Genomic DNA, 112773 nt, shown 5'->3' with positions numbered 1-112773 from the left:
CCGTCAAGAACAGCGCCAATGTGCACGCCAGCCTGGGCCGCGACGGGCGCACCATCGTGCTCGACGTCGATGCGGCGAACCTGGTGCCGCAAGTGGTGCTGCAGGCATCGCTGCAAAACATGTTTTTCCCGTACGTAATCGATAGCGCCAAAGTGCACGCCAGCCTGGCTGGCCAGAACGCACCGCTGCACGTTGCGCCGGATCAAATCCGCCAGCTGCAGCCGGGCGCCAGCCAGTCCGTGCAGGTACAGTTCGCGCTGCCGATGGCGCAGATTCCATCGCCGTGGTCGGGGCAGGCGATCGCCGCCATGGGCAAGCAGGTGATGCTGCCCATGCAGGCGCAAGTGGGCCTGTCGGAACAGCGGCTGGCGCTGGCGTCCAGCTTTGGCAAGGATTTGCAGGAACTGTTCCCTGGCGACCCGATCTCGGATATGTTTACGCCGCCCGACAGCGTGCGCGCGTCGCAGGCAACGATACCGCTGCTGGTGCGCATACAGTATCCGCTGCTGCCCGTGCTGGTAATACTGGGCGGCGTCCTCGCGCTTGTGCTGGGCTTGCTGGCGCTGGGCCTGGTCGGCACGCGCGCCACGCGCTACAAGGTGATGGCCGATGGCGTGCAGCGGCAAGTGCTGTTGAAACCGTTCAAGAGCGTGCAGATCCGCGATGATGACGGCCGCGACATTGGCGAACTCAAGCGGGGCCTGGGCAAGGCGGCCGTCGTGCGCGTGGCCGAAGGCCATACTCTGAGCCTGGCCTGAACACAGATTCCTTTTTAATTAGTCAAATCCACCAGAGGCATACCATGGCGCAAGACACTCCCAAAGACAACGCAGGTTTTACTTTGCCAGTTCCGGCGTCCGCGCCGCCTGCCGCCGACGCACCGGCTGCCGGCGCTGCCGCCACCACGGCCACCATCGAGCCGGCGCCCGCGCTCGATCCTGCCAGCACGACCGATACCTCGTCGCGCGACACCCTGATCGGCGGCGTCGTGCTGTTGCTGCTGTTCATCGCCTTTTTCTTTGCCAAGAATGCCTATGCGAATGGCCTGGTCGCCAAGCGCGTACCGCCGAACAAGGCCAATGCCTCGGGCTGGTGGTTGTTCATCTTCCTGGCCAGCCTGGCGACCGGCGTCGTGCTGGCCGCCGTGAACGCGCATAAATTCCTCGCGCCACTGTTCATGGGACCGCTGGTGCTGGTGGGCCTGGTTGCGTTACTGTTGACCTTTACTTCCAGCCGCCGCTAAGCACGCCGTAACACGTTTTATCCAAGGAATCACCATGGCAGAGAACCTGAACCAAACCATCACCGGCGGCGCCAGCGAGCGCAAGCAGGACAAGATCATCGAACTGCGCCCGACCCTGTTCATCGGCATCGGCGGCACGGGCATGCAGGTGCTGATGCGCGTGCGCCGGCGCGTCCTCAACACCCTGTGGGGCGGCGCGGGCAACCGCACGCGCATCGAAGGATTGGCCGACTTTCCCATCGCGCAATTCATCCATTTCGACCTCGACAATGGCGCCGTGATCGAAAGCGGCGAGTCGCAGGCGAAGGACTTGCAGTTTGACCAGGTGAAGTTCACGGACGATGACAAGGTGGTCGAATCGTTCGACATGGACAAGTACAGCCGTGATGAAGATTCCCTGGAAAAATATCCGCACATCAAGGAATGGCTGCCGCTGACGCCGCAGCGCATCCGCGAACTGCGTTTCGACATGAGCAGCGGCGCCGGCCAGATCCGTGCCGTGTCTCGCCTGTATTTCTTCGACAAGTACGCGAAGATCCGCGACAAGATCCGCTTGAAGTTGAAAGCGCTGAAGGCGGGCCTGTCGCACGAGCGCCAGCTGGCCGAGCTGGGCTTGCGCATGGAGACGAACCGTTTTCGTATCGTCATCGTCGGTTCCGTGGCGGGCGGCACGGGTTCCGGTTCCTTCCTCGACATGGGCTTGCTGGCGCGCTGGCTGGCGCGCAGCGAAGTGGGCGCGGCCGACGTGGAGCTGATGCTGTTCTTGCCGACCGGCTACACCAAGGCCAACAAGGACCGGGTCGAGGCCAATGGCTATGCCGCGCTGATGGAACTGGAATCGGCCATGATGGGCAACAAGGGCTACGTGGGCCGCTGGGATGCGTACGACCGCCCGGAACTGACGCGTGAGCCGTACAGCGAGGTCTACCTGATCGACTCGGGCAATCTGGCCCAGCAGCACACCAAGGATGTCAGCGACGTCTACCACATGGTGGCCGATTCGCTGTTCGAGGATTTCGCCTCGGCCGACTTCGCGCGCGCCAAGCGTTCGATCGCCGTCAACCAGGCGCAGCACAAGAACTCGCTGTACAACGCGCCCGTGCCGCAAGACCGTTTCGGCGACATGCGGCTGTATTTCTCGAAGCGCTTTTCCTCGTTCGGCATGGCCGTGCTCGACACGCGCCAGGAAGCGGCGCGCGACGAGCGGGCCCACCGCTGGGCCGGCGCCATGCTGCAGGCGTTCTTTGGCGTGGGCGGCACGGATGCGGGCGCCAACCGCGCCACGGATACACAGCGCGATAACTTCCTCGCTGCCAATATGTTCCTGAAGGGCACGCCCTTCAGCGATTTCCCCGAGTTTTCCGACAAGAGCATCGAACTGAAGCGCTCGAGCGGCGACTTCATCGATTTCCGCGTCGTCGACGAATTGCTGGAAGACCGCCACGGCCACTTGCTGGCCGGTGTGGAAAACAGGGTCAATACGCGCATCAACGATATCCGCACGGGCTTTGACCGCAGCGAATGGCCGGCGCAGGTGCGCGACGCCATGAAGCACCTGGAACGCGACGCCGTGCGGGACCAGGATTCCACGGCCGACACGACGGAAGACCGCATCAGCAAGCGCCGCCGCGAAGTGCTGGAAGACGTCAAGAAAGTCGTGCGCGACCAGCTGTATGGCTACCTGGACAACAAGGAATTCGGCGGCCTCGAATACGTGCTGTCCTTGGTGGAACAGATCAAGGACCGCATCGAGGCGCCGGGCAGCGGACTGACGGCGCAGATCGGCAACAATGCCGAGCGCTACCGCGAAATCAAGGAAGCCGTGCGTTCGCGCGAATACGAGCGCCTGCTGAACAACCTGGAGCAGACGCGCAGCACCTTCGGATTCCTCAGCAACGGCGAAAAGCAGGCGGGCGTGGTGATGGACCATTTGCGCACGGAAATGGCGAATGCGCTGAAATTCCATCTGCGCGCCAAGGCGGCGGACGAGTCCGTCGTCCTGCTGGGCGAACTGTCGCGCTGGCTGGGCAATCGGGTCGGCGTCGACGCGCAAGGCCGCGCGCAGTGGAATGGCTTGGTGGGCGAGCTGCAGACAGGCCGCGAAGGCGTGCTGGCCATGCTGGCGGAACTCAAAACGGCGAATACGATTTTGCAGAAGGACCTGGACAAGGAACACGCGACCCTGATCGTCATTCCCGTCACAGAAAAAGACATCGCGTTGCCATCGGCGGCCACCTTGCGCCAGTGGGCCGATGAAGCGTTCAAGGACATGGGCGGTTCGAAAGCGCTGTTCCCCATGCTGGGCGAACCTGCGCAACGGGGCTTGATCCTGGCCAAAGTCACGCGCATGGCGGAAAACATGATTGCCACGACCAGCCTGGTGGAAGGCGCGACAAGCACGCCCGACCCCCTGTTCGAAGCGCTCGAGCAGATGGACGTGTCGGAACGCCTGGACCGCTTCCGCAAGCTGCTGGCCTGTTCGATGCCGTGGATCGATGCCAATATGGCGGGCGACTTCACGGTCGTGTCGGACCAGTTCAAGTGCGTGATCGGCGTGGCCAACGCGGCCGCCTTCAAGGCCAAGTTCGGCGCCGAGCTCGAATCGTGCATGCCGACCCAGGTGGGCATCACGGTGAGCCAGCTGGAAATCGTCGAAACGGGCATCCGCGGGCGTGCCGTCTGTTATTGCGAACTGGCCGGCGTGCCGATGACGGTGCTGCGCGGCCTGGAAGGCTGGCGCACCAGTTACCGCAAGGAAGGCGACAACGACAAGGCGCCGACCCACACGCACATCGATCCGACGCAATTCACGCACCCGATCGCGCCGAACACGGACGAGATGAAGCGCCTGGCGGAAGACTTCGGCGAATTCCTGCAAGCGATCATGCTGGGCGTGCTGACGCGCCACACGGGCCGCGTCGTGCCGCCGGGCCAGTACCAGTTTGCCGTCGAGCCGGGCGACTTGCGCCGCATCGGCAATGAACGGGCCATCCGCCAGAACGGCATGCCCGCCTCGTACGAGAAAAATATCGCCCTGCGCATCGAAGAAAAATTGACGGCGCTTGATGCCGTGCAGACGGCCGCCATGGCGGCGCTGGCAAAATACTATGAACGCACCGTGTATGCGCCCAAGCTGGTGGCGCAGGCCGATGGTTCGCAACTGCCCTACGTCGGTTTTGGCAGCGCCATTTCCGCCGAACTGGGCGCGCGCCTGCGCGAGTCGGCGCGCCGCAAGGGCATGGCCACCGATGAGCTCGACCGCACGGTGCAAACCCTGCTGGGCCGCCTGAAGGAATGGGCGAACGTCATCGGCGACTCTGACAGCGATGCTTATGACTGGGAAGTGCGCGAGCCGGAAGCGGACGGCCAGCCCCGTTTGAAATATGCGATCAAGGCGGAAATGCTGGAAGCGGGGCGCCTGGAACAATTGCTGCGCCCGGCCGGCGCGGCCGCTGCCCCGGCGGCAGCCGTGTTCGGCATGGCGCCACCACCGCTGGGCGGCATGCCGCCGCCGCTGGTGGAATACCAGTATTTCCTGGGTATTAATGGCCAGCAGCAGGGACCGTTCACGGCCCAGCAGATCGTGCAGTACGTGCAGGCGGGGCAGGTCGCTCCAGGCACCACCAAGGTGTGGCGCGCGGGCTTGCCGGCCTGGGCCGACCTGGCCCAGTTCCCCGAACTGGCGCCCTTGTTCCTCAGCGCGCCGCCACCGTTGATGCCGCCGCCATTGTGAACGCTGGAATGACGTTGGAGTGAAGGATTAGTTTTGGATATCTGTAACAAATGCAAGACGGGTCTGTGGACCGTTGTCAGCCATTGCCCGTACTGCGGTCACGCGGTGGCGGGCGCGGCCAAGCCAGCCGCGGCCGTGCCGCCGCCGCCGCTGCCTGTGCCTGCGCCGGTGCCGCCGCCAGTAGCGCCCAAGCCGCCGCCTGTGCCGGTGGCGCCTGCGCCCGCACCGAAAGCGCCACCGAAACCGGCTGTCGTGCCACCGCCAGCGCCGCCGAAGCCGGCCCAGCCGCAAGCCGTGCCCAAGCCCGCGCCCGTGCCGCCATCGGTGCCACCCGTGTCGTCACCGCCGCGCAAGTGGCTGCGCTGGCTGGGCGGCATCGCCGTGCTGGCGGCCGTGATCGTCTACATGAATGGCAAGCCGGGCGGCAAGAATGAATCGGCCTGCAACGACGCCATCGATAGCGGCCTCAAGTTGGTAGCGAATGGCAGCCTGGACGGCGCCCGCCAGAAGCTGGCGACGGCGAAGAATGTGTGTACGGGCAAGTCCAGTGCCAAGGCCGACGATTTGCAGGCGGCCATCGGCAAGGCCGGTGCCGCATCCAGCGGTTGCCAGCGCAGCGTGCGCGCCATCGAGCGCGCGATCGATGGCCATCAATTGCAAAGCGCCGCCAAGGGCATTGCCGGGCTCGACATCGATTGCGCAGGCGCATCGAGCGTCGATTCCTTGCGCAAGCAGCTGGCGCGCCAGCAGGCGGCAGCCGCGTCCGTGCTGGTGGGCGTGCGCCAGGCGTTCGATGGCAAGGATGCGGTGGCGGCACGCAATGGCATCGCCAGGCTGGAAGCGATCGACCGCGAAGCGGTGGAATTGTCTCAGCTGAAGGCTGACGTGCAGGCGCTGTCGGCAACTGCGGCGCCCGCGCCTGCGCCCGTTTCAACCCCGGCTGCTGTGCCGGCGCCCGTGCCGGCGCCGGCACAGCAGGAACCGGCGCCCGCGCGCGCGGTCGAACGTTCAGCGGTGGCCGAACGCCGTCCGCTGGAAACGTCGCCCGTCGATAGCGGCGCGGCCATGCGCAACGAGATGGCGCAATCGTTCCTGCGCGATGCCGAGCGTTCTTTGCTGGAAGGCAAGTTCGATGCGGCCAAGACGTATCTGGAAAGCGCGCGCCGCGTCGATCCGGGCAATGCGCGCATCGACAATCTGTCGCGCCGCATCCGCGAGCGCGAACGGCAAGTGCTGCAGACGGAAACAACGATCAATTAGCAATCTGGGAGTCACCATGCTGAACCACACCACCTTGCGCACGGCCGCTGCGCTGACCATCGCGGCCATGCTGGCCGGCTGCGCCACAGCGCCGATGAACCCGAACGGCGTGCGCCAGGACAGTTCCTATCCGCAAGGTGGCGCCCAGGCGGCCACGGATGAAGACCCGTGCAGCGTGGGCACGTCGGCTGCTGCCGGCGCGGCCGTAGGGGCATTGCTGGGCGCGCTGGCGGGCGGCAAGAATGGCGCGCTGAAGGGGGCCGCCATCGGCGGCGGCCTGGCGGCGGCCGGTTGCCTGGCCATCAATGTCAATTCGCGCCAGACCAAGACGGCGGCGCAGGCGGACCGCGACTATATCCGCACGCGCGGCGCGCTGCCGCGCGAGCCGCAAGTGGTGTCGTACACGCCGCAGCTGAGCGCCTCGACCGTCAAGCGCGGCCAGCCGTTCAAGGTCAATTCGGTGGTGGAGCTGGTCAATGGCAGCGCGCAAAGCATCAACGACGTGCGCGAAGAGCTGGTCGTGCTCGACCCGCAAGGCCAGCCGTTCAAGTCCGGCTCGAAAGCCCTGGCCAGCAACAACAAGTCGGGCGGGCGCTTTGAAAACTCGTTCCAGCTGACCTTTCCAGAAGGCGTATCGCAAGGCGTGTATGGCGTCAAGACGAATCTGTACGTGAACGGCAAGCTGGCCGCCACGCGCGACTTGCGTACGCAGCTGGTGATGCTGGATGTGGATACGCGCGTTGACGCGCATCTGGCGCTGCGCTGATCGCCGTATGCAAACGGGTAGGTCGGATTAGCGGGGTAAAGCCCCGCGTAATCCGACAACACCACTAACGCCAACAATGTTGTCGGATTACGGCCCCTTGGGCCTAATCCGACCTACGCGCCGCCCTGGTAGCCATGCTGGCGCCACGCTTCATACACGACGACGGCCACCGTATTCGATAAATTCAAACTGCGGTTGTCCGGGCGCATCGGCAGGCGGATGCGTTGCTCCGCTGGAAAACCGTCGCGCAGGGCCGGGTCCAGGCCTTTCGTTTCCGAACCGAACACGAACACGTCGCCCGGCAGGAAGGCCACGTCGCCGAACGGGCGCGAGCCGCGCGTCGTCATGGCGAACATGCGGGATGGGTCGGGTTGGGTGTCGGCCAGGAACGCGTCCCAATTCTTGTGCACCTTCATGTTGGCGTAATCGTGGTAATCGAGGCCGGCGCGCTTCATCTTGGCATCGTCGAGCGGAAAGCCCAGCGGTTCGACCAGGTGCAGCTGCGCGCCCGTGTTCGCGCACAAGCGGATGACGTTACCCGTATTGGGCGGGATTTCAGGTTCTACCAAAACAACGTGAAACAAAATGCTCTCCTTATATAAGTGATGCTAGCGTGGCGGCGTGCGCGCCACCACCAATATGCTGACCCTGGCCGCGCCTTCGCTCTTGCAGGCGGCGGCCAGGGCGTTGACGGTATGGCCGCTGCTCATCACGTCGTCGACGATGCCGACATGACACCCTTGCAATAGCGGTGCGTGTTCGGGCGCGATGGCGAACGCGTGCGCCAGGTTGGCTTGCCGTTCCTGCGGCGCCACGCCGCTTTGCGCCCTGGTTTCGCGTACCCGCAGCGCCAGGCGGGGCTGTAAAGCTACGTCCAGCAGGCGCGCCAGCGGACGGGCAATTTCCAGCGCCTGGTTAAAACCCCGCTCGGCCAGCCGGGCCGGGCCAAGAGGCACTGGGCACAGCAGATGCGGCGCTTCCCACTCTGGTTGTTGCTGAATGGCAACGTGCAGCAGTTCTGCCAACAGGGGCGCCAGCGCCAGGCGCGCACCGAATTTCAGCTGCAGCAACAACTGGTCGACGGGCGCCGCATAATCGAACGCCGTGATCGTGGCGTCATACGCGGGCCGCTGGCGCAAACAGCGTCCGCACAGTGTTGCCACATCGTCGAGCGGATTGGCGCACTGGCGGCAGCGGTGGCGCAGTTGCCCCAGATACTGAGCGCGGCAGGGCGGGCACAGTACTTGCGGGCAGCCGATGCCGCACAGCGCGCACTGGGCCGGCAACACCGTGGCGCCCAGCCACTGGCGCAGCGCCTGCCACGCGGCATCAAGGCGGTGCCGGCTGGCGGTTCGCATCGCGATGGCGTCGTTCCATGTACACTGCCGACATTATCTCACCTCACCCGATTCAACATGCCAGTTCCCACCAGTCCGCCCAAAATGAGTGCGCCCATCGATGCGGTGCAAGTACGCGATTTCTTTTCCCGTCCGGCGCGCGTCGCGCCATCGGACTTCCTGCGCCGCGAAGTGTCGGCACGCATGCACGAGCGCCTGGAGCTGGTGAAAATCACGCCGCACCGTGTGCTTGACGCCGGCTGCGGTCCGGGTGCGGACCTGGCGCAGCTGCACAAGGATTATCCCGCCGCGCAGATTATCGGTCTCGATGCAGCGCAAGCGATGATGCAGGCGGCGCGCGCGCCCGCGTCGAAACTGGCCAGCCTGAACCAGTTCCTCAGCAAACTCTTGCCGGCCAAGGCTGGCGTGGATTTGCTGTGCGGCGACCTCGGCGACTTGCCGCTGGCGCAGGGCAGCATCGACCTCGTGTGGTCCAACCTGGCGCTGCACTGGCATGCCCAGCCCGACCGCGTGTTTGCCGAATGGCGGCGCGCGCTGCGCCTCGATGGCTTGCTGATGTTTTCCTGTTTCGGTCCCGACACCTTCCGCGAAGTGCGCGACGCTTTTGCCGAGGCGGACTTGTATCCGCACGCCTTGCCCTTTGTCGACATGCACGACTTTGGCGACATGCTCGTCGAGACGGGTTTTTCCACGCCCGTGCTGGATATGGAGATCATCACGGTGACCTACGACACGGCGGAAAAACTGCTGGCGGACGTGCGTGCTTTTGGCGGTAACCCGCTGACCACGCGCCGGCGCGGCCTGATGGGCAAGACGGCCTGGCAGCGCATGCTGGCCGCGCTGGAAAAAACACGCCGCCCCGACGGCAAGCTGGGCCTGAGTTTCGAGGTGATCTATGGCCACGCCTTCCGTCCCGCACCGCGCGTGACGCGCAACGGGGAAGCCATCATTCGATTCGACTTGCCGCGCAAACCCAAATAAAAGCGTAAAGAAACCGACACTTGGTCGGCATCCGCGCGTTAATGTTGCAGCAAGCGTTGCAAAGCGCGCGGCGGCCGGGAGAAGGGCGCGCACAAAGCCGATTATTGCTTGATGGATTCAAGTTTACTTGATTATAATCGTTGATTGTTTGTCAGCTTGTTAAGTAGAAAAAACAAGGGCTGCATACAAAATAAAAAAAACAAAGCGAGACGAATTCGAAGTTACTGCATTAGTATAGTAACCATCTTCCACACGAGGCCATTTCGATGTGGGGAAGAAAAACAGGGTTCCAGCATGGTTGCGCGCCGCCGTTTTTGCTGCGGCAGCCAGCATGGAATTCGCTGGTGCTTGACGCACATGGCCGCATTCTGGCCGTGTTGCTTTCATGGAGGAGCGGCAGCGGTCCAGTACGGAGAAGTCCGCAGCCGTTTAAAATATCATTATTTTTTGGGTGGTTGGGGAAAACATGACACATGCAAAGCGACTTCAATCGTTGCTGCTCGGGCTGTCTTTGACAGCGTTTGGCATCGGGCGATGGGCCACGGCGGCACCGGCTGCCGGCACCTATCCCGGCACCGGCGGTCCCGTGCCGTTCGAAATGAATCTGCAACCGCCGGCGACACAGATCGCCCATGAAATCTACGATTTGCACACCCTGATGATGATCATCTGCCTGGTGATCTTCGTGGCCGTGTTCGGCGTCATGTTTTATTCCATCTTCAAGCACCGCAAGTCCCTGGGCCACAAACCGGCCACTTTCCACGAAAGCACCACCGTCGAGATCGCCTGGACCGTCGTGCCTTTCCTGATCGTCATCGGCATGGCCCTGCCTGCCACGCGCACCGTCGTCGGCATGAAGGATACGTCGAACGCCGACATCACCATCAAGGCCACTGGCATGCAGTGGAAATGGGGCTATGACTACCTGAAAGGCGAGGGCGAAGGCATTTCCTTCCTCTCCAACCTGGCCACGCCGCGCTCGCAAGTGGGTGCGCCAGGCGCGCCGCCGACGGAAAAACGCGGTGAAAACTACCTGATCGAAGTCGATAACGAAGTCGTCGTGCCGGTCAACAAGAAAATCCGCGTGGTGCTGACGGCCAACGACGTCATTCACGCCTGGTCCGTGCCAGCCTTTGGCGTCAAGCAGGATGCGATTCCCGGTTTCGTGCGCGACACCTGGTTCAAGTCTGACCATATCGGCACCTTCCGCGGCAATTGCGCCGAGCTGTGCGGCAAGGAACACGCGTTCATGCCCATCGTCGTCAAGGTCGTATCAGCCGATGACTACAAGGCCTGGGTTGATGTAAAACAAAAGGAAATGGCGGCATTGGCTGATGATCCTAGCAAGGTGTGGACCATCGACGAATTGAAAGTCAAGGGCGAGAAAGTGTATGCGGCCAACTGCGTGGTCTGCCACCAGGCGACAGGCAAGGGCGTGCCCGGTGCGTTTGCGCCGCTGGACGGCTCGGCGGTGGTGAACGGTCCGAAAGCGGATCAGATCCACGTCTTGCTGAACGGGCAAAAGAGCGGCAAGTATCCCGCTGAAATGCCAGCCTGGAAACAGCTGTCCGACACGGAAATTGCCGCAGTGATCACTTACACGCGCAATACCTGGTCGAACAAGGCCGCAGAGAACATCGTTCAACCAGCCGAAATCGTGGCTGCACGCAAGTAATTAGGAGCCGCATATGAGTACTAGCACGAGCACCTTGGACCACGCCGGTCACGATCACGACCATGCCCACGACCACCCCACCGGCTACCGCCGCTGGCTGTTTGCCACCAACCACAAGGATATCGGTACCCTGTACCTGTGGTTCTCGTTCATCATGCTGCTGTCGGGCGGCGTGCTGGCCCTGATGATCCGTACGGAACTGTTTCACCCAGGCCTGCAATTCTTCCACCCTGAATTTTTTAATCAACTGACCACCATGCACGGCCTGGTGATGGTGTTTGGCGCCATCATGCCGGCCTTCGTCGGCTACGCCAACTGGATGATCCCGCTGCAAGTGGGCGCGTCCGACATGGCGTTTGCCCGCATGAACAACTTCTCGTTCTGGCTGCTGCCGCCGGCCGCGCTGCTGCTGGCCACGTCCTTCCTCGTGCCGGGCGGCGCCACGGCTGCCGGCTGGACCCTGTATGCGCCGCTGTCGACGCAGATGGGCCCTGGCATGGACATGGCCATTTTCGCCATGCACCTGATGGGCGCCTCGTCCATCATGGGTTCGATCAACATCATCGTTACCATCCTGAACATGCGCGCACCGGGCATGACCCTGATGAAAATGCCGATGTTCTGCTGGACCTGGCTCATTACCGCGTATCTGCTGATCGCCGTGATGCCCGTGCTGGCCGGCGCCATTACCATGACGCTGACGGACCGCCATTTCGGCACCTCGTTCTTTAACGCGGCAGGCGGCGGCGACCCCGTCATGTACCAGCACATCTTCTGGTTCTTCGGCCACCCCGAGGTCTACATCATGATTCTGCCGGCCTTCGGCATCGTCTCGCAGATCCTGCCGGCGTTTGCCCGCAAACCGCTGTTCGGCTACGCCTCGATGGTCTACGCTACCGCTTCCATCGCGATTCTGTCCTTCATCGTCTGGGCGCATCACATGTTTACCACCGGCATGCCGGTGACGAGCCAGCTGTTCTTCATGTACGCGACCATGCTGATCGCCGTGCCGACGGGCGTGAAAGTGTTCAACTGGATCGCCACGATGTGGAAGGGTTCCATGACGTTCGAGACGCCGATGCTGTTCTCGGTCGGCTTCATCTTCGTGTTTACCATGGGCGGCTTCACGGGCCTGATCCTGGCCGTCACGCCGATCGACATCCAGTTGCAGGATACCTATTATGTGGTGGCGCATTTCCACTACGTGCTGGTGGCCGGTTCGCTGTTTGCCCTGTTCGCCGGTTTCTACTACTGGTCGCCGAAATGGACGGGCCATATGTACAACGAGACGCGCGGCAAGATCCACTTCTGGCTGTCCCTGATCACGTTCAACGTGACCTTCTTCCCGATGCACTTCCTGGGCCTGGCCGGCATGCCGCGCCGCTACGCCGACTATCCGGCGCAGTTCACGGACTTCAACATGATCGCTTCGATCGGCGGCTTCGGTTTTGGCCTAATGCAGGTGTACTTCCTGTTCTTCGTGGTCTTGCCGACCATCCGCGGCGGCAAGGCTGCGCCAGCGAAACCATGGGAAGGCGCGGAAGGCCTGGAGTGGACCGTGCCGAGCCCGGCGCCTTTCCACACGTTTGAAACGCCGCCGACCGTGAAATAAGGTATCCCGGGCCGGCGTGTTGCGCGGCCCGTCTTGAATAAAGTGCCTGTCATGACCGAAGTGAAAACTGAGCGTAAAAAACCGAACAACCTGCGTACCGGACTGATACTGGGGGGCCTGGCGGCCTTCTTCTTCCTGTCCGTGTTCGTCAAGCGCATGTGGCTCTGACGTGACGACGCCCCATCAACAGGAAACACGCGGCCTGAACCGCAAGATGCTGGGCAAGCTGCTTGTCATTGCCGTGCTGATGTTCGGTTTTGGCTATGCCCTGATTCCCGTCTACAAGCAGATTTGCGAAGTGATGGGCATCAACGTGCTGACGCAAAAAGATGGCACGGTGGCTTACGACAACAATACGCAGGTCGACACGACGCGCAGCATCACCGTCGAGTTCGACGGCAATGCGCAGGGGCCATGGCGCTTCCGCCCGACCGTGTCGAGCATGCAGGTGCATCCGGGCGAACTGGTGACCGTCATGTATGAAGTGGTCAACACGCAAAACCGCGTCGTCAACGCGCAAGCGATCCCCAGCTACGCGCCGCAGAGCGCCACGCCGCATTTCAAGAAGGTCGAGTGCTTCTGCTTCAAGCAGCAGACCTTGAAGGCCAAGGAAGCGCGGCAGATGCCGGTGGTGTTCTTCCTCGACCCGGCCCTGCCGAAAGAGGTCAAGACCATCACGCTGTCGTACACGTTTTTCGAGATTGCCGGTCTGAGCCAGGCTCAGACGCCGGCCGTCCAATAGGAGAGTGGCATGGGCGAATCCAAGCAGCCTGAAAAAGCGTCGTTCCTGTATTCGCTGCGGGCCGTCGTGTGGTCGTTCACGGGACTGCGCCGCAAGAGCGATTTCGACACGGATTCGGCCAAGCTCAATCCCGTGCACATTGTCATCGCCGGCTTCCTGGTGGTGGCTTGCCTGATCGGCATCCTGATTTCAATTGTTAAATTCGTCGTTTTATAAATTATAAAAAACCACCCTATAAGTTTTTGAGGAGATGATGATGAGTTCCAACCACGCCGCCGTACCTTATTATTTCGTGCCCGGCCCGTCGCGCTGGCCCATGCTGGGCGGCGCCAGCCTGCTGCTGACCATGATCGGCGCCTCGGCCTGGGTCAACGACGTCTCCTGGGGGCCGTACGTCAATTACTTGGGCCTGGCCGGCATCCTGCTGGTGCTGTATTTCTGGTTCGGCGACGCCATCAGCGAATCGGAGCAGGGCCTGTACAGCGAGCGCATCGACCACTCGTTCCGCTGGAGCATGAGCTGGTTCATCTTTTCCGAAGTCATGTTCTTCGCCGCCTTCTTTGGCGCCCTGTTCTATGCGCGCAGCATCTCGATGCCATGGCTGGCCGACCTCGACCACAAGGTGATCTGGCCCGATTTCGCCGCTCAATGGGGCAATACGGGCCCGGCCGGCACGGTGCAGGAATTCACCACCATGACGCCGTTCTGGATTCCGACCATCAATACGGCCTTGCTGCTGCTGTCGGGCGTCACCCTGACCATCTCGCACCACGCGCTGCGCGCCGGCCACCGCGGCATGACGGCCCTGTTCCTGTTCGCCACGATCTTGCTGGGCGCCATCTTCATGGGCTTCCAGGTCTACGAATACATGCATGCCTACAGCGAACTGAACTTGAAATTGACGTCCGGCATCTACGGCGCCACCTTCTTCATGCTGACGGGCTTCCACGGCTTCCACGTGACCCTGGGCGCCATCATGCTGTCCGTCATCCTGTACCGCGTGCTGAAAGGCCACTTCACGCCGGAACACCACTTCGGTTTCGAAGGCGCCGCCTGGTACTGGCACTTTGTCGACGTCGTCTGGCTGGGCCTGTACGTGGTCGTGTATTGGTTATAATGGCGGGGCAGGGCACGCGTCGTTGATGCGTGCGCCGGCACCATAAAAAAAGCCGTACCGGGACATCCTGGGTACGGCTTTTTTCTTAGTTTAAGAATTTTGCTAACCAAGCAACGTCGTTAGCACCGGGGTCAGACCCTGCGGGATCGGAATCCGCCCCATTGAGGCGCATTCCCCCGCGGGTCTGACCCCAGCATTTAATGTATCCCCGTCGGCTGTATATAGCCGAGCTTGTGCGCCAGCAGGATCAGCAGGAACAGAGTGATCGACAAGCCCACGCGCAGGGCCAGCGCCTGCACGGTGCGGTTGCTCTTGCCCTTGTCGCGCATGAGGAAGAACAGGGCCGAGCCCAGGCTGCCCAGGATCAGGATGAAGGCGATGGCAACGAGGATTTTCATGGATGGTAGCGCCAAGCTTGAGGAGGTTTCATTGTAATGCGTATCCGCTTCCATTTTAGATGGATTCCATTTGTTGTAATGCTGCTACTGGTGGCCCTGGGCGTGTCGCTGGCGCAATGGCAGCAGCGCCGTGGCGACGAGAAAGTCGCGCGCGCCGCCAGACTCGCCGCAGGCAACCAGGCCGCGCCCCTGGCATTGACGGCCGCCCCCATGTTGCCGAGCGACGCGCAAGCGATCGAATATCGCAGGATCACCGTCACGGGCCATTTCGTGCCCGCCTGGACGGTGTACCTGGACAACCGCCCCTACAAGGGCCAGGCCGGTTTTCACGTGCTCACGCCATTCCGGATCGACGGTTCAGCCATGCACGTTCTCGTGGCGCAGGGCTGGCTGCCGCGCAACAATGCCGAGCGCACGCGCATTCCCGACTACACGACACCGGCCGGTACGGTGACGATTTCCGGCATCGCGCGCCTGAACGCGGGCCATGTGATGGAATTGGGCACGGCGCCGGCCCTGGCGCCGCACGCCATCGTGCAAAATGCCGATATCGGCAAGCTGGCCCAGGCCAGTGGCCTGGCCTTGCAGCCGTTCATCGTTGAACAAACAGTCGACGGAATAACAGCGCCAGCGTCCAGCCAGCTTCCCGTGCGCGACTGGCCGGCGCCCGACCTGGGCGCCGACAAGCACCGCGGCTATGCATTCCAGTGGTACGCACTGGCACTGATGGCTTTTCTATTTTTTGTCTTTACAGGATTTCGACGTGCAAACAAACAACCCTGAAGCAACGCAAGACAGCAGCAATAAACAGGCACAAAATACGGGACGGTGGAAACTGCTGGCCGTCGTGGCCGTGTGCGCGTTTCCCATCATCGCCTCGTATTTCACGTATTACATCATCAAGCCCACGGGCCGCAACAATTACGGCGCCCTGATCGACCCGCGTTTGTACCCGATACCCGAGGTGCAACTGCAGGTGACGGAACTGGACGGCAAGGCGTCGCCGCTGGCGCAATTCAAGGGCAAGTGGGTGCTGCTGCAGACAGGGCCGTCCGATTGCCAGGAAGCATGCAAGAAGCAATTGTTTGACATGCAACAACTTCGCCTTATGCAGGGCAAGGAACGCGAACGCCTGGAACGGGTCTGGCTGGTGACGGATGCCCAGCCGCTCGACACGCTCGTGATGCGCGAATTCGACGGCACCAGCATGCTGCGCGTCAATAGCGACGCCCTGAAAGCGTGGCTGCCCGTGGAGCCGGGCGGCAAGACCAGCGACCATTTCTACCTGATCGATCCGCTGGGCAATCTGATGATGCGCTTCCCGAAAGACGCGGACCCGAACAAGATCAAGAAAGACATCGCCAAGCTGCTCAAAGCTTCGGCGATCGGTTGAGGGGTCTGCATGCCGACGATGCATCTCTCCGCGCTGGCCCAGCTGGGCTTGACGGGTCTGCTGGTGGCGCTGCTGCCACTGACCATGGTCTGGGTGTCCGCGGACGCCAATAAATACCGCAAGCTCGTGTGGATCGCCGTCTTTTTGACGGTCGACCTGATCATGTTTGGCGGTTTTACGCGCCTGTCCGATTCCGGCCTCGGCTGCCCGGACTGGCCCGGCTGCTATGGCTCGGCCAATCCTTTCCTGGCGCACGAGCACATCGTGGCGGCGGAAACGCTGATGCCGACGGGCCCCGTGACGGTGGTGAAAGCGTGGATCGAAATGACCCACCGCTACCTGGCCATGGCCATAGGCGTCTTGATCGTGGCGATGATGGTGCAGGCGTGGCGCCAGTGGAAGAAAAGCAAACGCGAGGAATTTGCGCCCGCGCTGCCCACGGCGCTGTTTTTGTTCGTCTGCCTGCAGGGCGCGTTCGGGGCCTGGACCGTGACCTTGAAACTGCAGCCCGTGATCGTCACCATCCACTTGCTGCTGGGCATGGGCTTGCTGACCATGCTGACATGGCTGGGCGGGCGCCAGGACCATGCCGTCCAACCCCTGCTGCGCGCCGATGCGGACGCTGCCGTGCTGCGCCCTGTGCGCGCGCTGGCCATCTTTTCGCTGGTGCTGTTGACCGTGCAGATCGCGCTGGGCGGCTGGGTGAGCACCAACTACGCCACCCTGGCCTGCACGGATTTCCCCCTGTGCGGCGGCAAGGTCATTCCGGAAATGGATTTCGAGCATGGTTTCCATCTGTGGCGCGAACTGGGCAAGACGGCCGCCGGCCATTACTTGCCGTTTTCCGCGCTGACGGCCATCCACTGGGTGCACCGCAATTTCGCCTTCATCGTGCTGGCTGGCATCGGCTATACGGTGTTTCGCGCGTGGAAACTGCCGTCCTTGCGCAGCACGGCCCGCTGGGTTGCGCTGGTGCTGGTTCTGCAGGCGGCCACGGGCCTGGCGACGATTTACCTGAGCTGGCCATTGTCGATTGCCGTCCTGCATAACGGCGGGGCGGCGCTGCTCGTGTTATTGCTGACCATGTTAAACTACAAGGCTAAATTCCAACTCGATGTAGCGCGGAAATCTGCTTCCGCCTCCGCGCCAGTGCCCTCGGCACCAGCCAGTCCTTCCCGTATCGCATAAATGACTACTCAGACCATCAGCCGTAAACCATCCCCCCGCATCGCCCAATATTGGGCGCTGACCAAGCCCCGCGTGACGCAACTGGCCGTGTTTTGCGCCGTCATCGGCATGTTCCTGGCCAGCGAGGAGTTGCCTGACTGGCGCGCGGTGGTGTTCGGCACCATCGGTATCTGGCTGCTGGCGGGCGCCGCGTTTGCCGTCAATTGCCTGGCCGAGCGCGAGATCGATGCGCGCATGGCCCGCACGGCGCGCCGTCCGATGGCCATGGGCGACATCACGGTGAAACAGACGGTGGTATTCGCGCTGGTGATCGGCGGCCTGGGCATGGCGATTCTGTATCACCTCGTCAATCCGCTGACCATGTGGCTGACCTTTGTCACCTTTGTCGGCTATGCGCTGATCTACACCATGGTGCTGAAACCGGCCACGCCACAGAACATCGTCATCGGCGGCCTGTCCGGCGCCATGCCGCCCGCACTGGGCTGGGCGGCCGTCGCCAACGACGTGCCGATGCAGGCGTGGTTGCTGGTCCTGATCATTTTTGTCTGGACGCCGCCGCACTTCTGGGCCCTGGCCATGTACCGCCGCGACGATTACGCGCGCTCGGGCCTGCCCATGCTGCCCGTCACGCACGGCATGCAATTCACGCAATTCCACGTCTGGCTGTACTCGATCGCGCTGGCCGCCACCACCTTGCTGCCATACGCCGTGCGCATGAGCGGCCTGATCTACCTGGCCTCGGCCGTGGTGCTCAACGCCGGCTTCCTGTACTACGCGTGGAAGATGTACCGCCACTACACGGACTTGATCGCGCGCAAGGCGTTTACGTTTTCCATCATCTACCTGGCCTTGCTGTTCGCGGCCTTGCTGGTCGACCACTACATTCCCCTCGGCACATGAAAAAAACCCTGACTCTGTTGTTGGCGGCCGCGCTGGTCGCCGTCCTGGCCGGCTGCGGCAAGCCTGCCGCGACCAAGCTGGCATTCAAGAACACGGACGTGACGGGCCTCGGCTATGCGCGCGAGTTCGCGCTGACGGACCACACGGGCCACCCGCGCACCCTGGCCGACTACAAGGGCAAGCTGGTGCTGGTGTTCTTCGGCTACACGCAATGCCCGGACGTGTGCCCTACCACCATGGCCGACATGGCCCAGGTGATGCGGGAGATGGGCCCGCAGGCGGATAAAGTGCAAGTGCTGTTTGTCACCGTCGACCCCGAGCGCGACACGCAAGCCTTGCTGGCGCAATATGTGCCGGCCTTCGACAAGCGTTTCGTCGGCCTGTATGGCGACGCGGCCGCGACGGCCAAGGTGGCCAAGGAATTCAAGGTGTATTACGCCAAGGTCGAGGGCGAGACGGACAGCAGCTACACGGTCGACCACACGGCCGGCACCTATGTGTTCGACCGCGACGGCAAGATCCGCCTGTTCGTGCGCCACGGCGAAAAGCCCGCCGCCATCGCGCACGATCTTAAACTTCTGCTATCCTGATCCGGTCGCGCCGCTAGGCGCCATCTTCAGGACATGCAGTACATGGACAAACGTTTCGAGCCCCACGCCCGCCTGGCAGCCATCATCTTCCTGTTGATCGGCTGCTTTTTCGTCTTGCGGCCCTTCCTCGCTGCCATGCTGTTTGCCGCCTGCGTGGGCATTTCCAGCTGGCCTTTGTACTTGCTGCTGCTCGAACGCCTGAAAGGCCGGCGCAACTGGGCGGCCGCCATCATGACCCTGTCGCTGCTGCTCGTCATCGTGCTGCCGCTGGCCCTCGTCACCTACAACCTGGCCGACAATGTGTCGCGCATCTATGAACAGTTGCGCGCCGCGCTGGAAACGGGCAGCTTGCATCCACCGGCCTGGCTGGCCAGCATTCCCGTGGTGGGCGAAACCATCGCCGGCTACGTGGATCGCCTGCTCGCTGACCGCGAGGAATTACTCAATTTAGGCAAGACGATGCTGGAACCGGCGCGCCACTTCCTCGCTTCCGGCGGCATCCTGCTGGGTACGGGCCTGGCACAGACCAGCCTGGCCGTGTTCGTCAGCTTCTTCCTCTACCGCGACGGCCAGCAGCTGAGCCGCGCCCTGATGACAGGCGCCGGCCGCATCATCGGCGACAGCGCGCCGGGCGTGGGCCTGACCATCAGCCGCACCGTGCGCGGTGTCATGTACGGCTTGCTGGGCACGGCGCTGGCGCAAGCGCTGGTGGCCGTGGTGGGTTTTCTGATCGCCGGCGTGCCGGCCGTGGCCCTCTTGGGCGTGGCCACCTTCATCTTTTCGCTGATCCCCGTGGGACCGCCCTTGATCTGGGGCGGCGCGGCCATCTGGCTGTTCAATGACGGCAAGACGGGCTGGGGCATCTTTATGCTGGTGTGGGGAGGCTTGCTGATCAGCGGCGTGGATAACGTGGTGAAACCCATGCTGATCAGCCGCGGCAGCAGCCTGCCGTTTTTGCTTGTGCTGCTCGGTGTGCTGGGCGGCGTGCTGGCCTTCGGCTTCGTCGGCATCTTTATCGGGCCGACCCTGCTGGCAGTGCTGTACAGCTTGCTGCAAACGTGGACGGTGGGCGAGACCACCGTGCCGCAGGGCAAAGATACCCTGACGAGCAAGAAGTAGTTAATCTCTTAAATCCGCATCCAGGTCCCGTTCCTGCTTCGGGATCACTTTGATCAGCACGATGCGGGGCCCGTTCATCTTCTTGACGACGATGTCGAAGTCGACAAAGGTGATGCGCTGGCCCTGCTTCGGAATGTCACCGAGCTTGACCATGATCAAGCCGCCCACCGATTCCACGTCGTCCAGCCCCAGTTCCTCGTTTTCGATATCGATGCCGAGGATGCGTTCGAGCGAGAAGATGGGCAGGCTGGCCTTGCCGATCAGGGTGCCGTCGCTCTGCTTGAGCCAGTCGTTTTCATTGCGGCGGAATTCATCGCGGATTTCGCCGACCATGGCGCCGAGCAAGTTATCCAGGGTGATGAAGCCCAGCGGGCGCTTGCCCTTTTCGCCGATCAGGGCGAAGTGGGGCGCGCCGTCGCGAAAGCGGCGGAACAGTTCCAGTGCCGGCGTGCGGGCGGAAATGATGTCCACGGGACGCAGGAACGGCGTGAGCGAGGTGATCGGCTTGCCCGCCTGCTGGGCAAAGAACAGATCCTTGAGGTGCACGACACCGAGCACGTCGTCTTCATTCATGTCGAAATACGGGTAGCGGCTGAAGCGGTTACGCAGCACCGTGTCGAGGTTTTCTTCCAGGGTATTCGACGCGTGCAGCGCGATCACTTCATTGATCGGGCGCATCAGGTCCGACACCGTCATCTGTTCGAAATCGAGCGACTGCGCCAGGATGTTGCGCTCGTCGCGCGTAAACTTTTCGCCGGGCTGGCTGGTGCGCAGGATCAGTTTCAGTTCTTCGGACGAGTAATGGGCGTCGTGGCCGCCCTTGCCGGACAGGCCCGCCAGGCGCAGCACCCAGTTGGCGCTGGCGTTGAGCAGGTAGATGGCCGGGTACATGGTCCAGTAGAAACCATACAGGGGAATCGCGCTCCACAGGCCGACGGCTTCCGGGTTGCGGATGGCCATCGATTTAGGCGCCAGTTCGCCCACGACGATGTGCAGGAAGGAAATCACGCTGAAGGCGACGACGAAGGAGACGCCATGGATCAGCTCTTGCGACGTGACGCCGATGGCGCCGAACAGCGGCTCGAGCAAGCCGGCGAACGCCGGTTCGCCGACCCAGCCCAGGCCCAGCGACGCCAGGGTGATACCCAGCTGGCAGGCGGACAGATAGGCGTCCAGCTGGCCATGCACCTTGGCCAGGATGCGGCCCCGCAGTCCCTGCGTCTTGGCGATGGCGCGGATGCGCGTGCGCCGCAATGTGACGATGCCAAACTCGGCGGCAACAAAAAAACCGTTCAGCGCGACCAGGAAGAGGGCGAGCAGGACTAGCAAGACATTGTGCATGGGGGCGCTGAAGATGGGCTGGTAAAACGTCATCTTAAACGACGAAGGGCGCAGTATCCTAATTTCCGGCGAATCGGCCCTGCGGTTTTACACGATGCTGCGGCGTGCGGCGTCGACCAGCGGCGCGGCGCCCTGGTCGCCCAGCGTCTGCAGCAAGTCCTCGAAGTCGTGCGCGCGGCCATGCGCCAGCTCGGCAGCGCTGAGCCCGATAATCTGCAGGAAGGCAAATTTTCCCGAGACCAGTGCATATTCTTCCGGGTAATGTTTGCTGGGCACCATGATGATGGCGCTCAGCGCGGACTGCTGGCCATCGATGGGGCCGCCAACGGACATGCGGTCCCAGACGTCCAGCGGTTCCTGGTCACCGAAGCGGCCAGCCGCCAGCAGCATCTGATACGCGGCGAACCTGCGCACCAGCGCCAGCGCCCATGGCGACTGTTGCGGGCACTCCAGCAGCAGTTCGCGGCCCAGTCCCGTCCACTCTTCCTCCGCATCGGGTTCGTCGTCCCATGGGTTGGACAGGCCCGACGACACGTAGACCCAGTGCGGCCGCTCGGGCGTCGGCGGGCATTCGAACACGCCGATATGCAGCCAGCGCGGGTCGACTTGCGTGCAGTTGAACAGCTGTTCGAACAGGGACAGGTCGAGCGGGTAGATGCCCGGTCCCAGGTCCCCGAACAGGGCTGTATAGAGCGTTTCTTCGCGCTGGGCCCAGGCTGTTTCCAGAAGGCTGCTTGCGGCGCCGTCATTGCTAATGTTGGTCATGTCGGTTCACTGAAATGGATGAGCATTTGAGTATAAAACATGCAACTTTATGACGGCGTACGGTTCAACTGGCCGATGCGCCGGCCTCAGGCCGCTAGCTTGGCGGGAGCCGTTTGCGGCCCGCCGCGCATGGCAAAGACCATGACGGCAGAGACGATGGCCGGGATGGCGACGACGAGGAAAATCGTGCTGTTGGGCCAGTTCAGGCGGATCAGCTCGCCGCCAAGCACGGGGCCGATGATGGAGCCGATGCGCCCGATGCCCAGGCTCCAGCCGATGCCCGTCGAGCGCAGGGTGGTCGGATAGTAGCTGGCCGCCAGGGCGTTGACGGCAGGCTGGCCGCCCACTACGCAAAAGCCGGCGATGAAAATCGTGATGAACAGGAAGGCCAGCGACACGTCCGGACGGCCGATCAGGGCAATGGCCACGGCGGCGACCAGGAAGCACGGCAGCAGGATGCGGCGGAAGCTCGAGCGGTCGATCAGCTGGCCCATGACGAGGGTGCCGATGGTGCCACCCACTTGCAGTGCCGTGCCGGCCAGCACGGCGTTGGCCGTCGACAGGCCCGCTTCCTTGGCGATGGTCGGCAGCCAGTTTGACAGGAAATACAGGTTCAGCAAGTTCATGAAGTTGATGACCCACAGCAGTATCGTCATCTTGGCGCGGCCGCCCGTAAACAATTGCAGCACGGGCGCGCCCTTGTGTTCCTTCTCATGCACGACGTATTGCGTGTCGGCCGTGATGGTCACCGTCGGGTCGATGCGTTTGAGCCACTTGGCGACCTTGTCCAGCTTGCGTTTCTTGAGCACGAGGAATTGCATCGACTCCGGCAGCAGGAAGAACATCAGCACGCCGATGACCAGCGGCACCACGCCGCCCACGTAAAACACGGATTGCCAGCCGAAGGCGGGAATCAGCGCGGCGGACAATAGCCCGCCCAGCACGGCGCCCAGGGTAAAGCCGCACGAGACCAGCATCATCAGCGTGACTTTCTTGCGCAGGGGGCTGTATTCGCCAGCCAGGGCCATGGCGTTCGGCATCACGGCGCCCAGGCCCAGTCCCGTGATGAAACGGATCAGCTGCAATTGCTCGATGGTCGTTGCCAGCGGCGTGACCAGCATGCACAGCGAAAAGAAGATGGTCGAGCCGATCAGCACGGGACGGCGGCCGAATTTGTCGGCCGTGATGCTGAAGACGAGCGAGCCGACCAGCATGCCCAGCAGGCCCGCGCCAAACACGGGGCCCAGGTTGGCTTTGCTCACGTGCCAGTCGGCAATGATGGCCGGGGCCACATAGCCCATCGCCTGCACGTCGAAGCCATCCATGATGACGCACAGCCCGCACAGGATCAGCATGCCGATCTGGAAAGAGCCGATCTTGTTGTTATTGATGAGATCGGGAATATCGATCGTCTTGCCTGCCGTGGACATGGTGCCGCTCCTGTTTTTTATGGTGATCGCACCCTTCCGGCGAGGGCTGGGCGCGTGTTTGTCTCAGGCTTTATTACAATCGCTTTTGATTGATTATTCAAACGTTATTTTCGAATGGATTTATCAGCTTTCCTTGTGAATCTTCGGGTGGCCCTGGATGGCCGCCAGGATCACGTCGAGCGCCGGGTGCATGATCTTGCGCTCGTTCGAGATGACGTAAAACTGTTCGCGCAGGGATGAGGCGTCGCCGACCAGCACGGCGCCGAATTGCTCTTCGATATCGGCCGCCAGACTGGCGGACGCGAAGAACAGGCCCAGGCCCTTGCGGCCAAACGCGTTGAGCATGGCGTTGTCCTCGAATTCGCCGACCACGTCCGGGCGCACGCCTTGCTGCACCATCCATTCGTCGATGCGCCCGCGCAAGGCGTTGTTGCGCGCCGGCAGCAGGAATGGCGCACCGTGCAGGCTGTGCGGGAAATTGTCGCGGTATTGTTCGGCCAGCGCGGGGATGCCGAACAGCTTCATGGCGCTCTCGCCCCACAGGTGGCTGGACACGCGCAGGCTGGCGCCGGCCGGCACGGCGCGGTCCGTCAGCACCAGGTCCAGCTTGTGCAGGGCCAGGTCGGCCAGCAGGGATTCGAATTCGTCTTCCAGGCACACGAGTTTGATGGGCTGGTCCAGGCTGCGCGTGGCGTCGAGCATGCGGTACGCCATCAGTTTCGGCAGCGAATCGGAAATGCCCACCGTCAGGCGCATCTTTTCCGCGTCCGCATCGGCCAGCGCGTCCTGCATCTGTTCGCCCAGCAGGAAAATCTGGTCCGCATAGCCGAGCGCCAGGCGGCCCGCTTCCGTCGGCACCAAGCGCCGTCCCTGCGGCTGCAGCAGGGATTTGCCCAGCTCCTTTTCCAGCAGGGCCAGCTGCGTGCTGATGGTTTGCACGGCCAGTCCCAGCCGTTCAGCCGCGCGCGTCACGCCGCCTTCCTTGGCGACCACCCAAAAGAAGTACAAATGGCGGTAATTGAAGCCCGTGGTTTTCATCGCTGCACCCTCTATCTTCTGTTTTTACGAAGTAATACTTCCATTATCTTCTATTTTTAAATGTGTCGCACGTCCCTATACTACGTTCCATTGAATTTGGATAAAGGGAACTATCGATGAAACATTTCAGAGTGTCATTTCTAGTGACATTTATCTGCCTGGGCATTTCCGCCTGGTGGGGTTACACGCACGGTGGCGTGCAGACGATGCTGGCGGCGCTCGGTATCGCGGTGATCCTGGGCGTGATGGAAGTCTCGCTGTCGTTCGACAATGCGGTGGTCAACGCCTCGGTGCTGAAGAACTGGGACAAGTTCTGGCAGGGCCTATTTCTGGGCGTCGGCATCATCATCGCCGTCTTCGGCATGCGTTTGCTGTTCCCGCTGGTCATCGTGGCGCAAGCGGCGGACCTGGGCTTGATGGAAGTCTGGAATCTGGCACTGAGCAATCCTGAACAGTACTCGATGCACCTGACGAATCACCATGCGGAAGTGGCGGCCTTCGGCGGCATCTTCCTGCTGCTGGTGTTCCTGAACTTCCTGCTGGACGATGAAAAAGAAACGCACTGGTTGGGCCGTATTGAAGAAAAACTGGGCGCGCTGGGCAAGGTATCATCGATTTCCGTGATGATCGCGCTGGGCACCCTGATGGCCAGCCTGTCGATGATCGAAGAAGGCCAGAAACTGGTGGTCCTGACGGCCGGCCTGTGGGGTATCCTGACCTACGTGGGTGTCGACGTGATCAGCGGCTTGCTGGAAGGCGATAACGGCGACGGCAACATGGGCGACATCGTCAAGCGCGGCGGTATTGGCGGCTTCCTGTATCTGGAAGTGCTCGACGCTTCGTTCAGCTTTGACGGCGTGATCGGCGCGTTTGCCATCACCAAGGATGTCGTGATCATCATGCTGGGCCTGGCTATCGGCGCGATGTTCGTGCGTTCGATGACGGTGTTCCTGGTGCGCAAGGGTACGCTCGACGAGTTCGTTTATCTGGAGCACGGCGCGCACTATGCGATCGGTATCCTGGCCGTGATCATGTTGGTCAGCATGAAGTTCCACATTCCCGAGATCTTCACGGGTCTGATCGGCGTGGCCTTCATTCTTGCCTCGCTGTGGTCGTCGATCCGTTACAAGCGACGCATGGCCTTGCTGGAAGGCACGGAAGATAAACAGCCTGAGCTGGAAGCAGCAGCCAAGGCGTAAGAGATACGCGGCAAACGTCTACACCCGTTTGCCAGCGTGATGCAGCAAGCGCCGCCGCCGGCCTGGGGAGTCGGGCCGGTGGAGGGCGCCAGGTGTTTTGCAAGTTAATTATCGCTGGACTTTTATTTCACATAGGAGAAATACATCATGGCAATCAGTCTGCAAAAAGGCGGCAACGTCAACCTGAGCAAAGAAGCTCCTGGCATCTCGAAGATGATCATCGGCCTGGGCTGGGATGCCCGCGCCACCGATGGCGCCGCGTTCGACATCGACGGTTCCGTATTCCTGTTGAAGGCGGACGGCAAGGTACGCGCCGACGTCGACATGATTTTCTACAACAACCTGAAATCGAGCGACGGTTCCGTCACCCACTCGGGCGACAACACCACGGGCGCCGGCGATGGCGATGATGAAACCGTCATGGTCGACCTGGCCACAGTGCCAGCCGAGATCGACAAGATCGCCGTCTGCGTCACGATTCACGATGCCGAAGCGCGCAAGCAAAACTTTGGTATGGTATCGAAGGCGTACGTACGCTGCGTGAATGCCAACGGCAACACGGAAATCGCCCGCTTCGACCTGTCGGAAGACGGCTCGGCCGAAACGGCGATGGTCTTCGGCGAAATCTACCGCAATGGCGCCGATTGGAAATTCAAGGCCATCGGCCAGGGCTACAAAGGCGGTCTGGGCCCACTCGCCGCCTCTTTTGGTGTAGGTGTATAAGATTTGATTTAAAAGTCACAACGCCTGACAAAACCGTAGCGAGCGGAAGGGAGAGGTGGCTAAGAAGCGCAACCGTACTCGAGTACGGTGAGCATCGCAGGCCGCCTATACCGACGCGCAGTAGGTTTAGTCAGGTGTTCCGCGGAGGAACAGGTATGCCAGTTTTTACTATTACCGGGGACGTCGACCCGTTCCTGCATGTGTCGCTTGCCAAGGGTGAGAAGATTTATTGCGAATCCAATGCGATGGTGATGATGGAAACCAATCTTGAGCTGAAAGGCAAGATGACTGGCGGCATAGGCGCCGCGCTGATGCGCACCTTTGCCAACGGGGAATCGTTCTTTCAGCAGCATATCGAAGCCATGCGGGGCGACGGCGACTGTCTGCTGTCGCCGACTCTGCCTGGTGCGATGCGGGTGCTCGAGGTGGGTGCCCAACAATACATGATCAGCGACGGCGCCTTCGTGGCGGCCAGTGCTGGCGTGGAATTGAAGGTGCGCACGCAGAGCCTTGGCAACGCGCTGTTTGCCCAGAGCGGTGGTTTTTTCATTACCGAGACGGCAGGCAGCGGCCAGTTGGCGGTGTCCGGTTTTGGCGCGATGTCGATACTGGAAGTGACGCCTGGCAAGGACGTGGTGATCGATAACTCGCACGTCGTGTGCTGGGACAACCGCCTGCAATACGAAATTTCCATGACGACCGGCAGCAGCGGCGGCTTTCTGGGCAATTTGATCAACAGCCAGACCAGCGGCGAGGGCATGGTACTGAAGTTTTCAGGCACGGGAAAAATCCTCGTGTGCTCGCGCAACCGCGCGGCCTTCCTCGCCTGGACCCAAAGCAAGCCGGCGTAACTAATATTTGATGTAACCAAGCAAACAGGAGCTATGCGTATGTCTGTCAATTTGAGCAAGGGCCAGAAGATTTCTCTGGACAAAGAAGCTGGTACCACCCTGACCCGTATCACCATGGGCCTGGGCTGGGATGCGGCCAAGACCAAGGGTTTCCTCGGTTTCGGTTCGAAGACGGAAGCCGTCGACCTGGACGCGTCGTGCGTCATGTTCGATGAAAACAAGAGCACGTCCGACATCGTCTGGTTCCGCCAGCTGAAAAGCAAGGACGGCAGCATTGTCCACACGGGCGACAACCGCACGGGCGCGGGCGATGGCGACGACGAACAGATCAATGTCGATCTGTCGAAAGTGCCGGCGCACGTGAAAAGCCTGGTCTTTACCGTCAACAGCTTTACTGGCCAGAACTTCTCGCAGGTGGAAAACGCCTATTGCCGCATCTTGAATGCCAGCAATAACCAGGAAGTCGCGCGTTTCAACCTGTCTGTGCAAGGTACCCACACGGCACAGATCATGGCCAAGCTGTACCGCCATAACGGCGAATGGAAGATGCACGCCATCGGCGAAAACGGCAACGGTCGCACGTTTGACGACCTGATGCCGCAGATAGCCGTGCATCTATAAGGAGCAGTACGCAGCGGGCGGGGGACGGACCGGATACCGGCCCTTGTCCGCTGCTCTATTTTGAAGGAGAGTATGTCGTGATGCGATTGCTGATAGCCTTGCTACTTCCGTGTCTCACGTTTTTCATGCTGGGGCGCCCGCTGGCCGGTGCCGCCGCCTTGATCTTGCAGTGCACTGTGATCGGCTGGGTGCCGGCGGCCCTGTGGGCCCTGTACACGGTGAACCAGCATAAATCGGAGCAGGAACTGGAAGGTGCGTTAAGCCGCAGCTACATGCGCAGGCGTAGTCGGTTGATTTAAATCAACCGGGCGCTTGGAATCCTTGCGCTAAAGCCCGCACGAGTGATCGTGCGGGCTTTTTCGTGCCCGCTCACTTCTTGCAGCGTATCGGCACGTTCACGGAATTGCCGTCCGAACTCAGGTTGCGGTACTGCAAATCTTCGCTTTCGATGGCGAAGCGGGGTACGGCATGCACATAGCGCTGCTTGCAGACGGTGTCGTCATTGATCAGCTGGCCCGCCAGCATGTAGTCGCACAGGGCGAAGCGCGATTCCTCGTCGTCGAGGATCAGCACGCGCGCCGCGCTGTACAGCGCCGATTGCAGCACTTCCGGGCTGCAATTTTCCGGGCCCGTCAGCTTCAGATGGGTTTTCGTCTGCGTGGCCAGGCGTTGCAGCTTGACGAGGGCGGCGCGTTCTTCCTTGCGGGCACTGTCGACTTGCGCATCGCCGCTGGCCAGGCGCAGCGCCAGCGAGGCGATCTGGTCGATGGAAATATGCCAGGCAAAGCCTTCGAGCCGCGTGCGGATCTGGCCCGGCAGTGGATCGGCCGCGTCGACTTCGCAGCGGTACTGGCCCAGATGGGGACGGCACAGTACGGGGATGGCAAAGGCCGAGGTACGTTTGCCCTTGACGAATTTCTGGCTCAGGTCGCCAAAATTTTCATGCGTGATGGTATCGAAGCGGGCTTGCCCAAAGCCCATCTTGACGAGGTTTTCCTTGCGCTGGCGCGAAAACAGGGCGTCGACGGCATCGTAGATATTCTTGTTGAAGATGCGGTCCAGCGGCTGGCGCTCGTCCGACATCTTTTCGAATACGGCGCTGGAATTGGGCGCGTTGGCATCGATGGAAATGAGGATGAAGGGCTTGCTGTTCAAACGCGGCGGCACGACGGCCATGTCGTTGCCGTACAGCTGCGTCAAGGCCACGTCCCACAGGGTTTCCACGCCCAGGTTGTCGGCCGCGCCGCCATCGAACAGGTGCACGTACGACGGCGATTCGCGCGACTCGGAACCGAGCTCCGGCACGAAGGTGTTTTTCGGGCGGAAACGCTCGAAGGTGACGGAATCGAACACGCCGGGAAAGGCGGCCGAGGTGGCCACGGCCGTGGCCAGGCGGATATCCTGGATCGGCGAATGCAGGGTGCCGTAAAAATACTCATAGGAAAACACCACGCGCTTGCCGCCATCGGTGGCGTCCGTCGCGTTGGCCAGGAAGATGGGACCGTCGTGCGGCAAGTCCTCGTAGGTTTTCTTGTCGTACAGCACATCGTCAAACACGTCGGACAGGAACGAGGTACGTGTCTTGTTCGTCAACAACATCGTCGTCAGGTTGGCCGGTTTCAAAATGGTCTGGCCGAAGAAATCCGTTTTCAGCTTGCTGCGCAGCAAAGGCCAATCCGTCTGCTTGCCATGCAGCGCATAGTAGCCGCCCGCGATTGCGCCGCCCGAGACGCCGGAGATGGCCGAGGCGCCGCTGACGAGGCCGAACTGTTCCAGTTGCTCCAAGGAGGCGGCCGAGAAATTGGCTGCGCGGCTGCCCCCGCCGGACAGGGCGATGCCGATGAAGTGGTCGTTGGGCATGGGATTCTGGATGCGCGCCTTGGGCGCATCGATGCGCAGGCGCGGGGCTTCCTGCACGGTGAACATGCGGTTTTCGACGCCGCTGTTGGGGCGCAGGGCGAGTACCGTGCAGCCGCTCAGCAGCGCAACGAGGATACATGGTGCAAACAAGCGTGGATTCATGCGTGATCTGTGCGTAGTCATTGGTTGGGATACGGACGGAAATCGTGTGCGATTCTAGCAAACTTGTCTTTGCCTGTATCTATCCTTGCAACTGGTACGCGACGAGGGCGGCGTTGTAGCCGGCGTGCACCAGCATGGGTGCCAGCAGCGCGCCGCTGCGCTCGTATGCGATGCCCGTGCACAGGCCCAGCGCGAAGGCGGGCAGCATGGCGGCGGGTGGATGCACGGTGGCAAACAGGGCGGCGGCGACAGTGATCGCCTGCCAGGCCGGCAGCGAGCGGCGCAGGCCGCCCTGCAGCAAGCCGCGGAAGATGAATTCCTCGCACAGGGGCGCGGCCAGCACGCCCAGGGCCAGCAGCCACAGCCCGTTGCCATTGATATGCATCAATGGCGACGATGCTGGCGGCAACAGGGCCGCGTAGCCGATGCCGAACAGCGCCGCGGCACAGGCGCCGGCGACTCCCCAGCGCCACGGCTGGCGGCCCTGTGCCATGCGCGGCACGCCGGCCGTCCCGGCGCGCCAATACACGAGGCGCAGCAGCACATACGTGAGCGGCGCGGCTGCCTGGTCCTTGAGCAGGATCAGCAGCAAGGTTTGCAGAATGAAAAACAGCATGGCGGCGATCAGGCCATCGGCCGCCGTGATTCTGGCCGGCGGCGAGGCGGCCGGATCGAGCAGGTAGGGCAAAGCGTCGCGCGCCTTTTGCCACAGGGCCACGGCCAGCGCGCCCGTGAGCACGACAAACACCAGTTGCTGCACTAGGCTGCCGGCGGCCAGCGCGGCAATGTACAGGCCGGTGAGCAGCAAATACAGATACGTGTAAGTGGGGCGCACCTTGGCCGTGGTTTCCATGGCCAGCGGATCGCTGGCAAACACGCCCAGCGCCACGGCGATCAGCGAATACAGGGGGATGCCGGCCAGCGCCAGCAGCATCAAACCCGCCATTTCCCAGCGCCAGGCGTCTTGCCAGGCCAGCGCCGCACCAAACAGGATCAATGGATACAGCAGGGCCAGCGCGGCCCACAGCTGTGCCTTTTGCCGCAGTGCCTGTTCGACGGAAACGGGAAACGTGTACAGCAGCCACAGCGCGCCGCCTTCCTTGTTGAGGGTCTGGAAGGCCGACATCAGCAGCACATAGGTGCCGAGGAAGAAGCCCGTCGAGGCCAGCAGGACGGGATTGTCCAGCAGCGCGTGCAGGTCGCGCGCCTGGCCTGTAAACAGGGCCTGGCCGCCGAGGATCAGCACGGGCATCAGCAGGGTTTGCACGAGAAAATTGCGGTCGCGCAAAAGCAACGTCAGTTCGCGCCGCTGGATCGCCGTGCCGATGCGCGGGCGCCACCGGCGTGTAGGCAATGGCGCCGCTGCCGGCTTGCGCGCGCCTTCGCGCTGTCCCTGGCCCACCACGCCGTGGCGCAGCTGGCGGCGCAGGATGGCCATGCCCAGCCACATCAGCAGCAGCATTTGCGCCAGCAGCAGAGCGGCGGGCAGCAAGGCGGCCATGCCATTGGCATTGAGCACGCGCAGCAGCATGCCCGGCGGCGTCCAGCTGCTCCAGGCGGGCATGGCGGCCGCCCACGCATACGCGAAGCCACCCGTGCCCATGCCGAACGACATGCCCATATACATGGGCAACAGCCCGGCCAGCGACATCACCGCCTGCAGATTGCCCAGCCGGGATGGCGTGAGCGACAGGCGTAAACCCGTGTCGATGAGGGTGCGCAGCATGGCGGCCAGGGCCAGCAGGACCAGGCTGGCAAGCAGGCCGGACAAAGGGGACATCCAGCCTTGGCCCGAATACCAGGCGATCACTGTCGTGCTGGGCCACAGGGCCAGCAAGCCCGCCGGGTTGACGAGCGTGCGTTCGAGCACGCGCGCCCACAGCAAGGTGCTTTTCTCGACGGGCAGGGTGACCAGCGATTCCAGATCCCAGTCCGGCTTCGACAGTTCTCCCATGCCCAGCGGCAGCAGGACGCTGACCAGCCACAGCAGCGCCAACTGCAGGGTCAGCCCGCCGGTCAGCGCCGCGCTGAACGGCGTGGCCATCAGTTGTGCAATGACGGGGTCGAGCAGGTGGCTGCCCGTGTGCAGGCTGCCGCGCGCCTGGCAGGCGGCGACCTGGTCCAGCAGGCAATGCATGTTCAGCACGCTATGGCGGGCGATGCTGCCGAAGGACAGCAGCATGGGCAGCAAGAGCAGCGCGCCCAGCAGCCAGCGCCCGCCACGCTTGCCCGGCGTGGCGGGGCGGCTTTTATTGTTTTTCTTGAAGGAAAAGCCCCTGCCGCTGACGTTGAGCAGGCGCTGCAGGCGCAAGCGGGTCAGCAGCCAGACGGCGCGCCAGGCGGTGGGTGGCGCCGGTGTCATGCCGTGGACGTTTCATCGGTCAGTTGCAGGAAGAGGTCTTCCAGGCTGCCGTCGCTGGACAGCTGCCGGCGGATATCGTCCAGGCTGCCCGTGGCGACCAGGGCGCCCCGGTGGATGATGGCAACGCGGCTGCACAGTTTTTGCGCCATATCGAGCAAATGCGTGGAAACGAAGATGGTGGTGCCGGCCGCGGCGATGCGCAGCAAGCGTTCCTGCACGTCGCGCGAAGCACGCGGGTCGAGGCCGTTGATCGGTTCGTCGAGGATCAGCACGGCCGGATCGTGTATCAGCGCACAAGCCAGGCCCAGTTTCTTTTTCATGCCCAGCGAGTAATTGATGGCGAAATCCTCGCTCGCCTCGTCGAGCCCGAATTCCGTGAGCAGGCGCGCAGCGCGGGTGGCCGCTTCCGTGCGTGAAAAACCATGCATTTCGGCCACGAATTGCAGGATTTCACGGCCCCGCAAATAGTCGTAAAAGATGGGATTGTCGGGCAAATAGCCGACCTTGCGCTTGACGGCGGCGCCGTCGCGGTGGCAGTCGAGACCGTCAACCAGCACGCGCCCGCTGCTGGGCACGAGGATGCCCATCAGCATGCGGATGGTGGTGGTCTTGCCCGCCCCGTTCGGGCCCAGGAAGCCGAAGACTTCTCCTTTGCCCACTTGCAAGGTCAGCGGCTTGACGGCTTCGAAGCTGCCGTACTGTTTGGCCAGGCCCTGGAATGTGATCATCGTCTGTCCCTCAGCAAGCGCCGAAGGCGGCCAGCAGGCGCCGCTCGCCGGCCGGCGTGATGCGCAGGGCGCGGCTGTCGAGTTCGCGCTCGGCCCAGCGCTGGCGCAGGGCCAGTTGCAGCAGGGCGGCTCCCAGCGCGCCGCCCAGGTGGGCACGCCGTTCGCTCCAGTCCAGGCAGGCGCAGGCGAAGCGGCGGCGCTGCTGGAGCAATTGCTGCACGTCGATGCCCAGGGCCGCCATGCCGGCCGCGCCCGCTTCCGACAGACGATATTCTCCGCCGTCGTCCAGCAGCCAGCCCTGCGCGTGCAACTGGTCGTGCAGGGCGACGGCGACGGTGCCGGCCATGTGGTCGTAGCAGGTGCGCGCATGGCGCAAGCGGTCCGGTGTCGAAGGGGTAAACGGCGTTGCCGGCACGCCGGCCACCACCAGCAGCGCTTCGAGGGCTTGGCCCACTTCCGCGCTGGCCAGGCGGTAATAGCGGTGCTTGCCCTGCGCCACCATTGACAGCAAGCCATCGTCGCGCAAGCGGGTCAGATGGGCGCTGGCCGTCGAGGCGCCCACTTCGGCCAGCGTCGACAATTCCGTGGCCGTGCGCGCATGGCCATCGAGCAGGCTGCACAGCATGCGCGCGCGGGCCGGTTCGGCGATGGCGCCGGCCAGTTGCGCCAGGCCCATGTCGGCCGAGGGAAGTTTGTCATCCATGATTCGTTCGCTGGCGAAGTGTTGTGGTGGAAGGACCAGCATACTCGTGTCCCCACCTCACTGCAATGGAATGCGCATGCATCTCGCCGATCCCGCCGACCCTTTTTCCGCCGTCACCCATGCGGCGCCGTATGACTACTATCGCCGCCTGGCGGACGGCCCGCCGCTGCGTTTCGATGCGGCACTCGATTGCTGGCTGGCGACGGGCGCGGCCGGCGTGCAGGCCGTGCTCGAGCATCCCGCTTGCCGCGTGCGCCCGCCGGGCTTGGGCGTGCCGCAGAATCTGGCAGGCACGCCGTGCGGTGCGATTTTTGCCGAACTGGTGCGCATGAACGATGGCGAGCGGCATGCCGTGCCGAAACAGGTGCTGGCGCGCGCCTTGGCCCAGGTGGACCTGGCGCGGCTGCAGCGGCAGGTCGCACATCTCGCTGGTGACCGCGTTCCCGCCAGCGCCGCCCAGCTGAACGAGGCGATTTTTCAACTGCCGCTGTTCGTCATGGCCCACTTGCTGGGCTTTGCGCCAGCGCAATGGCCGGCGCTGGCCGCCTGGACGCGCGATTTTGTTGCTTGCCTGTCGCCGCTGAGCAATGGTGAACAACTGGCTGGCGCGCAGGAGGCTGCCGATTCCCTGCTGCAAGGTTTGGGCCACTTGCTGCGCGAGGGCAACGCGAGGCCGGGCAGCCTGCTGGCCAGTATCGCGACAGAGACCGATGCCATGGGGAGCGGCCTGCTGGCCAACCTCGTGGGCTTGCTGTCGCAGACGTGCGACGCCACGGCCGGCTTGCTGGGCAATGCCATCGTTGCCTTGCACGCGCAGCCGGAGTTGCTGGCGCAACTGCGCGCGTCGCCTGAGCGCTGGCCGGCCATGCTGCGCGAAGTCAGCCGGCATGATCCCTCGATCCATAACACGCGCCGCTACACGGTGGACGTTGTGGAATGCGATGGCGTGCGCGTGCCTGCGGGGCAGATGATCGTCGTCGTGCTGGCCAGCGCCGGCCATGCGGAGTCGGGCTTTGGCCATGGCCGCCACGTCTGTCCGGGCCAGTCCATCGCGCACGCCATCGCCGCAGCTTGTTTGCAAGCGTGGGCCGACAGGCTGGAAGACTTGCCGCTGGCGTGGTGTTATCAAGCGTCGCTGAACGCCCGCATCCCTGTGTTTACGCAAGGAGCGAGCGCATGATCGCCGTGATTTTTGAAGTGTGGCCCAGTGCAGAAGGGCGCCAGCAGTATCTGGATCTGGCCGCCGCGCTGCGGCCTTTGCTCGACGAAGTCGATGGTTTCATTTCCATCGAGCGCTTCAGCAGCTTGAGCGAGCCGGGCAAATTGCTGTCGCTGTCGTTCTTTCGCGACGAGGCGGCGCTGGCGCAGTGGCGGCAGCTGGAAGCGCACCGGGCGGCGCAATCGGCTGGCAGGCAGGGCGTATTTGACGATTACCGGCTGCGCATCGCCGCCGTCGTGCGCGATTACGGCATGCTGGACCGGCAACAGGCGCCGACCGACAGCCGCCAGCGCCACGATGCCTAGCGCTTAGCGGGGCAGGGCGCCCTGCGTGATCTTGACCTTGACCCGGTAGGTGGGCTGTTCTGCGTTCAGGGCTGGCGGCGTGGCCGGATCGACGTCGAGCAAGGTAAACGTCAGGTGGTTGACGGTGACGGAACTGGAAGCGCCCGGCATGGAATCGGACAGGACGATGTCCGTGGCGCCCGCACTGTTGAGCAAACTGAAACTGTAGCTGACGTAGCCTTTCCATACGCACACGGCGCCTTTGCGGCAGCGGCTGTCGTTGACGCGCTCGAGTTTCAGGGTATCGGTGGCCGTGATGGCGACCTGTTCGCCCGGCGACAGCACGTGGGTGACGCTGCGCGGCGTGTTTTCCGCGTCGCCGGCGCTGCCGGCCGCGCCGCAGCCGGCCAGTACGGCCAGGCAGGCGAAGAACAGGGGAAGCAGCATGGTGCGGTAAGAGCGGGTCAGAGAATGCATGTTTTTCCTTTCAGGTAGAGCGTCCCGGGCGTGCCTGTGCACGCGTGGGATAAAATGATAGTAACAAAATGATATTTTTCTGGCGCACTATTGACGTGCTGCCGATGAATTCACGCGCCGGCCACGCGGCGCGCCGATTACTGCGTAAAATGGCTGTTTTGAAAATCAGGAAACAACCATGAAAAAAACCGACCTGGCCAAAAGCGATGCCAAGAAACTGATGGGAAAGATGAATGTTCCCGGCGCCGGTGCATTCGGTAAGGAAGCGGTGGTCGTCGACCGCCGCGAGCAGCGCAAGCGCGACCAGGCCCTGGGTCTGGTGCCATTCGCCGTCAAGCTGAACAGCGATCTGGTCTTGCAATTGCAGACCCTGGCCAAGGAGCGCGGTGCGGATCTGAATGAATTGGTCGCCGAAGTCCTCGTCAAGGGCTTGGCCGCAGCTTAATGGGCTGCCATGTTTATCTGTTGATAAACATCAACTTGTAAAACTAAAAGGCGCCTTGCGGCGCCTTTTGCATTGCGGCATTGCTTGCGATTACACCCAGGCGGCCAAGGCGCCCTTCATTTTTTTCAGCGCCGCCACTTCGATCTGGCGGATGCGTTCGGCCGATACGCCGAACTCTTCTGCCAGCGCGTGCAGGGTAGCGCCCGAGCCGTCGTCGTTGGCCAGCCAGCGCGCTTCGATGATGCGGCGCGAACGGGCGTCCAGCTTGCTCAAGGCCGTTTCCAGGCCTTCCGATTGCAAACGCGTCACTTGTTCCGCTTCCAGCACCTTGGTCGGCTCGCTTTGCTCCGACGACAGGTAGGCGATCGGCGAAAACTTGTCGTCTTCATCGTCGGTCGGCGATTCCAGTGCAATGTCGCGGCCGCTCAAACGCGTTTCCATCTCGATCACTTCTTCGCGCTTCACGTCGAGCAGCTTGGCCAGCGCATCGATCTGCTTCGGCGTCATCGCATCCAGGCCCGTCTTGTGGCTGCGCAGGTTGAAGAACAGCTTGCGCTGTGCCTTCGTCGTCGCGACCTTGACCAGGCGCCAGTTTTTCAGGATGTACTCATGCATCTCGGCTTTCACCCAATGCATGGCGTACGACACCAGGCGCACGCCTTGGTCCGGATCGAAACGTTTCACGGCTTTCATCAAGCCGATGTTGCCTTCCTGAATCAGGTCGGCATGCGGCAAGCCATAGCCCAGATAGCCGCGGGCAATCGAGACCACCAGGCGCAGGTGCGACAGCACTAGCTCTTGCGCGGCGGCCAGGTCATTTTTTTCGCGCAGGCGTTTCGCCAGCGAAATTTCTTCGTCGTGGGTCAACATGGGCAGGCGGTTCACGGCCGAAATATAGGCGTCGATATTGCCCAGATTGCCAGTGAAACCGAGGCCCAGCGCATTACTTTTGGTCGGAACCAATGCGGACGTTGCGGACATCATAGTCATGTTTTCTCCCTCGTAGTCTTGCTTTGTTCCAGTTGGCCACGTCACGCGACGTGGTCCTGTTGTCTGTTCGTTTTTGCGTATCCGGTCTTGCACTTGCAGAGCGCGGCACCATCTTCATCTGGCGTCCATGGCGCTACTGCCTTTGGTATGTCCCTATATTAGCACTCTCTGCCTGAGAGTGCCAATCAGCACATTTAATCGTCCTGATAGCCTAAATACTATGGCGGATTAATGCTTGATATATATCTCTGAACAGCGATTTGACCACGTAGCTAGTCTACGGCCTCTGGCTGAAGCGAGCCTTAAGAATACTTGCTTAATATCAAGATAACAGCAGTATGGGAGACGCATGGCGGCACCGAAGGCGCCGCCATGGAAGGGATGGTCAGTTCAGGCGCGCCAGGTGGCGCTGCACGCAGAGGAAGGCGCCGATCAGGCCCAGGCCGGCGCTGACGGCCAGCAAGCCGGCCATCGGCAGCGGCGCCAGCGGCACCAGCTGGAATTCGGACGCATACAGGCGGGCAAACTCGGCAATCGCGGTATTCAGCGGTTGCAAGGCCAGCGCCACGGCGCCCAGGGCCAGCGCGCCGGCGCACAGGCCCAGCAGGGCGCCCGTGTAATAGAAGGGGCGATGGATGAAGGTGTCCGTCGCGCCGATCAGTTTCGAGATGCTGATTTCATCGCGCTGCTGCATCACTTGCAGGCGGATGGTATTGAAGACCACAGCGATCACGGCCACGCCCAGGGTGATGGCCAGCAGCAGCAGCACCAGGCGCAGCACGCCCAGCAGGGCCGCCAGGCGCTTGACCCAGGCCGAATCGACCTGCGCCGATTCCACGCCGGGCAAATGGCGCAGCTGTTCCGCCACGGCATCGACATCCTGCGCTTCGCTGGCGCTGCTGAAGGCGTCGAGCTTCAGCACATAGCTGTCGGGCAAGGGATTGTCGCCCAGGGTGCTCAGCACGTCGGCCAGGCCATTCTTGTTTTTCAGGGTGTCGAGCGCCTGTTCGCGCGGGATGAAGACGATCTTTGCCTTTTGCTCGCCCACGATTTTGCGCATGGCGCTGGCCAGAGCCACGGCTTGCTCGCGCGGCGTGTCGATCTTCAGGAAGACGCTGATTTCCGGGTCGACCGACATCTGTTCCGACATCGGGCGCACGTTGTCGAGCATGGTCAAGCCGGCGAACGGCAGCGACAGGGCGATGGCGACGACGAGCACGTTCAACAGGAAGCCGCCCGGCGACTTGCGCAAGTGAATCAGCGCCGAGCCCAGCGCGAAGCGGTGTTGACGGAACCAGCCTCTCATGGCTGTTCTCCCTGAGCGTCGTCTTGGTTGGGGGACGGTGCAAAATCGGGATCGGGCGGGGCGAAGACGGGCGCTTGCGTGGCCTTGTCGATGGCCACCAGCTGGCCGTTTTTGAGGTGAATTACGCGGGCGGCGGCGTCGAGCATCTGTTCGTCATGGCTGGAAATGAGGCAGGTCACGCCCACCGAGTGGAAGGCTTTCAGGGCGTCGAGCACCTTGTTGGCGCTGGCGCGGTCCAGGTTGGCCGTCGGTTCGTCGGCCAGGATGATCTGCGGCCGGTTGACGATGGCGCGCGCGATCGACACGCGCTGCTGCTCGCCGCCCGACAGCGACAGCGGACGCGCCATGGCGCGGTCCAGCAATCCCACCTTGTCGAGCGCGGCGCGCGCGCGCTGCTCGGCGGCCGCCTTGTGCGCGCCGACGACGAGCAGTGGCAGCATGACGTTGGCCAGGATGGAGCGGTCGTTCAATAACTTTTGCTGCTGGAAGATCAGGCCCATGTTGCGGCGCAAAAACGGCACGCCGGCCGGCTTGATCTTCGCCATGTCCTGGCCATTGACGATCAGCTTGCCCGACGTGGGGCGTTCCATGGCGGCGATCATTTTCAGCAAGGTGGATTTGCCGGCGCCGGACGGGCCGGCCAGAAACACCAGCTCGCCCTTGGCAATACTGAGCGAAATGTCGCTGAGCGCCACGGCATCGGGGGAGTATTGCTTGGAGACGTGCTGAAATTCAATCATGTAGGTAGGCTTATCCGAGCAGCGCTTCGACAAATTCGGCAGCCACGAAAGGCTGCAAGTCTTCAATTTTCTCACCGATGCCGATGAAGTACACGGGCACGGGACGCACGCGGGCTATCGCCGCCAGCACGCCGCCCTTGGCGGTGCCGTCCAGCTTGGTGATCACCAGGCCGCTCAATTGCAGGGCATCGTCGAACGCTTTCACTTGCGTGAGGGCGTTCTGGCCCGTATTGCCGTCGATGACGAGCAGGGTTTCATGCGGCGCGCCATCCATGCCCTTGCCGATCACGCGCTTGATTTTCTTCAATTCTTCCATCAGGTGCAACTGCGTCGGCAAGCGTCCCGCCGTATCGACCATCACCACGTCGATGCCGCGCGCCTTCGCCGATTGCACGGAGTCGTAGGCCACGGCGGCCGGGTCGCCCGATTCCTGCGAAATCACGGTGACGTTGTTGCGCTCGCCCCAGACCATCAGCTGTTCGCGCGCGGCGGCGCGGAAGGTGTCGCCCGCAGCCAGCAGCACGGACTGGTTGTTCGACTGCATGTGCTTGGCCAGCTTGCCGATGGTGGTGGTCTTGCCGGCGCCATTCACGCCGGAAATCATCATCACCAGCGGCTTGTGACGGCCCAGCTCGAAGCGCTTTTCCAGTGGCGAGAGCAGCTCGATCAGCAGCACTTTCAGCGCGGCCTTGACGGCGGCGGCGTCGAGCAGCTTGTCTTCCTTGACCTTTTTCTTCAATTCCGTGAGCAGGAATTCCGTGGCGTCGATGCCCGCGTCGGACATCAGCAGGGCCGCTTCCAGCTCTTCGTACAGGGCGTCGTCGATCTTCGCGCCGACGAACAGCACGGACAAGGTGTTCGAGGTTTTCGACAGGCCGGCCTTCAGGCGCGTCATCCACGATTTTTTCTCGGGTTCGGCGGCCACGATCACGGGCACGAGCTCGGCCGGCGCGCCGCTCAGCGGTTCAGCGGACGGGGCTGCTGCTGGCGCGGCAGGCGGCGTAGCGGCGGGAAGGACGAGAGGCTCGGCTGGCGCAGCCTCGGGAGCGATGGGTTTTTTCTTGAAGAAACTAAACATGGATGTGTGGTGGCGGGTGCTGACCTAAGGCCCGGCGGCGCCGGACACTGTTGATCCGGCTATTCTACCAGAGCGCGCCCGGCCCTTCATGCTTTACTGTTCGATTGGCAACATTGCGCGGCTATCCACGGAGATCGCCGCAGTTGCCGCGCTTTCCAGCCGGTTCAGTGGGTTTGCAGGGCGAGCGCCTGATGGCGGCGGCGCCAGTCGGCGATGCTTTCCTCGACTTGCCGCAAGTCCAGCACGTGCAAAAAGGCTGGCGGCTGCTTGTACAGCACGGGACTGCGTCCGCCGGCCCACAATTCCATCTCTGGCGGCAAGCTTGCATGCAGCTGCTGCAGGCTGTCGCGCGTCTGCCGTTGCTTGCTGGCGCTGGAAAACGACAGCGCGACGATGTCGGCCCGCTGCGCGCGGGCGGCCGCGACGATGTCCGTCAGCGGCGTTTCCACCCCCAGCGACATGCAATGGGCGCCGGCCGCCGCGCACAGCGCCTCGGCCATCAGCAGCCCCAGGCCATGGCGCTCCTGCGGCAAGGTGCTGAGGACGATGCGCGGCGTGCGCGTGGACGGGCTGCTTGCTTGCGGCAGGGAAAAGATGGCGTGGCGCATCACCGTTTGCAAGGTTTCGCTATACAGATGCTCTTCATACACGGCCAGGTCGCCGCAAGCCCACGCTTCGCCCACCATGCCCGTGAGGGGGGCGATCACGTCGATGGTGAACGCTTTCAAACCCAGCACGGCCAGCGCCTGGCGCAGGGCGTCGCCCAGTTCCGCCATCTGGTGGCCACGGCACAGCGATAGGTAGTGTTCGAGCTGGGGTGCGGGCGTTGACGGCGCCGCACTGCCGGCGCTGGCCAGCTGCTGCAGTTGCACGGTGCTGTGTTGCATGATTTTTCCCGGACGAAATCCGAGGTCCAGCAGGCGCTTAACCATGCGCAACTTCTGCACTTGCTCGGCCGGATAGCTGCGTTCGCCAAAGGCGTCGCGCTGGGGCTGGGGAAAGGCGTAGCGGCGCTCCCACACACGCAAGGTTTCCTTGGCCAGCCCGGTATCGCGCTCGACATCGCTGATGCTGAAGGCGGAAGTAGGTTGCAGGTCAGTATCCATACCAGGGGGCTTGCTCGCATGCCAAAAGAACGTGGAGTGCATTTTACGCCTTCCGCCGCCCCGGACCAAATAGCTGAATCCGATTGAAAATTGCCGACGTATAAGTTTCTGAACGGCTGAGAGCGCTCATTGACATAAATCAATATTTCATCGATTATCCATGAGGCTTATTTGTCCAGGACAAACTTAACACAGGTGCACTCATGAAAATTGCCGTCGTCGGAGCAGGAATCGCAGGATTGTCGTGTGCCTATCGCCTGGCGCAAGCGGGCCAGGACGTCACCTTGTACGAGGCGGGCGACTATTTTGGCGGCCACAGCCATACGGTGGACGTCACGCTCGATGGCGTCACGCATGGCGTCGACACGGGTTTTCTCGTGTTTAACCACGCCACCTACCCGAACCTGGTGCAGCTGTTTGACGAACTCGGTGTCGAGGCGGCCGACAGCGATATGTCGTTTTCCGTCAAAATGCCGCTGGGCACGGCATCCGATGCGCGCGTGCTGGAATGGGCGGGCGCCAATCTCGATACCGTGTTTACCCAGCGCAGCAACCTGCTGCGCCCCGCCTTTTTGCGCATGCTGCGCGACATCGTGCGCTTCAACCGCCAGGCCAGCGCCCTGGCCACGGCCAGCGTGCCGGCGCCGGCCATGTCGCTGGGCGAATACCTTGACCTGCACAACTATGGCGACGAGTTCCGCCACTGGTATCTGCTGCCGATGGCCGCATGCATCTGGTCGTGCCCGGCGCGCCAGATGCTGGCTTTTCCCTTGGCCACGTTCATCCGTTTCTGCCACAACCATGGCTTGCTGCAAGTGAGTGACCGTCCGCAATGGCGCACGGTGCGGGGCGGATCGCGCGTGTACGTGGAAAAACTGCTGGCCGGCATCCCGCAGCAGCGCCTCGCTTGCCCCGTGCTGGCCGTGCGCCGCCAGCCGCACGGTGGCGCGCGCATGGTCGAGCTGCACACGGCCGCCGGCGTCGAGCATGTCGATCATGTCGTGCTCGCTTGCCACAGCGACCAGTCGCTGGCCCTGCTGGGAGATATCCGCGACGACGAGCGCTCCGTGCTCGAAGCCGTGCGCTACCAGCCCAACCGCGCTGTGCTGCATACGGATGCGTCTTGCCTGCCGCAGCGCCGCAAGGCCTGGTCGGCCTGGAATTACCAGGGCCGGCCGGCCGCGCACGGCGATGCGCCGCAAGTGTGCGTGCATTATTTGCTGAACCAGCTGCAACCCTTGCCCTTTACCACGCCCGTCATCGTGTCGCTTAACCCGCTCGACGAGCCCGCTCCGGCAAGCATCATCGACGAATTTTCGTATGCCCACCCCGTGTTCGATGGCGCGGCCATTGCCGCCCAGGCGCGCCTGGCCGGTTTCCAGGGCGCGCAGCATACGTGGTTCGCGGGCGCCTGGACGGGTTATGGTTTCCACGAGGACGGCTTGAAGTCGGGCCTGGCCGTGGCGCAAATACTCAATGGCATGGCGGCGGCGGAGCTCGGCCATGCCGCGTGATCCATCGCCGCCGCTCCAGCCGCAGCCCCAGCTGTGCCTGGGACAGGTGCGCCATGCGCGACTGCGCCCACGCGCGCATGCTTTTGCTTACGGCATGTTTTATCTGCGCCTGCCCTTGCGCAGCATGGGGGCGCGCGATTTTCCTGCGCGGCTGATGTCGCGCAACGGCGCCAATGTGCTGTCCTTCCGCGACAGCGACCACGGCGATGGCGCGACGCCGCTGCTGGACTGGATCGACGGCTTGCTGCGTGAGCATGGCGTGACGGATGCGGGCGGTGAAATCTGGCTGCAAACCATGCCGCGCATGTTCGGCTATGTCTTCAATCCCGTCAGCTTCTGGTTTTGCCACCGCCCGGATGGCGCGCTGCGCGCCGTGGTCTGCGATGTGCGCAATACCTTTGGCGAGCGCCACCTGTATCTGCTCGAGCAGGGCGGCGCCATCGCATATGGCAGCGAGTTGCGCGCCAATAAAATTTTTCACGTCTCGCCATTTTGCAAGGTGGAAGGAAATTATCGTTTCCATTTCCTGCGCAACAGCGAGCAGGGCGGCGAGCGCCACCTGGCCCGGGTTGACTATGACGACCTCGACGGCCCGCTGCTGCAGACGAGCTTGTCCGGCACGGCGCAGCCGCTGCGCGATGGCGCCATCGCCTGGGCCCTGCTGCGCTATCCGTTGATGACGTTAGGCGTGATGGCGCGCATCCATTGGCAAGCCTTGCGCCTGTGGCTGCGCCGCGTGCCGTTTTTCAGCAAACCCCTTCCACCACAAGAAAAGGTGTCCCGATGAGCTCCGATTCCCTGCCGACCGGCCTGCAGGCGCGCGCCTGCGTCCGTCCCGACCACACGGCCGATCACACGCACCTGGACGTGCCCGCCTCCGGGCGCGTGATCTTGCGCATGCTGCAAAAATTGCAGCATGGTGCCCTGCGCCTGCGCACGCCTGACGGCAGTATCTTGCTGTATGGCGACGGCAGCCACCCCGTCACCCTGGACTTGCACAACTGGCGTTTGTGCTCGGCCGTGCTGCGCTCGGGCGATATCGGCTTTGCGGAAACGTTTATTGCCGGCGACTGGCGCACGGACAATTTGCCGGGCTTGATCGAGCTGATGATACGCAACCGCGCGCAGATCGAATCGCTGATCTACGGTAACTGGTGGGGCAACCTCGTCTACAAGCTGCGGCACTTGCTCAACCGTAATTCGCGGGCCGGCAGCAAGAAGAATATCCACGCCCATTACGACATCGGCAACGCCTTTTATCAGTTGTGGCTCGATCCGTCGATGACGTATTCGAGCGCGCTGTTCAGCGAAGGCGCCAGCCTGGAGCAGGCGCAAGGGGCCAAATACCGGCGCATCGCCGACCAGCTGCAACTGCAGCCGGGCGCCAGGGTGCTGGAAATCGGCTGCGGCTGGGGCGGCTTTGCGGAAACGGCGGCGCGCAGCTACGGCGCCCACGTGACGGGTTTGACTCTATCTACGGAGCAACTTGCCTATGCGCGCCAGCGCCTGCAGGACGCGGGGCTGGCGCAGCAGGCTGATTTGCAACTGTGCGACTACCGCGACAGCGCCGGCCAGTACGACGCCATCGCCTCGATCGAGATGTTCGAAGCCGTGGGGCAAAGCTACTGGCCCGGCTATTTCGAGTGCGTGGCGCGCAACCTGAAGCAGGGCGGACGCGCCTGCATCCAGACCATCGTCATTGCCGACGACTTGTTCGAGCGCTACAGCAAGAGCACGGATTTTATTCAACAGTACATTTTCCCGGGCGGCATGCTGCCGTCGCCGGCCGAGTTTCGCCGCGCCGCCGAGGCGCAGGGTTTGCGCGTGGAAGACGCCTTCAGCTTCGGCCTCGATTACGCGGAAACCTTGCGCCAGTGGCGCGCCAGCTTCCTGGCCCAGCGCACGGCGCTGGAAAAGCAGGGTTTCGATGGCCGTTTCCTGTTGACCTGGGAGTTTTACCTCGCGTATTGCGAGGCCGCCTTCCAGGCGCACAACACGGATGTGATGCAATTTACCCTGATCAAGGACTAACCATGCGCCGCCTGCTTGCCACTGTCGTGCTGTCATTGACCATGTTGGGTGCCGCGGCCGCGCCGCCGGCCTTTATCGCTGCCGACGTGCCCGAAGCCCGGCTGGCGGGCGAGGGCGAATACACGTGGTTCGGCATGCGTATTTATCGGGCGCAACTGTGGGTGGGCCCGCAAGGCTACCAGGGCGCGGCGTCCGAAACGGCGCCGTTTGTGCTGGAATTGCGCTATGCGCGTGCGCTCGACGGCAAGAAGATCGCCGAAGCCAGTCATGAACAGATGCAAAAGTTGGGCGTGGGCACGGAAGCGCAGCGCCTGGCCTGGCTGTCCACCATGCAGCGCATCTTTCCTGACGTTAAGGAAGACCAGCGCATCGCGGGCGTCTACCGGGCCGGCATCGCGCCCGGCGTACGCTTTTACCTCGACGGCAAGGTACTGGCGGACGTGACGGATGGCGACTTCGCGCGTGCATTCTTTGCCATCTGGCTGTCGCCATCGACGACGGCGCCGAAGCTGCGCGCGGCCTTGCTGCAGAGTGCGGCCCCGCTGCCATGAATGCCGTGGGCAGCGCCTTGAGCTTGCCAGCCTTGTTCAGTTATGGCCTGTTCGGCTTGCCGCTGGCCATGCTGGCGCTGCCCATCTATATATATGTCGCGCCGTTTTATGCGCAACGCAGCAGCCTGGATCTGGCGCAGATCGGCGCCGTGCTGCTGGCGGCCCGCATCGCCGCCGCCTTCATCGATCCGGCCTTGGGTGCCTGGATGGCGCGTGGCGGGCGCAGCTATGCCGTATATGTCGGTGCCTCCTTGCCCTTGCTGCTGCTGGGCTTTGGCGCCCTGTTCCATCCACCGGCCATGCGGGAAGCGGCGACCCTGGCCTGGTTCCTGGCTGCCTTGCTGCTCGTCTATACCGCCTATGGCCTGGCCGGCATCGCGCACCAGAGCTGGGGCGCGGCCCTGAGCCAGCTGCGCGCGCAGCGGGCGCGCGTGACGGCCGTGCGCGAAGGCTGCGGCTTGTTCGGTGTGATCCTGGCGGCGGGGCTCACTTCGGTGTTCGGCTATGGCGGCTTGTCGCTGGCCTTTGCTGCCTGCCTGCTGGCGGCGGGCGCGCTGCTGCTGGCGCGCGCCCCGCGTCCCGCCTTGCGCAGCGCCGCAGAAGCGGTTTCCGCCAATGGCTGGAAGCTGCCGTTTCGCCAGCGCGCGTTTCGCTGGCTGTTTGCCGTCCTGCTCGTCAATGGCGTGGCGGCCGCCATCCCCGCCACCCTGTTCCTGTTCTTTGCCACCGACTACTTGCGCCTCGGCCATTACGCTGGACCGTTTTTGATCGTCTACTTTTGCGCGGCGGCAGCCTCGATGCCCGTGTGGGTGGCCCTGGCGCGGCGCTTTGGCGAAGCGCGCGCCTGGGGCGGCGCCATGTTGCTGGCCGCCACCGTGTTTGTCTGGGCGTATGGCCTGGGCGCGGGCGCCGCATGGGGCTTTGCCACGATCTGCCTGCTGTCGGGCCTGGCGCTGGGCGCCGACCTGGCCTTGCCGCCGGCCCTGCTGGCAGGACTGATCGGCGCGGCTGGCCATGCCGGGCGGCACGAAGCCGCGTATTTCGGCTGGTGGAACTGGGGCGTACAGATGAGCCTGGCGCTGGCGGCCGGCATCGCCTTGCCCCTGCTGGCCTGGCTCGGCTATGTGCCTGGCAACAGCAGCGGCGGCTTGCCGGCCCTGTCCGCCGCCTACGCCTTGCTGCCCTGCGCCCTGAAACTGCTGGCCGCGCTGCTGCTGTGGCGCGCGCCTCTACAACATATATATAGTGAAACCGGGGAGTATCGACCATGTATCTGATGAAATGTTGCCGGCGCGGCATGACGGCAGCCGCCTTGCTGCTGGCGCTGGCCGCCTGTTCCACGCCGCCCACGCCTGCCACCTACGCGCAGGAAACACCCAAGCTGGACTTGCAGCAGTACTTCAACGGCACGCTGGACGCCCACGGCATCTTCCAGGACCGCGCCGGCAAGGTGGTCAAGCGCTTCACCGTCGTGATGCGGGCCAGCTGGACGGGCGAGATTGGCACCCTGGACGAGGATTTCACGTATTCCGACGGCAGCAAACAACGGCGCGTGTGGACCTTGCGCAAGACGGCGCCCGGGCGCTTCATCGGCACGGCGCCCGACGTGATCGGGGAAGCCGTCGGCGAAGTGGCCGGCAATGCGCTGCGCTGGCAATACGTGCTGGCGCTGCCCGTCGATGGCACGGTCTACCACGTCGACTTCGAGGACTGGATGTTCCTGATGGATGACAAGGTCATGCTGAACCGCGCCGCCATGAGCAAGTTCGGTTTCAGCCTGGGCGCCGTCACCTTGTCGTTCAGCAAGCGTCCGCAGGCGGTCCCATGAACCGCAAGATCACCAGCTGGGCCGGCAAACATGTGTGGATCATCGGCGCTTCCAGCGGCATCGGCGCCGCGTGCGCGACCTTGCTGCTGGAGCAGGGCGCGAGCGTAGCCTTGTCGGCACGTCACCGCGCCAGCCTCGAGCGACTGTGCGAGGGGCAGCCGCTGGCGCAGGCATTGCCGCTCGATATCACGCAGCACGCGCAGCTGCGGGCCGTCTGCGCGCAATTGCAGCAGCAATGGACGCATATCGACCTGATACTGGTGGTCGCTGGCGGCTATCAGGCCATGCGTGCCGATAGCTTCGACCTTGAGGCGGCCCAGGGCTTGCTGGCGCTGAATGTGGGCGGCGTCTTCAATTGCCTGGACCAGGCCTTGCCGTGGCTATTGCGCCAAGGTAGCGGCGGCATCGGCATCGTCGCCTCGGTGGCCGGTTATGGCGGTTTGCCGAAAGCCCTCGCGTACGGCGCCAGCAAGGCGGCGCTGATCAACCTGACGGAGTCGCTGTATCTGGATCTGCATGCACGCGGAATTGATGTGTATCAAATCAACCCCGGTTTTGTCGCCACGCCTTTGACGGCGGACAACGATTTCACGATGCCAGCTCTGATGACGGCGCAGGACGCGGCCGCCGCCATGCTCGACGGCATCGAGCGGGGCCAGTTCCACATCCACTTTCCCAAACGCTTTACCAATACCATGCGCCTGGCGCGGCTGTTGCCGTACCGCGCCTATTTCTGGCTGATCCGCAAGGTGACGGGCGTATGAGCACAAGTATGCTGGACACGACGGAAGGCGTGGAAGCGGCGCTGGCGCGCCTGGTGGGGTTTTACGAGCACCTGAGCCTGGAAAGCCTGGCCCAGCTGGGCGCCGTGTATGCGCCGAACGCCCATTTCAAGGACCCGTTCAACGAGGTGGTGGGGCATGCCGCCATCCTGGCCATCTTCGAGCACATGTTCGTGCAAGTCGATGCGCCCCGGTTTGTCGTGCTGGAAAGCGTGGGGCAGGGGCAGCAAGCGTTCCTGACGTGGGAGTTTCGCTTCCGCATGAAACGACTGGTATCTGGCGAACAGTGCATTCGTGGCGCAACTCATGTGTGTTTCGATACGCAGGGACGGGTGGTCGTGCATCGCGATTATTGGGATGCGGCGGAAGAATTGTATGAAAAACTGCCGTTGCTGGGCGGTTTCATGCGCATGCTGCGGCGGGCAAGCCAGCGCTAAGGTGGTTTCTTGATGCTTTTAAGCAAAAAATGCAAAAAAGAAAAAGTAAATTGTGCGGAATGGGTCAGGCGAAAACTTGATTTCGGTCAAAGTGTCGTTTTTTAGACACAAATATATCAAAATATTGAGAAGGCAACATTGTAAGAAATTGTTTCAAGTGATGCGCAATTTGCAAGCAAGAGTCGTCCTCATCCGTTCCAATCGGATAACTGAAGCGTAGTCCGGAAAACACGGAAAACATTTCTATGTGAGCAATTTAAATTACCGGAAAGTCAGTAATTCCGTTGCTACTTTGCCTATTTTTCCGACGCGCGCGCCGACGTCGAAAATGGCGCCTACGCCCCTGAATAATGCGGCAACGCACCAAAAACGGGCGCTTTATTTCCCATTTTTGTGCGTTCGGCAGCAAACATTGGCGATGCCGTGTATGCTTCGTCCCGTTTATCCATTATCGCCTGACAAATTGTGCGCTTTGTCGCGTAAATCTTGGAGGGAAAATGACGGGTAAAGCATGTTGACGTTTTAATCACTCGCCTGATACTGTTGCACTAATACAACGGGTGTCGACAAGGCATGCGCTATGATGGAATGGTCAATCAGGCCAATGCATTGGTTGGCAAGGGGCACTGGCTCTGTCGCGTAGTACGGTTGGCGATGGTCGGGATGCCTGAAAAAGCCCTCGGCCTGGTACCGGAAGTAACATGTTGGAACTTGATGGAATGTGAAACGGTCGTTATAGTGCCGCTTCCGGTGCCGTTTGAGCACCGAACCGGCGCACGAATGACGGTCGTTATGCAGCCTTCAAGCTTATCGGTGCAATAGCGTGCCGATACCGATATGAATGTTCCCCTGACCGGAACAGCAATGTGGCAGGTGGAGACCTTGCCCTCACTCATAAAAAGCGCTCTGCTAGAGCGCAGCTCGAGATGCATAGGCTGTATTACTTTTTGCTTCAAAAATTAAAGGAAATCGCAATGAAAAAAACTCTGATCACCCTGGCAGTTCTGGCAGCAGCCACTGGCGTAGCCCAAGCTCAATCGAGCGTTGTCATCTACGGTACCGTTGACGCTGGTTTCGTCAGCGAGCGCGGCGGTGTTAACGGCAACGTTAACAAACTGGACAGCGGCATTGCTTCGGCTTCCCGTATCGGCTTCAAAGGCACCGAAGATCTGGGCAGCGGCCTGTCGGCACTGTTCGTTCTGGAATCGGGCTTCGGCGTTGACAACGGTCAACAAGACGTTGCTGGTACCTTGTTCAATCGTCAAGCTTACGTTGGTCTGAGCAGCAAAACGACCGGTACCTTGACCCTGGGTCGTCAATACACCCCTTGGTACAACACCCTGTCGAAAGTTGCTGATCCATTCGCAGCTGGCTACGCTGGTTCCGCTAAAAACTTGTTCCCAGCGAACACCCGCACCAGCAACACCGTGCTGTACACCTCGCCAAACTTCAACGGCTTTGACGCTGACGTGGCTTACACCTTCGGCGAAAACGCTGAGTCGAACAAAATCGGCCGCAAAATCGGCGCGTCGGCTGGCTACTCGAACGGTCCTCTGAACGCTCGTATCGCTTACAACAACACCAGCAACGACACCGCGCTGACCGAAACCGGTAGCGGCCGTAACTGGTTGGCTGCAGCTAACTACGACTTCGCAGTTGCTAAAGCTTACGTCGCATACGGCGTGAACAAAGGCCAAAACAGCGCCATCCGCAACAACGGCAACGTTAACGCGTTTGACTACACTTCGGCTGGCTTCAGCACCGACAGCACCACCGCCCTGATCGGCGCAACGGTACCAGTTGGTCCAGCAGGCACCGTGATGGCTTCGATCATCCACGTGAACGACAAAAACAGCGCAAACGCCGATGCTAACCAGTTCTCGCTGGGCTACTCGTACGCTCTGTCGAAGCGCACCAGCACCTACGCTTCGTACGCTAAAATCTCGAACAAAAACAACGCTGGCTACACCGTTGGTAACAACAGCAATGTTGGTACGGGCGACAAAGCCTTCAACGTTGGCGTTCGTCACTCGTTCTAATATTCGCGCAAGCGAAGCTTAGTTCCGCTGCCAGCATCCCTTCGGGGATGCTGATAAGCAAGGAAACGCGTCTCCAGGCTAGTCCTGGCGGCGCGTTTTTGCATTGGCGGCGCCAGTTATAATGGCGCCGTTACTCAAGTAAAGGAATGCCATGTATTCATACCCATCGCCGCGTCTGGCTGCCATGCTGGCCGCGCTGCTGCTGGCTGGCGCCACGGGCGCCGCTGCCGCTGCCGTCAAGGGCAAGAAGCCGGCCGGACTGGAGCGCTACGGCGTGGCCGTCTACTCCGACCTGTGCCTGCAAAAGGATAGCGGCGAAATCGGCGGCCAGCGCGTCACCTTGCACCGCTTTGCCGAGGCCGATTCCGTCATCTATGAATTCACGGCCGGCGCGCTGAGCTGGCCCATCGTGGCCAACGACGTCAACCTGGACGCCGCCACGGGCGTTTTCGACTTCACCATCGCCGGCGCCGACAGCGAAGAGCGCACCATCGTCGGCAAGTTTTCCAAGGATGGCCAGACCCTGACCCTGGAAGGCGATTACTGCGGCGGCAACGTGCGCATGCCGATGAAATTGAGCCGCGTGCGCGATTTCGGCCGTCCCCTGAAAAACTGCACGCCATGCCCGCCGATGCCGCAAGCGCCGGCCGAGCCAGTGCCTGCCGAGGAAAGCGCGACTGTGCCCGCAGCCTGAGCGATTGCCGCTGTCAAAAAGAAAAAGGCCCGGTATCGACCGGGCCTTTGTTATTTGCAGCGTTGCAAGGAGCTTATTTGGCCGCCTGCGCCTTTTCCGCCGTGGCGCGGATGGTGGCCAGGGTCGCGTTCGGCGTGATCAGGTTGCCGTCGTAGCGCAGCTCGATCAGGGCCGGCAAGTTGTGCGCCTTGGCGTGCGCCAGCGCCCGTTGCAGGGCCGGGGCGAACTCTTCCGTCGTATTCACCACTTCGCCATGCGCGCCGTACGCTTGCGCCAGTGCCGCGAAATCCGGGTTGTGCAGGGTCGTGCCCGACACGCGGCCCGGGTAATCGCGCTCCTGGTGCATGCGGATGGTGCCGAACATCTGGTTATTGAAGACGATGATGACCACGCCCGCCTGGTATTGCACGGCCGTGGCCAGTTCCTGGCCATTCATCATGTATTCGCCATCGCCGGCAAACGTGATCACGGTGCGTTCCGGATGGACGATCTTGGCCGCCACGCCTGACGGCACGCCGTAGCCCATGGCGCCGTTGGTTGGCGCCAACTGGGTGCGCATGCCGCCGTAGCGGTAGAAACGGTGGGCCCACGAAGCGTAGTTGCCGGCGCCATTCGTCAGGATGGTGTCGGGCGGCACTTGCGCCATGATCTCCTGCGTCACTTGCCACAGGTCCAGCGGCGCCTGGCCATCCTGGAAGATGGGCGGGCGCTCCTGGTAGGCGGCCAGCTCGGCCTTGGCTTCGGCCGGCGTATGTTTCCATGCGGAAGCATCGACGGGGGCCATGGCGGCCAGCATGGCGCACACTTGCGGCATGCCGCTGTTGATCATCAGCTCAGCTTGGTAGACGCTGCCCAGTTCCTCTGCATCCGTATGGATGTGCACGAGGCGCTGGCGCGGCACGGGCGAATCGAACAGGGTGTAGCCGCCCGTCGTCATCTCGCCCAGGCGCGGGCCGATGGCGATCACCAGGTCGGCATTTTTCACGCGCGCGGCCAGTTTCGGGTTGATGCCGATGCCGACGTCGCCGGTGTAGTTCGGGTGTGCATTGTCGAGCAAGTCCTGGAAGCGGAAGGCGCAGGCGACGGGCAGGTGGTTGCTTTCCGCGAACTGCTGCAGGTCGGCGCAGGCCTGCGGCGTCCAGGTGGCACCGCCCAGCAAGACCAGCGGCTGCTTCGCGGTGGCCAGCATGCCGCGCAGTTGCTGCATTTGCGCGTCGGATGGTGCCGCCTGCACCGGCTGGTAGGCGCGCGTGTCGGCCACCGTGGCCAGCGAGATCAGCATGTCTTCCGGCAGGGCCAGCACGACGGGGCCGGGGCGCCCGCTGGTGGCCACCTGGAAGGCGCGCGCCAGGTATTCGGGGATGCGTTCGGCGCGGTCGATCTGCGCCACCCACTTGGCCATCTGGCCATACATGCGGCGGTAGTCGATTTCCTGGAACGCTTCGCGGTCGACGAAATCGTTGCCCACCTGGCCGATGAACAGGATCATCGGCGTGGAATCCTGGTAAGCCGTGTGCACGCCGATCGAGGCATTGGTGGCGCCCGGTCCGCGCGTGACGAAGCAGATGCCCGGCTTGCCCGTCAGCTTGCCGTAGGCTTCGGCCATGAAGGCGGCGCCGCCTTCCTGGCGGTTGATGATGAAGCGGATGCCCGAGTCGTGCAGGGCGTCGAGCACGTCCAGGTAGCTTTCGCCAGGCACGCCAAAAGCGGTGTCGACACCGTGGATCTGCAGGGCATCGACCAGGATCTGGCCGCCGGTACGGGATTGTTGCGTCATGTTCGGCTCTTTATATTCTAGTGGGTGGCAAAGAAATGGGGCAAGCGGTACGCATGCGCCTGCATGCAAGCAGCTTGCCTCATTCTATGTGAGCCGATTTGGCCCGGCTTTTGAAATGGCGACATCGAATTACACAATCCCCCGGCCGGTGCGGCGCGCTTTTGCAGAAACATGCTGCGGCGCGGTACAATGGCGGGTGAAGCAGGCCAGACAGTCGCTGGCCGGCGCAGCAATGCGCTGGCGGGAGGAAGGTCCGGACTCCATAGAGCGGGGTGACGGTTAACGGCCGTCCGCTGAAAGCCTACTCGACGTACTTGTACGGAGAGGGGGTATAAGGCGAGGAATAGGGCCACAGAGACGAGCGTATTAAGTTACGGTGAAACGCGGTAACCTCCACCTGGTGCAATTTCAAATAGGCACGCGATGATGCTGCTCGCGGAGCGTGCGGGTAGAAAGCTTGAGCGCCCGAGTAATCTGGCGCCTAGAGGAATGACTGTCATAGCGCCGACCTGCAAGGGAAGGCGCCGTAACAAAATCCGGCCTATCGGCCTGCTTCACTTGAATTCCTGCTCCCTGGTCTGCCAGGGAGCATCTCGGACGCAGCAGCTTTGCCTGCTGCGCGCCAACCAAAAAGCCCCCGCAACGGGGCTTTTTTTGTTTCTAAAAATAGTGCGGCGAAGATAAAGTTGTATATACAACTAAAGTGAACAATTGGTTAAAGTTTCTTGGTTCTAATTAATTGCCGCATTGCAAAAATAGTTTTCCCGCATCAGGTCAACCCCGTAAAACAGGGCCGGTACGCGCCGTGGACGATTATTTTTTGCTTTAAACCAAGTCTTTCACTGCGCTGGATTGCTGTTGTGCCTGGATGAGGAAATTATTGTCATGTGTCAACTAACTGTAAAAAATTCAATTATTTGATTTCGTTTTTTTCGATGTTTACGGTAGGAAAACACATGTGTGCAGATGAGGTAGCACATTCACTATCTTTCATAAGTATCTAATTTATCGATATATTTTTATTTGAGACTCCTTCAACGATATGCGCTAAGTCCTTAATTTCATTAATAAAATTCCTGTTTTGCCAATCGGAAACCGCTTGACCACTATCTTTGCTTCCTCTAAAGTGGGCAACTGTGTGAAAAAGTGTGTTTTTGTGGGAAATTTTCCCTTTTTATCGTGATGCGCAAGCATCGCAACCCAAGCTCAAAAAAGGTCTTCCGTGTTTCAAGGCGCGTCCGCAATCAATCTCGATGCCAAAGGCAGGATGTCTATCCCTGCCAAGCACCGTGACGCGCTGGCGATTCAATGCGAAGGCCGTTTGACCCTGACCAAACACCCCGATGGCTGCCTGCTGTTTTTCCCCCGTCCCGTGTGGGAAAGCCACCGCCAGCAAATCGCCGCCTGGCCCATGTCGGCGCGCGCCTGGCAGCGCATCTTCCTCGGCAACGCCGTCGACGTCGAGCTGGACTCGGCCGGCCGCGTGCTGATCTCACCCGAATTGCGCAACGCCGTCGGGCTGGCGCGCGAAGTGATGATGATCGGCATGGGCAGCCACTTTGAAATATGGGATGCCGCCAAATTGGCCGACAAAGAACAGCAGGCGATCGATGCCGGCACCCCCGATGTACTTTCCAATTTTTCTTTCTAAGGCTCCGTAATGACACAACTCACGGTGCCGGAATTTCAGCATCGCACGGTGCTGCTCGATGAAGCGGTCGATGCCCTCGACCTGACGGGCGACCGCGCGCACGGCGTTTACGTCGATGGCACGTTTGGCCGCGGCGGCCATAGCCGCTTGATTTTGTCGCGCCTGGCCAATGACGCGCGCCTGATCGGCTTCGACAAGGATTTGCAAGCGATTGCCACGGCCGAGCAGATCGCCGACCCCCGTTTCCAGATCGTCCATGACAGCTTTGCCACCATGACGGCCAGCCTGGCCGAACGCGGCGTGCGGCAGGTGGACGGCATTTTGCTCGACCTGGGCATCTCGTCGCCGCAGGTCGACGACGCGGCGCGCGGTTTCAGCTTCCGCAACGACGGACCGCTGGACATGCGCATGGATACCACGCGCGGCATCTCCGCAGCCGAATGGCTGGCGGTGGAAACCGAGCAGAATTTAGAGAAAGTGATACGCGATTATGGGGAAGAACGGTTTGCTTTTCAGATTGCAAAGGCGATTGTTGCTGGCCGGGCAGTCCAGCCAATTTCAAGCACACGACAGCTTGCCGGCATCGTGGCAGGCGCCGTCAAGACCCGCGAGAAGGGTAAGGACCCCGCTACCCGCACCTTTCAGGCCATACGCATTTTCATTAACAAAGAGCTCGAGGATCTCGAGATCGGCCTGAACCAGGCGTATGCCTGCCTGGCGCCCGGCGCGCGCATGGCCGTGATCAGCTTTCACTCGCTGGAAGACCGCATGGTCAAGCGCTTCTTCGCCTCGAAGGCGAACGTGGAGCAGCCTGACCGCCGCCTGCCGATCCGCGCGGTCGACTTGCCGCAGCCGGAAATGAAGCTGATTTCGAAGATGAAGCCGTCCGACGCCGAGATCGAGGGCAATCCGCGCTCGCGTTCGGCCGTGATGCGCGTGGCGCAGCGTTTGCCGCTGGCCTCCACTGCAAATGGCGGCGCCCGATGACTGGCAAGCTGTGTGTCGTGCTGTCGGCCCTGCTGGTGTGCTGCGGCCTGTCGCTGGTGAACGCGCAGTATCAGTCGCGCCACCTGCTGATCGACCTGGAACGCGCGCAAGCGCTGTCGCGCCAGCTCGACATCGACTGGGCGCAACTGCAGCTGGACCAGTCCACTTTGGGCAAGCATGAACGCATCGAATCGATCGCGCGGCGCGACCTGAGCATGACGCCGCTGACGGCGGCGCGTACGCAATACCTGACGGAGGGCGAATAATGAAGTTGGGCGGTAATAGCAACGGCCGGGTGGCGGCATCGAAAGGCGTGCCATTCTCGAAGAACCCCGTACTGGCGGTGCGTCTGCCCGTCTGGCGTTCGCGCGTCGTGCTGTTCCTGCTGTTCTTCGCTTTCGCCGGCCTGGGCGCGCGCGCGCTGTGGCTGCAGGGCGTGTCGACGCAGTTCCTGCAAAAGCAGGGCAAGGCGCGCTATGAGCGCACGCTGGAATTGCCGGCCACGCGCGGCAAGATCACCGACCGCAATGGCCAGGTGCTCGCTTCGTCCGTGCCCGTGAAAGCCATCTGGGCCATTCCCGACGACGTGCTGCAGGCATCGCCCGAAAAAATCAATGCGCTGGCCGGCCTGCTGGAAATGAACGTCAACGAATTGCGCAAGAAGCTCGATTCGGACCGCAGCTTCGTTTACCTGAAACGCCAGGTCGAGATGGACGTGGCGGACAAGATCTCCAAGCTGGGCATCGACGGCATCGACGAGCGCAAGGAATACAAGCGCTTCTATCCGCAGGGCGAAGTGATGACCCACGTGGTCGGCTTTACCAACGTGGAAGACGTGGGCCAGGAAAGCATGGAACTGGCGCAGCAAAAAACCCTCGTCGGCACCACCGGCAGCCGCCGCGTGATCAAGGACCGCCTGGGCCACATCGTCGAAGACATCGGCTTCATCCACGAACCGCATGACGGCAAGGACCTGACCCTGTCCGTCGACAGCAAGATCCAGTACATCGCCTTCACGCAGCTGAAGGAAGCGGTGGAGAAATTCAATGCCAAGGCCGGCGGCGCCGTGGTGCTCGACGTGCACACGGGAGAAGTGCTGGCCCTGGCCAATTATCCGAGCTACGACCCGAACGACCGCCGCAAGCTCACGGGCCAGCAGCTGCGCAACCGCGTCATGACCGATACCTTCGAACCCGGTTCGACCCTGAAGCCGATCACGGTCTCGCTGGCGCTCGACACGGGCCGGGTCAAGCCGGGTACCCTGATCGACACGGGCCCGGGCCGCTATACCATCGCCGACCGCACGATCACCGACACCAAGCCGCACGGCGTGATCAATGTCTCGGAAATCATCGAGATGTCGTCGAACATCGGTACCTCGAAAATCGCGCTGGGCATGCCGTCGCAGGAAATGTGGGAAATGTTTACCAAGGTGGGCTTCGGCCAGCAGCCGAAATGGGGTTTCCCCGGCGCCGTGGCCGGCCGTGTGCGTCCATACAAATCGTGGCGTCCGGTGGAACAGGCCACCATGAGCTACGGTAACGGCATTTCCGTCTCGCTGATCCAGTTGGCGCGCTCTTACATGATGTTCGCGCGCGACGGCGACACGATTCCCCTGTCGTTCCAGAAGGTCAATGAACTGCCCGTGGGCCAGCAGGTGATCAAGCCGAAGACGGCCGCCGAAATGCGCGCCATGCTCGAACTCGTCGTCTCCGGCGCGCACGGCTCGGCCAAGCGCGCCCAGGTCGCCGGTTACCGCGTGGGCGGCAAGACGGGTACCGCCTATAAAGTGGAAAATGGCCGTTATGCGATGCCGCGCAAATACATCGGCTCTTTCGTGGGCATGGTGCCTATGTCGGCGCCGCGCTTCATCATTGCCGTGATGATCGATGAACCGACCGGCCCAGCCCACTATGGCGGCCAGGTTGCCGCTCCCGCTTTCGCGGCGATTGCGACCAACGCGCTGCGCGCGATGAACGTACCGCCCGATTCCTCCGTTACCGAAATCGTGGTCCCGGCCAATGCCGGCCCGGAGGCCATGTGAAGTCGCTCATGACCATACAAGACATCAGTTTGTGGATCAAAACGGCTGCCCCGTCCGGGCAGCTTACGTCCGATTCGCGCCGCGTGCAGCGCGGCGACGTGTTTTTCGCCTATGCGGGCGCCACCGATTTCATCGCCGCCGCCATCGAGCAGGGCGCCGCCGCCATCGTGCATGACGCCGTGGAATGGAACGCCGCATGGAGCCAAGTGCCGCACCTGCTGGTCAGCGACCTGAAACGCCTGGCCGGCCCCGTGGCGCATGCTTTTTACGGCATGCCCGACAGCGCCATGTTCAGCGCCGGCGTGACGGGCACGAATGGCAAGACCTCGTGCGCGCTGTGGCTGGCGCAAGCGCTGGCGCGCCTGGGTGAAACATCGTCCGTCATCGGGACGTTGGGCGTCGGCCTGTGCAAGCCGCGCGGCGCCATCGAATTCGACGTCACCGGCTACACGACGCCGGACGCCGTGCTGCTGGCGCGCAAACTGGCCGCGATGCGCGACGCCGGCGCCAAGGCCGTTGCCATCGAAGTGTCGTCGATCGGCCTGGACCAGGACCGCGCGGCCGGCATGCATTTCGACGTGGCCATGTTTACCAATCTGACGCGCGACCACCTCGACTACCATGGCGACATGGCGGCTTACGAGGCGGCCAAAGTCAAACTGTTCGACTGGCCCGGCCTGAAAACGGCCGTCATCAACCTGGACGACCCCATGGGCCTGCGCCTGGTGCGCCACGTGGATGGCAAGCTGTCCGGCGAATATCCGGTCATCGGCTACACCTTGCAGGATGCGGCAGCCTTGCCCGACTTGCCGGGTGTGCTGATGCTGCGCGCCAGCCAGTTCCGCAGCCGCAATGCCGGCACCGACTTCCATCTGGAATGCGCGCTCGGTGTGGCGCTGGTCAAGACGCAGCTGGTGGGCCACTTCAATATCAGCAACGCGCTGGCCGTGCTGGGCGCCTTGCTGGCGCACGGCACCGGCCTGCGCGCGGCCATCGACGGCATCGAATCGCTGCAGCCGGCCCCGGGCCGCATGCAGCAGGTGGGCGGCCAGGAAGCGCCGATGGTCGTCATCGATTACGCGCATACGCCGGACGCATTGGAAAAAACCCTGGCTGCCTTGCGCCAGGTGGCGCAGGAGCGTGGCGGCCAGCTGTGGTGCGTGTTCGGCTGCGGCGGCGACCGCGATCCGGGCAAGCGTCCGCAGATGGGCGCCATCGCGCAGCTGGCCGATCACGTGCTGGTCACCAGCGACAATCCGCGCAGTGAAGATCCGCACGCGATCATCGCGCAGATCGTCGCCGGCATGCGCGCAGACGGCCCGCAGCCGCAAGCCATCGAAGACCGCGCCGCCGCGATCCTGTCTGCCATCAAGCACGCGGCAAAGCCGGACGTGATCCTGTTGGCGGGCAAGGGCCATGAGCCGTACCAGGAAATCAAGGGCAAGAAACTGCCGTTCTCCGACGCCGACCATGCGCAGCTGGCCCTGTCCGCGCGCCTGACGATGATGAGGACGAACTGATGGATCGCCTGATGCACGCAAGCCTGACGGAACTGATGCGATCGCTGCAAGGTGCGCAGCTGACGGGCGACGCCGTTTTTGACGGCGTCTCGACCGACAGCCGCAGCGCCCCTGCCGGCTCGCTGTTCGTCGCCCTGCGCGGCGAGAGTTTCGACGCCCACGACTTCCTCGACCAGGTGGCCGCGCGCGGCGTCGCCGCCGTGGTGGTCGAGCGCCTGCCTGATGGCTGGGACAGCGGCAAGGTGCCGGCCATCGTGGTGGCCGATACCCTGGTCGCGCTGGGCCGCATCGCCAACCATTGGCGCGGCCGCTTCAATGTACCCGTCATCGGCGTCACCGGCAGCAATGGCAAGACCACCGTCAAGGAGATGATTTCGTCCATCCTGGCCGCGGCCTTCGGCGAAGAAGCGCGTCTGGCTACGCGCGGCAACCTGAATAACGAGATCGGCGTGCCACTGACCCTGTTCCGCCTGAGCGAGCATCACAAGGCGGCCGTCATCGAGATGGGCATGAACCATCCGGGAGAAATTGCCCGCCTGGCCGCGATTGCCGCGCCGACCCTGGCGATGGTCAACAACGCGCAGCGCGAACACCAGGAATTCATGCATACGGTGGAAGCCGTGGCGCGCGAGAACGGCGCCGCGCTGGCGGCCCTGGCAGACGACGGCGTGGCCGTCTTCCCGCATGGCGACGAATTCACGCCACTGTGGCGCGAACTGGCCGGTGCACGCGCCGCCATCACGTTCGGCCTGTCGAAAGAGGCCGACGTCAGCTGCACGCACCGCGCGGCCGAGGATTTTGGCAGCGACCTGTTCGTCAGCGTGCGCGCGCAGGACGGCAGTCTGCGCCAGTTCTTTGTCGGCTTGCAGGCGGCCGGTGAACATAATGTGCGCAATGCGCTGGCGGCCGTGGCATGCGCCGTCGGCGCCGGCATCGCCATCGAACATATCAAGCAGGGCCTGGAGGCGTTTTCTCCCGTGAATGGCCGTCTGCAGAAAAAACGTGCCGCCAATGGCGCCACCATCATCGACGACACGTATAACGCCAATCCGGATTCGGCGCGCGCGGCCATCGATGTACTGGCGCAGGCCGCGGCACCGCGCATCCTGGTGCTGGGCGAGATGGGCGAAGTCGGCACGCAGGGGCAGCAGTTCCACGAAGAGATCGGCGCCTACGCCGCCGCCAAAGGCATCGAACACGTGCTGGCGACGGGCGGCCTGGCGCGCCATCTGGTCAATCCGGCGCAAGCTGCCGCGAGCCAGGAATCGGGCACGGTCGTGGAGTATTTCGAACAGTTCGACGGTTTGCTGGCGGCGCTCGATGCGCATTTGTCCGGCCGTTCGGATGCAACAGTATTAATCAAGGGCTCCCGTTTCATGAAGATGGAACGGGCCGTGCAGCATTTGATTGGTTCAAACAACAATAACAAGGAAGCTCACTAATCATGCTGCTCTGGCTCGCTCATTATTTCCAGGACGACATTGGCCCATTGCGGGTCTTTAACTTCATCACGTTCCGCGCCGTCTTCGCCACCTTGACGGCGATTTTGATCGGCCTGTGCGCCGGTCCCGCCGTGATCCGCATGCTCACGCGCATGAAGGTCGGCCAGGCCGTGCGTACGGACGGCCCGCAAACGCATCTGAAAAAACACGGCACGCCCACCATGGGCGGTGTGCTGATCCTCATCGCCATCGGCATTTCCACCCTGCTGTGGGCCGACCTGTCGAACCGCTTCATCTGGCCGGTCTTGATCGTCACCCTGGGCTTTGGCGCCGTCGGCTGGGCCGACGACTACCGCAAGGTGGTGCACCAGGACCCGGAAGGCATGCGCTCGCGCGAAAAATACTTCTGGCAGTCGCTGATCGGCATCGTCGCCGCGTTTTACCTGGCGTTTTCCGTCTCCGTGTCGGAACCCGACGCGGGCCACGTGTGGAATCTGATCTACGCCTGGGTGCAGTCGGGCTTCGCCATGGATCTGCCGCCGAAGGCCGACCTGATCGTCCCGTTCTTCAAGACCATCAGCTATCCGCTGGGCGTGTGGGGCTTCATCGCGCTGACCTATTGCGTCATCGTCGGCACCAGCAACGCCGTCAATTTCACGGACGGTCTCGATGGCCTGGCCATCATGCCAACCGTGATGGTGGGCACGGCCCTGGGCCTGTTCGCCTACCTGACGGGTAACGCCACGTATGCGCGCTACCTGTTCATCCCGCACATCCCGGGCGCCGGCGAACTGGTGATCTTCTGCGGCGCGCTGGCCGGTTCCGGCCTGGCTTTCCTCTGGTATAACACGCACCCCGCGAAAGTGTTCATGGGCGACGTGGGCGCGCTGGCACTGGGCGGCGCATTGGGCACCATTGCCGTCATCGTGCGCCAGGAAATCGTCCTGTTCATCATGGGCGGCATCTTCGTCGTCGAAACGCTGTCCGTGATCATCCAGGTCGTCTGGTTCAAGTACACGAAGAAGCGCTATGGCGCCGGCCGCCGCGTCTTCCTGATGGCGCCATTGCATCACCATTTTGAACAAAAAGGCTGGAAGGAGACGCAGGTTGTCGTGCGTTTCTGGATCATCACCATGATGCTGGTGCTGCTCGGCCTGACTACCTTGAAGCTGCGCTGATGATGTACGACGCTAAAACCGCACTGGTACTTGGCCTCGGCGAATCGGGGCTGGCCATGGCCCTGTGGCTGGCGCGCAGCGGTGCGCTAGTCCGCGTGGCCGATACGCGTGAGGCGCCCGAGCGCCTGGCCGCGCTGCAGGCCGCCGTGCCGCAGGCGCAGTTCATCGCCGGCGCCTTCACGGCCGACCTGCTCGATGGCGTCGATTTCGTCGCCGTCAGCCCTGGCCTGGCGCCGGGCCGCGAACTGGCGCACATCGCGCCGGCCGCTGCTGAAAAAAATATCCCCGTGTGGGGCGAGATCGAACTGTTCGCGCAGGCGCTGGTCGCCTTGAAGGCGGAACGCGGCTATGCGCCGAAAGTCATCGCCATCACGGGCACCAACGGCAAGACGACGGTCACCAGCCTGGTAGGCCTGCTGTGCGAACGCGCGGGCCTGGTCACGCGCGTGGCCGGCAATATCAGCCCGGCCGCGCTCGACGTGCTGCGCGAAGTGCTTGACGCCGAACCGGCGCCGCAGCCCGTGACTGAAGGAGAAGAAGCGGCGGAACCGGTCGCCAGCAGCTTGCCGCAAGCGTGGATCCTGGAATTGTCCAGCTTCCAGCTGCACACAACGTTCAGCCTGCAGGCCGATGCGGCCACGGTCTTGAACCTGTCGCAGGACCACCTGGACTGGCATGGCGACATGGCTGCCTACGCAGCCGACAAGACGCGCATCTTCGGCGAGCAGACCGTGCGCATATTGAACCGCGACGATGCGGCCGTCATGCACATGGCCGATCCGCTGGCCGAGATGATCACCTTCGGCACGGGCGAACCGGTGGACGTGGACAGCTTTGGCCTCGTCAATGAACGCGGCATCTTCTGGCTGGCGCAAGCCGTGCCCAGCGAAGAAGTGATCGAGAAAAAGCGCAAGAAGAACGATCCGGCACCGGAACCGGTGCCGACGATGGCGAAAAAACTGATGCCGGCCGATGCGCTGAAAATCCGCGGCCAGCACAACGCGTCGAATGCGTTGGCGGCGCTGGCCCTGTGCCGCGCCATCGGCTTGCCATTCGCGCCGCTGCTGCACGGCTTGCGCGAATACCAGGGCGAGCCGCACCGCGTGGAGCTGATCACGGCCGTCAATGAAGTCGAATACTACGACGACAGCAAGGGCACGAACGTGGGCGCGACAGTCGCGGCCCTGTTTGGCCTGGGCAAGGCGTTTGGCGGCGCGGAACAGCGTCTGGTGCTGATCGCCGGCGGCGACGGCAAGGGGCAGGATTTCTCGCCGCTGGCCGAACCCGTTTCGCGTTATGTGCGCGCCGTGGTGCTGATCGGGCGCGATGCGCCTGCGCTGCTCGTGGCCCTCGAGCCGGCCGGCGTGGACATCGTCGACTGCGCCACCTTGCCGGAAGCCGTCAAGCGCGCCAGCAGCCTGGCGCTGGCCGGCGATGCCGTGCTGCTGTCGCCCGCGTGCGCCAGCCTGGACATGTTCAAGAACTATGCGCACCGCGCGCAGGTGTTTGTCGACGCCGTGCGCGACATCGCCCTGGAAAACGGACAGGATATCTGATGGCCTTCCAACTGCCCTTCAGCTTTGGTTCCGGCTCGGCTGCCAAGCCGCTGGATAGCCGCGCGCGGCAGTCGAAGATGATGGACTACGACAAGCCGCTGGTGTGGGTGGTCCTGCTGCTCATGTTGCTGGGCATGGTGATGGTGTATTCGGCGTCGATCTCGCTGTCGGACGCGCGCAAGTTTGCCGCCTATACGAACAATTACTTTGTCGTGCGCCAGGCGCTGTTCATCGGTATTTCGATCATCGTTGGCGCGCTGGTGTTCCGCATCCCCGTCGCCACCTGGCAAAAGATCGCGCCGTGGCTGTTCATCGGCACCCTGGTGCTGCTGGTAATGGTGCTGATACCGGGCCTGGGCGTGTCGGTCAACGGCGGTCGCCGCTGGCTGAACCTGCCGGGCCTGCGGCCGCAGCCGTCCGAGCTGATGAAGGTGGTGATGGTGCTGTATGCGGCCGACTACACGGTGCGCAAGCAGGAATATATGCACAAGCTGACCAAGGGCTTCATGCCGATGGCGCTGGCCGTGAGCTTCGTCGGCTTGCTGCTGCTGATGGAGCCCGACCTGGGCGCCTTCGGCGTGATCGTCTGCATCGCCATGGGTATTTTGTTTCTGGGCGGCGTCAACGCCATCTGGTTCGGCGGCATCGGCGCCATGCTGACGGCGATCTTCGTCACCATCATCGCCTTGTCGAAATTCCGCCGCGAGCGGTTTTTTGCGTATCTCGATCCGTGGCAGGAAGACAATGCGCTGAACAAGGCTTACCAGCTGACGCATTCCTTGATCGCCTTCGGGCGCGGCGAACTGTTTGGCGTGGGCCTGGGCGGCAGCGTGGAAAAACTGCATTACCTGCCCGAAGCGCATACGGACTTCTTGCTGGCCGTGATCGGCGAGGAACTGGGCCTGGTTGGCGTGCTGATCGTGATCGGCATGTTCTACTGGATTATCAAGCGCGCGTTCGACATCGGCCGCCAGGCGATCGCCATCGACCAGACCTTTGCCGGCCTGACTGCGAAGGGCATCGCCATCTGGATCGGTGTGCAGACCTTCATCAACATGGGCGTGAACCTGGGCCTGCTGCCGACCAAGGGCTTGACCTTGCCTTTGATGAGTTATGGCGGCACGGGTGTACTGATTAACTGTATCGGCCTGGCGATTTTGCTGCGCATCGATTACGAAAACCGGATCCTCATGCGCGGAGGCCGGCTATGAACAACGTGACAAACTTGAAAACGACGAAAAGACTGATGATCATGGCGGCCGGCACCGGCGGCCATATCTTCCCGGGCCTGGCGATTGCGCAGACGATGCGCGCGCGCGGCTGGGAAGTGAGCTGGCTGGGCACGACCCACGGCATGGAACAGGACCTGGTGCCGAAGAGCGGCATTCCCATGGACGCCATTGCGTTCTCGGGCATGCGCGGCAAGGGCCTGGCGCACACGGTCAAGGGCGGCTTCAAGATGCTGGCCAGCTTCTTTGCCATCCGCCGCTTCATCGCGCGCCGCAAGCCGGACGTGGTGATGGGCATGGGCGGCTACGTCACCGTGCCGGGCGGGCTGATGGCGCGCCTCAAGGGCGTGCCGCTGGTACTGGTCAATGCCGACGCGGCGCTGCTGCTGTCGAACAAGACCCTGGTACCGCTGGCGCAGCAGGTGTGCTTCGGCTTTCCCGCCGATTTCGGCAGCGCCGCCGGCAAGGCCGTCGTCACGGGCAATCCCGTGCGCGCCGAGATCCTCGCCATGGCGCCGCCGGCGCTTCGCTTCGCGGGCCGCAGCGGGCCGTTGCGCATCCTCGTCGTGGGCGGCAGCCTGGGCGCGAAAGCGCTGAACGACAACCTGCCCGCCGCGCTGGCCCTGATGCCGGAGGGCGAGCGCCCGCTGGTGACGCACCAGTCGGGCAAGAAGAATATCGACGCCCTGCATGCCGCGTATGCGCAGGCGGGCGTGCAAGCCAATGTGGTCGACTTCATCGACGACATGGCCAGGGCATATACCGAGGCCGACCTGGTGATTTGCCGCGCAGGCGCGATCACCCTGTCGGAATTGACGGCGGCCGGCGTGGCCAGCGTGCTCGTGCCGCTGGTAGCGTCGACCACCAGCCACCAGCGCGACAACGCGCAATGGATGGCGAAACAAGGTGCGGCGATTCATCTGCCGCAAACGGAAATGAGTGCGGCGTCGCTGAGCACATTGCTGGCGTCCTTGACGCGGGATACCTGCCAGCACATGGCGCAAGCGGCACTGGCAGCAGGCAAGCGCGACGCCAATGAGGCGATCGCACACGTATTGGAAAAACTGGCATGAGGTTAGCTCTGTGAAGCATAAAGTAAACAATATCCACTTTGTCGGCATTGGCGGTAGCGGCATGAGCGGCATCGCCGAAGTGCTGGTCAACCTCGGCTACAAGGTGTCGGGCTCCGACCTGGGCAGCAATGCGGCGACGCAGCGCCTGGCGAGCCTGGGCGCGACCGTCATGCTCGGCCACGCGGCGGAAAATATCGGCGACGCCGATGCGGTGGTCACGTCGGGCGCCGTCCCGCAGGACAATCCGGAAGTGGCGGCCGCGCGCGCGCGCAAGATTCCGCTGGTGCCGCGCGCAGTGATGCTCGGCGAGTTGATGCGCCTGAAGCGCGGTATCGCGATTGCCGGCACGCACGGCAAGACGACGACCACCAGCCTGGTCGCCTCCGTACTGGCGCAGGGTGGTCTCGACCCGACTTTCGTCATCGGCGGCCGTTTGACCAGCGCCGGCGCGAACGCCAAGCTGGGCTCGGGCGACTATCTGGTGGCCGAAGCCGATGAATCGGACGCCTCGTTCTTGAACCTGACGCCGATGATCGAAGTGATCACGAATATCGACGCCGATCACATGGACACCTACGAGCACGATTTCGAAAAGCTCAAGCAGGCCTTCGTGCAGTTCACGCACCGCTTGCCTTTCTATGGCCGCGCCATGCTGTGCATCGACGATCCGCACGTGCGCGCCATCATCCCGTCCGTGACCAAGCCCGTCACCACCTATGGTTTCGCGGAAGACGCGCAAGTGCGCGCCATCAACGCGCGCGCCGTGGGCCTGGAAATGCATTTCACCGTGCTGCAGGAAGGCTATCCGAACCTGGATGTGGTGCTGAACCAGCCCGGCATGCACAATGTGCAGAATGCCTGCTCGGCGATCGCCATCGCGCGCGAAATCGGCATCGCCGACAGCGCCACGCAGCAAGGCCTGGCCGAGTTTTCCGGCGTGGGCCGCCGCTTCACGCGCTATGGCGACGTGGCGCTGCCGAACGGCGGCAGCTTCGCGCTGGTCGACGATTTCGGCCACCATCCGGTGGAAACGGAAGTGACCCTGGCCGCCGCGCGCGCCGCCTATCCTGGCCGCCGCCTCGTGCTGGCGTTCCAGCCGCACCGCTACAGCCGCACGCGCGACCTGTTCGAGGATTTCGTGAAAGTGCTGGGCGCGCCCGACGTGCTGCTCTTGTCGGAGGTGTATGCGGCGGGCGAAGCGCCTATCGTCGCCGCCGACGGCCGCGCTCTGGCGCATGCGCTGCGCGCGCGCGGCAAGATCGAACCGATTTTCGTCGAGTCCATGAAGGACATGGCCGACACCATCATGAGCGTGGCGCGCGACGGCGACGTCGTGCTGACCATGGGCGCGGGCTCCATCAGCGGTATCCCGCAACAACTGACTACGTATCCATCCAACACTGTAAAGGCCTGATGTGAACCAAGCTTCAGCTATCGATGTAAAACAATTGGGCAAGGTTGGCGTCCTGTTCGGCGGCAGCTCGGCCGAGCGCGAAGTGTCGCTGATGTCCGGCACGGGCGTGCTGGCCGCGTTGACAAGCCGCGGCGTGGACGCGCACGCGTTCGACACGGGCGAACGCAGCCTGGCCGAACTGGCCGCTGAAAAATTCGACCGCGTCTTCATCGCGCTGCACGGCCGCTTTGGCGAAGACGGCAGCCTGCAGGGCGCGCTGGAACAGCTGGGCATTCCCTACACGGGTAGCGGCGTGATGGCTTGCGCGGTGGGCATGGACAAGATTTACACCAAGATGATCTGGCTGATGCATCAACTGCCGACGCCAAAGTACGCGGTGCTCGATGACAGCTCCGACCTGGCCAAGGTCGCCGCAGAACTGGGCTTGCCGCTGATCGTCAAGCCGCCGCATGAAGGCTCGAGCATCGGTATCACCACGGTCAACGAGGCGGGCGCCTTCCAGGCAGCCTACGACATCGCCGCCGGCCTCGATGATTCCGTGCTGGCCGAGGAATTCGTCAAGGGCCGCGAATTCACCGTCGCGATCCTGGGCAAGGGCGCCACGGCGCGCGCGCTGCCGCCGATTGAAATCGTCGCGCCGCAAGGCAATTACGATTACCAGAACAAGTACTTCACGGACGACACGCAGTATTTCTGCCCGCCGCAGCTGGACCCGGCGATCGTGGCGGAGATGGAACGCATCGCCGTGGCAGCCTACCGCGCCCTCGGTTGCGAAGGCTGGGGACGGGTGGACGTGCTGATGCGCGCGGCCGACAGCAAGCTGTTCCTGCTGGAAGTCAATACCTCGCCCGGCATGACGGGTCACTCGCTCGTGCCGATGGCGGCGCGCGCGGTGGGCATCAGCTATGAAGACCTGTGCCTGGAAATCGTCGCTGGCGCGCGTTTGAAAATGCACAAGGGACAGCACTGATATGTGGCATGACGCTAAAAGCCTCAATACGACTGCCAACGGCTTGCTGGCCGCGGTTCTGGTCGTGTGCGTGGCCGCCGGCGTCTGGTGGGTGTCGCAGCGTCCCATGTTCGACCTGCGCACGATCAAGGTGGAAAGCGCGGACGACAAGGGCCTGCGCCACGTGAATTACCTGACCCTGCGCAGCGGCACTTTGGGCCGCATCAAGGGCAATTTTTTCACGACCAACCTGGAAAGCGTGCGTGGCGTGTTCGAATCGGTGCCCTGGGTACGCCGTGCCAGCGTGCGGCGCGAGTGGCCGAACCAGCTGATCGTGGCGCTGGAAGAACACGAAGCGCTGGGTACCTGGGGCGAAGATGGACGTCTGCTGTCAGTCAAGGGCGACGTGTTTACGGCGAATGTGGCCGAAGCCGAAGACGACCATGAATTGCCTGCGTTTGCCGGCCCCGATGGCAGCGAAAAAGAAGTATTGGCCACCTATGTGCAGCTGGCAAAGTGGTTTGCGCCGCTGAAGATGGTGCCGGAAACCCTGTCGCTGTCGAGCCGCTATGCGTGGACCGTGAAACTGAATAACGGCATGAGCGTGGCGCTGGGACGCGAGCAGAATCATACGACCCTGAAGGCGCGGGTCGACCGCCTGGTGGGCATCTACCCGCAGCTGGCGAGCCGGCTGGAAAATATCGACACGATCGATATGCGCTACCAGAATGGCCTGGCGCTCAGTTCCGCCGGCCTGGTGATACCGGCCGAAGGCAAGGATGGCAAGCCAGTGATCAAGAAGAAAAACAGCAGTCCGATTAAAAAACCGGCTTAACCGAATACCCAATTAATTAATAGCCCAAAAAACTAGGCGAAAGAAATGACAAAAGACGCGAAAAACCTGATCGTCGGCCTCGACATCGGCACCTCGAAAGTGGTGGCGGTGGTAGCCGAAGTGATGTCCGACGGGCGCCACGAAGTGATCGGGCTGGGCCAGCACGAATCGAAGGGCCTGAAAAAGGGCGTGGTGGTCAATATCGAGGCCACGGTGGAGTCCATCCAGCGCGCGCTTGAAGAGGCCGAGCTGATGGCCGACTGCAAGATCCGCAATGTGTACGCGGGCATTGCGGGCAGCCATATCCGCAGCTTCAATTCCAGCGGCATGGTGGCCATCAAGGACAAGGAAGTGACGGCGACCGACGTGGCGCGCGTCATCGAGACGGCAAAAGCGGTTAACATTCCGACCGATCAGCAATTGCTGCACACGGTGCCGCAAGAGTTCATCGTCGACAGCCAGGAAGATGTGCGCGAGCCTATCGGCATGAGCGGCATCCGCCTGGAGGTGAAGGTGCATATCGTCACCGGCGCCGTGTCGGCGGTGCAGAACATCGTCAAGTGCGTGCGCCGCTGCGGCCTGGAAGTGTCGGACCTGATCCTGCAGCCGATGGCGTCCGCCGATGCGGTGCTCACGCCCGACGAGAAGGAACTGGGTGTGGTGCTGATCGACATCGGCGGCGGCACGACCGATGTGGCGGTATTCTCCGATGGCGCGATCCGCCATACGGCAGTCATTCCCATCGCCGGCGACCAGATCACCAACGACATCGCCATGGCCTTGCGCACCCCGACCGCGGAAGCGGAAGAAATCAAGATCCGCTATGGCGTGGCCAAGCAGGTCCTGGCCGACCCCGGCGAATCGCTGGAAGTGCCTGGCTTGGGCGACCGCGGCCCGCGCAACCTGTCGCGCCAGGCGCTGGCGGCAGTGATCGAGCCGCGCGTCGAGGAGCTGTTCGCCATGGTGCACCAGGTGGTGCGCGAATCCGGTTACGAAGGCGTGCTGTCCTCGGGCATCGTGCTCACGGGCGGCACGTCCATCATGCCCGGCATGGTGGAAATGGCGGAAGACATTTTCCTGAAACCGGCGCGCCTTGGCACGCCCGAGTATCGGGGCCAGCTGGCCGACGTGGTGCGCAGTCCGCGCTATGCCACGGTATTGGGCCTGCTGCTGGAAGCGAAGAAGCAATACCTGCGCGGCCACATCGTGACGCGTCAGGACGGCTCGGTGAAGGCAGTCTGGCAGCGCATGAAGGAATGGTTTTTAGGGAATTTTTAAGGGCATGATTTACGCCCGGCAGTACAGGTTTTTTGGCAGCATCGCAGGTACACACACATAACTTAATTTTATATTTAACCGCAGTTTTCAATCTCCAGTTCTCCTACCAATATGAGGCCTGGCGCTTGGAAACCGCATCTGATAGGAGCACATCATGGAGTTCGATATGGTCGATAACACAGCTTTAGGTACCGTCATCAAGGTCGTCGGCGTCGGCGGTGCGGGTGGCAATGCAGTCCAACACATGATCAACAAAGGCATGTCGGGCGTGGAGTTCATTGCCGCCAACACCGACGCACAGGCCCTGTCGACATCGAAGGCCCACAACATCATCCAGATCGGCGATACCGGTCTGGGCGCAGGCATGAAGCCTGCCGTCGGCCGCCAGTTGGCCGAAGAGTCGCGCACGCGTATCGCCGATTCGCTGCGCGGCGCGCACATGGTCTTCATCGCCGCCGGCATGGGCGGCGGCACCGGTACGGGCGCCGCCCCCATCGTGGCCGAAGTGGCCAAGGAATTGGGCGCGCTGACGGTGGCCGTGGTCTCCAAGCCATTCTCGTACGAAGGCCAGAAGTGCATGGACATCGCCGACGAAGGCCTGGAGCAGCTGTCCCTGCACGTCGATTCGCTGATCATCATCCTCAATGAAAAACTGGAAGAGATCTACGAAGACGAAAGCATGCTGGAATGGATGCAGCACGCCGATGATGTGCTCAACAACGCGGTGGCCGGCATTGCCGAGATCATCAACGTGCCTGGCCATATCAACGTCGACTTCAACGACGTGAAAACCATCATGGGTGAGCAGGGCAAGGCCATGATGGGTACGGCGACGGCTTCCGGCGTCGACCGCGCGCGTATCGCCGCCGAACAGGCTGTCGCTTCGCCGCTGCTCGATGGCATCGATCTGTCGGGCGCGCGCGGCGTGCTGGTCAACGTCACGGCGAGCCGTGGCTTGAAAGGTAAAGAGATCAAGGAAGTCATGGCTGCCGTGCGCGCGTTTGCCGCGCCGGACGCGTCGATCGCGCAAGGTATCGCCTACGACGACGCCATGGGCGACGACATCCGCGTGACCGTGGTGGCCACGGGCCTGGGCCGCGCCAAGAAGAACATCCAGCTGGTACCGCAGCAAGTGCTGCGCACCGGCACCCACAACAGCCCGCTGACCCCGTCGGCTGCCATGGGTAGCGCGCAAGCGGTGACGACGACGGTAGGCGTGGCCACGCCGGCAGCTGGTTTCGACGGCATGAAGGCGCCTGCAGTATGGCGCCGCGAATCGGCTTCCGAGCAAGTGCGCGCGATGGAAAAGAATGGCATGGAGACGTACGACATTCCAGCGTTCCTGCGCAAGCAAGCGGATTAAGGTGATCTGATGTCAGTAAAGATGACGGCGGCCTGAGGGCCGCCGTTTTTTTTGCCGGCTTTTGACTTTTGACTTTGCCTTTCCGGCCATTTTCTGCACAAATACGGCAAGTCAGGCATACTATCGCGCAGTGTCGGCATCATGCCGGCAGAACCCTCAATCGACAGTACACAAGGAGTCAACATGACCATCAAGATCGGCGACACCCTGCCAGAAGGCACCCTGGCCGAATTCATCGAAAGCGAAACCGAAGGTTGCGCACTGGGCCCGAACACGTTCAACGTGCAAGACCTGGTCAAGGGCAAGAAGATCGCCATCTTCGGCCTGCCAGGCGCCTACACCCCGACCTGCTCCGCACAGCACGTGCCAGGCTACGTGCAGCACGCTGCCGACCTGAAAGCCAAGGGCGTCGATGAAATCTGGTGCATCTCCGTCAACGATGCATTCGTGATGGGCGCCTGGGGCCGCGACCAGAAAGCCACCGGCGTCGTGCGCATGATGGCTGACGGCAATGCCGCTTACAGCAAGGCACTGGGCCTGGACGCCGATTTCTCCAAGCACGGCATGGGCACGCGCTCGCAGCGCTACTCGATGCTGGTCGACAATGGCGTCGTGACGCAATTGAACATCGAGCAGGGTGGCAAGTTTGAAGTGTCGAATGCCGAAACGCTGCTGGGTCAGCTGAAATAATCGTGGCGTAGGTCGGATTAGGCGCAAAGCGCCGTAATCCGACAATATTGTTGACGCCTTCGTGGTGTTGTCGGATTACGCGCTACGCGCTAATCCGACCTACGATGTAAAAAAAACGGCGCCATGTTGGCGCCGTTTTTTTATTGCACCACCGGTTTTGTCGCCTCGAACATGGCCGCGTCGATATCGAAGGAATAATCGTGCTGCAGCGCGAAATATCTTCGCGCTTCCTCGGGCGCGCTATCGAACAGGTTGCGGATGGCCGCCACTCTTTCGCTTGGTGTGCGCATGCGCGCCACCCATTCGTCGAACTGCATCGTCAGTTTCCACACGCTGCGCAAGCTGTGCGTGAATCCCGCGTTGTTGAATTTGGCGCCCCATTCGCAGGTGCGGTAGTCGCGCACGTGCGAAGCATCGCGCAGCATTTCCACCGCCTGCAAGGTGCTGTCGTACAGGGCCGTTTTCGGCGCGACGATGTCGATCACCAGCAAGGTGCCGTTCGGGCGCAGCACGCGCCACGCTTCCGCGAGGGCCGCGGCCACGTCGTTCCAGTGGTGCGCGGAAAAGCGCGTGACAACCATGTCGAAGCTGGCGTCGGCAAACGGCAGGCGCGCCACGTCGCCCTGTTGCGTGCTGATGTTGTGCAAGCCGCGCTGCGCCTTGGCGTGGTCGACGACGTCGAGCATGGGCTGCGCCAGGTCGTAGGCGACCACCGATTGCGCCACGGGGGCGACGGCAAAGCTGGCGTGGCCGGCGCCGCAGCCCAGGTCCAGGACGACGGGCTTGCCGTGGCGGCGCGCGCATTCCTGCATCAGCACCAGGTCGGCGCCTTGCGCGTGTACGGCGCTGCTCAGGTAGGCATTGGCCGTTTTGCCAAACTGTTCGGTAACGACATCGTGCTGCTGCATGGTTTTCTCCTGTTGATGGGTGAGTTCCTGCAGAATAGGGATAAAATTATCCTGTAACAAGACCATAACTTATACTGGTATATCCACTACCATGCATCCATCTCATGTCGAATAAACTTGCTGAATTCATCCGCGCCCGGCGCGAAGCCGTTACCCCCGCCATGGCTGGCTTGCCCGGTGGCGGGAGGCGGCGCACGCCGGGCTTGCGGCGCGAAGAGCTGGCCCAGTTGTGCCACGTCAGTCCCACGTGGCTGACGTGGCTGGAGCAGGGGCGGCCCGTGTCGGCGTCGGCCAAGATGCTGGCCCGCCTGGCGCAGGTGCTGCAGCTGAGCGCGGCCGAGCGCGCCTATCTGTTCGAGGTGGCCGACAAGCATGACCCCAGCCACGCGACAGGCGAGGGCGGTGGGCCTGCCAGAGCCGAACTGGCCGCCATCGTGTCCGCCATTGACGCGCCCGCCTACATCCTCGACCGCGCATGGAACGCCGTGGCGTGGAACGGCGCGGCGTCCACCTTGTTTGCGGGCTGGCTGCAGGCCGGGGACGGCGCACCGAACCAGTTGCGCTTCATGTTCCTGGACGCGGGCGCGCGCGACCTCGTCGTCGGCTGGCCCGAGCGGGCACAGCGGCTGGTGGCGGAGTTCCGCGCCGATATCGGCCGGCAGGCGGACCAGGCGCCGCTGGCCGGCCTGATCGCGGAACTGGCCGGCGCCAGCCTGGAATTCCGGCTGTGGTGGAGTGCGCAGCAAGTACTGGGGCGCGATGGCGGCTTGCGCAGCTTCCAGCATCCGCTGCAGGGTGCGCTCAGTTTCAATCAGGTGACCTTGCACCTGGCGCGCCAGCATGAACTGAAGCTGGTGATGCTGTTGCCTGTGTCGTAGACGTCACTCGCGTGCTTGCCAGGTCCCGGCGTGCTCGTGCCGCTCTGCACCTGCAATGCGCGCTTGCATGGCTGCTGTCATGTGGACATTGCGCTGGGCGTCAACCATCAGCACTTCTTTCAGGTCGAGTTTTTCCGCCATCGCTTGCCAGTCTCGGGGGCCGGTGATGAACAGCGGTTTGGAGTGGCCGTCCGAGCGCAGGCCAGGGGCGCGGCCGCCGCTGGCGATGATGGTGACCGAAGCGACCAGATCGATCGGGTAGCCGCTGCGCGGGTCGATGATGTGCGGGCGGCGCTTGCCGTCCTTCATGAAGTAGCGTTCATAGTCACCGCTGGTGCCGATCGCTTCGTTGTCGCGCAAAGCGATCTGCGCAACTGTCCCGGCGCCACGCGGATCACGGATGCCGACCTGCCACGGTCGTTCACCGGGCTGGCCGATGGCGATGACGTTGCCACCGATGTTGACCAGCGCCGCCTTGACGTGCGCTTCGCGCAGCAGCGCGGCGGCGCGGTCGAGCGCGTAACCTTTGGCGTAGCCGCCGAGGTCGATCATGACGGCAGGGTTGACGCTGCTGATGATGTTGCCGCTGTAGCGCAGGTCGGACAGCGATGGCCGCGCGTCGACCCAGCGCTTGATCTCGGCGGCCGGCGGTCCCTGCGCGCCGATGTCGTTTTTCTGGAAGCCCCACAGCCTGATCAGATGCCCAATGGTGGGGTTGAACAGCAGGCCGGAACGCACTGACAGCTTCTCGGCCGATTTTAGCAGGCCGACCATTTCAGCGTCGGCGCGCATTGGCTCGCCTTTGGCGATGCTGTCGTTGAGGGCGGTGAGCATGCTTGGCTCCCACGCGTGGAATTTACGGTGCAGGCGATCGAATTCTCTCAGTACCTCGGCGCCAAGCAGGTCGGCGCGCTGCTGCGAACCACCGTAGATGGTGATGTCGACCGTGGTGCCGAACACGTGACCCCGGGTTTTGTAGAGGCGTTCCTCGCCGGAACAAGCAGTCAGGAACAGCAGTAGCGCCAGCAGCGTGCGGGTGAACATGGAATATCTCCGGGTGTGGCCGCCGCGCGCAGGCGGCGGCCAGCAGTCTTAATTGCTCTTGGCGACCATGTAGTCGACCAGTGCTTTCACTTCATCATCCTTCAGGCCTGGATTGCCGCCGCGTGGCGGCATCATTTTCACGCCGTTGATGGCGCTCAGGTACAGCGCCGGCTTGCCTTTGGCGATACGCGGTTTCCATCCCGCCTTGTCGCCAACCTTGGGCGCGCCCATGATGCCGCTGCCGTGGCAGGCCAGGCAGGTGGTGGAGTAGGTTTTCTCAACCTTGGCGGCGTCCGGCGCGGCAGCGGCGCTGGTGGCAGAGGTGATGGCTGCCAGCATTGCTGCCAGTGCAAGTAGTTTCTTCATGGTCTGTCTCTTTTCAAAAGTAAGTCGGCAAATGCCGGGGTAAAAACGGACCGGCGCTTTCCGCCGAACGGCAATGCCGGCCCAGGCGGTGGTGTTTCAATGCGCCATGGCGTGCGTCGGCATGGCGCCGCTGGCTTCGTTCAGCAGGGCCGGCGTGATCTGCTTGAAGCGCAGCACGCGGCCGCCTTCCTTGCGAACAAACGCTTCCGCGTCCACCTGCCGGCTGAACGAGGCGATGGCCGGGCCCATCGAGCCCTGCGCCTTGCTGCCTAATACATAGAGCGCGTCGTGTGCCCCGATCCAGTGGCCTTGCGGCTGTTGCCAGTTGGCGCTGCCCATGTCCTGCACGTAGAAGGCGCTGGTGGCGCGACGCTGTTCCGGCGCCAGCATTTCACCGAGCAGTTCTTTTACGTCACAGAAGTAGCTGGTCTTCCCGTCGGCGAAGCGAACCTGCGCTTTCGGCCCAGGGAAGTCGCGCAGCAGCATGCCGTCCAGCGCACACGCGGCTTCGTCGGACGGATCAATGGCTGGCAGGTTGGTGGCGCTGTACGTGCAGGCGGCCAGCGCAAGGGTGGCCAGTGCGGCCAGCGCGCTCCTGCGCAGGTGGAAAATAGTCATGAAAATCTCCTGAGTGCGATAGAAAACGGTAAAAAAATCCAGGCTAGCATCACGCCCGACAGCAGCGCCGGGTGGGTCCAGCCTTGCGGCATCACGGTGGCCAGGCCATACATGGCTTGCGCCTGGTCCGAGCTGAACACGTTCAGCAGGCGAAATACGTCGGCCGGGTTCAGCATCAGCATGGCGGCGAACAGGCCGCTACCGAGCTGGCCCTGGCTGAGCACCATCACCCCCATCAGCAGCAGGTCGAACACCAGCACGAACAGGAACCACAGCGCCAGTGCAATGCCGCTGGCGCGGACGCGGTCGCGGGTGCTGACCGATACCAGCATGGCAATGCTGAGGAAGGCCAGTCCCATCAGCACGGCGCTGGCGACGAATTGGGCGTAGCGCCAGCCCTCGGCCACAGTCAGTTGCGAGAACAGCGGCAGCAGGCCGGCGCCAAAGCCGATCGCGGTGGCGCTGGTGAGCGCCGCCGCCAGGCCGAGATACTTACCGAGCAGCACTTCCAGCGGCGTCACCGGCATCGACAGCAGCAGTTCCAGCGCGCCGCGCTCACGCTCGCCGACAATCGCGTCATAGCCGAGTATCAGGGCGATCAGCGGCACCAGATAGATCACCAGGCTGGACAGGCTGGCGATAGTGGCGTCGATGCCGTGGAAACCAACCTGTCCCTGCTGGGCTGCGCCGAAGTAGGCGATGGCCAGCGCGAAGAAGGCAAACACCAGCGCCACGGCCAGCACCCAGCGGTTGCGCAGCCGCTCACGCCATTCTTTTGCGGCCAGCACGCCGACCTGGCGCCATTCAATGCGTGCGCGCATGGGTGCCTCCGTAGCCGAGAAATACTTGTTCCAATGTCGATTCCTGAATCGCGATGTCGTCGGCGCAAGCGGCCAGCTGGCGCAGCACCGCCATCTTGTCGGCCCTGGCGCAGCGCACGTGCAGCTGTTCGCCATGCACCTCCAGCGCCAGCTCCAGCGGCAACGCGGCCAGCGCCGCGCGCACGCCCGCCTGCAGCGCAGGCGCAATCGTGGCGGTAATGGTCAGCATCCGGGGCGCATGGGTACCCGTCCGCAACTGCCTCAGCGTGCCTTGCGCGGCCACCGTGCCGCTCTGCATGATGAGCAGCTGGTCGACCCTGTGCTCGATCTCTGCCAGGATGTGTGAGGTGATGACGATGGTGGCGCCGCGGTCCTGCGCGGTGCGCAAGATGGCGTAAAAGTCGGCGATGCCTTGCGGGTCCAATCCGTTGGTCGGCTCATCGAGGAAGATCAGGTCCGGCTCGCCCAGCAGAGCCTGCGCCAGGCCGAGCCGCTGGCGCATGCCCTTGGAGTACCCCTGTACCGGCCGCGCGGCGGCATGCGTCAGGCCCACCAGGTCGAGCAACGGTGCGCAAGCAGCGCGCGCAATGTGCTTCAAGTCCGCAAAAAAGTGCAGTACTTCCTGGCCACTCAGGTTATCGTAGGTGAGAAAACTTTCCGGCAGATAGCCGACGCGCCGGCGCGTCTGGCGAAAGGCAGGTTCGGCCGCGTTCTGGCCCAGTACGTGCAGCGTGCCGGCGCAGGGCGTGATAAGACCGAGCATCAGCTTGAATAGCGTGCTCTTGCCGGCGCCATTGTGGCCGATCAGGCCGAACATGGCGCCATGGGCGATGTCAAAGCTGACGTCCTGCAGCACTGTGAGCGCGCCGTAGCGATGCCGGATGCCGCGCAGGCTGACGGCGGCTTCAGTTGTATTCGATGCGGGGAGCGATGTCATTCCATTTCTTCCAATTCTGTGAGAGCGGGCGCATGCGCGGATGGCGGTCGACTACGCTTGGCGCGCGCAGCAGCGGAAACTGACGCGCGGCAAAGCGCAGCGTCTGCAGCGCGGGGCTGGCGCCGAGCAGCTTGAGCAGCGGGTATTGCCAGTTCAGACGGTCAACCAGGTCGTTCGCTTCATACGCCACGTCACCCTGGCCGTCGCCGTTCTGGTCCCAGCCGTTGTAATTGCTCCAGTAGTTGCCTTCCTGTTTGCCCCATTCGACATCGCGCGCGGCAACAAAGCGCACCTGCTCCTGGTTGCCGATGAAGTCGTTGCCATCGACTTGGTTGTTCGACGAGCCGGCCGACAGGTGCACGCCGGTGCGGTTATTGATGATCAGGTTGTGGCGCAGCGTGTTGTACTCGGCGTCATAGATGAAAAAACCACGGTCGTTGCCGGCCACCACGTTGTCTTCGATCAGCGAGTCCTGGATGGTGCGCAGCATGATGCCGTGATCGGTATTGCCCCACGCGATATTGCGGCGCACGGTCAGGCTGCGCACCTCCATCAGCGCCAGCCCGGCCCGGCTCAGATATACCTCGTTGTCTTCCCAAGTACTGTGGTGGGTGTTCATGTAGTGCGTGCCGTAGCGGACATGGTGGATGCGGTTGTGGCGAAATTGCGCGTCGCGCGAGACGTCGACATAGATGCCGTCGCGCGTGCCGCTGATTTCGTTGCCGGTGACGCGCGCTCCGCGCGTGTCGTACACCTGGATGCCATTGCCGCGCTGCGCCGACTGCAGGTCGCGCCGGCCGGTGATGGTGTTGTTCAGCAAGCGCGCATCGTCAACGCCTTGCAGCCAGATGCCGAACAGGTTGGCGACCAGTCGACAGTTGTTGATCTGTACGCGATGCGCGCCAGGCACGATATAAATGCCGGCGTTCTGCGCAGTGAGGTCCGCGCCGCTGTCGATCACGACCAGGCCGATCAGGGTGACGTCGGGGGCGGTGATGCGGATGGTGTCGCCGTGCCCTCGGCCGCTGATGGTGGGATGGCTGCGCCCTTGCAGCGTCAGCGCCTTGTCGACCAGCACGTGTTCGTTATACCTGCCGGGTGCGATCAGCAGTGTGTCGCCTTTCTGCGCACTGGCGATGGCCGCATTGATCGACGTGCCCGGCGCCACTTCCAGCACGGCGGCGGCCAGGCCAGGCCCATAGCCGGCCAATATGACTGCCAGCACCAGCGCGCGCATCAGCGCCAGCAGGGCGGAAGGCGCCAGCCTCATGCGTCTTCCTTGCCTTGCGACGGCAGCGTTGAGCGCAAGCTGTCGAGCGTAAGGAAGTAGCCGTCGGCGCCGATACGCGTCAGCGCTTCGCCCTTGGCAGCTCGCCGCTTGCGCTCTTTCACCAGGGGTGGACAGGCGTGATCGTCGTAGTACATCACCATGCAGTCCAGGCACAGCATGCATTCCATCTGATCGATTTTGCCTTGGCTGTCGATGGCGTGCGAGCCGCAACCGGCGGCGCAGGCGTGGCAGCTGGTGCATTCTGCCTTGCGCTTCAGACCGAACAGACGGAACTTGCCGGGCAGCGCCAGGCCCGCGCCCATCGGGCACAGGTATTTGCAGTAGGGGCGCTCGCTGAACAGCGACAGGCCCAGAATGGCGCCGATAAAGAGCCAGAATGGCCAGCTGCGGTTCCATACGCCGACCAGGAAAGTGGTCTTGAAGGGTTCGATTTCGGCCAGATGTTCGGCCGTCTCCATTGAGAACAGGGATACGCCGATCAGGCCGAAGAAGATGACGTACTTCAGCCAGCGCAGCTTGTCGTGCAGTGGTTTTGGCAGCAGTTTCTGCCAGCGTTTCAGACCGATGGCGGAACCGAGTTTCAGCATCAGGTGCTGCAGCGAGCCGAATGGACATAACCAGCCGCAGAACAGGCCGCGTCCCCAGATCAGCACCGTGATGATGATGAACCACCAGAACAGGAAGATGAAGGGATCGGACAGGAACAGCTCCCAGCGCCATTGATGGATCAGCGAATGGAGCCAGGTCATGATCTGCGTGATGCTGGGCTGCGCCTTCAGGTAGAAACCGATGAAGCCGGCGCTGATGATCCACAGCACCAGCCGCGGCCAGCTGATCAAAGGCTTGTGCTTGCGCGTCGATGCACGCACCAGCCGGTCGCGTCGTGCGTACCAGATGGCGGTAAACAACAGGGTGGCGACGAAGAAGCCGATTTGCGCAATCCGGTCCAGCCAGATGTTTTGCCACGCCGGGCGCGCCGTCACCACTTTCGGATGGCCGCCTTCCAGATAGCGGGCCGGCAGCCAGTATGTCTGGTCGTAGTGGGTGAAGGTCTTGGCGCCCTTGGCGTCCAACTGATTGACCAGCAGCGTCAGCGTCCAAGGCCACGCCGGATTGAAGTGTTTCGAGCGGACGATGAAGATGCCCGATTCGCGGTATTGGGGCACATCGCCGGGCTGCAGGTGATACAGATTGAGATAGTCGGTATCGCGGAAGGTGTAGGTTTCAGGATCTTGCCGCACCTGGATGCGGTCGTAGATGCCGCCGCGCACAAAGCCCGAGCCCTTGAACGAGGTCTGGCCGCTGGCGATGACGAAGATCGCATGCTCGTCCGGCTTGAGGTCGCGCATCAGGCGCTGGTAGTTGTCCTCGCCCAGCAGGCTGTTGCCCAGCGTCGGCGTGTTGAGGTAGCCGAAGTAGAGATCGATGTAGTCGCCGCGTGCGCTGTCGGCGCCGACTTCGCGCGCGGTGATCGTCAGGCGGCCGACCGAGCCCTCGTCGGCCAGCTTGCCCCAGTTGAGGCGCTCGTCGAGCGGCGTGAAGCGGGCTGGCGGCCGCGCCGCCGCAGTGAAGATGCCGACCTGGCGGCCGATCTCATAGGCGCTGCGGGAAATTACCTGGTTCTCGGCGATGGCCGTCACGGTGGCGCCGCTGATCGCGTCCAATCCCACGCTGCCATCGCCGCCACGGCCAATTTCCAGCCTGGCGTCACCGCGCAGGCCGACATATTGTCCGATGAACTTGAGCAGCGCCGATTCCGGTATGCCGGCCAGCAGGATCGGTTCGGAATGCTTGATCACGCGCACGCCGGTAATGATGCCTGCGGTGTCCATGCCGATCAGTGTAATGACCGGCTTGCCGGAATAGGCGGGAATGTCCACCACGTCGGTTGACAGGAAAACGTAGCCAACGAGCTTGCCGCCGGTGTCCAGCGCTTGCACATAGCGTGGAGAACCCATGCGCTGCGAGAAGCGCTGCGCTTGCGGCATCACGTCGCGGCAGGCGGCATGCGCGCACAGGTCGGCGCCGTGCAACAGTTCGGAGGAAAGTTCAGCGTCGTAGATGTTGGCGGCGGCGATGGGCGGTGCCAGCATAGCCAGTAACATCAAGCACGACGCCAGCGAATTGAACAAGGTTTTTAAAGTAGTCGTCATGAGAATATGCCATGCCGGCTGACGCATCAGCCGGCATGGACTTGCGGGACAACTCAGGCTTCAACCAGGAAACGGCTACGCATTTCCAGATGCAGGGCGTGGCAGAAGTGCGTGCAATACAACCAGAACGCACCGGCGTGATCGGCCTTGAAAGTGACCGACTTGGTTTCCTGCGGATTGACGATAAAGTTGATGTTGTAGGTCGGGATGGCGCAACCGTGGGTTAAATCTTCGACCTTGTCGTAGTTGGTCAGGGTGAGCGTGACTTCATCGCCTTTTTTGACCTTGATGACCGGCATGCTGAACGCCGGCGCTTGCGACATCAGACGCACATGCACCTTGTTGCCCTTGCGCTCGATGCCGGCGTTTTCCGGCGTGACGGCATTCGGGAAGTCGGTCATGGTGTGGATCTGGCGCGTCTTGACCACGTCGCGGCGCACGATAATGCCATCGTGCGGTTCCGGGTAGGCAGTGTGATCGGCTATCAGCTTCATGCTGGCGCCGCTGATGTCCACCAACTGTTCGGTTTCAGGATGCAGCGGGCCGACTGGCAGGAAGCGGTCCTTGGAGAACTTGTTGCCGGAGTTGAGGTATTTGCCGTCAGCTTCCCTGGTTTCACCCATCGATGAGTAGTTATGGCCCGGCTGGTAGTGCACGTCCAGCTTCTCGATGATGACCTTGGCGTTTTTGTCGCCCTTGAACTGGGCAATGGCTGCATCCACATTCCATTTGACGGCTTGGCTGTCGAGGAACAGCGAGGTATAGGCGTTGCCCCTGCCGTCGAAGGCGGTGTGCAGCGGGCCGAGGCCGATTTCCGGTTCGGCCACCACGGTGTCGCGCGGATCCTTGACGTTACCGTCGAACCACTGCAGCACCTTGCTCAATTCAATCACGGTGGCGGTCGGCGACAGCTTGCCGGAGCAGACGAAGTATTTTCCGTCCGGGCTGGCGTTGACGCCATGCGGGTTCTTGCTGACCGGGACGTACAGCGAGATCGCGCTTTTCGGATCGGCGTTGGCAGCCTTGCGGCCATCGACCACGGGGACCTTGGAACTGCCGATGGTGGTGAACTTGCCTGCCTTGACCAAGGCCTCGACGCGTTCGATATGCAGGAACACGCAGGCATCGCGCTCGGCCGCCATCATGCCGTTCAGGTCGGCGGCGTTTTCCACGTTGTACTGGTTGCAGGCGGCCAGCTTGCCGTCGTACGAGGTGGCGCACAGATCCATATTGCCGTCAACGCGCACCTGCCACATCACTTCCATGGTCTCTGCGCTGACGCAGCTGAACAACGCACCCCACTTGTCCGGATTGTCCAGGTCGCGGCCGTCGTTCGGCAGCGGGATATGGAATTCGGCGCCGCAGAACACGCGGGTGGTGTAGTCAATCTTCTGGTCGACCGGATCGCGCTTGTCAGGGAACAGGCCGTGGAAGCCGGCCACATTCGGCAGTTCGGTGATCTTGTCGCATTCCATGGTGTCCATGCGGATGCGCGCCACGCGTGAATGCAGCTTGTCGTTGATGAACAGCCAGCGGCCGTCATACGTGCCGTTCTTGTAGCTGCCGTGGACGTGGTGGGTGTCGCCGGTGATGTATTTCAGCGTGCCGTCGGGCTTGGTGCCGATGATGGCTTTCGATTCATTGGTAATACCCCAGCCGACCATGCAATCGACGTTGAACACCGGGATGCGCTTGAGCGTGCGTCCGGAAGGCAGGCCGAGCACCCGCGCTTCGCCCGAATGGCCGGAACTGATGAAAGCATAGTAGTCGTCCAGCTGGCCTGGCGCGATCTCGGTGCCGTGATGTGCGGCCGGTGCGGCAGCGCTCTTGCCACCGGCGGCAGCTTCCTCCTTGCAGCCGGCCAGGCCCAACGTGACGCCTGCCAGGCCCAGTGCGGCGCTCTTGCCGAGAAAGCCGCGGCGGCTCGACGGCGTGTCGTTGGTGGTATCTATCTTCTTGCTGTCCATCTCTCGTTCTCCATCGTTGCAAAATTATAAACAAGCATTTTACATGCATCTTTTAAAAAAACGATGACGTGGATCAAGCATTTCAGGCAGCGCCGCCGCGATTGCGGCAGTACTTGATCCAGGCACTGTTTTCGTCGTCGCCCCTGATGAGCTGGCCGGCTTGCTATAATCAATCCCGGCAGCGCCTCCGCTGTGCTGGCTCCGGACGTCGCCATAATGACGTTCCCAGTGGTCCGCCCCGGACCGGTCGTCAAGGAGCATTCCCTGTCTTCTCGTCAAGAAAATCTGCACAGCATCTATGCGATGCTGATTGCGGTCGCCATGTTCTCGTGCATGGATACCGCCATGAAGCTGCTGTCTGCCCATTATCCCGCCACGCAGGTCACGGCGATGCGCTCGCTCAGTTCGTTGCCACTGCTGTGCGGCTACATGCTGTACCGCGGTGCGTTCAAGGGCATCTTCCGCATACGCTGGCCAATGCACCTGTTGCGCGCCGCACTCGGCATCGCCATGCTGACCACCTTTGCCTTCGGGCTGAAGTCGCTGTCGCTGGCCGAGGCATATTCGATCTTCTTCATCGCGCCGGCTTTGATCACGGCGCTGTCGGTGTGGGTGCTGAAGGAGCACGTGGGCCGCGGGCAGTGGGTGGCGATTGGCGTCGGCCTGCTGGGCGTGCTGGTGGTGCTGCGCCCCGAAGGCACCGGCTTCCTGTCGCTGGGCGGGCTGGCGATTCTGGTGGCAGCTGCCTGCTACGCCGTGTCGGCCATCAGCGCGCGCGTGCTGGCGCGCACCGACAGCACCGAGGCGATGATGTTCTGGCTGCTGACGCTGATGTCGATTGGCGCAGTAACGCTGGCGTGGAATATCTGGGTGCCTGTGCGTGCCGAACACGGCTCGATCTTGATGGTGCTGGCGCTGTCAGGCTTCTTCGGGCAGTTGGCGATCACCAAGGCCTTCAGCACCGGCAAGGCGTCAATCGTGGCGCCGTTCGAGTACACGGCGCTGGCCTGGGGCGTGGCGATAGACTGGCTGCTGTGGCAGGCGCTGCCGGATCGCTATACCTTGCTTGGCGCGGCGATCATTATCGCCAGCGGCATCTACCTGGTGCGGCGCGAGGCCGTGCATGTGGAAAGTGAGCATCCCTAGCATTTCTTTGCCGGTCAGCATTCCACGCCGCAACTGGATATAATCGTGCCATGTTAAAACAACGCACCATCAAACAACAGGTCCGCACCATCGGTGTCGGTTTGCATTCCGGCACCAAGGTCGAGCTGATCCTGCGTCCTGCCGCGATCGATACGGGCATCGTGTTTCGCCGCATCGACCTCGATCCCATCGTCGAGTTCCCCGCCAGCGCCATGGCCGTGGGCGACACGCGCATGGCTTCCGTGCTGATCAAGGATGGCGCCAGGGTGTCCACCGTGGAGCATCTAATGTCGGCGGCGGCGGGCCTGGGGATCGACAATATGTATATCGACGTGAATGCGGAAGAAATTCCCATCATGGACGGTTCCGCCTCGTCCTTCGTCTACCTGCTGCAGCAGGCTGGCGTGGAAGAGCAGCAGGCGGCGAAGAAATTCATCAAGGTCGTCAAGCCCGTGGAAGTGCGTCACGGCAAGGGTGACGCGGAGAAATGGGCGCGCTTGTCGCCATACGACGGTTTCAAGCTTGATTTCTTCATCGAATTCAACCATCCGGCCGTCGATGGCACGATGCAGCGCGCCTCGGTCGACTTTGGCGACGTGTCCTACGTGCACGACGTGGCGCGCGCGCGTACCTTCGGTTTCATGCAGGACGTGGAAAGCTTGCGCGGCATGGGCCTGGCCCGTGGCGGTTCGCTGGAAAACGCCATCGTCATGGACGAGTACCGCATCCTCAACGCGGATGGCTTGCGCTATGAAGACGAGTTCGTGCGCCACAAGATCCTCGACGCCATCGGCGACCTGTACCTGGTGGGCCACCCCTTGCTCGCCTACTACACGGCGCACAAGTCGGGCCACGCGCTGAACAACCAGCTGCTGCTGGCGCTGCTGGAGCAGCCCGATGCGTATGAAATCGTGTCATTCGACACGAACGAGGCGGCGCCGCAATCCTACCTGCGTCAAATGGAGCGCGAGTGGTCGCTGACGTAGGTTGGATTAGCGGGGCGACGCCCCGCGTAATCCGACAACCATGTTGGCACTGATCGTGGTGTTGTCGGATTACGGCCCGAAGGGCCTAATCCGACCTACGCGATATGCGTTAATTTAGCGCCGTTATTCTCAGTCCTTCGGTTCCCGGTGGTGGCGCACCATGTTGCGCAGCGCCGCGATCAATTGCTCGTTCTGCTTCGACGCGGGCAGGGCCGTGCTCAGCTCTTCCAGGGCCGACATGGCTTTTTCCGGCAAGACCAGCGCCCGCGTATGCACGATGGGCGCGATGCTCTTGATGACTTGCACTTTCAGCTTGATGCCTGAAATCTGCCAGCCCTTTCTTTCCAGTTCCCCTTGCAACTTCGGCAATTGCTGCTTGAGCTTGGCCGCCAGCGCCGCGTTCGGCGTGGCCAGCACCAGTTGGCCGCCTTCGAATTGCAGGATGTCGCAGTGCTCGAACATGGCCGGCAAGGCCTTGGCGCAGTCTTTTTGCAAGGCGGCCAGGCGCGTGACGGTAGGCATCAATGAGGCCATCGTCGCGTTGCCGCGCAGAAAATCGGTTGCGCCCGTGACGGCCGGGCCTGAACGGGCAAAGCCGTAGCCGCGGCGCGGCGCCGGAGAATAAGTGGGAGTTCGCATGGCCGAAACATAGCACACTCGCCCGTGCATGACGAGTGCGGCGGCGGGTGCGGCGCAGGCGGGTGGGCCGTATTGCCTTACAGTATGGAAAATGTCCGCAATTTCTGCCATTTGTTTGTCATTAAGCTATTGTTATATGGCGCATTACCCCAACCATGTCGGGAACGCATGATAAAATCATCGTCTTTTGCCATAGTCGAACTCCGTGCGGTGACGCGATACCTACCTCGTTGTTCCCTACCGAGCTTTTTTTAACGGCGTTTTTTCAAGAATTCAAGCATGTCATTACTGACCCAGATTTTCGGTAGCCGCAACCAGCGGCTGCTCAAGCAATACCAAAAAACGGTACGCGAGATCAATGCGCTCGAGCCGGCCATCGAAAAGCTGTCGGATGCCGAGCTGCAAGCGAAGACGCCTGCCTTCAAGGAACGTATCGCCGCTGGCGAATCGCTCGATGCCTTGTTGCCGGAAGCATTTGCCGTCTGCCGCGAGGCCAGCAAGCGCGTCTTGCGCATGCGCCATTTCGACGTGCAGATGATCGGCGGCATGGTCTTGCATTTCGGTAAGATCGCGGAAATGGGCACGGGCGAGGGCAAGACCCTGATGGCAACCTTGCCAGCCTACCTGAATGCCCTGTCGGGCAAGGGCGTGCATATCGTCACCGTCAATGATTACCTGGCGCAGCGCGATGCCGAGACCATGGGCCGCCTGTATGCATGGCTGGGCCTGTCGACTGGCGTGAACATGTCGCAGATGGAGCACAGCGCCAAGCAGCAGGCGTACAACTCCGACATCACCTATGGCACGAACAATGAATTCGGTTTCGACTTCTTGCGCGACAATATGGTCTACGAAGCGCGCGAACGCGTGCAGCGCAGCCTGAACTTCGGCATCGTCGATGAAGTCGATTCGATCCTGATCGATGAAGCGCGTACGCCGCTGATCATTTCGGGCCAGGCCGAGAACCATACGGACCTGTATCACAAGATCAATGAAGTGCCTGCGCGCCTGACTCTGCAGATCGGCGAAGAAACGCCGGACGGCAAGGGCAAGGTTGATGTGCCGGGCGACTACACCAAGGATGAAAAAGCGCACCAGGTGCTGCTGACGGAAGCGGGCCACGAAAAGGCCGAAGGCATCCTGATGGAAATGGGCCTGCTGCCGGAAGGCGCGTCGCTGTACGATTCGGCCAACATCACCCTCGTGCACCACCTGTATGCTGCCCTGCGCGCGCATGCGCTGTACTTCAAGGATCAGCACTATGTGGTGCAAAACAATGAAGTGGTGATCGTCGATGAATTCACGGGCCGTCTGATGACGGGCCGCCGCTGGTCCGATGGCTTGCACCAGGCCGTCGAAGCGAAAGAAGGCGTCAAGATCCAGAACGAGAACCAGACCCTGGCCTCGATCACCTTCCAGAACTACTTCCGCATGTACGCCAAGCTGGCCGGCATGACCGGTACGGCCGATACCGAAGCGTACGAATTCCAGGAAATCTACGGCCTGGAAACGGTCGTGATCCCGCAAAACCGTCCGCTGCAGCGCAAGGACCGCCAGGATCAGGTCTACAAATCGTCGGCGGAAAAATACAACGCGATGTTGAACGACATCCGCGACTGCTACGAGCGCGGCCAGCCCGTGCTGGTCGGTACGACCTCGATCGAAAACTCGGAACTGCTGTCGGGCATCCTGACCAAGGCCGGTTTGCCGCACAACGTGCTGAACGCGAAGCAGCATGCGCGCGAAGCGGAAATCATCGCCCAGGCAGGCCGTCCGAAAGCCATCACCATCGCCACCAACATGGCCGGTCGCGGTACGGACATCGTGTTGGGCGGTAACGTCGAGAACCAGATCAAATTCATCGAAGCCAATGCTGAACTGAGCGACGCCGACAAGGCAGCGCAGTCGCAGACCTTGCGCGACGAATGGCAATCCCTGCACGACCACGTGGTCAATGCGGGCGGCTTGCACATCATCGGCACCGAACGCCACGAATCGCGCCGCGTCGACAATCAGCTGCGTGGCCGTGCCGGCCGCCAGGGCGATCCCGGTTCGTCGCGCTTCTATTTGTCGCTCGACGACGCGCTGCTGCGCATCTTCGCCGGCGACCGCGTGCGCGCCGTGATGGACCGTTTGAAAATGCCGGAAGGCGAACCGATCGAGGCAGGCATCGTCTCGCGTTCGATCGAATCGGCCCAGCGCAAGGTCGAAGCGCGCAACTTCGACATCCGCAAGCAATTGCTGGAATACGATGACGTCGCCAACGACCAGCGTAAAGTCATCTACCAGCAGCGCAACGAGCTGCTGGAAACGACCGACATCTCGGACATGATCGCTTCCCTGCGCCACGGCGTGTTCACCGACCTGGTACACGAGTACGTGCCGCACGAATCGGTGGAAGAGCAGTGGGATATCAAGGGCCTGGAAAACACCCTGGCCAGCGAATGGCAGCTCGACTTGCCGCTGCAGCAATTGCTGGAAGCCGATTCGACCCTGACGGACGACGAGATCCTGGAAAAAGTGCTGGCCGCGGCCGATGCCGTGTACCAGTCGAAGATCGACATCGTCGGCAAGGAATCGTTTGGCGGCTTCGAGCGCAATGTCATGCTGCAAAGCGTGGACAGCCACTGGCGCGAACACCTGGCGGCACTCGATCACCTGCGCCAGGGTATTCACCTGCGCGGCTATGCGCAGAAGAACCCGAAACAGGAATACAAGCGCGAAGCGTTTGAACTGTTTGGCCAGATGCTCGACATGATCAAGAACGACGTCACGAAACACGTGATGACGGTACGTATCCAGTCGCGCGAAGAAGTCGATGCGGCCGAACAGGCGATGCAGCAGTCGCACGTGGAAAACGTGCACTACCAGCACGCCGAATTCGACCCGAACGCGGCGCCGGAAGAACTGCTGGCGCCTGCGGCCGGCGGCAATATGGACAACGTTGACGACATGAGCGTGAGCATGGGCGTCAAAGTGGGCCGTAACGACCCATGCCCTTGCGGCAGCGGTAAAAAATACAAAGCTTGCCACGGCAAGCTGGCATAAGGCGGTTTGACAGCCTGAACAAAAACGGAGACCGCGGTCTCCGTTTTTTTATGCCTTTTCAATTTGCAGGCGTGCATGTGTGGGCGCGCATGCTCACCGGCGCCGCGAAGGCGCTACAATAGCGCTTCCATTTTCCCTTGCAGAAGAACTCACCATGGCCGTCAATTCTCCCAAGCCCGTCGCCGCCGACTTGAAAGCCGTCGCCGGCATTGAAATCGGTGTTGCCGAAGCCGGCATCAAGAAACCCAACCGCAAGGATTTGCTGGTATTGAAACTGGCGCCGACGGCCACCGTGGCCGGCGTGTTCACATTGAACCGCTTCTGCGCCGCGCCCGTGCAAATTTCGAAAGCCAACCTGGCGGCCGTGACGGCCGGCGCCGCGCCGATCCGCGCGCTGCTGGTCAACACGGGCAACGCGAATGCGGGCACGGGCGAATCGGGTCTGGCCGACGCGCAGGCCAGCTGCGCCGCGCTGGCCGAACTGCTGGGCTGCACGCCGCAGCAAATCCTGCCGTTTTCCACGGGCGTGATCCTCGAACCCTTGCCCGTGCAGCGCCTGGTCGCCGGCTTGCCGCAAGCCGTGGCCGCGCTGACGTCGGATAACTGGTTCTCGGCCGCTGAAGCCATCATGACCACCGACACGCAGCCGAAAGCCGGTTCGCGCACGGTCACCATCGGTGGCCACGCGGTGACCCTGACGGGCATCAGCAAGGGCGCCGGCATGATCAAGCCGAACATGGCCACCATGCTCGGTTTCCTCGCGTTCGACGCCACCGTGGCGCAACCGGTGCTGGACCAGCTGGTGAAACAGGCGGCCGATAAATCGTTCAACTGCATCACCATCGACGGCGACACGTCCACCAATGACTCGTTCATGCTGGTCGCCACGGGCGCCGGCAGCCTGGTCATCGATTCCATCGACTCGCCGCACTATGCGGAACTGGCCGCAGCCGTCACCGAGCTGTCGACCTTTCTGGCACAAGCCATCGTGCGCGATGGCGAAGGCGCGACCAAGTTCATGACCGTGACCGTGGAAGACGGCCGCAACGTGGAAGAGTGCCGCAAGATCGCCTATTCCATCGCCCATTCGCCGCTGGTGAAAACGGCGTTCTTCGCGTCCGACCCGAACCTGGGCCGCATCCTGGCCGCCATCGGCTATGCGGGCGTGGACGATCTGGACGTGGGCCAATTGAATCTGTACCTGGACGACGTGTGGGTGGCCAAGAATGGCGGCCGCAACCCCGACTACCAGGAACAGGATGGCCAGCGCGTGATGCAGCAAAGCGAAATCACCATCCGCGTCAAGCTGGCGCGCGGCGATGCCACGGCCACCCTGTGGACGTGCGACCTGTCGCATGACTACGTGTCGATCAACGCCGACTACCGCTCATGACCGGCCTCGATCAATTCCTGATCCGCGCCGAGCGGGTGCTGGCGCGCCTCGAGTCGATCTTGCCGCCGGCCTTGCCGGCAACCGACTGGAACAGCTTTGCGTTCCGCTGGCGCCGGCGCCAGGGCGCGCTGCCTTATTTGCAGGCCGTGGCCCACGTGTCGAACATCGCGTTGGACGACTTGCACAATATCGGCACGCAAAAAGCGCAGATCGAGCAGAACACGCGCCAGTTCGTCGCTAAGCGTCCGGCCAACAACGTGCTGCTGACGGGCGCGCGCGGCACGGGCAAGTCGTCGCTGATCAAGGCATGCCTGAACCAGTTCGCCGACCAGGGCCTGCGCCTGATCGAAGTCGACAAGGCGGACCTGGCCGACTTGCCCGACATCGTCGACCTGGTGGCGGCACGCCCCGAGCGCTTTATCATCTTTTGCGACGACCTGTCGTTCGAAGAGGGCGAGAGCGGCTACAAGGCGCTGAAAGTGGCGCTCGACGGCAGCATCGCCGCGCAATCGGACAACGTGCTGATCTACGCCACCTCGAACCGCCGTCACCTGATGCCGGAACGGATGTCGGACAACACGAGCTACAAGACGGACGACGATGGCGATCTGCACCCGGGCGAGACGGTGGAAGAGAAAATCTCGCTGTCCGAACGCTTCGGCCTGTGGCTGTCGTTCTATCCGTTCAAGCAGGATGATTACCTCGATATCGCGGCCCATTGGCTCGCCTCGTTCGGTTGCACGCCGGAGCAGATCGCGGCAGCGCGTGGCGATGCCCTGCGCTGGGCCTTGCAGCGCGGTTCCCGGTCGGGCCGGGTGGCGTGGCAATTTGCGCGAGATTATGCGGGGAAACTTCCTGCGGGAAAGTTGCCGCAATGAGCGAAGTGAAAATCAAACCGGTCGACGTCGCCGTCGGCATCCTGATGAAGCCGAATGGCGACGTGCTGCTGGGCCAGCGTCCGGCCGGCAAGCCGTATGACGGCTATTGGGAATTTCCTGGCGGTAAAGTCGAGCCTGGCGAAGCCATTTTTGATGCCTTGAAACGTGAGTTTGTCGAGGAACTGGGCTTGCATATCGACAGTGCCGAAGCCTGGTGCGGCGTCGAATATGTGTATCCGCACGCCCATGTGCGCCTGCATTTCTATATCAGCCGCGAATGGCGGGGCGAGCCGCAAAGCCTGGAAGGACAGGCGTTCGCCTGGCAGGGCACGGTCGGCGTGGAACCCTTGCTGCCGGCCACCATTCCCCTGCTGGAATGGTTAAATGAGGTACGCCGGGAATCGCTGGCACCTGCTTAATCCTTACTTGTGCCAGCGGGCAGCAGCATGCTGCGTGCTGGCGCAAGCTTTCCTGTGACTCTCCTTGTATAGTCGGCGCTTTGCGCTACAGTGCTTTCATCAAGCACCGGGAGTTTCGCATGCCGCTGACACTGACCTTTACCGATACCGATGAATTGCTGATTGCCGCCTTGCACAAGCGTGCCCGCGCGCATGGGCGCAGCATCGAGGACGAGCACCGCGACATCTTGCGCAGCGCCTTGCGGCCGCTGCCGAAGCGTCCGCTCGACGATATTTTGCGCAGCATGCCCGACGTGGGCTTCGATGCGGATTTCGAGCGCCGCCCCTGAGCCATGCCGGCTTACCTGGTCGATACGGATGTAATCGTTGCCGCGCGCAAGGGGAGCGCCGCGCCGGCGGGCGTGGCCGATTTTTTCGAGCGGGTGGCGCCCGAGGCGCGCTATGTGCCGGTGCAGGTGGTCGCCCAATTGCGCGCAGGCATACAGTGCTGCTGGCGGCGCGAAGCGGCGCTGGAAGCACTGGCGCTGGAAGGCTGGCTGGAAGCCGTGCTGGCGGAATATGCGCCGCGGCTGCTGGAATTCGACCTCGATTGTGCGCTCGTATGCGCGCGTCTGCATAGCCGCGGCCACGCGCATGGCGTCGATGGACAGATCGCGGCGATGGGCATCGCCTATGGCTTGACGGTGGTCAGTGGCAGGCTCGACAGTTTCGTAGCGCAGGGGCTGCGCCTGGAAAATCCGTTTAGTTGAGGCTCATTGCGGTTTACTGCGGCTTGTTGTCTTCATCCGCAAGGGGATCTTCGAACGGATCGGCGGCGGGGATCGTGTATTTCTCTTCGGCCCAGGCACCCAGGTCGATCTGCTTGCAGCGTTCCGAGCAGAAGGGGCGGAATTTGTTGGCTTCAGTCCATTCGACTTTGGCGGCACAGGTAGGGCAGTTAACGACGGTCATGATGGGGCAAATAAGTAACAGTTAAAAATTACAGAGCGTGAGCTCGAACGGGACATCTTCTTCCAGCGGCTTGGGTTTCAAGTCGCCGCCTTGGGTAGTGAAGCGTACCCACAGCATGTATTTGTTGGCGGAAATTTCCGGGATGGCGCCGCTGTTTTCATCGAGGCTCAGGCGCAGCATCTGGTACACCTTGCCTTGCAGCATTTGCTGGTAGCTGCCGCCATTGGCGATCAGTTTAACGGGTCCGCCGGAATCGCGCAGCAGGCGCAAGACGAGGGCCAGCGCATCGAACAGCGGCGCCAGCGGGGCGAACCACGCGTGAATGTCGGTCAGGCGCTGTTCGGAGCTGCGTTTTTGCCAGGCAAAATACGACGGCAAGTCGAATTCGCAGGCGCCGCCCGGGATGATGGTGCGGCCGCGGATGCTCATCAGCCATTCATTGTCGCGGATATTCTGGCCTGTCTTGCCTTGCGCCGCCACAAGGGCGCCGCTGACACTGTCGAGTTCACCGAGGATGGCATCGAGGGTTTCCGGCTCCACATTCGGATTGCTGCGGTAACCGAGCAGGCTTTGGCGCTGGCGCTCGAGTTCCTGCAGCAGGTCGGACTTCAGGTCGGCGCGGCCCGCCACTTCGAGCATATCGAAAATGGTTGCCAAGGCAACATGGTGCTGCATTGCATGCTCTTGCTGGATGAAGAACTTGAATTTGTCGTACAGGTCTTCCAGCCGCAACAAGGTACGTATGCGTTCGTTGAAAGGGTATTCGTAGACAATCAAAATAATTCCCTTAAGTAAGGACCTGCAAACAATCCCGTGATTTTGAACCAAGCGTCGACAAATTACAAACGTTGCGGGGCCATTCCAGCCATTCTTTTTGAAAATGCCAGATATAAATCGTGCAACTGGGCAATCTGCGGTGCCAAGGACGCCAAATCGCCGTTGTTGTCGATCACATCGTCCGCCGCCGCCAGGCGCATGGCGCGCGTGGCCTGCGTGGCCATGATGGCTTTGACTTGTTCTTCAGATAAGCCATTGCGCGCCATCACGCGCGACACTTGCAAACTTTCCACGCAATCGATGACCAGTACCCGGTTGACCCGTTCCACCCAGCCGCCGGACTCGACCAGCAGGGGCACGGCAAAGATCACGTAGCTGCCCGTCGCTGCTTCGGCCGCCGCCAGGGTGGCCTGGCGAATGCGCGGGTGCAGGATGGCTTCCAGTCTCGCCTTGGCGGCGGCGTCGGAAAACACGAGGTTGCGCATTTTGGTGCGGTCGAGGGCGCCACGCGCATCGGCGTAGCCGGCGCCAAATTCCGCCACCAGGGCCGGCATGGCCGCACCATTGGGCGCCGTCAGGCTGTGGGCGATCTGGTCGGTGTCGACGATGGAGGCGCCGCGCGCGGCGAACATGTCTGCCACCGTGCTCTTGCCGCAACCGATGCCGCCGGTGAGGCCGACGCTGAAATAAGGGACGTTGTGTCGTTGCATGTATTTATCCATAGGAGCGCAGTGCAGCGCCGGTCAGCCAGTCAGGCCTAGCGTGAGGCGCGACAGGGGCGTGCCGTACAGCAGCGCGATCAAACCCGCCGCCGCGAGATAGGGGCCGAACGGAATCGGCTTGTCGCGCCCGCGCTTGGCAAACACGATCAGGCCGATGCCGACCACGGCACCCACCAGCGATGACAACAGGATGATCGTCGGCAGCATGGTCCAGCCCAGCCACGCACCGAGCGCAGCCAGCAATTTGAAGTCACCATAGCCCATTCCCTCCTTGCCTGTCGCCAGCTTGAAGGCCCAGTACACGGCCCACAAGGCCAGGTAGCCGGCGGCCGCGCCGATGACGGCCTCTTGCAGGGGCACGAAAGTACCGTTGATATTGACCAGCAGTCCTGCCCACAGCAGGGGGAAGGTGAGGTCGTCTGGCAGCATTTGCGTATCGGCATCGATGAAGGTCATGGCGATCAGCAAATACGCAAACAGGAGCGTGGCCAAGCCCGTCCAGCCGCTGCCGAAGTGCCAGATTAACAGGGCCGACAGCGCGCCCGTCAGCAGCTCGACGAGCGGGTAGCGCACGGAGATGGGCGCCTTGCAGGCGCTGCACTTGCCACGCAGCAGCAGGTAGCTGAGGACGGGAATGTTTTCCATGGCCGTGATGCGGTGGCCGCAGGCGGTGCAGTTCGAGTGTGGCAGCATCAGGTTGTAGCGGTCCGTGTGCGGCAAGGGCAAGCCGCTTTCTTCCGCCACGTAATTGTCGGATTCGCGCTGCATCATTTTCGGCACGCGGTGGATCACCACGTTGAGAAAGCTGCCGACGATCAGGCCGAACAGGGCGGCGACGAGGGCGACGGGCAGGTTGCCGGGCGCGGCGAACAGCAGGGTATCTTGCAGCATGGTGGAGTGGTCTGAGGTGATGATGTTGCCGCGCAAACATTGCCTGGCACTGCCGCAGTGTAAAACATCTGCCGGTGCATGGGGACGTTTTGCGCAGGACGAACGGTCAAATCACGGCCCCCAGCTTGAAAATCGGCAAATACAGGGCGATCACGAGGGAGCCGACCAGCACGCCCAGCACGACCATGAGCGCCGGTTCCAGCAGGGCCGAGAGGGTGGCCACCGTGGCGTCGATGTCGGCCTCGACGATGTCGGCCGCGCGCGACAGCATGGCGTCGAGGGCGCCCGACTCCTCGCCGATCAGGGCCAGTTGCGTGAGCAGCGGGGGAAACACGGCGCTGTGTTCCATGGCCAGGGCCAGGCTGCCGCCGGCGCGGATTTCGCGCTCGATGCGGACCGTTGCCTCCTGGTACAGCGCGTGGCCGGAGGCGGCGCCCACCAGGCCGAGCGAGTCGAGCAGCGGCACGCCGGCGGCGAACATGGCGGCCAGGGTGCGCGTCCAGCGGGCGATCGCCGCCTTGCGCAAAAGCGGGCCGAACACAGGTAGCTGCAGCGCCCGCAGTTGCGTGTTGCGCCGCAGGGCGGGCCAGCGGCGCCAGGCCAGGCGCAGCAGCACGCAAGCGGACACGAGCGCCGCCAGCAAGGCCAGCCAGTAATGGACGAGGAAGGCGGACACGCCCATGACAACGAGGGTGGGCAGCGGCAATGGCGCGCCGAAGCTGTCGAAGACCTGGCGGAAGGCGGGCACGACGACGCTCATGATGATGGCCGTGACGACGATGGCGACGAGCACGATGACGAGCGGATACATCAGCGCGCCGCGCACCTGCCGCCGCAAGGCGATGGCTTTTTCCTGGTGGGTGGCCAGGCGCGCCAGCAAGTCTTGCACGATGCCGGCCTGTTCGCCCGCCGCCAGCAGGTTGCAATACAGCTCGTCAAACAGCAGTGGGAACTGGCGGAATGCCTGCTGCAGGCTGCTGCCCGCTTCGATGTCGTGGCGCAAGTCGCGCATCAGTTCCGTGACGGCCGGTTTGGCATGGCCCTTGCCGGCGATGTCGAAGGCGTGGAGCAGCGGCACGCCGGCCGCCATCATGGTCGACAGCTGGCGCGTGAACAGGGCGATATCCTTGTGTGTGATGGCTTTGCCGGGCGCGGCGCGCGGGGCTTTTACCTTGCTGGCAAGGATGCCCTGGCGTCTGAGCGCGGCCTTGGCGGTGGTGGCGTCGGCCGCCCGCAAGATGCCCTCGGCCGCCTTGCCATGGCGGTCCGTGCCCTTCCACGCAAAGCGCCGCTCGGCCGCCATGTGCACCTCCTGCCGTCACGGTAGCAGCGCCAGGGAAAAGCGCCAGCGGCGCCGGCGGCAAGCTTGATGTGGCTCAGCCTTTCTTGGTTTGCACTTCCGTCTGCACAACGGCCTGGGCCTTCACGTCGGCCGCATCTTCCTCGTCGCTGTCCGTGCCCTTGCTGATGCTTTCGCCATCGTCGCGGCGCAAGGTCCAGAACGTCAGCGAAGACAGCACCGTCAAGGCGGCCAGGGTCAGGAAGGCGTGGTGCAGCGCCGTGCTGAGCATGGCGCGGTCCGACTGCGGCATGTCGCCCAGGTACCAGCCCGTGATCAGCGAACCGAAGGCGAGGCCAAAGCTCATCGACAGTTGCTGCATCGAGCTGGCGATGGTGCTGGCCATGCTGGAGTCAGCCTTGTCGACGTCGGCATACGCGATGGTGTTCATGCTGGAAAACTGCAGCGAATTGAAAAAGCCCATGCACAGGCTGATGGCGACGATCACGTACAGGGGCGTGCCCACGCTTACCTGGGAAAACATGGCGATGGTGACGCCGATCAGCACGGTGTTGACGATCAGCACCTGGCGGTAGCCGAAGCGGGCCAGCACGCGCGCGGAAATGAATTTCATGCCCATGGCGGCGGCCGCCGACGGCATCATCAGCAAGCCCGACTGCCAGGCGGGCAAGCCCAGGCCCAGCTGATACAGCAGCGGCAACAGGAAGGGCAGGCCGCCGACGCCCAGGCGCGTGACGAAGCCGCCCACCACGGAGACGCGGAAGGTGCGGATCTTGAACAGGGTCAGGCGCAGCAGCGGGTGCAGCACTTCGCTCGAATGCCAGGCATACGCGGCCAGCAGGCTGATGGAAATGAACAGCAGCACGGCAAACGAGGTGCCGTCGATGCGGTGTTCGCCGAAGATTTCCAGCAGCCACGACAGTAGTGCTATGCCGGTGCCGAACAGCACCAGGCCGATCAGATCCAGCGGACGGGGCTTGTCGCCATAGTAGTCGGGCATGTAGCGGTGCGCCAGGTACAGCGCCACGAGGCCGACAGGCACGTTGACGAAGAAAATCTCGCGCCACGACAGCCAGTGCACGATCAGCCCGCCCACCGTGGGCCCCAGCAGGGGGCCGATCAGGGCGGGGATGATGACGAAATTCATGGCTGCCAGCAACTGCGACTTGGGAAAGGTGCGGATGATGGTGAGCCTGCCCACCGGCATCATCATGGCCGCACCCACCCCTTGCAGCAGGCGCGCGGCCACCAGCATGGGCGCGTTCACGGACAGGCCGCACAGGATGGAGGCGATGGTAAAGATGGCAACAGCGGCGGAAAACACGCGCCGCGTGCCGAAGCGGTCGGCCATCCAGCCGCTGATGGGAATGCACACGGCCAGGCTCAGGATGTAGCTGGTGACGACGGCTTTCAGGCTCAGCGGCGTCACGTTGAGGCTGGCGGCCATGGCGGGGATGGCGGTGTTGACGATGGTGGAGTCGAGTTGCTCCATGAACAGGGCGGTGGCGACCACCCAGGGAAGGTAGCTTTTAATCGGGGAACTGGTCATGGATGCGAGCCTGAGGAGGAAAAACGGAGCCGACAGTACGACGAATTGTCACATAAATGACGCAGGCGTGCCGCCCGCGCCTTTCATATTGCCACCGTGCGGGGGACATCGTCCATGGAACATTTGTTCCATGGCAATAGATTGCGGGCACGGCTAGCATGTGTTTTCCGGCCTCTTCTTTCCCCGAAAGTCACACCACATGAAAAATGCACTTACCTTCCTTGTCCTGGGCGCGGCCCTGTCCGCATGCGGTGGCGGCAGCGACGGCGGCACGCCGGCAGCACCGGTCACGCCGCCTGTCGTGGTGACGCCGCCCGTCGTTTCCGCCGACAGCGTGGCCGTGGCGTCAGCCGCCGTGGCCAAGGAGGCTGGCCTGGCCGTGATCGCCGGCGCCAATGGGGACGAGACGGTGTATGACGTGGCGGCCGATATCGGCGACACGTGGCGCATCACGTTCGACAGCGCGAAGAAAACCTACGCCATCCGCGTGCTGTCGACGCAGTTCGGCCTGGTCGACCGCAGCGGCACGTTCAGCGCTGCCACCATCGGCCATCTCACCACTTACACGGGAACGGATTTCAGCGTCACCGTTGATGCGCGTACGCGCTTGCTGACGGGGACCGTGAAACTGGGCAACATGCATTCCAACGTCAGCGGCACCGGCTATGCCGTCACGGACGTGGCCAAGCTGGCCGGCAACTATATCTTCCTCGGTGCCATGCGCAATGCTTCGAACGGCGGCGACCGTTTCAATCCGAAAGGCAGCCTCAAGGTGGCGACCGATGGCAGCGCGCAATTGTGCAATGGCGGCGTGTTCAATGCGCAAGGCGTGTGCTCCGCGGTATCGCCGCAGCTGGAAGCGGAAAATGCCAGCCTGACCCTGGTCCGTGACGCGGCGCATGGTCTGATCATCGCCCGCCAGGGTGACCAGGACTTCGGCATCGTGCACGTGCACGCCGGGGACCGGGGGCTGGCGCTGTTCATCGACCGCTACAGCCGCAACCAGCAGAACGTGCTGCGCGTGGGCACCATCGTGGCCGCCAAACAGCAAAAGATCGGCACGGAGATCGCCGGCAGCTACGCCTGTGCGGCGCCGGGCATCAGCGCGAAGATCGTCGTGGCCGGCAGCACCGCCACCATCACCAACAATACCGCCGGCAAGACGCATGCGGAAACCATCACCATCAACAAGCTGGGCCTGGGCGCGCAAGCCGTCGATTTCGATGGCATCGCCGTGTTCAAGGACCCGGCCGACGTGCCGGCGGATTACTCGATGTTCATGCCGGTGTCGTCGAGCATGGCGGTCGAATTTTCGACCGACCGCTCGTATATGGGCACGTGCCTGAAAAATTAAGAGGTGTTGCCACGTGCCTGTTTGAGTAGGTCGGGTTGGCCGGTACGGCGTAACCCGACATCACCATTAACGTGGCAGCCGTTCCAGCGCATCCATCAACGGCATCGCCGCGTCGGCAATTCGCTCCAGGCTGGCCTCGCGCAGGGCTGCCGTATCGACCGAGTGCGCCGATTCCAGCCCCGCCCAGCGCAGCAGTGCCGAACACGCGGCGGGTGTGTCGAACATGCCATGCAAATAGCTGCCGAGGATTTGCCCGTCGCCCGACACGGCGCCTTCCGGCCGCCCATCGATGAGAAAGGCCGGCTGCGCCAGCGCCGCGCCATGCGAGACGCCCATATGGATTTCATAGCCTGCCACGCGCGCACCGGCCGCGCCGGCAAACGCACAGTGGCCGCTCACCTGTTCCAGTCGTTTTTCGCTTGTCAGTTCCGTCACCATGTCGAGCAGTCCCAGTGCCTTTGACTCGCCCGCCGCGCCTTCCACGCCCAGCGGATCGCGCACGCTTTGCCCCAGCATCTGGAAGCCGCCGCAGATGCCTAGCACCTTGCCGCCGTAGCGCAGGTGTTTTGCCATGTAGGCGGGCCAGCCTTGTTGTTGCAGCCAAGCCAGGTCGCCGCGCGTGTTTTTACTGCCAGGCAGGATCACCAGTTCGGCCGCTGGAATCGGCTGCCCCTGCTGGATGAATTGCAGGTCGACCTCGGGGTGGGCGCGCAGCGCATCGAAGTCCGTGTGGTTGCTGATGCGCGGCAGTTGCGGCACCACCACCTTGAAGGAGCCGCGTTCGGCCTGCATCGCTTCGACGGCGTCTTCCGCGTCGAGGAACAGGCCTTGCAAATACGGCAGCACGGCCAGCACGGGTTTGCCCGTCTGCTGCTCCAGCCACTCGATGCCCGGTTGCAGCAGCGAGATATCGCCGCGGAAGCGGTTGATGACGAAGCCGACGATGCGCATCCGTTCGCTGTCGGACAGGCACGCCAGGGTGCCGATGATGTGCGCGAACACGCCGCCCCGGTCGATGTCGGCCACCAGGATCACGGGGCAGTCGACGGCTTCGGCAAAGCCCATGTTGGCGATGTCGCGCGCGCGCAGGTTGACTTCGGCCGGGCTGCCCGCGCCTTCGACGACGACGGCGTCGTATTGCTGGCGCAAGCGCGCGTACGACTCCAGCACGGCACCCATGGCGATGGTCTTGTATTGCTGGTAGTCGCGCGCATCCATCTCGGCGCGCACCTTGCCGTGGATGATCACCTGTGCGCCCGTGTTCGACGACGGTTTCAAGAGCACCGGATTCATGTCCGTGTGCGGCGCGATACCGCAAGCCAGCGCCTGCAAGGCTTGCGCGCGGCCGATTTCGCCGCCGTCGCTCGTCACGGCGCTATTCAAGGCCATGTTCTGCGGCTTGAACGGCGCTACGGTCACGCCACGGCGCTTTAACAATCGGCACAGGGCCGCGACGACGGTGCTCTTGCCCGCGTCGGACGTGGTGCCTTGCACCATCAGGGCGGGGAAGGGACTCTTCATGCCTGCCGCTCCTGCCACTGCGCGATGATGTCGCTGATCTGGCGCAGCCCTTCGGTGATCGCCGCAGGGCCTGGCGACAGGATGTCGGGCGACTTGATCTCGAACAGCATGCCATTGCGTACTGCGGGAATCGCATCCCAGCCCGGGCGTGCCGCCAGTTGTGCCGGCTGGAACTTCTTGCCGCACCAGCTGGCGAGGATGATGTTGGGCGCGCGTGCGACTACCGTCAAAGGATCGGCGATGATGCGTTCTTTCGCGCCGGGATGCGCGGACAATTCCGGGAAGGCGTCCGTGCCGCCGGCGATCCCGATCAGTTCCGCCGCCCAGCCGATGCCGCTCATCAGGGGATCGTTCCACTCTTCAAAGTAAATCACGGGCTTGCGCGTCCAGGCGGCGGCGCGGGTCCGGGCAGTGGCGATGTCCGCGCGCAGGCTGGCGATCAATGCGTTGCCCGCTGCCTCGCGCCGCACCAGCGCGGCCAGCACGGCGATCATGCGCAGGATGCCGTCCACCGTGCGCTGGTTGAACTGGTGCACTTCGATGCCTGCCTTGACGAGGTCGCGGCAGATATCGGCCTGCATGTCGCAAAAGCCGATCACGAGGTCCGGTTTCACTGCCAGGATGCGTTCCAGGTTCGTGGACGAAAAGCCGCTGATCTTGGTCTTTTCTTCACGCGCGCGGGGAGGGCGCACGGTAAAGCCGGAGATCCCGGCGATGACGTCTTCGGCGCCCAGCGCGTACAGCGTCTCCACGGCTTCCGTCGACAAACAGGCGATGCGCTGGTAGTGACTCATTGAGCAGCCTTGGTGCGGCGCTGGCGGGCCATTTCCAGCTGTTCGCACATGGCGGCCGTGCCTTCGATCATGCGCGGGCCGGCGCGGTTCAGCAGGTCGCCATTCAGGCGGAACAGATTATTTTTGCGCACGGCCGTCATCGACGGGAAGGCGCGCCACATGGCCAGACCGCCTTCGCTGCGCGGATCGCTTTTTTCGCTGGTGCCGAAGATGACTTCCGGGTCTTCCTGCAACACGCCTTCCGGCGTGACGACGGGCGCCACCACCTTCATCGCGGCGAATACATTCTGGCCGCCGCATACACGCATCGAATCGCTGATGATGCTCGCGCCGCTCAAGGTGTACAAGGGCTTATCCCACACCTGGTAAAACACGCGCACGGGCGGGCGCTGCGCATATTGCGCCGTCAAGCTGGCCAGTTTGGCGCGCAGCTGGGCGGCGGCCGGCTTGGCGGTCTTTTCCGTGCCCATCAGCTGCCCCAGGCGCTCCATGCTGTCGGGGATATCGGCCAGCTTGCGCGGTTCGCTGTGATAGATCGGCACCTTCAACTGGCGCAGCATGGCGATCTGGCGCTCGGCGCTGCCATGCATCCACACGACGATCAGGTCCGGCTTCATGGCGATGATGCGTTCCATGTCGTACTGGCGGTTATCGCCCACCTGCGGAATCTTCTTGGCCGCTTCCGGGTAGTCGCTATAGCTGACGACACCGGCGATCTTCTCGCCGCCACCGGCTGCGAACAGCAGTTCCGTCACATGCGGGGCCAGCGCCAGGATGCGCTGCGCCGGTTTTTCCACGGTGACGGTATTGCCGTCGTCGTCGCGCACGGTGATGGCGGCATGCGTTTGCAGCGAGACCAGTCCGGCCAGCAGCAGCGATATGTTCAGGATTTTCATGTGTGCTTCCATGCGGTGAGGGCCTGCTGCAGGCGCAGCAAGGCGTGTTCGTCGGGGGGCAGGCCCAGGCGGATGCCGTGGGCGGCGTGGCGGAACAGGCGCACCCAGATGCCCGATTCCGCCATGTGGCGCCAGAACGCTTCGGCGCGATCTTCGGGCCACCACTGAAACAGCGCCGTGCCGCTGCTGGCGATGCCGTGCTTGGCCAACAGCTGATGCAAGCGGTCGCCTTCGCCGCGCAGGCGTTCGCGCATCGCGTTCTGCCAGTGCGTATCGGTAAGCGCCGCCAGTGCCACCTGCTGCGCCGGGCCGCTGACGGCCCACGGGCCCAGCATGTCGGCCAGCTGTCCCAGCAGCGCGGGATGGGCGGCGACAAAGCCCAGGCGCAGTCCCGCCAGGCCAAAGAATTTGCCGATGGAGCGCAGCACGATCAGGCCGGGCTGGCCCGAGTGCGGACCGAGACTGGCGTGGGCTTCCGTGTCGCCAAACGCTTCATCGACCACCAGCCAGCCGCCGCGCGCGGCCAGCCGGGTGGCCCATGCCAGCAGCAGTGCGGGGACGATGCGCTCGCCCGTGGGATTGTTCGGATTGCAGACGACCAGCACGTCGCAGCTGTCCACCGCATCGGCCAGTTGCGCATACGGCACTTGGCGCAATTGGTGGCCTTGCTGGCCCCAGTGGTGTGCGTGTTCCGCATACGAGGGCGCGGCCACCACCACGCGCGACGGCGCGCGCAGCCGGGGCAGGGCCTGGATGGCGGCCTGCGTGCCCGCCACGGGCAGCATGGCTGGCGCGTCATAGTAGCTGCAGGCGGCTGCGGCCAGCGCAGGATCGGACTCCGGCAGCCGGTGCCAGGCATTGGCGTCGGGTGCCGGCGCTGCATACCAGTGCGGGTTGATGCCGGTCGACAGGTCGATCCAGTCGGCCAGCGGTCTGCCATATTCGCGCGCGGCGTCGCGCAGGTTGCCGCCATGTTCAAGCAAGGTATTTCCCCTTCAGGTAGAACAGGCCCGCCAGCAGCGCCACCCAGATCAGCCACAGGACGGCCGTTTCCGCCACCAGGCGCCAGGCGCGGTCGATATCGCGCGCTTCGGCCGGGCGGCCGGCACCCAGCGGCGGACGGCGTTCCAGTTCACCGTCGTAGATGGCGTCACCGCCCAAGGCCAAGCCCAGGGCGCCGGCGCCGCTGGCCATCACGGGACCCGCATTCGGGCTGCCCCAGTTGGGGGCCTGGCTACGCCAGCAGTGCCAGGCGCGCTGTTTGTCGGCCATGGTTTTGCCCAGCAAGACATACGACAGGGCCGTCAGGCGCGCCGGAAGATAGTTCAGAACATCGTCGATGCGCGCGGCGCAGCAGCCGAACCAGTCGTAGCGCTCGTTCCGATAGCCCCACATGGCGTCGAGCGTATTGGCCAGCCTGAATAGCACGGCGCCGGGGCCGCCCGCCACGGCAAACCAGAACAGGGTGCCGAAGACGGCGTCGTTGCCGTTTTCCAGCAAGGATTCTGTGCTGGCCTTGGCCAGACTGGCCGCGTCGGCATTGGCCGTGTCGCGACTGACGATGCGCGCCGTCAGCAGGCGCGCGTTGTCCAGGTCATCGATGGCCAGGGCGTCGGCGATCGGCTGATTGTGGTCGCGCAGGCTGCGCAGGCCCAGGCAAAGATAGAGCAGGAAAACGTGGAGCGCCGCACCGGCCAGGCCGCACAGCCAGTAGGCCGCATAGCTGATCGGCAGCACGGCCAGCGACCACGCCAGCGCGCCGCGCAGCAAACGCCCGCGGCCCCGATTCAGCAGGCGTTCCAGTACGTTGGCGATGCGCCCAAATCCGACCAGCGGATGCCAGCGGCGCGTTTCTCCCAGCAGCATGTCGAGCAGCACGCCGGCCGTCATCAAGGCGGCCAGCATGGGTAGCGACAGGCCGCTCAGCATGGGCCGCCTTTCAGGTACAGCGGCAGGCCGGCGGCGACAAAGACAGCCTTGTCGCACACGGCCGCCACGGCCTGGTTCAAGCGGCCCGCTTCATCGGTGAAGCAGCGCGAGATGGCGCCGTAGGGCACGATGCCCATGCCCACTTCGTTCGAAACGAGAACGAGGTCGCAATCGGTCTCGCCAATTTCCGCCAGCGCGTACAGCAGGTGGGCGCGCTCGCTGTGGAATAGTTCTGGCAGGGCGATGTCGCCCACGTCCGGGTACGTCTCGCCAGTGGAAAACATCAGGTTCGTCAGCCACAGGGTCAGGCAGTCGACCAGCAGCAGGCGGCCGGGCCGTGCTTCCCGCAGGATGGCGTCGCCCAGGCGCAGCGGTTCTTCCAAGGTGGCCCACTCGGCCGGGCGCTGCGCACGGTGATGCGCGATGCGCGTGGCCATTTCGCCATCGCCCGCCTGCGCGGTGGCGATGTAGAGTACTTCCCTGCCGGACTCGCGGGCCAGCTTTTCTGCATGGGCGCTCTTGCCGGAACGGGCGCCGCCGAAGACCAGGGTGCGCGTCATGGCGCTGTTACCACTCGGTGCCGATTTGTGCGCCGATGCCGGCCGCATACGCATGCTTGACGACGGCCATTTCGGTGACGGTGTCGGCGATCGCGATCAGTTCGTCCGGTGCGCCGCGGCCCGTGATGACCACGTGCTGCATGGCCGGGCGTTCCAGCAGGTCGGTGATGACCTTGTGCACGTCGAGGTAGTTGTACTTGAGGGCGATATTGAGTTCGTCGAACAGCACCAGGCCATAGCTTGGGTCGGCCAGGAAGGTCTTCGCCTGCTCCCATGCCAGTTCCGCTTTTTCGATGTCGCGCTCGCGGTTCTGCGTTTCCCAGGTATAGCCTTCGCCCATCGCATGAAAACTGATTTCGTCGGGGAAGCGGCGCAGGAATTTTTCTTCGCCCGTCGACATGGCGCCCTTGATGAACTGCACCACGCCCACTTTCATGCCGTGGCCCATGGCGCGGATGGCCATGCCGAAGCCGCTCGAACTCTTGCCCTTGCCATTGCCCGTGTTGACGATGATGATGCCGATTTCCTTGTCGGCCTTGGCGATGGCCGCGTCGATGATGGCCTTCTTGCGTTCCATGCGCACGCGGTGGCGCTCGTTGATGGCGGCGGTGTCCGCATCGATGTTTTTGTTTTCGCTCATGTCAGTCCTCTTTTGGTATGAATATCTTGCGTTTGCCGTGCTCGATGATCTCGATAGGGTGGCCCAGGTAGTCGCCCAGGATGGACGCCTGCATCACGTCGGCCACGGGGCCAGCCAGCCAGCCGCCATCGCCCATCAGCAGCAGCGCATGGGTCGAGACGCTGTGCGCCAGGTTCAGGTCATGCCCCACCATGACCACGGTTTTATTCTGTTCGCGGCACAGTCTGGCCAGCAGGCCCATGACGCTGACCTGGTGCGCCAGGTCCAGCGCGTTGGCCGGTTCATCGAGCAGCAGCAAGGGCGTATCTTGCGCCAGCATGGCGGCGATCGCCACGCGCTGGCGTTCGCCGCCGGACAGGCTGCGCACGTCGCGCTCGGCCAGGTGTTCCACTTCCATCGAGGCCAGCGCCGCCAGGGCGATGCGCTGGTCGTCGCTGCCTTCCCAATAGTGATTGTCGTGATACGGGTGGCGCGCCGACAGCACCGTTTCGATCACGCGGTACGAGAACGCGTCGTGGCGCGCCTGCGCCAGGAAAGCCCGTTCGCGCGCCAGCTCTTCCAATGGCCAGTCGATCAGGGCGCGGCCCTGTATCGTCACGTGGCCGGCATCCGGTTCGCGCAAGCCGGCCAGGGTGCGCAGCAAGGTGCTTTTGCCAGCGCCGTTGCGGCCGATCACGCTCCAGCATTCGCCATCCCTGATTTGCCAGATGAGGTTTTCCACGAGGGAGCGTGTGCCCGCTTTCAGGCCGAGTTGGTAGGTGCGTATCATGCTTGTTTCATCGCCTGCGCAAACGGTGCAATTGGTACAGGAAGACGGGCGCACCGATCATGGCCGTGACCACGCCGACGGGCAGCTGCAAGGGTGCCAGCACGGTGCGCGCCAAGGTATCGGCCAGTACGAGGAAGGTGCCGCCAGCCAGCGCGGCGGCCGGTATCAGCAGGCGGTGGTCGGGGCCGCAGGCAAAGCGCAGCGCATGCGGCACGATCAGACCGACGAAGCCCACGCTGCCGGCGCTGGTGACGGCGCTGGCCGTGAGCAGGCCGGAACAGAAAAACAGACCCTTGCGCAGCGCGCCCACGCGCACGCCCAGGGTGCTGGCCGCTTCCGCGTGCAGCGCCATGACGTTCAGCGAGCGCGCGCAGCGCAAGGCGAAGACGAGGGCGCCGGCCAGGACCAGCCAGGGCATCAGCCGCGCAGGTGCGCCGGACAGGTCGCCGATCATCCAGAACACCATGCTGCGCAAGCGGCTTTCCGGGGCGATGGACAGCATCAGGGTGACGATGGCCATGCAGGCCGAAGCCAGGATCACGCCCGTCAGCAGCAAGAGCGAGGCGCCGCCTTCGGCCGCCGTGCCGCCGCGCAGGTCGCGCCGGGCAAAGAAGTACAGCAGCATGGAGACGCCGACGGCGCCGGCAAAGGCGGCCGCATCGACCACCCACAGCGCGCACATGAACAGCAGCGCGGCCAGCGCACCGACGGAAGCGCCGGCGGAAATGCCCAGTACATACGGGTCCGCCAGGGGATTGCGCAGCAACGCCTGCATCATCAGGCCCGCCAGCGACAGCGCCGCGCCGGTGACAAAGGCAGTCAGCGCGCGGCCCAGGCGCAGGTCGAGCAGGGTGGAGGCGAGGGTGTCGGTCTTGCCCTGTACGACATGGAACAGGGCGGAAGGCAGGTCGGCGAACGGGATCGCGATCGAGCCGATCATGCCGGAGAAAATCAGGCTGGCAATCGCGCACACGATCAGCACCGTGAGGATCACGGTGGCGCGGTGGCGCATATTGCGGAAAAATGGGTGCATGTACTGCCTTAAAAACGGGGACTGCAGAACTGCATCTGCGGGCGATGACAACAATGCCATCGCCCGCAGCTTACATCATTACTACGTGCTTATTTCATGCCGTAGCGCACACCGACGAAGACTTTCGAACCTGGTGTCGCGTAGAAGCGGGCCAGTTCGTAGTCCTTGTTGGCGATATTGTTCCAGCGTGCCAGCACCGACCAGTCGCGGGCGAACTGGTAGGTGGCGTACAGATTGACCAGGCCATAGCCGCCCAGGACGTTCTTGTTGGCGGCATCGTCGAAACGCTTGCCCGACAGCTGCCATTCGGCGCCCGAGGTCAGCGCGCCCAGCGTGTAGTCGACGGCGAAGTTGGCGTGTTTCTTGGCGCGGCGTACCAGTTGCTTGTCCTTGGTTTCATCGCGTGGATCTTGCAGATCGATGTTGCCGCTGACGTTGAACGCGCCGAACTTGCGTGCACCCGCGATCGTCAGGCCTTCCAGCAGCGCCTTGTTGACGTTGTAGGCGCAGCCGTAGCCGGTGAACAGCGGATCGGGACAAGGCGAGGTATTGACCAGCAGGTCGGTGACCTTGTTGTGGTAGTAGCTGGCGCTCAGTTTCGACACGCCGTCGTCGTAACGCAGACCCACTTCGACGTTGCGGCCCTGTTCCGGTTTGTTCGTCGCCAGGCCATAGCCCGGGTAGTACAGTTCATTGAAGGTCGGTGCGCGGAAGCTGGTGCCGTAGCTGGCGCTGGCGCGCAATGCGTTGGTGATGCGGTAGCCGTAGGCGACGCTGCCCGTGTTGTGCGTGCCGAATGCGGAACTGTCGTCACTGCGGCCGCTGATGTTGAACAGATGCGCGCCGCGCACCATGTTGTACGCCGCTGCGAAGGACTTGGTATGGCGTGCGCCCGTGACTTCCGGCGTGCTGCTCGACGTGACGTCTTCATCGCGGTAGCTGGCCAGCAGCTGCAGGTTGTCGCGCCCGATGCGGATGTCGTTCTGCCAGGTGATATCGGTCTGCTTGGTGTCGATCTGGCTCTTGCCCCACGAGCCGGCGCTGCTGTCGTCGCCCGACTTGTCGCGTGCTTCCGCATAACGCAGTTCGCTGGTCCAGTTGGGCAGGAATTCGTTCTTCGTGAAGACCGAAATGTTTTCCAGTTTCTGGTTGCTGCGCGCATCGTAGCCAGGACCGGCGTCGTACTGGGCTTTCAGCTTGCTGTTCAACAGGACCAGGCCGACTTCATGGCCCTTGGCCATCTGGTAGCCGAACTGGCCGCTGAAGCTTTCCTTGTCGTAGCCGTCTTTGTCCGGATTGTAGGTGTACTCAGGCGATGCACCGATCTTCGAAGCCGAGAAGCCATCCGATTTTTCCTTGCCAGCCGCCAGCGCATAGCTGAAGCTGTTCGGACCGCCGGTGGAACCTGCCACCTGGGCTTCGACCTGGCGCGTGTTGTTGCTGCCGTAACCGGCGAAAGCAGAGACGCGCGCGGCGCCGTCGCCTTTCTTCGTGAAGATCTGGATCACGCCACCGATGGCGTCCGCACCGTACATGGTGCTCAGTGGGCCGTAGACGATTTCAATGTGGTCGATGCTGGAAAGGGGCAGGGCGCTCCAGTTGGCCGTACCCAGGGTGGACGAACCAATGCGCACGCCGTCAACCAGCACGATATTCTGGTTGCTGTTCGCGCCGCGAATGAAGACGCTGGCCGCGGTGCCTGCGCCGCCGTTGCGCGCCACTTCGATGCCGCGTTGTTTTTGCAGTAGGTCGACAATCGAGCTGGCGCCCGAGCGCGCGATGTCGTCCGAGCTGATGGTCTGCGTATCGCTCAATACTTCGCTCAGGTGTTGCGGGTAGCGGCTGGCGGTGACGACGACGGGATCGAAGGTGTCTGGCGTGGCTTGGGCGAAAGCGGCAGGCGCGGCAATGGCTAGCGCGAGCGACGTGAGCGCCGCGTGGCGGGAAACAGCATGGGTCATGATAGTTTTCAGTAAGTAATATGCAACCAGCCGACGTCCCCGTAGGCCAGATTGAACAGAAGTGGGAACTGAAGATGACGATCGAAGATGGCCATGGGCCATTCGGATCGCGAACATCCCCGTTCGCACACTTCCACCTGTCCTGGCCGGTATCCGGGCTGGCAAGTGCGGCTATCCCACCTTCCCATGCTCAATGATTGCAAGCACAGTGGTTGTCAGAGATAGCTTGTCGCCCGCGTCCTGTTGGGAGGGGCGACACTTGCTTACCGTTGCGGGGGCAGCACACGTTCGCCGCGAGCGCGGCATCGTGTTTCCCGTTTAACTGCGCTCATGGACATGAACGCGGGCACCAAAACCCCGCCATTATACGTGCAGTGGGCGTGGACTGAAATGGCTGGCTGGGCGCTTCGATATCAGAAATCGACGACGACCGTCGCACCGTAGGCGATTTTATGGGCGGAACGGGCGGCCAGCAGGGCAGTTTCCTCCAATGGCAGCCGGGCTTGCAATGCCGACAGCAGGCGGATGGTGCCCGCATGGCAGATGATGATGGCCGTTTCGTGTTGTTCGCGCAACAGATCGCCTAAAAACGCATCGACGCGGGCAGCCATCGCCAGCACGTTCTCGCCGCCGCCGGGCCGGTACCAGGCAAGGTCGGCCGCCCAGGCATCGATGTCCGCGCGCGCAATCGCATGCCAGGGCTGCATTTCCCATGCGCCAAAATCCATTTCGACCAGCCGCGCATCAAGGTGCAGGGCGCTGGAGGGCAAGTCTTGCGCCAATGCTGACGCCAGGCCGGCGCAGCGGCGCAGTGGACTCGTGTAGAGCGGCACACCGGCTGGCAGCGTTGCTTGCAAATGGGCGCGTACCGTGGCCATTTCATGCGGCGCCACCGCCACGTTGCTGCGGCCATAGCAGGTGCCGCTGGTCACTTGCGGCGTGGGGTGGCGAACGAGGATCAGGCGCATGCTTGTTCAGTAGAAGCGCAATGGAGGCTGGAAGCTGGAAAGGATTGCCAGGTAAATCGCTACTTCCGCCACCTGCTGCACGGCGCCCAGGCAGTCGCCCGTATAGCCTTGCAGGCGGCGCTGGCATTTGCGGCCCAGCCAGAATGCGGCAGCTGCCGCCGCCACGATGGCAAAGACCAGCGTGGCCCAATAGAATATTCCCAGCAGGCCGCAGGCGATGGCGGGTAGCAGACCGCAGACGGTGGCGATGATGAATTCACCCGTGGTCATTTCCTGCGCCATCGGCTTGGCCTTGCCTTCATCGCGTGCATAATCCATGGCCCAGATCAGCGAGACGGCGGCCAGGCGCGAGAGTGGATGAGCGATGAATAAGGTGGCTACCACCGTGGCAGGCGGCAGCGAAACGAGCGCCGCGCATTTGATGGCCAGCAGGCACAGGATGCCGATCGCGCCATACGCGCCGATGCGCGAATCCTTCATGATTTCCAGCACCCGTTCGCGCGTCAGGCCGCCGCCGAAACCGTCGCACATGTCGGCAAAGCCGTCTTCATGGAAAGCGCCCGTCAGGTAAATGCCGGCGGCGACGGCCAGCAGCACGGCCACGGCCGAAGGCAGGAGCCAGCTTGCCAGCAGATACACGACGCCACTGATGGCGGCCACCACGACGCCCACCAATGGAAAGTAGCGCGAAGCGTGCTGCAGCCATGCTGGCTCGAAACCCACCCAGCGAGGGATGGGCAGGCGCGTGAAGAACTGCAGCGCGATGAAGAATAATCGGCATTGATGGATGGCGGCGGAAACGGGATTGGCCATGGTCTTAGTCTGGCGTGGACTTTTCGCTGACCTGGGCCGAGGCAAACGTCGCCATCTCGCGCATGAAGTTGACGGCCGCGTGCAGCAGCGGCAAGGCCAGCGCCGAACCCGTGCCTTCACCGAGGCGCAAATCGAGCTGCAGCAGCGGACGCGCTCCCAGGCTTTCCAGCAGATGGCGGTGGCCATTTTCATCGGAGCAGTGCGAAAACACGCAGTAATCGAGAATGGCCGGTTGCAGACGGGCCGCCACCAGCAGGGCGCTGCTGACGATGAAGCCGTCGATCAGCAGAATCATGCGCCGTTCGGCCGCCTTGAGCATGGCGCCGGCCATCATGGCGATTTCGAAGCCGCCAAAGGTGGCCAGCACGTCGAGTGGCGCATTGACTGCCGCATGATGGGCGACGGCCGCTTCGATCACCTGCTGTTTGTGCAGTATCCCTTCCTTCGACAGGCCGGTGCCGGCGCCCACGCAGTCGGCGACCGGTGTTCGCGTCAGCTTGTGCATCAGTGCGGCGGCGGCCGTGGTGTTGCCGATGCCCATTTCGCCAAAGCCCAGCACATTGCCGTCCAGTGTGGCGACCAGGTCCATTCCCGCCTGCATGGCGACCAGGCATTGCTCCTCGCTCATGGCGGGCTCTTTGGCAAAGTTGCGGGTGCCTGGGCCTTGCTTGCGGTCGAGCAAGCCGTCGCGTGGGCCGAAATCATGGTTCACGCCGGCGTCTACTATATAGAGGGCGCAATCGCTCTGGCGGGCGAAGACGTTGATGGCGGCGCCGTTGCCCAGGAAGTTCTCCACCATTTGCCACGTCACGCTTTGCGGGTAGGCGGAAATGCCTTCGGCGACGACGCCATGGTCGGCCGCGAAAACGATGATGGCGGGCTGGCGCAATGCCAGTTGCGTGCTTTGCTGGATCAGGCCGATCTGGCGGGCCAGGGTTTCCAGCATGCCGAGACTGCCCAGCGGCTTGGTCTTGCTATTGATGGCGTGTTCGAGGGCGCTGGACAGGGTGGGATTGGCGGTAGAGGTAATGTGTGGGATAGGCATGGGAATCTATATGGATGAGGCAGGGTATGGTCGGCACTACGATATCACACAGCAATATTTGCCCAGATGCAAATTAGCGCTTGCGGGGAGTTCGGGGCAGGGCTATAATTCGCCCCCTCGCTGAACGACGCATGCAAATGCTGAGTAAAGTAGAGAAAAAGAAGGAGTTGACGATTGTGCTGAAATGCTTCATACTCTTCCTTCTTCGCAGCTGACAAACACAACGCTTTGTCGATGGCGCGAAAGCAGTACCGAATACAGTTCTTTAACAATTAACAGTCGATAAGTGTGGGCATTTGATGTAAGTGCAGCGATAATCTTCGGATTGTCGTAATACTTAAAATATCAAATGTTCACAAGAAATAATGAAATAGGATACTTCTTCGGAAGTAGCCTGTCAGTTTTTTGAGTGAGCAAACACCTCGCAATGCGAGGGGTTTGAA

Annotated in this window: 110 protein-coding genes, 1 other RNA gene and 1 riboswitch (1 of these 112 only partly in view); of the genes, 63 read left to right on the top strand and 48 right to left on the bottom strand. The window is 62.7% G+C overall.

What is annotated here, in order from left to right; genetic code table 11:
• The 5 genes in view from AC54AG_RS27650 to AC54AG_RS27630 are tightly spaced (at most 44 nt apart) and all read left to right on the top strand, a layout consistent with a single transcriptional unit that may run on beyond the window.
• Positions 1–758: the 3' portion of a hypothetical protein gene (locus tag AC54AG_RS27650; protein ID WP_496632521.1), read on the top strand. The gene continues 712 nt to the left of window position 1, outside the view; 758 of the gene's 1470 nt are visible here — the last part of the coding sequence; its start codon lies beyond the left edge, outside the window; its stop codon occupies positions 756–758.
• A gap of 44 nt (positions 759–802) precedes the next feature.
• On the top strand, positions 803–1243 hold the full coding sequence (locus tag AC54AG_RS27645; RefSeq protein ID WP_070305732.1) for a hypothetical protein: 441 nt from the start codon (positions 803–805) through the stop codon (positions 1241–1243).
• Between the two features lie 34 nt (positions 1244–1277).
• On the top strand, positions 1278–4976 hold the full coding sequence (locus AC54AG_RS27640) for a tubulin-like doman-containing protein (protein WP_496632519.1): 3699 nt from the start codon (positions 1278–1280) through the stop codon (positions 4974–4976).
• 33 nt (positions 4977–5009) lie between these two features.
• Positions 5010–6236 carry a hypothetical protein gene (locus tag AC54AG_RS27635; RefSeq protein WP_496632517.1) on the top strand — a complete coding sequence of 409 codons (1227 nt, stop codon included), beginning with the start codon at positions 5010–5012 and terminating at the stop codon, positions 6234–6236.
• 16 nt (positions 6237–6252) lie between these two features.
• Positions 6253–7002, top strand: coding sequence for a hypothetical protein (locus AC54AG_RS27630; protein WP_496632515.1), 750 nt, complete (start codon positions 6253–6255; stop codon positions 7000–7002).
• A gap of 113 nt (positions 7003–7115) precedes the next feature.
• Here the strand turns inward: AC54AG_RS27630 and trmL are convergent, their stop codons facing one another.
• A complete protein-coding gene (gene trmL / locus AC54AG_RS27625; RefSeq protein ID WP_092716941.1) occupies positions 7116–7586 on the bottom strand; it encodes a tRNA (uridine(34)/cytosine(34)/5-carboxymethylaminomethyluridine(34)-2'-O)-methyltransferase TrmL in 471 nt (156 codons plus the stop codon).
• Positions 7587–7610: 24 nt separating this feature from the next.
• Positions 7611–8360: a ComF family protein gene (locus tag AC54AG_RS27620; protein ID WP_070305725.1), complete on the bottom strand. Its 750-nt coding sequence runs from the start codon at positions 8358–8360 to the stop codon at positions 7611–7613.
• A 57-nt stretch (positions 8361–8417) separates the two neighbouring features.
• On the opposite strand from AC54AG_RS27620, the gene AC54AG_RS27615 reads away from it, so the two are divergent.
• The gene (locus AC54AG_RS27615) at positions 8418–9341 is read left to right on the top strand and encodes a methyltransferase domain-containing protein (protein ID WP_331778619.1); all 924 of its coding nucleotides are present in this window, start codon (positions 8418–8420) and stop codon (positions 9339–9341) included.
• 159 nt (positions 9342–9500) lie between these two features.
• Here the strand turns inward: AC54AG_RS27615 and AC54AG_RS27610 are convergent, their stop codons facing one another.
• Complete coding sequence (locus tag AC54AG_RS27610) at positions 9501–9728, bottom strand: hypothetical protein (RefSeq protein WP_128141319.1); 228 nt, start codon at positions 9726–9728, stop codon at positions 9501–9503.
• Between the two features lie 79 nt (positions 9729–9807).
• On the opposite strand from AC54AG_RS27610, the gene coxB reads away from it, so the two are divergent.
• From coxB to AC54AG_RS27580, 6 genes are read left to right on the top strand one after another with little or no spacing between them, the layout of a single operon-like run.
• Positions 9808–11016 (top strand): cytochrome c oxidase subunit II, encoded by a 1209-nt coding sequence (gene coxB, locus AC54AG_RS27605; protein WP_034749012.1) that lies wholly within the window; start codon positions 9808–9810, stop codon positions 11014–11016.
• Positions 11017–11029: 13 nt separating this feature from the next.
• Entirely contained in the window at positions 11030–12628 is a 1599-nt protein-coding gene (gene ctaD, locus AC54AG_RS27600) for a cytochrome c oxidase subunit I (protein ID WP_034749009.1), read from the top strand.
• 51 nt (positions 12629–12679) lie between these two features.
• Positions 12680–12796, top strand: coding sequence for a cytochrome oxidase small assembly protein (locus tag AC54AG_RS27595; protein ID WP_217494662.1), 117 nt, complete (start codon positions 12680–12682; stop codon positions 12794–12796).
• Position 12797: 1 nt separating this feature from the next.
• On the top strand, positions 12798–13370 hold the full coding sequence (locus tag AC54AG_RS27590) for a cytochrome c oxidase assembly protein (RefSeq protein WP_083293044.1): 573 nt from the start codon (positions 12798–12800) through the stop codon (positions 13368–13370).
• A 9-nt stretch (positions 13371–13379) separates the two neighbouring features.
• The gene (locus AC54AG_RS27585) at positions 13380–13586 is read left to right on the top strand and encodes a DUF2970 domain-containing protein (protein ID WP_034749002.1); all 207 of its coding nucleotides are present in this window, start codon (positions 13380–13382) and stop codon (positions 13584–13586) included.
• Between the two features lie 40 nt (positions 13587–13626).
• Positions 13627–14487, top strand: a complete 861-nt coding sequence (locus tag AC54AG_RS27580; RefSeq protein WP_070305721.1) for a cytochrome c oxidase subunit 3 — start codon at positions 13627–13629, stop codon at positions 14485–14487.
• A gap of 197 nt (positions 14488–14684) precedes the next feature.
• Here AC54AG_RS27580 and AC54AG_RS27575 read toward each other — a convergent pair whose 3' ends face one another.
• The gene (locus tag AC54AG_RS27575) at positions 14685–14885 is read right to left on the bottom strand and encodes a twin transmembrane helix small protein (RefSeq protein WP_034748996.1); all 201 of its coding nucleotides are present in this window, start codon (positions 14883–14885) and stop codon (positions 14685–14687) included.
• A gap of 36 nt (positions 14886–14921) precedes the next feature.
• Here AC54AG_RS27575 and AC54AG_RS27570 point away from each other — a divergent pair, with 36 nt between their 5' ends.
• From AC54AG_RS27570 to AC54AG_RS27545, 6 genes are read left to right on the top strand one after another with little or no spacing between them, the layout of a single operon-like run.
• Entirely contained in the window at positions 14922–15668 is a 747-nt protein-coding gene (locus AC54AG_RS27570; protein WP_496632509.1) for an SURF1 family protein, read from the top strand.
• A complete protein-coding gene (locus tag AC54AG_RS27565) occupies positions 15649–16278 on the top strand; it encodes an SCO family protein (RefSeq protein WP_338680851.1) in 630 nt (209 codons plus the stop codon). Before AC54AG_RS27570 ends, AC54AG_RS27565 begins: the two co-directional genes overlap by 20 nt.
• Before the next feature lie 18 nt (positions 16279–16296).
• On the top strand, positions 16297–17466 hold the full coding sequence (locus AC54AG_RS27560) for a COX15/CtaA family protein (protein WP_496632552.1): 1170 nt from the start codon (positions 16297–16299) through the stop codon (positions 17464–17466).
• On the top strand, positions 17467–18366 hold the full coding sequence (gene cyoE / locus AC54AG_RS27555) for a heme o synthase (RefSeq protein ID WP_331778615.1): 900 nt from the start codon (positions 17467–17469) through the stop codon (positions 18364–18366).
• The gene (locus AC54AG_RS27550; RefSeq protein WP_496632506.1) at positions 18363–18956 is read left to right on the top strand and encodes an SCO family protein; all 594 of its coding nucleotides are present in this window, start codon (positions 18363–18365) and stop codon (positions 18954–18956) included. The genes cyoE and AC54AG_RS27550 overlap by 4 nt, the downstream gene beginning before the upstream one ends.
• Before the next feature lie 42 nt (positions 18957–18998).
• On the top strand, positions 18999–20075 hold the full coding sequence (locus AC54AG_RS27545; protein ID WP_496632504.1) for an AI-2E family transporter: 1077 nt from the start codon (positions 18999–19001) through the stop codon (positions 20073–20075).
• Here the strand turns inward: AC54AG_RS27545 and AC54AG_RS27540 are convergent, their stop codons facing one another.
• The 4 genes from AC54AG_RS27540 to nhaR form a co-directional block, all read right to left on the bottom strand.
• Complete coding sequence (locus AC54AG_RS27540) at positions 20076–21416, bottom strand: hemolysin family protein (protein ID WP_331778613.1); 1341 nt, start codon at positions 21414–21416, stop codon at positions 20076–20078. It abuts the gene before it with no gap.
• 87 nt (positions 21417–21503) lie between these two features.
• The gene (locus tag AC54AG_RS27535) at positions 21504–22181 is read right to left on the bottom strand and encodes a suppressor of fused domain protein (RefSeq protein ID WP_219330110.1); all 678 of its coding nucleotides are present in this window, start codon (positions 22179–22181) and stop codon (positions 21504–21506) included.
• 86 nt (positions 22182–22267) lie between these two features.
• The gene (locus tag AC54AG_RS27530) at positions 22268–23611 is read right to left on the bottom strand and encodes an MFS transporter (RefSeq protein ID WP_496632501.1); all 1344 of its coding nucleotides are present in this window, start codon (positions 23609–23611) and stop codon (positions 22268–22270) included.
• Positions 23612–23734: 123 nt separating this feature from the next.
• Positions 23735–24649 (bottom strand): transcriptional activator NhaR, encoded by a 915-nt coding sequence (gene nhaR, locus AC54AG_RS27525; protein ID WP_496632499.1) that lies wholly within the window; start codon positions 24647–24649, stop codon positions 23735–23737.
• A gap of 116 nt (positions 24650–24765) precedes the next feature.
• Here nhaR and AC54AG_RS27520 point away from each other — a divergent pair, with 116 nt between their 5' ends.
• The 5 genes from AC54AG_RS27520 (at position 24766) to AC54AG_RS27500 (ending at position 28342) form a co-directional block, all read left to right on the top strand.
• Positions 24766–25848, top strand: a complete 1083-nt coding sequence (locus tag AC54AG_RS27520; RefSeq protein ID WP_034748969.1) for a DUF475 domain-containing protein — start codon at positions 24766–24768, stop codon at positions 25846–25848.
• Positions 25849–25995: 147 nt separating this feature from the next.
• Positions 25996–26571 carry a TerD family protein gene (locus AC54AG_RS27515; protein ID WP_034748966.1) on the top strand — a complete coding sequence of 192 codons (576 nt, stop codon included), beginning with the start codon at positions 25996–25998 and terminating at the stop codon, positions 26569–26571.
• Between the two features lie 155 nt (positions 26572–26726).
• Entirely contained in the window at positions 26727–27422 is a 696-nt protein-coding gene (locus AC54AG_RS27510) for a TIGR00266 family protein (RefSeq protein WP_099379745.1), read from the top strand.
• Between the two features lie 39 nt (positions 27423–27461).
• A complete protein-coding gene (locus tag AC54AG_RS27505) occupies positions 27462–28043 on the top strand; it encodes a TerD family protein (protein ID WP_034748960.1) in 582 nt (193 codons plus the stop codon).
• 80 nt (positions 28044–28123) lie between these two features.
• Positions 28124–28342, top strand: a complete 219-nt coding sequence (locus AC54AG_RS27500; RefSeq protein ID WP_034748958.1) for a hypothetical protein — start codon at positions 28124–28126, stop codon at positions 28340–28342.
• A 70-nt stretch (positions 28343–28412) separates the two neighbouring features.
• Here the strand turns inward: AC54AG_RS27500 and AC54AG_RS27495 are convergent, their stop codons facing one another.
• The 4 genes from AC54AG_RS27495 to AC54AG_RS27480 form a co-directional block, all read right to left on the bottom strand.
• Positions 28413–30065 (bottom strand): patatin-like phospholipase family protein, encoded by a 1653-nt coding sequence (locus AC54AG_RS27495; RefSeq protein ID WP_496632496.1) that lies wholly within the window; start codon positions 30063–30065, stop codon positions 28413–28415.
• Between the two features lie 79 nt (positions 30066–30144).
• Positions 30145–32427 carry a CPBP family intramembrane glutamic endopeptidase gene (locus tag AC54AG_RS27490; protein ID WP_496632494.1) on the bottom strand — a complete coding sequence of 761 codons (2283 nt, stop codon included), beginning with the start codon at positions 32425–32427 and terminating at the stop codon, positions 30145–30147.
• A complete protein-coding gene (locus tag AC54AG_RS27485) occupies positions 32424–33155 on the bottom strand; it encodes an ABC transporter ATP-binding protein (protein WP_496632492.1) in 732 nt (243 codons plus the stop codon). The genes AC54AG_RS27490 and AC54AG_RS27485 overlap by 4 nt, the downstream gene beginning before the upstream one ends.
• Positions 33156–33165: 10 nt before the next feature.
• Positions 33166–33858, bottom strand: a complete 693-nt coding sequence (locus AC54AG_RS27480) for an ArsR/SmtB family transcription factor (RefSeq protein ID WP_338680857.1) — start codon at positions 33856–33858, stop codon at positions 33166–33168.
• Positions 33859–33934: 76 nt separating this feature from the next.
• Between AC54AG_RS27480 and AC54AG_RS27475 the strand changes: the two genes are divergently transcribed.
• Both AC54AG_RS27475 and AC54AG_RS27470 read left to right on the top strand, forming a co-directional pair.
• Positions 33935–35038 (top strand): cytochrome P450, encoded by a 1104-nt coding sequence (locus tag AC54AG_RS27475; RefSeq protein ID WP_496632490.1) that lies wholly within the window; start codon positions 33935–33937, stop codon positions 35036–35038.
• On the top strand, positions 35035–35382 hold the full coding sequence (locus AC54AG_RS27470; protein ID WP_046683373.1) for an antibiotic biosynthesis monooxygenase family protein: 348 nt from the start codon (positions 35035–35037) through the stop codon (positions 35380–35382). The genes AC54AG_RS27475 and AC54AG_RS27470 overlap by 4 nt, the downstream gene beginning before the upstream one ends.
• Positions 35383–35385: 3 nt before the next feature.
• Here the strand turns inward: AC54AG_RS27470 and AC54AG_RS27465 are convergent, their stop codons facing one another.
• On the bottom strand, positions 35386–35838 hold the full coding sequence (locus tag AC54AG_RS27465) for a hypothetical protein (protein WP_331778605.1): 453 nt from the start codon (positions 35836–35838) through the stop codon (positions 35386–35388).
• Between the two features lie 178 nt (positions 35839–36016).
• Here AC54AG_RS27465 and AC54AG_RS27460 point away from each other — a divergent pair, with 178 nt between their 5' ends.
• The gene (locus tag AC54AG_RS27460; protein ID WP_034748940.1) at positions 36017–36283 is read left to right on the top strand and encodes a hypothetical protein; all 267 of its coding nucleotides are present in this window, start codon (positions 36017–36019) and stop codon (positions 36281–36283) included.
• Positions 36284–36373: 90 nt separating this feature from the next.
• Here the strand turns inward: AC54AG_RS27460 and rpoH are convergent, their stop codons facing one another.
• The 5 genes from rpoH to AC54AG_RS27435 form a co-directional block, all read right to left on the bottom strand.
• Positions 36374–37267 (bottom strand): RNA polymerase sigma factor RpoH, encoded by an 894-nt coding sequence (gene rpoH, locus AC54AG_RS27455; protein ID WP_034748938.1) that lies wholly within the window; start codon positions 37265–37267, stop codon positions 36374–36376.
• A gap of 391 nt (positions 37268–37658) precedes the next feature.
• On the bottom strand, positions 37659–38579 hold the full coding sequence (gene ftsX / locus AC54AG_RS27450; RefSeq protein WP_070222518.1) for a permease-like cell division protein FtsX: 921 nt from the start codon (positions 38577–38579) through the stop codon (positions 37659–37661).
• A complete protein-coding gene (locus tag AC54AG_RS27445; protein ID WP_139091682.1) occupies positions 38576–39319 on the bottom strand; it encodes a cell division ATP-binding protein FtsE in 744 nt (247 codons plus the stop codon). Before AC54AG_RS27445 ends, ftsX begins: the two co-directional genes overlap by 4 nt.
• A gap of 10 nt (positions 39320–39329) precedes the next feature.
• The gene (gene ftsY, locus AC54AG_RS27440; protein ID WP_331778604.1) at positions 39330–40397 is read right to left on the bottom strand and encodes a signal recognition particle-docking protein FtsY; all 1068 of its coding nucleotides are present in this window, start codon (positions 40395–40397) and stop codon (positions 39330–39332) included.
• A 164-nt stretch (positions 40398–40561) separates the two neighbouring features.
• Positions 40562–41503, bottom strand: coding sequence for a MerR family transcriptional regulator (locus tag AC54AG_RS27435; RefSeq protein WP_072456900.1), 942 nt, complete (start codon positions 41501–41503; stop codon positions 40562–40564).
• Between the two features lie 203 nt (positions 41504–41706).
• Here AC54AG_RS27435 and AC54AG_RS27430 point away from each other — a divergent pair, with 203 nt between their 5' ends.
• The 10 genes from AC54AG_RS27430 to AC54AG_RS27385 all read left to right on the top strand — a co-directional run bounded on the left by AC54AG_RS27430 (position 41707) and on the right by AC54AG_RS27385 (position 51379).
• Complete coding sequence (locus AC54AG_RS27430; RefSeq protein ID WP_034748929.1) at positions 41707–43017, top strand: NAD(P)/FAD-dependent oxidoreductase; 1311 nt, start codon at positions 41707–41709, stop codon at positions 43015–43017.
• Positions 43007–43804, top strand: a complete 798-nt coding sequence (locus tag AC54AG_RS27425) for a DUF1365 domain-containing protein (protein WP_496632484.1) — start codon at positions 43007–43009, stop codon at positions 43802–43804. Before AC54AG_RS27430 ends, AC54AG_RS27425 begins: the two co-directional genes overlap by 11 nt.
• On the top strand, positions 43801–45048 hold the full coding sequence (locus AC54AG_RS27420) for a class I SAM-dependent methyltransferase (protein ID WP_496632482.1): 1248 nt from the start codon (positions 43801–43803) through the stop codon (positions 45046–45048). The genes AC54AG_RS27425 and AC54AG_RS27420 overlap by 4 nt, the downstream gene beginning before the upstream one ends.
• 2 nt (positions 45049–45050) lie before the next feature.
• The gene (locus AC54AG_RS27415) at positions 45051–45599 is read left to right on the top strand and encodes a chalcone isomerase family protein (RefSeq protein WP_496632480.1); all 549 of its coding nucleotides are present in this window, start codon (positions 45051–45053) and stop codon (positions 45597–45599) included.
• A complete protein-coding gene (locus AC54AG_RS27410) occupies positions 45596–46876 on the top strand; it encodes an MFS transporter (protein ID WP_496632478.1) in 1281 nt (426 codons plus the stop codon). Before AC54AG_RS27415 ends, AC54AG_RS27410 begins: the two co-directional genes overlap by 4 nt.
• On the top strand, positions 46867–47427 hold the full coding sequence (locus AC54AG_RS27405) for a DUF3833 domain-containing protein (protein ID WP_319993364.1): 561 nt from the start codon (positions 46867–46869) through the stop codon (positions 47425–47427). Before AC54AG_RS27410 ends, AC54AG_RS27405 begins: the two co-directional genes overlap by 10 nt.
• On the top strand, positions 47424–48191 hold the full coding sequence (locus tag AC54AG_RS27400) for an SDR family NAD(P)-dependent oxidoreductase (protein ID WP_034748911.1): 768 nt from the start codon (positions 47424–47426) through the stop codon (positions 48189–48191). The genes AC54AG_RS27405 and AC54AG_RS27400 overlap by 4 nt, the downstream gene beginning before the upstream one ends.
• A complete protein-coding gene (locus tag AC54AG_RS27395) occupies positions 48188–48646 on the top strand; it encodes a nuclear transport factor 2 family protein (protein WP_496632476.1) in 459 nt (152 codons plus the stop codon). Before AC54AG_RS27400 ends, AC54AG_RS27395 begins: the two co-directional genes overlap by 4 nt.
• Positions 48647–49620: 974 nt before the next feature.
• Entirely contained in the window at positions 49621–50685 is a 1065-nt protein-coding gene (locus AC54AG_RS27390) for a porin (protein WP_034748905.1), read from the top strand.
• A gap of 151 nt (positions 50686–50836) precedes the next feature.
• Entirely contained in the window at positions 50837–51379 is a 543-nt protein-coding gene (locus AC54AG_RS27385) for a hypothetical protein (RefSeq protein ID WP_034748904.1), read from the top strand.
• A gap of 73 nt (positions 51380–51452) precedes the next feature.
• Here the strand turns inward: AC54AG_RS27385 and AC54AG_RS27380 are convergent, their stop codons facing one another.
• On the bottom strand, positions 51453–53156 hold the full coding sequence (locus AC54AG_RS27380) for a thiamine pyrophosphate-binding protein (RefSeq protein WP_219330124.1): 1704 nt from the start codon (positions 53154–53156) through the stop codon (positions 51453–51455).
• Between the two features lie 198 nt (positions 53157–53354).
• On the opposite strand from AC54AG_RS27380, the gene rnpB reads away from it, so the two are divergent.
• From rnpB to AC54AG_RS27295, 17 genes are all read left to right on the top strand, one after another.
• An RNA gene (rnpB, locus tag AC54AG_RS27375) (RNase P RNA component class A) lies at positions 53355–53716 on the top strand.
• A gap of 662 nt (positions 53717–54378) precedes the next feature.
• The gene (gene mraZ, locus AC54AG_RS27370; protein WP_034748899.1) at positions 54379–54807 is read left to right on the top strand and encodes a division/cell wall cluster transcriptional repressor MraZ; all 429 of its coding nucleotides are present in this window, start codon (positions 54379–54381) and stop codon (positions 54805–54807) included.
• Between the two features lie 9 nt (positions 54808–54816).
• Positions 54817–55794: a 16S rRNA (cytosine(1402)-N(4))-methyltransferase RsmH gene (gene rsmH, locus AC54AG_RS27365; RefSeq protein WP_331778597.1), complete on the top strand. Its 978-nt coding sequence runs from the start codon at positions 54817–54819 to the stop codon at positions 55792–55794.
• A complete protein-coding gene (gene ftsL, locus AC54AG_RS27360) occupies positions 55791–56060 on the top strand; it encodes a cell division protein FtsL (RefSeq protein ID WP_034748894.1) in 270 nt (89 codons plus the stop codon). The genes rsmH and ftsL overlap by 4 nt, the downstream gene beginning before the upstream one ends.
• Positions 56060–57838, top strand: coding sequence for a peptidoglycan D,D-transpeptidase FtsI family protein (locus tag AC54AG_RS27355; RefSeq protein ID WP_034748891.1), 1779 nt, complete (start codon positions 56060–56062; stop codon positions 57836–57838). The genes ftsL and AC54AG_RS27355 overlap by 1 nt, the downstream gene beginning before the upstream one ends.
• A gap of 8 nt (positions 57839–57846) precedes the next feature.
• Entirely contained in the window at positions 57847–59358 is a 1512-nt protein-coding gene (locus tag AC54AG_RS27350; protein ID WP_070305669.1) for a UDP-N-acetylmuramoyl-L-alanyl-D-glutamate--2,6-diaminopimelate ligase, read from the top strand.
• Between the two features lie 11 nt (positions 59359–59369).
• On the top strand, positions 59370–60800 hold the full coding sequence (locus tag AC54AG_RS27345) for a UDP-N-acetylmuramoyl-tripeptide--D-alanyl-D-alanine ligase (protein ID WP_331778689.1): 1431 nt from the start codon (positions 59370–59372) through the stop codon (positions 60798–60800).
• Positions 60801–60802: 2 nt separating this feature from the next.
• Positions 60803–61978 carry a phospho-N-acetylmuramoyl-pentapeptide-transferase gene (gene mraY / locus AC54AG_RS27340; protein WP_034748886.1) on the top strand — a complete coding sequence of 392 codons (1176 nt, stop codon included), beginning with the start codon at positions 60803–60805 and terminating at the stop codon, positions 61976–61978.
• The gene (gene murD / locus AC54AG_RS27335; RefSeq protein ID WP_496632471.1) at positions 61978–63534 is read left to right on the top strand and encodes a UDP-N-acetylmuramoyl-L-alanine--D-glutamate ligase; all 1557 of its coding nucleotides are present in this window, start codon (positions 61978–61980) and stop codon (positions 63532–63534) included. Before mraY ends, murD begins: the two co-directional genes overlap by 1 nt.
• Entirely contained in the window at positions 63534–64745 is a 1212-nt protein-coding gene (ftsW, locus tag AC54AG_RS27330) for a putative lipid II flippase FtsW (RefSeq protein ID WP_034748882.1), read from the top strand. The genes murD and ftsW overlap by 1 nt, the downstream gene beginning before the upstream one ends.
• Complete coding sequence (murG, locus tag AC54AG_RS27325) at positions 64742–65836, top strand: undecaprenyldiphospho-muramoylpentapeptide beta-N-acetylglucosaminyltransferase (protein WP_072456921.1); 1095 nt, start codon at positions 64742–64744, stop codon at positions 65834–65836. Before ftsW ends, murG begins: the two co-directional genes overlap by 4 nt.
• A gap of 10 nt (positions 65837–65846) precedes the next feature.
• Positions 65847–67250: a UDP-N-acetylmuramate--L-alanine ligase gene (gene murC / locus AC54AG_RS27320; protein WP_496632468.1), complete on the top strand. Its 1404-nt coding sequence runs from the start codon at positions 65847–65849 to the stop codon at positions 67248–67250.
• A gap of 1 nt (position 67251) precedes the next feature.
• A complete protein-coding gene (locus tag AC54AG_RS27315; protein ID WP_319993360.1) occupies positions 67252–68220 on the top strand; it encodes a D-alanine--D-alanine ligase in 969 nt (322 codons plus the stop codon).
• A 1-nt stretch (position 68221) separates the two neighbouring features.
• Complete coding sequence (locus AC54AG_RS27310; protein ID WP_128141357.1) at positions 68222–69034, top strand: cell division protein FtsQ/DivIB; 813 nt, start codon at positions 68222–68224, stop codon at positions 69032–69034.
• Positions 69035–69079: 45 nt separating this feature from the next.
• Positions 69080–70312: a cell division protein FtsA gene (ftsA, locus tag AC54AG_RS27305; RefSeq protein WP_010394955.1), complete on the top strand. Its 1233-nt coding sequence runs from the start codon at positions 69080–69082 to the stop codon at positions 70310–70312.
• Between the two features lie 154 nt (positions 70313–70466).
• A complete protein-coding gene (gene ftsZ / locus AC54AG_RS27300; RefSeq protein ID WP_496632466.1) occupies positions 70467–71675 on the top strand; it encodes a cell division protein FtsZ in 1209 nt (402 codons plus the stop codon).
• Positions 71676–71858: 183 nt separating this feature from the next.
• On the top strand, positions 71859–72365 hold the full coding sequence (locus tag AC54AG_RS27295) for a peroxiredoxin (protein ID WP_496632464.1): 507 nt from the start codon (positions 71859–71861) through the stop codon (positions 72363–72365).
• A 140-nt stretch (positions 72366–72505) separates the two neighbouring features.
• Here the strand turns inward: AC54AG_RS27295 and AC54AG_RS27290 are convergent, their stop codons facing one another.
• Positions 72506–73273, bottom strand: a complete 768-nt coding sequence (locus AC54AG_RS27290) for a class I SAM-dependent methyltransferase (RefSeq protein WP_496632462.1) — start codon at positions 73271–73273, stop codon at positions 72506–72508.
• 104 nt (positions 73274–73377) lie between these two features.
• On the opposite strand from AC54AG_RS27290, the gene AC54AG_RS27285 reads away from it, so the two are divergent.
• A complete protein-coding gene (locus tag AC54AG_RS27285) occupies positions 73378–74151 on the top strand; it encodes a helix-turn-helix transcriptional regulator (protein WP_496632460.1) in 774 nt (257 codons plus the stop codon).
• Between the two features lie 3 nt (positions 74152–74154).
• On the opposite strand, the gene AC54AG_RS27280 is transcribed toward AC54AG_RS27285, so the two are convergent.
• From AC54AG_RS27280 to nosZ, 8 genes are all read right to left on the bottom strand, one after another.
• Positions 74155–75195, bottom strand: a complete 1041-nt coding sequence (locus AC54AG_RS27280; protein ID WP_496632458.1) for an FAD:protein FMN transferase — start codon at positions 75193–75195, stop codon at positions 74155–74157.
• A 48-nt stretch (positions 75196–75243) separates the two neighbouring features.
• Positions 75244–75561: a c-type cytochrome gene (locus tag AC54AG_RS27275; RefSeq protein WP_034748852.1), complete on the bottom strand. Its 318-nt coding sequence runs from the start codon at positions 75559–75561 to the stop codon at positions 75244–75246.
• A 96-nt stretch (positions 75562–75657) separates the two neighbouring features.
• A complete protein-coding gene (locus AC54AG_RS27270; RefSeq protein WP_070305655.1) occupies positions 75658–76179 on the bottom strand; it encodes a nitrous oxide reductase accessory protein NosL in 522 nt (173 codons plus the stop codon).
• Positions 76176–77000, bottom strand: a complete 825-nt coding sequence (locus AC54AG_RS27265) for an ABC transporter permease (protein WP_200872998.1) — start codon at positions 76998–77000, stop codon at positions 76176–76178. Before AC54AG_RS27265 ends, AC54AG_RS27270 begins: the two co-directional genes overlap by 4 nt.
• Complete coding sequence (locus AC54AG_RS27260; protein ID WP_034748846.1) at positions 76984–77937, bottom strand: ABC transporter ATP-binding protein; 954 nt, start codon at positions 77935–77937, stop codon at positions 76984–76986. Before AC54AG_RS27260 ends, AC54AG_RS27265 begins: the two co-directional genes overlap by 17 nt.
• The gene (locus tag AC54AG_RS27255; RefSeq protein WP_439098057.1) at positions 77906–79183 is read right to left on the bottom strand and encodes a nitrous oxide reductase family maturation protein NosD; all 1278 of its coding nucleotides are present in this window, start codon (positions 79181–79183) and stop codon (positions 77906–77908) included. Before AC54AG_RS27255 ends, AC54AG_RS27260 begins: the two co-directional genes overlap by 32 nt.
• Positions 79184–79203: 20 nt before the next feature.
• Positions 79204–81381, bottom strand: coding sequence for a NosR/NirI family protein (locus AC54AG_RS27250; RefSeq protein WP_257620597.1), 2178 nt, complete (start codon positions 81379–81381; stop codon positions 79204–79206).
• A gap of 53 nt (positions 81382–81434) precedes the next feature.
• Positions 81435–83348, bottom strand: coding sequence for a TAT-dependent nitrous-oxide reductase (gene nosZ / locus AC54AG_RS27245; RefSeq protein WP_034748840.1), 1914 nt, complete (start codon positions 83346–83348; stop codon positions 81435–81437).
• 303 nt (positions 83349–83651) lie between these two features.
• Between nosZ and AC54AG_RS27240 the strand changes: the two genes are divergently transcribed.
• Together AC54AG_RS27240 and lpxC are read left to right on the top strand one after the other, a co-directional pair.
• Positions 83652–84494, top strand: a complete 843-nt coding sequence (locus AC54AG_RS27240; RefSeq protein WP_034748837.1) for a DMT family transporter — start codon at positions 83652–83654, stop codon at positions 84492–84494.
• A 50-nt stretch (positions 84495–84544) separates the two neighbouring features.
• Positions 84545–85480, top strand: coding sequence for a UDP-3-O-acyl-N-acetylglucosamine deacetylase (gene lpxC / locus AC54AG_RS27235; RefSeq protein ID WP_034748834.1), 936 nt, complete (start codon positions 84545–84547; stop codon positions 85478–85480).
• Between the two features lie 129 nt (positions 85481–85609).
• On the opposite strand, the gene AC54AG_RS27230 is transcribed toward lpxC, so the two are convergent.
• Positions 85610–86119 (bottom strand): DciA family protein, encoded by a 510-nt coding sequence (locus AC54AG_RS27230; RefSeq protein WP_034748833.1) that lies wholly within the window; start codon positions 86117–86119, stop codon positions 85610–85612.
• Positions 86120–86398: 279 nt separating this feature from the next.
• On the opposite strand from AC54AG_RS27230, the gene secA reads away from it, so the two are divergent.
• The 6 genes from secA (at position 86399) to AC54AG_RS27200 (ending at position 92606) form a co-directional block, all read left to right on the top strand.
• Entirely contained in the window at positions 86399–89167 is a 2769-nt protein-coding gene (gene secA / locus AC54AG_RS27225; protein ID WP_219330132.1) for a preprotein translocase subunit SecA, read from the top strand.
• Positions 89168–89321: 154 nt separating this feature from the next.
• On the top strand, positions 89322–90560 hold the full coding sequence (gene argJ / locus AC54AG_RS27220) for a bifunctional glutamate N-acetyltransferase/amino-acid acetyltransferase ArgJ (protein WP_034784989.1): 1239 nt from the start codon (positions 89322–89324) through the stop codon (positions 90558–90560).
• A complete protein-coding gene (locus tag AC54AG_RS27215; RefSeq protein WP_070305647.1) occupies positions 90557–91438 on the top strand; it encodes an ATP-binding protein in 882 nt (293 codons plus the stop codon). Before argJ ends, AC54AG_RS27215 begins: the two co-directional genes overlap by 4 nt.
• Complete coding sequence (locus AC54AG_RS27210; protein WP_070305645.1) at positions 91435–91857, top strand: NUDIX domain-containing protein; 423 nt, start codon at positions 91435–91437, stop codon at positions 91855–91857. Before AC54AG_RS27215 ends, AC54AG_RS27210 begins: the two co-directional genes overlap by 4 nt.
• Positions 91858–91976: 119 nt before the next feature.
• On the top strand, positions 91977–92186 hold the full coding sequence (locus AC54AG_RS27205) for a FitA-like ribbon-helix-helix domain-containing protein (protein ID WP_034748820.1): 210 nt from the start codon (positions 91977–91979) through the stop codon (positions 92184–92186).
• A gap of 3 nt (positions 92187–92189) precedes the next feature.
• Positions 92190–92606, top strand: a complete 417-nt coding sequence (locus AC54AG_RS27200) for a PIN domain-containing protein (protein WP_496632451.1) — start codon at positions 92190–92192, stop codon at positions 92604–92606.
• Between the two features lie 13 nt (positions 92607–92619).
• On the opposite strand, the gene yacG is transcribed toward AC54AG_RS27200, so the two are convergent.
• From yacG to AC54AG_RS27170, 6 genes are all read right to left on the bottom strand, one after another.
• Positions 92620–92811 carry a DNA gyrase inhibitor YacG gene (gene yacG / locus AC54AG_RS27195; RefSeq protein ID WP_034748814.1) on the bottom strand — a complete coding sequence of 64 codons (192 nt, stop codon included), beginning with the start codon at positions 92809–92811 and terminating at the stop codon, positions 92620–92622.
• A gap of 18 nt (positions 92812–92829) precedes the next feature.
• Positions 92830–93585 (bottom strand): cell division protein ZapD, encoded by a 756-nt coding sequence (zapD, locus tag AC54AG_RS27190; RefSeq protein ID WP_034748811.1) that lies wholly within the window; start codon positions 93583–93585, stop codon positions 92830–92832.
• A gap of 62 nt (positions 93586–93647) precedes the next feature.
• Positions 93648–94295 (bottom strand): dephospho-CoA kinase, encoded by a 648-nt coding sequence (gene coaE, locus AC54AG_RS27185; RefSeq protein ID WP_496632449.1) that lies wholly within the window; start codon positions 94293–94295, stop codon positions 93648–93650.
• A 33-nt stretch (positions 94296–94328) separates the two neighbouring features.
• A complete protein-coding gene (locus tag AC54AG_RS27180) occupies positions 94329–95198 on the bottom strand; it encodes a prepilin peptidase (protein ID WP_070305820.1) in 870 nt (289 codons plus the stop codon).
• Between the two features lie 106 nt (positions 95199–95304).
• Positions 95305–96501: a type II secretion system F family protein gene (locus AC54AG_RS27175; RefSeq protein ID WP_496632447.1), complete on the bottom strand. Its 1197-nt coding sequence runs from the start codon at positions 96499–96501 to the stop codon at positions 95305–95307.
• Positions 96502–96574: 73 nt separating this feature from the next.
• Positions 96575–98047 carry a DHA2 family efflux MFS transporter permease subunit gene (locus tag AC54AG_RS27170; protein WP_257620598.1) on the bottom strand — a complete coding sequence of 491 codons (1473 nt, stop codon included), beginning with the start codon at positions 98045–98047 and terminating at the stop codon, positions 96575–96577.
• Positions 98048–98246: 199 nt separating this feature from the next.
• Between AC54AG_RS27170 and AC54AG_RS27165 the strand changes: the two genes are divergently transcribed.
• Positions 98247–99401 carry a hypothetical protein gene (locus AC54AG_RS27165; protein WP_496632444.1) on the top strand — a complete coding sequence of 385 codons (1155 nt, stop codon included), beginning with the start codon at positions 98247–98249 and terminating at the stop codon, positions 99399–99401.
• Between the two features lie 66 nt (positions 99402–99467).
• Here AC54AG_RS27165 and AC54AG_RS27160 read toward each other — a convergent pair whose 3' ends face one another.
• The 13 genes from AC54AG_RS27160 to cobT all read right to left on the bottom strand — a co-directional run bounded on the left by AC54AG_RS27160 (position 99468) and on the right by cobT (position 112330).
• Positions 99468–100922 carry a cobyric acid synthase gene (locus tag AC54AG_RS27160; protein WP_496632443.1) on the bottom strand — a complete coding sequence of 485 codons (1455 nt, stop codon included), beginning with the start codon at positions 100920–100922 and terminating at the stop codon, positions 99468–99470.
• Positions 100919–101716, bottom strand: a complete 798-nt coding sequence (locus tag AC54AG_RS27155; protein ID WP_496632441.1) for an ABC transporter substrate-binding protein — start codon at positions 101714–101716, stop codon at positions 100919–100921. The genes AC54AG_RS27160 and AC54AG_RS27155 overlap by 4 nt, the downstream gene beginning before the upstream one ends.
• Complete coding sequence (locus AC54AG_RS27150; protein WP_034748791.1) at positions 101713–102612, bottom strand: cobalamin-binding protein; 900 nt, start codon at positions 102610–102612, stop codon at positions 101713–101715. The genes AC54AG_RS27155 and AC54AG_RS27150 overlap by 4 nt, the downstream gene beginning before the upstream one ends.
• The gene (cobD, locus tag AC54AG_RS27145) at positions 102609–103595 is read right to left on the bottom strand and encodes a threonine-phosphate decarboxylase CobD (protein WP_496632439.1); all 987 of its coding nucleotides are present in this window, start codon (positions 103593–103595) and stop codon (positions 102609–102611) included. The genes AC54AG_RS27150 and cobD overlap by 4 nt, the downstream gene beginning before the upstream one ends.
• Entirely contained in the window at positions 103588–104541 is a 954-nt protein-coding gene (gene cbiB / locus AC54AG_RS27140) for an adenosylcobinamide-phosphate synthase CbiB (protein WP_034748785.1), read from the bottom strand. Before cbiB ends, cobD begins: the two co-directional genes overlap by 8 nt.
• The gene (gene cobU, locus AC54AG_RS27135; RefSeq protein ID WP_072456962.1) at positions 104535–105101 is read right to left on the bottom strand and encodes a bifunctional adenosylcobinamide kinase/adenosylcobinamide-phosphate guanylyltransferase; all 567 of its coding nucleotides are present in this window, start codon (positions 105099–105101) and stop codon (positions 104535–104537) included. Before cobU ends, cbiB begins: the two co-directional genes overlap by 7 nt.
• 7 nt (positions 105102–105108) lie before the next feature.
• On the bottom strand, positions 105109–105741 hold the full coding sequence (gene cobO / locus AC54AG_RS27130; protein WP_331778583.1) for a cob(I)yrinic acid a,c-diamide adenosyltransferase: 633 nt from the start codon (positions 105739–105741) through the stop codon (positions 105109–105111).
• Between the two features lies 1 nt (position 105742).
• Positions 105743–106510: an ABC transporter ATP-binding protein gene (locus AC54AG_RS27125; protein ID WP_331778582.1), complete on the bottom strand. Its 768-nt coding sequence runs from the start codon at positions 106508–106510 to the stop codon at positions 105743–105745.
• Positions 106511–106517: 7 nt separating this feature from the next.
• Positions 106518–107543, bottom strand: a complete 1026-nt coding sequence (locus AC54AG_RS27120; protein WP_331778581.1) for a FecCD family ABC transporter permease — start codon at positions 107541–107543, stop codon at positions 106518–106520.
• An 89-nt stretch (positions 107544–107632) separates the two neighbouring features.
• Entirely contained in the window at positions 107633–109504 is a 1872-nt protein-coding gene (locus tag AC54AG_RS27115; protein WP_331778580.1) for a TonB-dependent receptor domain-containing protein, read from the bottom strand.
• Between the two features lie 127 nt (positions 109505–109631).
• Positions 109632–109873: riboswitch (cobalamin riboswitch) on the bottom strand.
• Positions 109874–109917: 44 nt separating this feature from the next.
• Complete coding sequence (locus AC54AG_RS27110) at positions 109918–110472, bottom strand: histidine phosphatase family protein (protein ID WP_496632435.1); 555 nt, start codon at positions 110470–110472, stop codon at positions 109918–109920.
• A 6-nt stretch (positions 110473–110478) separates the two neighbouring features.
• Complete coding sequence (locus tag AC54AG_RS27105; RefSeq protein ID WP_496632434.1) at positions 110479–111285, bottom strand: adenosylcobinamide-GDP ribazoletransferase; 807 nt, start codon at positions 111283–111285, stop codon at positions 110479–110481.
• 4 nt (positions 111286–111289) lie between these two features.
• Positions 111290–112330: a nicotinate-nucleotide--dimethylbenzimidazole phosphoribosyltransferase gene (gene cobT / locus AC54AG_RS27100; RefSeq protein WP_496632432.1), complete on the bottom strand. Its 1041-nt coding sequence runs from the start codon at positions 112328–112330 to the stop codon at positions 111290–111292.
• Positions 112331–112773: the final 443 nt, after the last annotated feature.

It is taken from the genome of Janthinobacterium sp. BCJ23 (assembly GCF_059617945.1).
This window is presented reverse-complemented; position numbering and strand designations above follow the sequence as displayed.

Excerpts from the sequence above, each read along its gene's own strand:
- AC54AG_RS27520 (WP_034748969.1), top strand. The coding sequence starts at position 24,766 with ATGAAACATTTCAGAGTGTCATTTCTAGTGACATTTATCTGCCTGGGC.
- argJ (WP_034784989.1), top strand. The coding sequence starts at position 89,322 with ATGGCCGTCAATTCTCCCAAGCCCGTCGCCGCCGACTTGAAAGCCGTC.
- AC54AG_RS27355 (WP_034748891.1), top strand. The coding sequence starts at position 56,060 with ATGAAGTTGGGCGGTAATAGCAACGGCCGGGTGGCGGCATCGAAAGGC.
- AC54AG_RS27425 (WP_496632484.1), top strand. The coding sequence starts at position 43,007 with ATGCCGCGTGATCCATCGCCGCCGCTCCAGCCGCAGCCCCAGCTGTGC.
- AC54AG_RS27350 (WP_070305669.1), top strand. The coding sequence starts at position 57,847 with ATGACCATACAAGACATCAGTTTGTGGATCAAAACGGCTGCCCCGTCC.
- ctaD (WP_034749009.1), top strand. The coding sequence starts at position 11,030 with ATGAGTACTAGCACGAGCACCTTGGACCACGCCGGTCACGATCACGAC.
- AC54AG_RS27280 (WP_496632458.1), bottom strand. The coding sequence starts at position 75,195 with ATGTTCACCCGCACGCTGCTGGCGCTACTGCTGTTCCTGACTGCTTGT.
- AC54AG_RS27490 (WP_496632494.1), bottom strand. The coding sequence starts at position 32,427 with ATGACACCGGCGCCACCCACCGCCTGGCGCGCCGTCTGGCTGCTGACC.
- AC54AG_RS27445 (WP_139091682.1), bottom strand. The coding sequence starts at position 39,319 with ATGATTGAATTTCAGCACGTCTCCAAGCAATACTCCCCCGATGCCGTG.
- AC54AG_RS27270 (WP_070305655.1), bottom strand. The coding sequence starts at position 76,179 with ATGACTATTTTCCACCTGCGCAGGAGCGCGCTGGCCGCACTGGCCACC.
- AC54AG_RS27560 (WP_496632552.1), top strand. The coding sequence starts at position 16,297 with ATGCATCTCTCCGCGCTGGCCCAGCTGGGCTTGACGGGTCTGCTGGTG.
- AC54AG_RS27265 (WP_200872998.1), bottom strand. The coding sequence starts at position 77,000 with ATGCGCGCACGCATTGAATGGCGCCAGGTCGGCGTGCTGGCCGCAAAA.
- AC54AG_RS27530 (WP_496632501.1), bottom strand. The coding sequence starts at position 23,611 with ATGTCCACGGCAGGCAAGACGATCGATATTCCCGATCTCATCAATAAC.
- murG (WP_072456921.1), top strand. The coding sequence starts at position 64,742 with ATGAACAACGTGACAAACTTGAAAACGACGAAAAGACTGATGATCATG.
- AC54AG_RS27150 (WP_034748791.1), bottom strand. The coding sequence starts at position 102,612 with ATGAAAATCCTGAACATATCGCTGCTGCTGGCCGGACTGGTCTCGCTG.
- AC54AG_RS27230 (WP_034748833.1), bottom strand. The coding sequence starts at position 86,119 with ATGCGAACTCCCACTTATTCTCCGGCGCCGCGCCGCGGCTACGGCTTT.
- AC54AG_RS27510 (WP_099379745.1), top strand. The coding sequence starts at position 26,727 with ATGCCAGTTTTTACTATTACCGGGGACGTCGACCCGTTCCTGCATGTG.
- rsmH (WP_331778597.1), top strand. The coding sequence starts at position 54,817 with ATGACACAACTCACGGTGCCGGAATTTCAGCATCGCACGGTGCTGCTC.
- AC54AG_RS27125 (WP_331778582.1), bottom strand. The coding sequence starts at position 106,510 with ATGATACGCACCTACCAACTCGGCCTGAAAGCGGGCACACGCTCCCTC.
- AC54AG_RS27180 (WP_070305820.1), bottom strand. The coding sequence starts at position 95,198 with ATGCTGCAAGATACCCTGCTGTTCGCCGCGCCCGGCAACCTGCCCGTC.
- AC54AG_RS27275 (WP_034748852.1), bottom strand. The coding sequence starts at position 75,561 with ATGAAGAAACTACTTGCACTGGCAGCAATGCTGGCAGCCATCACCTCT.
- AC54AG_RS27640 (WP_496632519.1), top strand. The coding sequence starts at position 1,278 with ATGGCAGAGAACCTGAACCAAACCATCACCGGCGGCGCCAGCGAGCGC.
- ftsX (WP_070222518.1), bottom strand. The coding sequence starts at position 38,579 with ATGAGAGGCTGGTTCCGTCAACACCGCTTCGCGCTGGGCTCGGCGCTG.
- AC54AG_RS27580 (WP_070305721.1), top strand. The coding sequence starts at position 13,627 with ATGAGTTCCAACCACGCCGCCGTACCTTATTATTTCGTGCCCGGCCCG.
- AC54AG_RS27210 (WP_070305645.1), top strand. The coding sequence starts at position 91,435 with ATGAGCGAAGTGAAAATCAAACCGGTCGACGTCGCCGTCGGCATCCTG.
- coxB (WP_034749012.1), top strand. The coding sequence starts at position 9,808 with ATGACACATGCAAAGCGACTTCAATCGTTGCTGCTCGGGCTGTCTTTG.
- AC54AG_RS27535 (WP_219330110.1), bottom strand. The coding sequence starts at position 22,181 with ATGACCAACATTAGCAATGACGGCGCCGCAAGCAGCCTTCTGGAAACA.
- AC54AG_RS27200 (WP_496632451.1), top strand. The coding sequence starts at position 92,190 with ATGCCGGCTTACCTGGTCGATACGGATGTAATCGTTGCCGCGCGCAAG.
- AC54AG_RS27110 (WP_496632435.1), bottom strand. The coding sequence starts at position 110,472 with ATGCGCCTGATCCTCGTTCGCCACCCCACGCCGCAAGTGACCAGCGGC.
- cobO (WP_331778583.1), bottom strand. The coding sequence starts at position 105,741 with ATGAGCGAAAACAAAAACATCGATGCGGACACCGCCGCCATCAACGAG.
- AC54AG_RS27645 (WP_070305732.1), top strand. The coding sequence starts at position 803 with ATGGCGCAAGACACTCCCAAAGACAACGCAGGTTTTACTTTGCCAGTT.
- AC54AG_RS27215 (WP_070305647.1), top strand. The coding sequence starts at position 90,557 with ATGACCGGCCTCGATCAATTCCTGATCCGCGCCGAGCGGGTGCTGGCG.
- AC54AG_RS27385 (WP_034748904.1), top strand. The coding sequence starts at position 50,837 with ATGTATTCATACCCATCGCCGCGTCTGGCTGCCATGCTGGCCGCGCTG.
- AC54AG_RS27545 (WP_496632504.1), top strand. The coding sequence starts at position 18,999 with ATGGACAAACGTTTCGAGCCCCACGCCCGCCTGGCAGCCATCATCTTC.
- cobT (WP_496632432.1), bottom strand. The coding sequence starts at position 112,330 with ATGCCTATCCCACACATTACCTCTACCGCCAATCCCACCCTGTCCAGC.
- AC54AG_RS27480 (WP_338680857.1), bottom strand. The coding sequence starts at position 33,858 with ATGGATGACAAACTTCCCTCGGCCGACATGGGCCTGGCGCAACTGGCC.
- AC54AG_RS27595 (WP_217494662.1), top strand. The coding sequence starts at position 12,680 with ATGACCGAAGTGAAAACTGAGCGTAAAAAACCGAACAACCTGCGTACC.
- AC54AG_RS27575 (WP_034748996.1), bottom strand. The coding sequence starts at position 14,885 with ATGAAAATCCTCGTTGCCATCGCCTTCATCCTGATCCTGGGCAGCCTG.
- cobU (WP_072456962.1), bottom strand. The coding sequence starts at position 105,101 with ATGACGCGCACCCTGGTCTTCGGCGGCGCCCGTTCCGGCAAGAGCGCC.
- AC54AG_RS27155 (WP_496632441.1), bottom strand. The coding sequence starts at position 101,716 with ATGAGTCACTACCAGCGCATCGCCTGTTTGTCGACGGAAGCCGTGGAG.
- AC54AG_RS27515 (WP_034748966.1), top strand. The coding sequence starts at position 25,996 with ATGGCAATCAGTCTGCAAAAAGGCGGCAACGTCAACCTGAGCAAAGAA.
- AC54AG_RS27465 (WP_331778605.1), bottom strand. The coding sequence starts at position 35,838 with ATGCATTCTCTGACCCGCTCTTACCGCACCATGCTGCTTCCCCTGTTC.
- AC54AG_RS27540 (WP_331778613.1), bottom strand. The coding sequence starts at position 21,416 with ATGCACAATGTCTTGCTAGTCCTGCTCGCCCTCTTCCTGGTCGCGCTG.
- AC54AG_RS27120 (WP_331778581.1), bottom strand. The coding sequence starts at position 107,543 with ATGCACCCATTTTTCCGCAATATGCGCCACCGCGCCACCGTGATCCTC.
- AC54AG_RS27485 (WP_496632492.1), bottom strand. The coding sequence starts at position 33,155 with ATGATCACATTCCAGGGCCTGGCCAAACAGTACGGCAGCTTCGAAGCC.
- murD (WP_496632471.1), top strand. The coding sequence starts at position 61,978 with ATGATGTACGACGCTAAAACCGCACTGGTACTTGGCCTCGGCGAATCG.
- AC54AG_RS27585 (WP_034749002.1), top strand. The coding sequence starts at position 13,380 with ATGGGCGAATCCAAGCAGCCTGAAAAAGCGTCGTTCCTGTATTCGCTG.
- AC54AG_RS27620 (WP_070305725.1), bottom strand. The coding sequence starts at position 8,360 with ATGCGAACCGCCAGCCGGCACCGCCTTGATGCCGCGTGGCAGGCGCTG.
- AC54AG_RS27170 (WP_257620598.1), bottom strand. The coding sequence starts at position 98,047 with ATGACCAGTTCCCCGATTAAAAGCTACCTTCCCTGGGTGGTCGCCACC.
- AC54AG_RS27570 (WP_496632509.1), top strand. The coding sequence starts at position 14,922 with ATGCGTATCCGCTTCCATTTTAGATGGATTCCATTTGTTGTAATGCTG.
- AC54AG_RS27420 (WP_496632482.1), top strand. The coding sequence starts at position 43,801 with ATGAGCTCCGATTCCCTGCCGACCGGCCTGCAGGCGCGCGCCTGCGTC.
- nosZ (WP_034748840.1), bottom strand. The coding sequence starts at position 83,348 with ATGGACAGCAAGAAGATAGATACCACCAACGACACGCCGTCGAGCCGC.
- AC54AG_RS27395 (WP_496632476.1), top strand. The coding sequence starts at position 48,188 with ATGAGCACAAGTATGCTGGACACGACGGAAGGCGTGGAAGCGGCGCTG.
- AC54AG_RS27405 (WP_319993364.1), top strand. The coding sequence starts at position 46,867 with ATGTATCTGATGAAATGTTGCCGGCGCGGCATGACGGCAGCCGCCTTG.
- AC54AG_RS27165 (WP_496632444.1), top strand. The coding sequence starts at position 98,247 with ATGAAAAATGCACTTACCTTCCTTGTCCTGGGCGCGGCCCTGTCCGCA.
- AC54AG_RS27380 (WP_219330124.1), bottom strand. The coding sequence starts at position 53,156 with ATGACGCAACAATCCCGTACCGGCGGCCAGATCCTGGTCGATGCCCTG.
- cyoE (WP_331778615.1), top strand. The coding sequence starts at position 17,467 with ATGACTACTCAGACCATCAGCCGTAAACCATCCCCCCGCATCGCCCAA.
- AC54AG_RS27470 (WP_046683373.1), top strand. The coding sequence starts at position 35,035 with ATGATCGCCGTGATTTTTGAAGTGTGGCCCAGTGCAGAAGGGCGCCAG.
- AC54AG_RS27610 (WP_128141319.1), bottom strand. The coding sequence starts at position 9,728 with ATGAAAGCAACACGGCCAGAATGCGGCCATGTGCGTCAAGCACCAGCG.
- coaE (WP_496632449.1), bottom strand. The coding sequence starts at position 94,295 with ATGCAACGACACAACGTCCCTTATTTCAGCGTCGGCCTCACCGGCGGC.
- secA (WP_219330132.1), top strand. The coding sequence starts at position 86,399 with ATGTCATTACTGACCCAGATTTTCGGTAGCCGCAACCAGCGGCTGCTC.
- rpoH (WP_034748938.1), bottom strand. The coding sequence starts at position 37,267 with ATGATGTCCGCAACGTCCGCATTGGTTCCGACCAAAAGTAATGCGCTG.
- AC54AG_RS27435 (WP_072456900.1), bottom strand. The coding sequence starts at position 41,503 with ATGGATACTGACCTGCAACCTACTTCCGCCTTCAGCATCAGCGATGTC.
- AC54AG_RS27400 (WP_034748911.1), top strand. The coding sequence starts at position 47,424 with ATGAACCGCAAGATCACCAGCTGGGCCGGCAAACATGTGTGGATCATC.
- mraY (WP_034748886.1), top strand. The coding sequence starts at position 60,803 with ATGCTGCTCTGGCTCGCTCATTATTTCCAGGACGACATTGGCCCATTG.
- AC54AG_RS27550 (WP_496632506.1), top strand. The coding sequence starts at position 18,363 with ATGAAAAAAACCCTGACTCTGTTGTTGGCGGCCGCGCTGGTCGCCGTC.
- AC54AG_RS27615 (WP_331778619.1), top strand. The coding sequence starts at position 8,418 with ATGCCAGTTCCCACCAGTCCGCCCAAAATGAGTGCGCCCATCGATGCG.
- cbiB (WP_034748785.1), bottom strand. The coding sequence starts at position 104,541 with ATGCTGAGCGGCCTGTCGCTACCCATGCTGGCCGCCTTGATGACGGCC.
- AC54AG_RS27415 (WP_496632480.1), top strand. The coding sequence starts at position 45,051 with ATGCGCCGCCTGCTTGCCACTGTCGTGCTGTCATTGACCATGTTGGGT.
- ftsL (WP_034748894.1), top strand. The coding sequence starts at position 55,791 with ATGACTGGCAAGCTGTGTGTCGTGCTGTCGGCCCTGCTGGTGTGCTGC.
- AC54AG_RS27260 (WP_034748846.1), bottom strand. The coding sequence starts at position 77,937 with ATGACATCGCTCCCCGCATCGAATACAACTGAAGCCGCCGTCAGCCTG.
- AC54AG_RS27345 (WP_331778689.1), top strand. The coding sequence starts at position 59,370 with ATGCACGCAAGCCTGACGGAACTGATGCGATCGCTGCAAGGTGCGCAG.
- ftsA (WP_010394955.1), top strand. The coding sequence starts at position 69,080 with ATGACAAAAGACGCGAAAAACCTGATCGTCGGCCTCGACATCGGCACC.
- lpxC (WP_034748834.1), top strand. The coding sequence starts at position 84,545 with ATGTTAAAACAACGCACCATCAAACAACAGGTCCGCACCATCGGTGTC.
- AC54AG_RS27310 (WP_128141357.1), top strand. The coding sequence starts at position 68,222 with ATGTGGCATGACGCTAAAAGCCTCAATACGACTGCCAACGGCTTGCTG.
- AC54AG_RS27430 (WP_034748929.1), top strand. The coding sequence starts at position 41,707 with ATGAAAATTGCCGTCGTCGGAGCAGGAATCGCAGGATTGTCGTGTGCC.
- AC54AG_RS27290 (WP_496632462.1), bottom strand. The coding sequence starts at position 73,273 with ATGCAGCAGCACGATGTCGTTACCGAACAGTTTGGCAAAACGGCCAAT.
- ftsY (WP_331778604.1), bottom strand. The coding sequence starts at position 40,397 with ATGTTTAGTTTCTTCAAGAAAAAACCCATCGCTCCCGAGGCTGCGCCA.
- AC54AG_RS27160 (WP_496632443.1), bottom strand. The coding sequence starts at position 100,922 with ATGAAGAGTCCCTTCCCCGCCCTGATGGTGCAAGGCACCACGTCCGAC.
- AC54AG_RS27250 (WP_257620597.1), bottom strand. The coding sequence starts at position 81,381 with ATGACGACTACTTTAAAAACCTTGTTCAATTCGCTGGCGTCGTGCTTG.
- ftsW (WP_034748882.1), top strand. The coding sequence starts at position 63,534 with ATGGCCTTCCAACTGCCCTTCAGCTTTGGTTCCGGCTCGGCTGCCAAG.
- AC54AG_RS27500 (WP_034748958.1), top strand. The coding sequence starts at position 28,124 with ATGCGATTGCTGATAGCCTTGCTACTTCCGTGTCTCACGTTTTTCATG.
- AC54AG_RS27285 (WP_496632460.1), top strand. The coding sequence starts at position 73,378 with ATGTCGAATAAACTTGCTGAATTCATCCGCGCCCGGCGCGAAGCCGTT.
- AC54AG_RS27175 (WP_496632447.1), bottom strand. The coding sequence starts at position 96,501 with ATGGCGGCCGAGCGGCGCTTTGCGTGGAAGGGCACGGACCGCCATGGC.
- AC54AG_RS27390 (WP_034748905.1), top strand. The coding sequence starts at position 49,621 with ATGAAAAAAACTCTGATCACCCTGGCAGTTCTGGCAGCAGCCACTGGC.
- AC54AG_RS27460 (WP_034748940.1), top strand. The coding sequence starts at position 36,017 with ATGAAAAAAACCGACCTGGCCAAAAGCGATGCCAAGAAACTGATGGGA.
- AC54AG_RS27295 (WP_496632464.1), top strand. The coding sequence starts at position 71,859 with ATGACCATCAAGATCGGCGACACCCTGCCAGAAGGCACCCTGGCCGAA.
- AC54AG_RS27630 (WP_496632515.1), top strand. The coding sequence starts at position 6,253 with ATGCTGAACCACACCACCTTGCGCACGGCCGCTGCGCTGACCATCGCG.
- ftsZ (WP_496632466.1), top strand. The coding sequence starts at position 70,467 with ATGGAGTTCGATATGGTCGATAACACAGCTTTAGGTACCGTCATCAAG.
- AC54AG_RS27475 (WP_496632490.1), top strand. The coding sequence starts at position 33,935 with ATGCATCTCGCCGATCCCGCCGACCCTTTTTCCGCCGTCACCCATGCG.
- AC54AG_RS27240 (WP_034748837.1), top strand. The coding sequence starts at position 83,652 with ATGCTGATTGCGGTCGCCATGTTCTCGTGCATGGATACCGCCATGAAG.
- AC54AG_RS27495 (WP_496632496.1), bottom strand. The coding sequence starts at position 30,065 with ATGAATCCACGCTTGTTTGCACCATGTATCCTCGTTGCGCTGCTGAGC.
- AC54AG_RS27410 (WP_496632478.1), top strand. The coding sequence starts at position 45,596 with ATGAATGCCGTGGGCAGCGCCTTGAGCTTGCCAGCCTTGTTCAGTTAT.
- AC54AG_RS27115 (WP_331778580.1), bottom strand. The coding sequence starts at position 109,504 with ATGACCCATGCTGTTTCCCGCCACGCGGCGCTCACGTCGCTCGCGCTA.
- nhaR (WP_496632499.1), bottom strand. The coding sequence starts at position 24,649 with ATGAAAACCACGGGCTTCAATTACCGCCATTTGTACTTCTTTTGGGTG.
- AC54AG_RS27205 (WP_034748820.1), top strand. The coding sequence starts at position 91,977 with ATGCCGCTGACACTGACCTTTACCGATACCGATGAATTGCTGATTGCC.
- AC54AG_RS27505 (WP_034748960.1), top strand. The coding sequence starts at position 27,462 with ATGTCTGTCAATTTGAGCAAGGGCCAGAAGATTTCTCTGGACAAAGAA.
- AC54AG_RS27105 (WP_496632434.1), bottom strand. The coding sequence starts at position 111,285 with ATGGCCAATCCCGTTTCCGCCGCCATCCATCAATGCCGATTATTCTTC.